The sequence below is a fragment of the Akkermansia sp. JRP_AM1 genome, assembly GCF_049262625.1.
In the GTDB taxonomy this organism is placed as follows: Bacteria; Verrucomicrobiota; Verrucomicrobiia; order Verrucomicrobiales; family Akkermansiaceae; genus Akkermansia; species Akkermansia massiliensis.
In genome coordinates this window covers 747,489-860,739 of record NZ_CP118234.1, presented here as the reverse complement: position 1 = coordinate 860,739, position 113,251 = coordinate 747,489, and the positions used below count along the sequence as shown (strand labels likewise).

General features: G+C 57.7%; 105 protein-coding genes, 1 tRNA gene and 7 pseudogenes (2 of these 113 only partly in view). 58 read left to right on the top strand and 55 right to left on the bottom strand.

The features are described from left to right. Window positions 1–84 carry the 5' portion of an ArsR/SmtB family transcription factor gene (locus PVA48_RS04020; RefSeq protein WP_423232268.1) on the bottom strand. The gene continues 834 nt to the left of window position 1, outside the view, so 84 of the gene's 918 nt are visible here — the first part of the coding sequence; the start codon lies at window positions 82–84; its stop codon lies beyond the left edge, outside the window. A 37-nt stretch (window positions 85–121) separates the two neighbouring features. Between PVA48_RS04020 and metK the strand changes: the two genes are divergently transcribed. The 5 genes from metK to PVA48_RS03995 all read left to right on the top strand — a co-directional run bounded on the left by metK (window position 122) and on the right by PVA48_RS03995 (window position 7,255). Then, a complete protein-coding gene (metK, locus tag PVA48_RS04015; RefSeq protein WP_102728643.1) occupies window positions 122–1,306 on the top strand; it encodes a methionine adenosyltransferase in 1,185 nt (394 codons plus the stop codon). A 22-nt stretch (window positions 1,307–1,328) separates the two neighbouring features. Further along, complete coding sequence (gene ahcY / locus PVA48_RS04010) at window positions 1,329–2,744, top strand: adenosylhomocysteinase (protein ID WP_102728644.1); 1,416 nt, start codon at window positions 1,329–1,331, stop codon at window positions 2,742–2,744. Between the two features lie 1,030 nt (window positions 2,745–3,774). Beyond that, window positions 3,775–4,770 (top strand): hypothetical protein, encoded by a 996-nt coding sequence (locus tag PVA48_RS04005; RefSeq protein WP_146020113.1) that lies wholly within the window; start codon window positions 3,775–3,777, stop codon window positions 4,768–4,770. Between the two features lie 21 nt (window positions 4,771–4,791). Beyond that, window positions 4,792–6,051 carry a protoporphyrinogen/coproporphyrinogen oxidase gene (locus tag PVA48_RS04000; RefSeq protein WP_423232267.1) on the top strand — a complete coding sequence of 420 codons (1,260 nt, stop codon included), beginning with the start codon at window positions 4,792–4,794 and terminating at the stop codon, window positions 6,049–6,051. A 313-nt stretch (window positions 6,052–6,364) separates the two neighbouring features. Then, entirely contained in the window at window positions 6,365–7,255 is an 891-nt protein-coding gene (locus tag PVA48_RS03995) for a hypothetical protein (RefSeq protein WP_146021148.1), read from the top strand. Window positions 7,256–7,343: 88 nt separating this feature from the next. Here PVA48_RS03995 and PVA48_RS03990 read toward each other — a convergent pair whose 3' ends face one another. Next, window positions 7,344–9,002 carry a sulfatase family protein gene (locus PVA48_RS03990; protein WP_102728648.1) on the bottom strand — a complete coding sequence of 553 codons (1,659 nt, stop codon included), beginning with the start codon at window positions 9,000–9,002 and terminating at the stop codon, window positions 7,344–7,346. An 87-nt stretch (window positions 9,003–9,089) separates the two neighbouring features. Here PVA48_RS03990 and PVA48_RS03985 point away from each other — a divergent pair, with 87 nt between their 5' ends. Next, the gene (locus PVA48_RS03985) at window positions 9,090–10,988 is read left to right on the top strand and encodes a RecQ family ATP-dependent DNA helicase (protein WP_102728649.1); all 1,899 of its coding nucleotides are present in this window, start codon (window positions 9,090–9,092) and stop codon (window positions 10,986–10,988) included. 3 nt (window positions 10,989–10,991) lie between these two features. On the opposite strand, the gene PVA48_RS03980 is transcribed toward PVA48_RS03985, so the two are convergent. The 4 genes and pseudogenes from PVA48_RS03980 to nadB all read right to left on the bottom strand — a co-directional run bounded on the left by PVA48_RS03980 (window position 10,992) and on the right by nadB (window position 16,081). Continuing rightward, window positions 10,992–12,179 (bottom strand): glycosyltransferase, encoded by a 1,188-nt coding sequence (locus PVA48_RS03980; RefSeq protein WP_022395897.1) that lies wholly within the window; start codon window positions 12,177–12,179, stop codon window positions 10,992–10,994. Then, on the bottom strand, window positions 12,176–13,435 hold the full coding sequence (locus PVA48_RS03975) for a glycosyltransferase family 4 protein (RefSeq protein WP_423232266.1): 1,260 nt from the start codon (window positions 13,433–13,435) through the stop codon (window positions 12,176–12,178). Before PVA48_RS03975 ends, PVA48_RS03980 begins: the two co-directional genes overlap by 4 nt. Before the next feature lie 17 nt (window positions 13,436–13,452). After that, window positions 13,453–14,484 (bottom strand): hypothetical protein, encoded by a 1,032-nt coding sequence (locus PVA48_RS03970; RefSeq protein ID WP_102728651.1) that lies wholly within the window; start codon window positions 14,482–14,484, stop codon window positions 13,453–13,455. Beyond that, window positions 14,478–16,081 (bottom strand): annotated as a pseudogene (nadB, locus tag PVA48_RS03965) (L-aspartate oxidase). The gene PVA48_RS03970 and the pseudogene nadB overlap by 7 nt, the downstream one beginning before the upstream one ends. Before the next feature lie 106 nt (window positions 16,082–16,187). Here nadB and rlmB point away from each other — a divergent pair. From rlmB to PVA48_RS03940, 5 genes are all read left to right on the top strand, one after another. Beyond that, window positions 16,188–16,775 (top strand): 23S rRNA (guanosine(2251)-2'-O)-methyltransferase RlmB, encoded by a 588-nt coding sequence (gene rlmB / locus PVA48_RS03960; RefSeq protein ID WP_022398214.1) that lies wholly within the window; start codon window positions 16,188–16,190, stop codon window positions 16,773–16,775. A gap of 33 nt (window positions 16,776–16,808) precedes the next feature. Continuing rightward, on the top strand, window positions 16,809–17,387 hold the full coding sequence (locus tag PVA48_RS03955; protein ID WP_423232265.1) for a hypothetical protein: 579 nt from the start codon (window positions 16,809–16,811) through the stop codon (window positions 17,385–17,387). A gap of 14 nt (window positions 17,388–17,401) precedes the next feature. Further along, on the top strand, window positions 17,402–17,629 hold the full coding sequence (locus tag PVA48_RS03950; RefSeq protein ID WP_423232264.1) for a hypothetical protein: 228 nt from the start codon (window positions 17,402–17,404) through the stop codon (window positions 17,627–17,629). Window positions 17,630–17,724: 95 nt separating this feature from the next. Further along, complete coding sequence (locus PVA48_RS03945) at window positions 17,725–17,943, top strand: hypothetical protein (protein ID WP_102728652.1); 219 nt, start codon at window positions 17,725–17,727, stop codon at window positions 17,941–17,943. Between the two features lie 120 nt (window positions 17,944–18,063). Continuing rightward, a complete protein-coding gene (locus PVA48_RS03940; protein WP_022398212.1) occupies window positions 18,064–18,471 on the top strand; it encodes a metal-dependent transcriptional regulator in 408 nt (135 codons plus the stop codon). A 60-nt stretch (window positions 18,472–18,531) separates the two neighbouring features. Here the strand turns inward: PVA48_RS03940 and PVA48_RS03935 are convergent, their stop codons facing one another. The 3 genes from PVA48_RS03935 to PVA48_RS03925 form a co-directional block, all read right to left on the bottom strand. Continuing rightward, window positions 18,532–19,347 carry an HAD-IC family P-type ATPase gene (locus PVA48_RS03935; RefSeq protein WP_423232263.1) on the bottom strand — a complete coding sequence of 272 codons (816 nt, stop codon included), beginning with the start codon at window positions 19,345–19,347 and terminating at the stop codon, window positions 18,532–18,534. 38 nt (window positions 19,348–19,385) lie between these two features. Continuing rightward, window positions 19,386–20,627 carry an HAD-IC family P-type ATPase gene (locus tag PVA48_RS03930; protein WP_423232262.1) on the bottom strand — a complete coding sequence of 414 codons (1,242 nt, stop codon included), beginning with the start codon at window positions 20,625–20,627 and terminating at the stop codon, window positions 19,386–19,388. A 122-nt stretch (window positions 20,628–20,749) separates the two neighbouring features. Continuing rightward, window positions 20,750–20,980 (bottom strand): hypothetical protein, encoded by a 231-nt coding sequence (locus tag PVA48_RS03925; RefSeq protein WP_022398210.1) that lies wholly within the window; start codon window positions 20,978–20,980, stop codon window positions 20,750–20,752. Window positions 20,981–21,280: 300 nt separating this feature from the next. Between PVA48_RS03925 and PVA48_RS03920 the strand changes: the two genes are divergently transcribed. Next, complete coding sequence (locus PVA48_RS03920; protein ID WP_102728654.1) at window positions 21,281–21,484, top strand: hypothetical protein; 204 nt, start codon at window positions 21,281–21,283, stop codon at window positions 21,482–21,484. A gap of 42 nt (window positions 21,485–21,526) precedes the next feature. Continuing rightward, window positions 21,527–22,846: a carbohydrate porin gene (locus PVA48_RS03915; protein WP_102728655.1), complete on the top strand. Its 1,320-nt coding sequence runs from the start codon at window positions 21,527–21,529 to the stop codon at window positions 22,844–22,846. A 166-nt stretch (window positions 22,847–23,012) separates the two neighbouring features. Here PVA48_RS03915 and PVA48_RS03910 read toward each other — a convergent pair whose 3' ends face one another. Beyond that, window positions 23,013–23,198: a hypothetical protein gene (locus PVA48_RS03910; protein WP_102721212.1), complete on the bottom strand. Its 186-nt coding sequence runs from the start codon at window positions 23,196–23,198 to the stop codon at window positions 23,013–23,015. Between the two features lie 255 nt (window positions 23,199–23,453). Here PVA48_RS03910 and PVA48_RS03905 point away from each other — a divergent pair, with 255 nt between their 5' ends. Beyond that, a complete protein-coding gene (locus PVA48_RS03905) occupies window positions 23,454–23,861 on the top strand; it encodes a hypothetical protein (protein ID WP_022398206.1) in 408 nt (135 codons plus the stop codon). Here PVA48_RS03905 and PVA48_RS03900 read toward each other — a convergent pair. The 7 genes from PVA48_RS03900 to tadA form a co-directional block, all read right to left on the bottom strand. Further along, the gene (locus tag PVA48_RS03900; RefSeq protein WP_423232261.1) at window positions 23,806–24,117 is read right to left on the bottom strand and encodes a FeoB-associated Cys-rich membrane protein; all 312 of its coding nucleotides are present in this window, start codon (window positions 24,115–24,117) and stop codon (window positions 23,806–23,808) included. The genes PVA48_RS03905 and PVA48_RS03900 overlap by 56 nt on opposite strands. A gap of 32 nt (window positions 24,118–24,149) precedes the next feature. After that, a complete protein-coding gene (gene feoB / locus PVA48_RS03895) occupies window positions 24,150–26,411 on the bottom strand; it encodes a ferrous iron transport protein B (protein ID WP_102728657.1) in 2,262 nt (753 codons plus the stop codon). A gap of 76 nt (window positions 26,412–26,487) precedes the next feature. Next, window positions 26,488–26,718 (bottom strand): FeoA family protein, encoded by a 231-nt coding sequence (locus tag PVA48_RS03890; RefSeq protein ID WP_012420130.1) that lies wholly within the window; start codon window positions 26,716–26,718, stop codon window positions 26,488–26,490. A 31-nt stretch (window positions 26,719–26,749) separates the two neighbouring features. Next, complete coding sequence (locus PVA48_RS03885) at window positions 26,750–26,962, bottom strand: FeoA family protein (RefSeq protein WP_022398203.1); 213 nt, start codon at window positions 26,960–26,962, stop codon at window positions 26,750–26,752. 253 nt (window positions 26,963–27,215) lie between these two features. After that, window positions 27,216–28,595 (bottom strand): cytochrome c peroxidase, encoded by a 1,380-nt coding sequence (locus tag PVA48_RS03880; RefSeq protein WP_102728658.1) that lies wholly within the window; start codon window positions 28,593–28,595, stop codon window positions 27,216–27,218. A gap of 66 nt (window positions 28,596–28,661) precedes the next feature. Next, window positions 28,662–29,654, bottom strand: coding sequence for a lipoyl synthase (lipA, locus tag PVA48_RS03875; RefSeq protein WP_257228125.1), 993 nt, complete (start codon window positions 29,652–29,654; stop codon window positions 28,662–28,664). Beyond that, entirely contained in the window at window positions 29,651–30,208 is a 558-nt protein-coding gene (gene tadA / locus PVA48_RS03870) for a tRNA adenosine(34) deaminase TadA (protein ID WP_022398200.1), read from the bottom strand. The genes lipA and tadA overlap by 4 nt, the downstream gene beginning before the upstream one ends. A gap of 144 nt (window positions 30,209–30,352) precedes the next feature. Here tadA and PVA48_RS03865 point away from each other — a divergent pair, with 144 nt between their 5' ends. Next, window positions 30,353–31,351, top strand: coding sequence for an ROK family protein (locus PVA48_RS03865; RefSeq protein ID WP_102728659.1), 999 nt, complete (start codon window positions 30,353–30,355; stop codon window positions 31,349–31,351). A gap of 58 nt (window positions 31,352–31,409) precedes the next feature. Next, entirely contained in the window at window positions 31,410–33,335 is a 1,926-nt protein-coding gene (locus PVA48_RS03860) for a heavy metal translocating P-type ATPase (RefSeq protein WP_102728660.1), read from the top strand. 15 nt (window positions 33,336–33,350) lie between these two features. Here the strand turns inward: PVA48_RS03860 and PVA48_RS03855 are convergent, their stop codons facing one another. The 9 genes and pseudogenes from PVA48_RS03855 to PVA48_RS03815 all read right to left on the bottom strand — a co-directional run bounded on the left by PVA48_RS03855 (window position 33,351) and on the right by PVA48_RS03815 (window position 43,160). Then, window positions 33,351–33,527: a hypothetical protein gene (locus tag PVA48_RS03855; protein WP_423232260.1), complete on the bottom strand. Its 177-nt coding sequence runs from the start codon at window positions 33,525–33,527 to the stop codon at window positions 33,351–33,353. A 61-nt stretch (window positions 33,528–33,588) separates the two neighbouring features. Next, on the bottom strand, window positions 33,589–33,993 hold the full coding sequence (locus tag PVA48_RS03850; protein WP_423232259.1) for a hypothetical protein: 405 nt from the start codon (window positions 33,991–33,993) through the stop codon (window positions 33,589–33,591). Beyond that, window positions 33,906–34,787 carry a hypothetical protein gene (locus tag PVA48_RS03845; RefSeq protein WP_423232258.1) on the bottom strand — a complete coding sequence of 294 codons (882 nt, stop codon included), beginning with the start codon at window positions 34,785–34,787 and terminating at the stop codon, window positions 33,906–33,908. The genes PVA48_RS03850 and PVA48_RS03845 overlap by 88 nt, the downstream gene beginning before the upstream one ends. Before the next feature lie 237 nt (window positions 34,788–35,024). Next, window positions 35,025–35,629: pseudogene (coaE, locus tag PVA48_RS03840) on the bottom strand (dephospho-CoA kinase). A gap of 94 nt (window positions 35,630–35,723) precedes the next feature. Beyond that, window positions 35,724–38,453, bottom strand: a complete 2,730-nt coding sequence (locus PVA48_RS03835) for an Amuc_1098 family type IV pilus outer membrane protein (RefSeq protein WP_102721220.1) — start codon at window positions 38,451–38,453, stop codon at window positions 35,724–35,726. A gap of 70 nt (window positions 38,454–38,523) precedes the next feature. Next, window positions 38,524–39,537 (bottom strand): Amuc_1099 family pilus-like system protein, encoded by a 1,014-nt coding sequence (locus tag PVA48_RS03830; RefSeq protein ID WP_022398193.1) that lies wholly within the window; start codon window positions 39,535–39,537, stop codon window positions 38,524–38,526. A gap of 33 nt (window positions 39,538–39,570) precedes the next feature. Next, window positions 39,571–40,527: an Amuc_1100 family pilus-like protein gene (locus tag PVA48_RS03825; RefSeq protein ID WP_022398192.1), complete on the bottom strand. Its 957-nt coding sequence runs from the start codon at window positions 40,525–40,527 to the stop codon at window positions 39,571–39,573. A 29-nt stretch (window positions 40,528–40,556) separates the two neighbouring features. Continuing rightward, a complete protein-coding gene (locus PVA48_RS03820) occupies window positions 40,557–42,395 on the bottom strand; it encodes an Amuc_1101 family PilM-like pilus complex protein (RefSeq protein ID WP_022398191.1) in 1,839 nt (612 codons plus the stop codon). A gap of 51 nt (window positions 42,396–42,446) precedes the next feature. Beyond that, on the bottom strand, window positions 42,447–43,160 hold the full coding sequence (locus PVA48_RS03815) for an Amuc_1102 family pilus-like protein (protein WP_022398190.1): 714 nt from the start codon (window positions 43,158–43,160) through the stop codon (window positions 42,447–42,449). A gap of 94 nt (window positions 43,161–43,254) precedes the next feature. On the opposite strand from PVA48_RS03815, the pseudogene PVA48_RS03810 reads away from it, so the two are divergent. Together PVA48_RS03810 and lgt are read left to right on the top strand one after the other, a co-directional pair. Next, window positions 43,255–44,432: pseudogene (locus PVA48_RS03810) on the top strand (M42 family metallopeptidase). An 11-nt stretch (window positions 44,433–44,443) separates the two neighbouring features. Further along, complete coding sequence (gene lgt, locus PVA48_RS03805; RefSeq protein ID WP_022398188.1) at window positions 44,444–45,502, top strand: prolipoprotein diacylglyceryl transferase; 1,059 nt, start codon at window positions 44,444–44,446, stop codon at window positions 45,500–45,502. Here the strand turns inward: lgt and PVA48_RS03800 are convergent. Both PVA48_RS03800 and PVA48_RS03795 read right to left on the bottom strand, forming a co-directional pair. After that, window positions 45,499–46,233, bottom strand: coding sequence for a DUF3313 family protein (locus PVA48_RS03800; protein ID WP_102726533.1), 735 nt, complete (start codon window positions 46,231–46,233; stop codon window positions 45,499–45,501). The genes lgt and PVA48_RS03800 overlap by 4 nt on opposite strands. An 81-nt stretch (window positions 46,234–46,314) precedes the next feature. Then, entirely contained in the window at window positions 46,315–47,016 is a 702-nt protein-coding gene (locus tag PVA48_RS03795) for a DUF3313 domain-containing protein (RefSeq protein ID WP_146017925.1), read from the bottom strand. A 118-nt stretch (window positions 47,017–47,134) separates the two neighbouring features. On the opposite strand from PVA48_RS03795, the gene PVA48_RS03790 reads away from it, so the two are divergent. The 3 genes from PVA48_RS03790 to PVA48_RS03780 all read left to right on the top strand — a co-directional run bounded on the left by PVA48_RS03790 (window position 47,135) and on the right by PVA48_RS03780 (window position 49,505). Next, the gene (locus PVA48_RS03790; protein WP_102728666.1) at window positions 47,135–48,418 is read left to right on the top strand and encodes an aminopeptidase P N-terminal domain-containing protein; all 1,284 of its coding nucleotides are present in this window, start codon (window positions 47,135–47,137) and stop codon (window positions 48,416–48,418) included. Window positions 48,419–48,483: 65 nt separating this feature from the next. Then, window positions 48,484–49,359, top strand: a complete 876-nt coding sequence (gene hisG, locus PVA48_RS03785; protein ID WP_022398184.1) for an ATP phosphoribosyltransferase — start codon at window positions 48,484–48,486, stop codon at window positions 49,357–49,359. A 41-nt stretch (window positions 49,360–49,400) separates the two neighbouring features. After that, complete coding sequence (locus tag PVA48_RS03780; protein WP_012420149.1) at window positions 49,401–49,505, top strand: hypothetical protein; 105 nt, start codon at window positions 49,401–49,403, stop codon at window positions 49,503–49,505. A 32-nt stretch (window positions 49,506–49,537) separates the two neighbouring features. Here the strand turns inward: PVA48_RS03780 and PVA48_RS03775 are convergent, their stop codons facing one another. Next, on the bottom strand, window positions 49,538–49,747 hold the full coding sequence (locus PVA48_RS03775; protein WP_146021149.1) for a hypothetical protein: 210 nt from the start codon (window positions 49,745–49,747) through the stop codon (window positions 49,538–49,540). A gap of 660 nt (window positions 49,748–50,407) precedes the next feature. Between PVA48_RS03775 and PVA48_RS03770 the strand changes: the two genes are divergently transcribed. Next, window positions 50,408–51,355 carry a hypothetical protein gene (locus PVA48_RS03770; RefSeq protein ID WP_146021150.1) on the top strand — a complete coding sequence of 316 codons (948 nt, stop codon included), beginning with the start codon at window positions 50,408–50,410 and terminating at the stop codon, window positions 51,353–51,355. A gap of 39 nt (window positions 51,356–51,394) precedes the next feature. Then, window positions 51,395–52,201: a hypothetical protein gene (locus PVA48_RS03765; RefSeq protein WP_423232257.1), complete on the top strand. Its 807-nt coding sequence runs from the start codon at window positions 51,395–51,397 to the stop codon at window positions 52,199–52,201. A 58-nt stretch (window positions 52,202–52,259) separates the two neighbouring features. Here PVA48_RS03765 and PVA48_RS03760 read toward each other — a convergent pair whose 3' ends face one another. Continuing rightward, a complete protein-coding gene (locus tag PVA48_RS03760; RefSeq protein ID WP_419066403.1) occupies window positions 52,260–52,982 on the bottom strand; it encodes a hypothetical protein in 723 nt (240 codons plus the stop codon). Between the two features lie 215 nt (window positions 52,983–53,197). Between PVA48_RS03760 and PVA48_RS03755 the strand changes: the two genes are divergently transcribed. The 3 genes from PVA48_RS03755 (at window position 53,198) to PVA48_RS03745 (ending at window position 55,411) form a co-directional block, all read left to right on the top strand. Then, window positions 53,198–53,995: a hypothetical protein gene (locus tag PVA48_RS03755; RefSeq protein WP_423232256.1), complete on the top strand. Its 798-nt coding sequence runs from the start codon at window positions 53,198–53,200 to the stop codon at window positions 53,993–53,995. 219 nt (window positions 53,996–54,214) lie between these two features. Continuing rightward, window positions 54,215–54,709, top strand: coding sequence for a hypothetical protein (locus PVA48_RS03750; protein WP_423232255.1), 495 nt, complete (start codon window positions 54,215–54,217; stop codon window positions 54,707–54,709). Window positions 54,710–54,715: 6 nt separating this feature from the next. Further along, the gene (locus tag PVA48_RS03745) at window positions 54,716–55,411 is read left to right on the top strand and encodes a hypothetical protein (RefSeq protein ID WP_102728670.1); all 696 of its coding nucleotides are present in this window, start codon (window positions 54,716–54,718) and stop codon (window positions 55,409–55,411) included. 87 nt (window positions 55,412–55,498) lie between these two features. Here PVA48_RS03745 and PVA48_RS03740 read toward each other — a convergent pair whose 3' ends face one another. Next, window positions 55,499–56,728 carry a sensor histidine kinase gene (locus PVA48_RS03740; RefSeq protein ID WP_102721231.1) on the bottom strand — a complete coding sequence of 410 codons (1,230 nt, stop codon included), beginning with the start codon at window positions 56,726–56,728 and terminating at the stop codon, window positions 55,499–55,501. Window positions 56,729–56,740: 12 nt separating this feature from the next. Continuing rightward, on the bottom strand, window positions 56,741–57,445 hold the full coding sequence (locus PVA48_RS03735; RefSeq protein ID WP_022398179.1) for a response regulator transcription factor: 705 nt from the start codon (window positions 57,443–57,445) through the stop codon (window positions 56,741–56,743). A 216-nt stretch (window positions 57,446–57,661) separates the two neighbouring features. Between PVA48_RS03735 and ilvD the strand changes: the two genes are divergently transcribed. Further along, on the top strand, window positions 57,662–59,338 hold the full coding sequence (gene ilvD / locus PVA48_RS03730; RefSeq protein WP_022398178.1) for a dihydroxy-acid dehydratase: 1,677 nt from the start codon (window positions 57,662–57,664) through the stop codon (window positions 59,336–59,338). A gap of 245 nt (window positions 59,339–59,583) precedes the next feature. Here ilvD and PVA48_RS03725 read toward each other — a convergent pair whose 3' ends face one another. Both PVA48_RS03725 and PVA48_RS03720 read right to left on the bottom strand, forming a co-directional pair. Further along, entirely contained in the window at window positions 59,584–60,003 is a 420-nt protein-coding gene (locus PVA48_RS03725) for a hypothetical protein (RefSeq protein WP_423232254.1), read from the bottom strand. A gap of 69 nt (window positions 60,004–60,072) precedes the next feature. Next, window positions 60,073–64,140, bottom strand: a complete 4,068-nt coding sequence (locus PVA48_RS03720) for an autotransporter outer membrane beta-barrel domain-containing protein (protein ID WP_102728671.1) — start codon at window positions 64,138–64,140, stop codon at window positions 60,073–60,075. Window positions 64,141–64,529: 389 nt separating this feature from the next. Here PVA48_RS03720 and PVA48_RS03715 point away from each other — a divergent pair, with 389 nt between their 5' ends. Both PVA48_RS03715 and PVA48_RS03710 read left to right on the top strand, forming a co-directional pair. Further along, window positions 64,530–65,336, top strand: a complete 807-nt coding sequence (locus PVA48_RS03715; RefSeq protein WP_423232253.1) for a tyrosine-type recombinase/integrase — start codon at window positions 64,530–64,532, stop codon at window positions 65,334–65,336. Beyond that, window positions 65,297–65,527 (top strand): hypothetical protein, encoded by a 231-nt coding sequence (locus PVA48_RS03710; protein WP_423232252.1) that lies wholly within the window; start codon window positions 65,297–65,299, stop codon window positions 65,525–65,527. Before PVA48_RS03715 ends, PVA48_RS03710 begins: the two co-directional genes overlap by 40 nt. A 92-nt stretch (window positions 65,528–65,619) precedes the next feature. On the opposite strand, the gene PVA48_RS03705 is transcribed toward PVA48_RS03710, so the two are convergent. Together PVA48_RS03705 and PVA48_RS03700 are read right to left on the bottom strand one after the other, a co-directional pair. Next, window positions 65,620–66,240, bottom strand: coding sequence for a uracil-DNA glycosylase (locus PVA48_RS03705; protein WP_423232251.1), 621 nt, complete (start codon window positions 66,238–66,240; stop codon window positions 65,620–65,622). Window positions 66,241–66,358: 118 nt separating this feature from the next. Further along, complete coding sequence (locus tag PVA48_RS03700; protein ID WP_423232250.1) at window positions 66,359–66,544, bottom strand: hypothetical protein; 186 nt, start codon at window positions 66,542–66,544, stop codon at window positions 66,359–66,361. Window positions 66,545–66,753: 209 nt separating this feature from the next. Here PVA48_RS03700 and PVA48_RS03695 point away from each other — a divergent pair, with 209 nt between their 5' ends. The 4 genes from PVA48_RS03695 to PVA48_RS03680 all read left to right on the top strand — a co-directional run bounded on the left by PVA48_RS03695 (window position 66,754) and on the right by PVA48_RS03680 (window position 69,881). Further along, complete coding sequence (locus tag PVA48_RS03695) at window positions 66,754–67,716, top strand: radical SAM protein (protein ID WP_423232249.1); 963 nt, start codon at window positions 66,754–66,756, stop codon at window positions 67,714–67,716. Further along, complete coding sequence (locus PVA48_RS03690) at window positions 67,692–67,889, top strand: hypothetical protein (protein ID WP_423232248.1); 198 nt, start codon at window positions 67,692–67,694, stop codon at window positions 67,887–67,889. Before PVA48_RS03695 ends, PVA48_RS03690 begins: the two co-directional genes overlap by 25 nt. 382 nt (window positions 67,890–68,271) lie before the next feature. Then, window positions 68,272–68,547, top strand: coding sequence for a hypothetical protein (locus tag PVA48_RS03685; RefSeq protein WP_423232247.1), 276 nt, complete (start codon window positions 68,272–68,274; stop codon window positions 68,545–68,547). Then, window positions 68,520–69,881, top strand: a complete 1,362-nt coding sequence (locus tag PVA48_RS03680) for an LTA synthase family protein (protein ID WP_423232246.1) — start codon at window positions 68,520–68,522, stop codon at window positions 69,879–69,881. Before PVA48_RS03685 ends, PVA48_RS03680 begins: the two co-directional genes overlap by 28 nt. 63 nt (window positions 69,882–69,944) lie before the next feature. Here the strand turns inward: PVA48_RS03680 and PVA48_RS03675 are convergent, their stop codons facing one another. Then, on the bottom strand, window positions 69,945–70,661 hold the full coding sequence (locus PVA48_RS03675; RefSeq protein WP_423232245.1) for a hypothetical protein: 717 nt from the start codon (window positions 70,659–70,661) through the stop codon (window positions 69,945–69,947). Between the two features lie 665 nt (window positions 70,662–71,326). On the opposite strand from PVA48_RS03675, the gene PVA48_RS03670 reads away from it, so the two are divergent. After that, complete coding sequence (locus PVA48_RS03670) at window positions 71,327–73,681, top strand: glycoside hydrolase family 95 protein (protein ID WP_180971658.1); 2,355 nt, start codon at window positions 71,327–71,329, stop codon at window positions 73,679–73,681. Between the two features lie 268 nt (window positions 73,682–73,949). On the opposite strand, the gene PVA48_RS03665 is transcribed toward PVA48_RS03670, so the two are convergent. From PVA48_RS03665 to galE, 9 genes and pseudogenes are all read right to left on the bottom strand, one after another. After that, window positions 73,950–74,543, bottom strand: coding sequence for a DUF2851 family protein (locus PVA48_RS03665; protein WP_423232491.1), 594 nt, complete (start codon window positions 74,541–74,543; stop codon window positions 73,950–73,952). Window positions 74,544–74,617: 74 nt separating this feature from the next. Beyond that, window positions 74,618–75,271, bottom strand: a pseudogene (locus PVA48_RS03660) (DUF2851 family protein); the annotation flags it as partial. Window positions 75,272–75,338: 67 nt separating this feature from the next. Continuing rightward, on the bottom strand, window positions 75,339–75,866 hold the full coding sequence (locus PVA48_RS03655) for an STAS domain-containing protein (RefSeq protein ID WP_022398168.1): 528 nt from the start codon (window positions 75,864–75,866) through the stop codon (window positions 75,339–75,341). Window positions 75,867–76,022: 156 nt separating this feature from the next. Next, window positions 76,023–77,018: a hypothetical protein gene (locus PVA48_RS03650; protein WP_423232244.1), complete on the bottom strand. Its 996-nt coding sequence runs from the start codon at window positions 77,016–77,018 to the stop codon at window positions 76,023–76,025. Next, on the bottom strand, window positions 76,949–77,545 hold the full coding sequence (locus tag PVA48_RS03645; RefSeq protein ID WP_423232243.1) for a hypothetical protein: 597 nt from the start codon (window positions 77,543–77,545) through the stop codon (window positions 76,949–76,951). The genes PVA48_RS03650 and PVA48_RS03645 overlap by 70 nt, the downstream gene beginning before the upstream one ends. A gap of 229 nt (window positions 77,546–77,774) precedes the next feature. Further along, complete coding sequence (locus PVA48_RS03640) at window positions 77,775–78,587, bottom strand: prenyltransferase/squalene oxidase repeat-containing protein (protein WP_257229026.1); 813 nt, start codon at window positions 78,585–78,587, stop codon at window positions 77,775–77,777. A 29-nt stretch (window positions 78,588–78,616) separates the two neighbouring features. Next, a complete protein-coding gene (locus PVA48_RS03635) occupies window positions 78,617–79,276 on the bottom strand; it encodes a hypothetical protein (RefSeq protein WP_423232242.1) in 660 nt (219 codons plus the stop codon). A gap of 150 nt (window positions 79,277–79,426) precedes the next feature. Then, a complete protein-coding gene (locus PVA48_RS03630) occupies window positions 79,427–80,950 on the bottom strand; it encodes a prenyltransferase/squalene oxidase repeat-containing protein (RefSeq protein WP_215451168.1) in 1,524 nt (507 codons plus the stop codon). A 387-nt stretch (window positions 80,951–81,337) separates the two neighbouring features. Next, a complete protein-coding gene (gene galE, locus PVA48_RS03625; protein ID WP_102721324.1) occupies window positions 81,338–82,327 on the bottom strand; it encodes a UDP-glucose 4-epimerase GalE in 990 nt (329 codons plus the stop codon). A 359-nt stretch (window positions 82,328–82,686) separates the two neighbouring features. On the opposite strand from galE, the gene rsmA reads away from it, so the two are divergent. From rsmA to PVA48_RS03595, 6 genes are all read left to right on the top strand, one after another. Beyond that, entirely contained in the window at window positions 82,687–84,060 is a 1,374-nt protein-coding gene (gene rsmA / locus PVA48_RS03620; protein ID WP_423232241.1) for a 16S rRNA (adenine(1518)-N(6)/adenine(1519)-N(6))-dimethyltransferase RsmA, read from the top strand. After that, window positions 84,053–84,313, top strand: a complete 261-nt coding sequence (locus tag PVA48_RS03615) for a hypothetical protein (RefSeq protein ID WP_423232240.1) — start codon at window positions 84,053–84,055, stop codon at window positions 84,311–84,313. The genes rsmA and PVA48_RS03615 overlap by 8 nt, the downstream gene beginning before the upstream one ends. A gap of 2 nt (window positions 84,314–84,315) precedes the next feature. Further along, window positions 84,316–84,513, top strand: a complete 198-nt coding sequence (locus PVA48_RS03610; protein ID WP_309556964.1) for a hypothetical protein — start codon at window positions 84,316–84,318, stop codon at window positions 84,511–84,513. Between the two features lie 117 nt (window positions 84,514–84,630). Further along, window positions 84,631–84,909: a TfoX/Sxy family protein gene (locus PVA48_RS03605; protein ID WP_215458508.1), complete on the top strand. Its 279-nt coding sequence runs from the start codon at window positions 84,631–84,633 to the stop codon at window positions 84,907–84,909. A gap of 134 nt (window positions 84,910–85,043) precedes the next feature. Further along, on the top strand, window positions 85,044–85,307 hold the full coding sequence (locus tag PVA48_RS03600) for a hypothetical protein (RefSeq protein WP_022398161.1): 264 nt from the start codon (window positions 85,044–85,046) through the stop codon (window positions 85,305–85,307). A gap of 56 nt (window positions 85,308–85,363) precedes the next feature. After that, a complete protein-coding gene (locus PVA48_RS03595; protein ID WP_146019179.1) occupies window positions 85,364–86,176 on the top strand; it encodes a hypothetical protein in 813 nt (270 codons plus the stop codon). 406 nt (window positions 86,177–86,582) lie between these two features. Here the strand turns inward: PVA48_RS03595 and PVA48_RS03590 are convergent, their stop codons facing one another. From PVA48_RS03590 to PVA48_RS03580, 3 genes are all read right to left on the bottom strand, one after another. Then, a complete protein-coding gene (locus tag PVA48_RS03590; protein ID WP_022398159.1) occupies window positions 86,583–87,920 on the bottom strand; it encodes an MATE family efflux transporter in 1,338 nt (445 codons plus the stop codon). Between the two features lie 137 nt (window positions 87,921–88,057). After that, a complete protein-coding gene (locus tag PVA48_RS03585; protein WP_251827872.1) occupies window positions 88,058–89,347 on the bottom strand; it encodes a potassium transporter TrkG in 1,290 nt (429 codons plus the stop codon). Continuing rightward, window positions 89,248–89,856, bottom strand: a complete 609-nt coding sequence (locus PVA48_RS03580; RefSeq protein WP_423232239.1) for a hypothetical protein — start codon at window positions 89,854–89,856, stop codon at window positions 89,248–89,250. Before PVA48_RS03580 ends, PVA48_RS03585 begins: the two co-directional genes overlap by 100 nt. Window positions 89,857–90,056: 200 nt before the next feature. Between PVA48_RS03580 and PVA48_RS03575 the strand changes: the two genes are divergently transcribed. The 4 genes from PVA48_RS03575 to PVA48_RS03560 all read left to right on the top strand — a co-directional run bounded on the left by PVA48_RS03575 (window position 90,057) and on the right by PVA48_RS03560 (window position 94,115). Then, a tRNA-Leu gene (locus PVA48_RS03575) sits at window positions 90,057–90,143 on the top strand. Window positions 90,144–90,401: 258 nt separating this feature from the next. Next, window positions 90,402–91,397: an L-dopachrome tautomerase-related protein gene (locus PVA48_RS03570; RefSeq protein ID WP_180972870.1), complete on the top strand. Its 996-nt coding sequence runs from the start codon at window positions 90,402–90,404 to the stop codon at window positions 91,395–91,397. Window positions 91,398–91,576: 179 nt separating this feature from the next. After that, the gene (locus PVA48_RS03565) at window positions 91,577–92,614 is read left to right on the top strand and encodes a threonine aldolase family protein (protein ID WP_102728676.1); all 1,038 of its coding nucleotides are present in this window, start codon (window positions 91,577–91,579) and stop codon (window positions 92,612–92,614) included. A gap of 316 nt (window positions 92,615–92,930) precedes the next feature. Beyond that, a complete protein-coding gene (locus PVA48_RS03560; protein WP_102728677.1) occupies window positions 92,931–94,115 on the top strand; it encodes a DUF418 domain-containing protein in 1,185 nt (394 codons plus the stop codon). A 25-nt stretch (window positions 94,116–94,140) separates the two neighbouring features. On the opposite strand, the gene PVA48_RS03555 is transcribed toward PVA48_RS03560, so the two are convergent. Next, window positions 94,141–94,635, bottom strand: a complete 495-nt coding sequence (locus PVA48_RS03555; RefSeq protein WP_102726516.1) for a YbhB/YbcL family Raf kinase inhibitor-like protein — start codon at window positions 94,633–94,635, stop codon at window positions 94,141–94,143. Between the two features lie 232 nt (window positions 94,636–94,867). On the opposite strand from PVA48_RS03555, the gene PVA48_RS03550 reads away from it, so the two are divergent. Together PVA48_RS03550 and PVA48_RS03545 are read left to right on the top strand one after the other, a co-directional pair. Then, window positions 94,868–95,854, top strand: a complete 987-nt coding sequence (locus PVA48_RS03550) for a hypothetical protein (protein WP_102721255.1) — start codon at window positions 94,868–94,870, stop codon at window positions 95,852–95,854. Window positions 95,855–95,928: 74 nt separating this feature from the next. Next, window positions 95,929–96,612 carry a hypothetical protein gene (locus PVA48_RS03545; RefSeq protein ID WP_423232238.1) on the top strand — a complete coding sequence of 228 codons (684 nt, stop codon included), beginning with the start codon at window positions 95,929–95,931 and terminating at the stop codon, window positions 96,610–96,612. Window positions 96,613–96,648: 36 nt separating this feature from the next. Here the strand turns inward: PVA48_RS03545 and PVA48_RS03540 are convergent, their stop codons facing one another. After that, on the bottom strand, window positions 96,649–97,701 hold the full coding sequence (locus tag PVA48_RS03540) for an SPFH domain-containing protein (protein ID WP_022398151.1): 1,053 nt from the start codon (window positions 97,699–97,701) through the stop codon (window positions 96,649–96,651). A 262-nt stretch (window positions 97,702–97,963) separates the two neighbouring features. On the opposite strand from PVA48_RS03540, the gene PVA48_RS03535 reads away from it, so the two are divergent. The 10 genes and pseudogenes from PVA48_RS03535 (at window position 97,964) to PVA48_RS03490 (ending at window position 107,097) form a co-directional block, all read left to right on the top strand. Further along, entirely contained in the window at window positions 97,964–98,494 is a 531-nt protein-coding gene (locus tag PVA48_RS03535) for an NAD-dependent epimerase/dehydratase family protein (RefSeq protein WP_423232237.1), read from the top strand. Next, complete coding sequence (locus PVA48_RS03530; protein ID WP_423232236.1) at window positions 98,455–98,832, top strand: DUF1731 domain-containing protein; 378 nt, start codon at window positions 98,455–98,457, stop codon at window positions 98,830–98,832. The genes PVA48_RS03535 and PVA48_RS03530 overlap by 40 nt, the downstream gene beginning before the upstream one ends. Next, on the top strand, window positions 98,829–99,356 hold the full coding sequence (locus PVA48_RS03525; RefSeq protein WP_022398149.1) for a lipocalin family protein: 528 nt from the start codon (window positions 98,829–98,831) through the stop codon (window positions 99,354–99,356). The genes PVA48_RS03530 and PVA48_RS03525 overlap by 4 nt, the downstream gene beginning before the upstream one ends. A gap of 504 nt (window positions 99,357–99,860) precedes the next feature. Continuing rightward, window positions 99,861–100,840 (top strand): annotated as a pseudogene (ilvC, locus tag PVA48_RS03520) (ketol-acid reductoisomerase). Window positions 100,841–100,939: 99 nt separating this feature from the next. Continuing rightward, window positions 100,940–101,737: an ABC transporter ATP-binding protein gene (locus PVA48_RS03515; RefSeq protein ID WP_022398147.1), complete on the top strand. Its 798-nt coding sequence runs from the start codon at window positions 100,940–100,942 to the stop codon at window positions 101,735–101,737. Window positions 101,738–101,743: 6 nt separating this feature from the next. Continuing rightward, window positions 101,744–102,439: a FadR/GntR family transcriptional regulator gene (locus PVA48_RS03510; protein ID WP_022398146.1), complete on the top strand. Its 696-nt coding sequence runs from the start codon at window positions 101,744–101,746 to the stop codon at window positions 102,437–102,439. 238 nt (window positions 102,440–102,677) lie between these two features. Next, entirely contained in the window at window positions 102,678–103,685 is a 1,008-nt protein-coding gene (locus tag PVA48_RS03505) for a hypothetical protein (RefSeq protein WP_102728678.1), read from the top strand. A 4-nt stretch (window positions 103,686–103,689) separates the two neighbouring features. After that, complete coding sequence (locus PVA48_RS03500; RefSeq protein WP_146019518.1) at window positions 103,690–104,553, top strand: hypothetical protein; 864 nt, start codon at window positions 103,690–103,692, stop codon at window positions 104,551–104,553. 180 nt (window positions 104,554–104,733) lie between these two features. Beyond that, entirely contained in the window at window positions 104,734–105,396 is a 663-nt protein-coding gene (locus PVA48_RS03495) for a hypothetical protein (protein ID WP_022398143.1), read from the top strand. Between the two features lie 303 nt (window positions 105,397–105,699). Beyond that, window positions 105,700–107,097, top strand: a complete 1,398-nt coding sequence (locus tag PVA48_RS03490; protein WP_102728680.1) for a sulfatase-like hydrolase/transferase — start codon at window positions 105,700–105,702, stop codon at window positions 107,095–107,097. 260 nt (window positions 107,098–107,357) lie between these two features. Here PVA48_RS03490 and PVA48_RS03485 read toward each other — a convergent pair whose 3' ends face one another. The 3 genes from PVA48_RS03485 to PVA48_RS03475 all read right to left on the bottom strand — a co-directional run bounded on the left by PVA48_RS03485 (window position 107,358) and on the right by PVA48_RS03475 (window position 109,895). Further along, window positions 107,358–107,726: an FtsB family cell division protein gene (locus PVA48_RS03485; RefSeq protein ID WP_022197005.1), complete on the bottom strand. Its 369-nt coding sequence runs from the start codon at window positions 107,724–107,726 to the stop codon at window positions 107,358–107,360. 28 nt (window positions 107,727–107,754) lie between these two features. Next, window positions 107,755–109,044 carry a phosphopyruvate hydratase gene (gene eno / locus PVA48_RS03480; RefSeq protein WP_102721326.1) on the bottom strand — a complete coding sequence of 430 codons (1,290 nt, stop codon included), beginning with the start codon at window positions 109,042–109,044 and terminating at the stop codon, window positions 107,755–107,757. Window positions 109,045–109,133: 89 nt separating this feature from the next. Continuing rightward, a complete protein-coding gene (locus PVA48_RS03475) occupies window positions 109,134–109,895 on the bottom strand; it encodes a hypothetical protein (RefSeq protein WP_146024275.1) in 762 nt (253 codons plus the stop codon). 69 nt (window positions 109,896–109,964) lie between these two features. Here PVA48_RS03475 and PVA48_RS03470 point away from each other — a divergent pair. Both PVA48_RS03470 and PVA48_RS03465 read left to right on the top strand, forming a co-directional pair. Continuing rightward, window positions 109,965–110,659, top strand: a pseudogene (locus PVA48_RS03470) (DNA alkylation repair protein). A gap of 142 nt (window positions 110,660–110,801) precedes the next feature. Next, window positions 110,802–112,041: pseudogene (locus tag PVA48_RS03465) on the top strand (LL-diaminopimelate aminotransferase). Window positions 112,042–112,332: 291 nt separating this feature from the next. Here PVA48_RS03465 and PVA48_RS03460 read toward each other — a convergent pair. After that, window positions 112,333–113,251, bottom strand: the final stretch of a protein-coding gene (locus PVA48_RS03460; protein ID WP_180975220.1) for a DUF3472 domain-containing protein. Its footprint extends 2,456 nt past the window's final position; 919 of the gene's 3,375 nt are visible here — the last part of the coding sequence; its start codon lies off the right edge, out of view; the stop codon is at window positions 112,333–112,335.

Genomic DNA, 113,251 nt, shown 5'->3' with positions numbered 1-113,251 from the left:
CAGGGATTCTTCATTCAGAACGTTGATGATGCGCAGGCGGGTGGGGTCCGTCAGGAGTTTGAGCGTTTTTAGGATTGACTTCATGGTAGAATAATATATCAACGCATCGAGATTTATCGATATGAGTAAAAACAACCCTCACATCTTCACGTCGGAATCCGTTGGAGAAGGCCATCCGGACAAGGTGGCCGACTACATTTCCGACTCTATTTTAGACGCCTGCCTGGCTCAAGACAAAACTAGCCGCGTCGCGTGCGAAACTTTGGTGAAGAGCAACATGGTCATCATCGCCGGAGAGCTGACGACCAAGGCGGTAATCAATCCGGAAAAGATCGCCCGCCAGGCCATCCGGGAGATCGGGTACTGCAACCGGCAGGACGACGACGTGTTCCATGCGGATACCGTCTTTTTCACGAACCTGCTCACGGAACAGTCTCCGGACATCGCCCAGGGCGTGGACGCGCGGGAAGCGGAGGGCAAGGGCCACGCGGAGCAGGGCGCCGGGGACCAGGGCATCATGTTCGGCTTCGCGACGAACGAGACGCCGGAGCTGCTGCCGGCCCCCATCGTGTTCGCCCACAAGCTGCTCATGGAACTGGCCAAGCGCCGCAAGCGCGGGCATGTGGACTGGCTGCGACCGGATTGCAAGTCCCAGGTGGCCGTGGCCTATGATGAGGCCGGACGCCCCGTGCATATTGAGAACGTGGTTATCTCCACCCAGCACACGGAGGAAGTGGACCATGATACGATTTACAATTACTGCGTCAGACTCATTAAGACCGTGCTTCCTGCGGAACTGCTGGATGACAGGACGGAGTACTTCATCAATCCCACGGGGAAATTCGTGGTGGGCGGCCCCCACGGGGATTCCGGCCTGACGGGCCGCAAGATCATTGTGGATACGTACGGCGGCATGGGCCGCCACGGCGGCGGCGCCTTCTCCGGGAAGGACCCGTCCAAGGTGGACCGTTCCGCGGCGTACATGTGCCGCTGGGTCGCCAAACACATCGTAGCCGCCGGGCTGGCGGACAAGTGTGAATTGCAGGTGGCCTACGCCATCGGCTACCCCACCCCCGTTTCCATCCGGGTGGATACCTTCGGCACCGGAAAGGTGGAGGAAAAAGCCATTGAAAGCGCGCTGGAAGGCATTTTCTCCTTCAAGCCTGCGGACATGGTGGACCAGCTCGACCTGCTGCGACCCATTTACCGGAAGACGACGCACTACGGGCATTTCACCAATCCGGAGCTTCCCTGGGAACAACTGGACGAAACGCGCCTGGCCTCCCTGAAACAACTTCTTCATTAATCCAACGACAACGTTTACAGACATGTTTTCAGAAACGGAACAATACAAGGTGCGCGATATCAGCCTGGCGGATTTCGGACGCAAGGAACTGGACATTGCGGAACATGAAATGCCCGGCCTGATGGCCGTGCGTGAAAAGTACGCGGACGCCAGGCCCCTGGAGGGCGTGCGCATCATGGGCTCCCTGCATATGACGGTGCAGACGGCCGTGCTGATTGAAACGCTGACGGCCCTGGGCGCCTCCGTGCGCTGGGCCAGCTGCAATATTTTCTCCACCCAGGACCACGCCGCCGCCGCGATTGCCAAATCCGGCACGCCCGTGTTCGCCTGGAAGGGGGAAACGCTCCGGGAATACTGGGACTGCACCTGGAAGGCCATGAACTTTCCGGACGGTCTGGGGCCGCAATTGATTGTGGACGACGGCGGAGACGCCACCCTGCTCATCCACCGCGGGTATGAGATGGAGGAAGGTTCCGGCTGGGTGAACACCCCGTCGGAGTCGGAAGAAGAGGAAGTCATCAAGGACCTCCTGAAAAAGATCGCCGCGGAAACGCCCGGCATTTTCCACCGCTGGCTGCCTGAGCTGAAGGGCGTTTCCGAGGAAACGACCACGGGCGTGCACCGCCTGTACCAGATGCAGGCCGCGGGCCGCCTGCTGATTCCGGCCATCAACGTGAACGATTCCGTGACCAAGTCCAAGTTTGACAACCTGTACGGCTGCCGCGAGTCCCTGGTGGACGGCATCAAGCGCGCCACGGACGTCATGATCGCCGGCAAGGTGGCCGTGGTCTGCGGCTACGGGGACGTGGGCAAGGGCTGCGCCCAGTCCCTGCGCGGCATGGGCGCCCAGGTGGTCGTGACGGAAATAGACCCCATCTGCGCGCTCCAGGCCGCCATGGAAGGCTACCGCGTGCTGACGGTGGAGGACACGCTGGGCTGGGCGGACATTTACGTAACCACCACGGGGAACTGCGGCATCATCCGCATTGAGCACATGGAAAAGATGAAGGACCAGGCCATTGTGTGCAACATCGGCCACTTCGACAATGAAATCCAGGTGCACAAGCTCCAGACCTATCCCGGCATTAAACACCTGAACATCAAGCCGCAAGTGGACCGTTACACGTTCCCGTCCGGCAACAGCCTGTACCTGCTGGCGGAAGGCCGCCTGGTCAACCTGGGCTGCGCCACGGGGCACCCCAGCTTCGTGATGTCCAACAGCTTCGCCAACCAGGTTCTGGCGCAGCTGGAACTGTGGAATACCCGTGAAAACCGCCCCGTGGGCGTGGAAGTGCTTCCCAAGGTGCTGGATGAAGAGGTGGCGCGCCTGCACCTCGGCAAGATCGGCTGCAAGCTTACCGTCCTGCGTCCGGAACAGGCGGACTACATCGGCGTTCCGGTGGAAGGCCCGTACAAGCCGGACTTTTACAGGTATTGATCCGGCGGGGGGCTCCGTTTTCCGGCTGTTTCATCGGGAAGCTTTCCCGGTGGAACGGCTTTTTTCATTTTCGCGGCGGAGCAGGGGAGGGAATTCAGGTGTGCCCACTGTTTTTTCCGTGAAAAGATAAGAGGGGAGAAAATGCTTTCCGGCATTGGCCATTGTTGAAGGAGCGGGAAAATGAAGTCCGTTTCCGGCGCAGAATGGGGTTTTGGCTCCGCGCCCTGGATGGAGGGAATGAAAGAAATATTCTTCCGGAGTGAGCTTCATGTTTTGCTTTCCTGTTATATCAGCCAGTATTCCAACTCAACGTTTCCCCTTGAACACACCACTGCCGGAGAAAAGAAGAAGCCGGTTCCGGAACGCAGGGAGGAATTCGGGAAAATTAAAGTAGCACCGGCTTGTTTCCTGCTGGTATCATGCGGCTTGCTTGCAGGCTTAAAACAGCCCTGTTTCACGGGCGGGTTTGAAATCCGGTGAGACTCTGCAGTCCGGAACAGTTATGCTCCGGGATGGTGGGCGCAAATCCTGAATCAACGCTCCATCAGTTCTTTTTCACGGGTGCGTGTCGCCTGGGAGCCAGGGCCTCCCGGGCCTGATGGATATTCCCTCCGGAGCGCAGAGACGGTTATGCAAGCAAGAGCTTACGCCATGCTCCAGAAGGGGTTTCAGCCACGAGAGGCCGGAATCTTCCGTTCCCGGGAGCCGGAGCCGCAGCTTCGCCGTTCATCACCGTCGCGCCGTTCCCGTTCCTGCCTGCTCCATTTTTTTGTGTTATACCCTCCCGGCTTTTTTGAAATGAAAAGAAAGCTTATTTACGTCAAGAACGGCCTCTGTCGATGCCGGAGTATTGGCAAACGGAATTTTCCGAAAATGTTTTTCTTTCAAATGTGCAGGCTTGACCCCGGATTTCAAATCCGTAATGTATTCATGAAACCGTTTTAATGGCGCATGCTCCCAGGGTGCAATCCATGTTTTTCCAATGCCTTCCGTTGAAGGGCGCGGGTTGCTCCCCTACATCAAACGTACCATGGATACTTCTTCCCGGAAAACGGCTCTCGTTGTGTTGTTCAACCACCAGTATGACCGCAACATTCCGGTAATCAGGGAGATTTATTCAAGGCGTTTTTCCGGGCTGCTTCAATTAATGCCCTATTACAGGGGGGACGCTCCGGACGTATGTTCTGTATTCGGCAATTCATTCCAGTTTTATAATTATATTTTACAGGCCCGGGAAAGAATCAGGAATCTGGATGGCGATTATATTCTCATCATCGGAGACGACCTGCTCCTGAATCCCCGGTTTGACGAGTTTTCCACGCCGTCTCTGCTGGGAATCCATGGGGAGGATACGTGCTACCTGGACGGTTTTGTGGATGTCTCCCTGCCGGTGTGCTACCGTGGAACGGTGGAGGCCCACCGTTTTTCCACGGCTCCCGCCGGCATTGATGCGGACAGCGTCAACAAGAATGTTCCGCCGTACGGGGAAGCCCGTCAGATTTTGAAATCCAGGAACCTCATGCAGCATGACGAGCTGTCCCGCGTGCGCATGTTCCTGCCCAAGTGGAGTCCCGGCGGCGGCATTCATGCCAACTGGAAGGTGCTGAAGGGCAGAATCTGGCATCTGCTGAACCACTGGAAGCACCGGATCAAAAAGTACCGGTATTCCTATCCCGTCGTCTTCGGTTATTCGGACATCGTGTGCATTCCGAAAGGGAAGTTTGACGATTTTTGCCGCATCCTTGAGGTATTTTCCGCATGGAACATGTTTGTGGAGCTTGCTATTCCCACAGCCTTGCAGCTCCTTCCCGGAACGCGGCTGGCTACGCTGGAAGACACGCAGTACAAGTCCGGAAACGTCTGGTTCCCGCAGGATCCGGAACATTTTGAGGCCATGAACGCCGTCATTGACGGGCTGGTGTCCTCTTCCGGCGGAGACCTGGGCAAATTGCTTGCCTCCTTTCCGCAGGAATACCTGTACCTCCATCCCGTGAAATTGTCCAAATTCGGTGCGCGTGGTCTTTAATCCATTGATTTTCTTTATTCCATGATGAAATATGCTGTGATCGGAGCCGGAGTTTCCGGATTGTCCATGGCCGGAATGCTCTTGAAAAAGGGGCATGAGGTAGTGGTTTACGAGAAGGACAGCCGCCCCGGCGGCCTAGTCAAGTGCGCGGAGGTGCAGGGCAATTTGTACCACCTGGTAGGCGGTCATGTGTTCAATTCCCGGCGGCAGGAGGTATTGGACTGGTTCTGGTCCCGGTTTGACAGGGAGCGTGATTTTGTTTCCGCCCGCCGCCGTGCCGTCATTTCCCTGGAGGGCGGGGCTGTGGTGGATTATCCCATTGAGAACCATCTCGACCAGTTTCCGGAGGCCGTCCGTTCCTCCATCGTCCATGAACTGCTGGAGCTTTACAGGAATCCCCCTGCGGAACCCAGTTCCCTGGGAGAATTTTTCCGGAACCGTTTCGGGAAGACCCTGAACGACCTTTATTTCACGCCCTACAACAACAAGGTGTGGCGGCAGGACATCAACGGAATCGCCATGGACTGGCTGGAAGACAAGCTGCCCATGCCGACCGTGGCGGAAATCCTGTTGAATAACATTGGTCGCGTCAACGAAAGCGCCATGGTGCACAGCTCCTTCTTTTATGCAAAGCGCGGCGGCTCCCAGTTCCTGGCGGATACGCTGGCGCGCGGCCTGAAGGTCAGGTACCGGGCGGAGGCTGCGGACATCCGTGCGCAGGATGGAAAATGGCTCGTGCAGGGAGAATTGTTTGACCGGGTTGTTTTTACAGGGAATGCCAGGCAGCTTGCGGACTGCTTTCCCGGCGTGGATGAACTCCGTCCGTTCCTTCCCCGGATTTCGGCATTGCGCTCCCACGGCACCACCTCCGTGCTGTGCCGGATTGACCCCAACGGCTATAGCTGGATTTACATGCCCTCCCCGGACCACCGTTCCCACCGCATCATCTGCACGGGGAATTTTTCCAGGAACAACAATAACGGAGACATTACCACCGCCACCATTGAGTTTTCCGAGCAAATGACGGAAGAGGAAATCAGGCGGCAGTTGAAGCTTATTCCCTTTTCCCCCTCCTACCTGGCCCATCACTGGGAGGAATATACCTATCCCGTGCAGGATGCGTCCAGCCGGGCCCTGATCCGGGAGCTGAAGGAGTGCCTGGAACCCAGGGGCATTTACCTGCTGGGGCGTTTTGCGGAGTGGGAGTATTATAACATGGATGCGGCTATCGGCGCCGCCATGGACCTGGATAAGCGGCTGGACGCGGAGCTTCAACCATAAGGGCGCCCCCCGCGGACGCGGGAATATAAAAAAGGCGTTTATCGGCAAGTATCCGGCCAACGCTGTGGATTGGTAATCCGCTGTCAATGGAAAATTTTAACGGAGAACGAATTCCAGATATTTGACGTGTAATAAAAAAGATTTTCCATCATCCCCGTAGGATGGCCTGAACAGACAACTTTTTCAGGGTTATATTTTTACAGGTTCTCTTTTATTTTCTCCAAACAAGCGGATTACCAACTCGCTAGAAAGGGCGTGCAGAAAGCATGGCCCATGTTCTACCCGGCCATGCGTTTACCCGGAATCAACGCGCATGGCTATTCGTTATTGTTCTTTCGCGACACGCGGCTACCGCTGGCGGCAGTGGATGCGGATGACAAGTTTAAAGCTGGCGGAGCCTTCCGTGGAATTGTCTTTCTGGAATCTTGGCCGCCTTCTGTCCGCAGGCATCAGGCGCGAAGTGCCCTGGTTTGACCCTCATTTGCATGGGGCCGGTTACTGGTGCTGGAAACCCTTCATCATGCTCAGGGAACTGGAAAGCCTGCAGGAAGGGGACTATTTGCTTTACACGGATGCGGGGCGTCCGCCGGGAACGCTTTTCCGCCATTCAGTACAGCCTCTTGTCCAATGGCTGGAGGAGAAGGGGCAGGATATCCTGCCGGGAGTGAATATCTCCTATTACACGGGAGATTTGTCAAGATGGTGCAAGCAGAGCGTTTTTGACGCATTGAATCTGGATATCAGGGATTTCGAGCATAGCCCCCTGATTCAGCCGACTCCGTGTTTCCTGAAAAAATCGGAAGAAAGCGTCCGGATTCTTCGTGAATGGATGGAACTATGCCGGCAGTTCAGCCTGGTGTCTTCCCCGACTCCGGAGGAAAAAAGCCGCTGCCGTGACAATTTTGCGGACCATACGCATGACCAGACGCTGTGGTCGCTTGTTGCGGCCATGAACCATCTGGATTGCCTTTATTCCGGGAAGGGAGTCATCCATCTTGACGGGAGGCATCCCTTTTTACGGCACCCCGGATTTGATGACAAGGATCCGGACTTCTTTTTGGGAGAGCTTGGAGCGGAGAGGGTGGAAAGGCCTTTGCTTACCTTTCTCTCCGGCGTTCACCATGCAATTGCTTTTTGCGAGAAGGCCGTGAATAAATTGTCCAAGATCGCCGGATTGGGCCCCCGCAAAGGTTTTTACGGGTAAAGACGGGGTGGAATAGCCGGGATACCCAGGGAATAAAAAGGCGCCGGAATCTTCCGGCGCCTGGGAAAAGTTCCGCTGGAACGGCTTCCTACCAGGAAGCGTCAAATTTGGGAATGGGCGTTCCCTTTCCTCCGGGGCAGTTTTCCGGGACCTTGTACGCCTTGCGGAGTTCGTTGTAGCGCTTCTTGAGCTGTTCCACGGTGGACTTGTAGGCGGGATCGTCAATGACGTTCTTCATCTGCATGGGATCCTTCTTCATGTCAAAGAGCATCCATTCGTCACTGGTCCAGATGTAGGAGAGCGTGTAGCGGTCCGTCCGGATGCCGTCGTGGCGCGGGGCGTTGTGTTCGCCAGGATTCTCGTAGAAGCAGTAGTAGATGGCGTCCCTCCAGTTGTCCGGCTTCTTGCCCGTGAAGGCCGTGGGAAGCAGGGAAACGCCCTGGAAGGTATCCATGTTTTCCGGGGTGTCCGCTCCTGCTGCGGAAACGATGGTGGGAGCGTAGTCGATGTTCTGCACCATGGTGGTATTGCGGATGCCCGCGGGGATTTTTCCGGGCCATCTCATGATGAGGGGCATGCGGAGGGATTCCTCAAAAATCCAGCGCTTGTCGTACATGCCGTGTTCGCCCATGTAGAAGCCCTGGTCGCCGCAGTAGATGACCAGCGTGTCTTTGGAAAGGCCTTCCTTGTCCAGGTATTTCATGAGGCGTCCGATGCTGTCGTCCACGGAAAGCAGGCAGCCCAGGTAGTCTTCCATGTAGGCGTGCCATTTCCATTCCGCGAAGGCTTTCGGGTCTTTCAGCTTCCCGGATTTCATGCCGTCCACCAGGGACTTGGTGCGCTTGGCGTAGTAGTTCGTCCAGGTTTTCTTTTCTTCCGGGGTCATGCGGTTCAGTTCGCCCAGGTCCCAGCCGTAGCCGGGGGAGACGATGCTCTTGCGCATGTCTTCCGGCACCTGGTCCTTGAGCACCTTGAGGTCAGAATAAATCGCCATGTGCCTGGCTACGGTCTGCTGGTTTTTCTTCAGGAATTCCGGGCGGTTGGCGTAGTCGTCATGGAAGTTGGCGGGCGGCGTCAGCTTGGACGTGTTTACCTTGCCCAGATGGCGCAGGGCGGGGCACCAGGCGCGGTGAGGAGCCTTGTGGCCTACGACGAGAAGGAAAGGCTTGTCCTTGTCCCGGTTTTCCAGCCATTGGATGGATTTGTCCGTGACCACGTCCGTGGCGTAGCCGGGGAAGCGCTTCGTCTGGCGCTTCCCGTTCGGCTTGAGGCTGATGAAATCCGGATTGTAGTAACTGCCCTGGCCGGGGAAGATTTCCCACGTGTCAAAGCCGGTGGGGTCTGATTCCAGATGCCATTTGCCGAACAGGCCCGTCTGGTAGCCGGCTTTTTGCAGCATCTTCGGGTAGGTGGGCTGGGAGCCGTCCAGCGGCCTCTGGCCGTTGAAGACGAAGCCGTTCATGTGGGAGTGTCTTCCGGTCAGGATGCAGGCGCGGGAGGGTCCGCACAGGGAGTTGGCGCAGTAGCTGCGGTCAAAGACCATGCCTTGTCTGCCCAGCTTGTTGAAGTTGGGCAGCGAGACGGGGGAATCGTTCTTGGAGGTGCCCAGCGTCTGGTAGGCGTGGTCGTCCGTGATGATGAAAAGGATGTTCGGCTTTTTATTCCCCGCAGCCTTGGTCTGGGCTGTGAGGGGAGCTGCCGCCAGCAGGACCAGAGTTCCGGCAATGATGGTTTTCAAAGGTCTCATATTGCATGGAGGATATAGGATGAAGCCACCGTGTCAATGTCATAGGATTCCTTTTGCCGGGATTTTCCGTTATGATATCATTTTCCCATGCATTCCTCCCCGTTGGAAGACACGCTGCGTTTGTTCGGCAAGGAGCGGTTCCGCCCCATGCAGCGGGAGCTGATGGAGTGCGCGCTGGCGGGCCGGTCCTGCATCGGCATTTTGCCTACGGGTTCCGGCAAGAGCCTTTGTTACCAGATTCCGGCAGTGCTGGGAGACGGGGTGACGGTGGTGGTTTCCCCGCTGATCGCCCTGATGCGAGACCAGGTGGCCGGGCTGGAAAAGCTGGGCGTGGCCGCGGCCAGGTATGATTCCTCCCTGGCGGAGGAAGAGAAGGGCGCCCTGCTGGACAGCCTGAAGTCCGGGGCCGTCCGCCTGCTGTTCGCCGCGCCGGAGTCTCTGGAATCCCCGTGGATGCGGCAGGCCATGGAGTTTGTTTCTCCCGGCTTGTTCGTGGTGGATGAGGCGCACTGCCTCTCGGAGTGGGGGCACAGTTTCCGCCCGGATTACCTGGGGCTTCCCGTTTTTTTTAAAAAGCATGGGTTCCGGAGCGTTATGGCCCTGACGGCCACGGCTACGGAACGGGTGTGCCGCGACCTGGCCGCCCTGTTTGACGTGCAGGAGGACTGCATCTTCCGCGCCGCGCCTTACCGGGCGAATATTTTCCGCCAGGCGGAAGTGCTGAAGGAGCAGGATAAAACCGCGCGGCTGGTGCAGTTTTTGAAAGAGGACGGCCACCGTCCCGCCGTGGTGTACATCCGCACCCGGAAGGATGCGGAGAATCTTTCCTATGAACTGGGGAAGGCCGGTTTTTCCGTCAAGTCCTACCATGCGGGCATGCCGCCGGAAACGCGGGGGCTGGTTCAGGATGAGTTCCTGGCGGGGGCGGCGGACGTGCTGGTGGCGACGATCGCCTTCGGCATGGGAATTGACAAGCCGGACGTGCGCTCCGTGGTGCATTACCATCCCCCCGCCAGCCTGGAAGCGTATGTGCAGGAATCCGGCCGTGCCGGGCGCGACGGGCTGCCTTCCTTCAGTCTGGTGATGCTGTCCGGGCGCGACGGCGTGGCCGTGGTCAACCGCCTGCATGCGGCGGAGCCGGAACGCCATGGCGTAAAAGGGCTGGCGTCCCTGCTGTCCCGGAGGGGAGAGCATATTGTGTCCCTGTATGAGGCCTCCGCGGTCCATGACTTGCCGGATGTGGCGGTGGACCGGATGCTCTTTGACCTGAAGCGTTCCGGTTCCGTCCGGGAACAGGGCATGGGGTACAAGTATTACAAGGTGCGCCCCCTGTTCCGGATGGAGGAAATCCTGTGCGGCCGCGATGGGGAGGAACGTTCCCGGCTGCAATGGATGGACGGCCACCGGGAGGGGGAAGTGGAGGCTCTGGCCGCGGAATGGGGGATTTCCTGGGAAGAAGCCGGCGCATGGCTTGACGAGCTGGTCCTTTCCGGGGAATGGAAGGTGGACCTGCGCCAGACAGCCCTTCACCTGCATTCGGAAGGGTTTGATGCGGAAGAAGCCGCGGAGGAATTCGCGCAGTATTTTTCCCGGTCCCGGCTGAACGGGCTGGAACGCTGGAAAACGTGCGTTTCCACGCTGACGTCTTCCGCCTGCCTCAACAGGAGCCTGGACGCCTACTTCGGCTTCCGGGAGCCGTCCGGACCCTGCGGGCATTGTCCGGGGTGCTGCGGCGCAGTACCTGCGGAGATGGAATTGGAGGAACCCGGACCGCTTCCGGAAGAACTGCGTTCCGCCGTCATGGAGCTGGCGGCGCAGAGGAAGCCCGCGCTGGCCCGCCCTTCCCAGTTGACGCGTTTTCTGCTGGGGCTGGCTTCTCCGGCGGCCATGCGCGCGCGGCTGTGGGGGCACCCCCTTTACGGGACGCTGGCGGACAGAAGCTGGGAGGACGTGTGGATAGAGGCCCGCGCCCTGTTGGGGAATTAGCGGTCAGCTGCCGCCTTTGGCGGCCTCATAAGCGGCAATGATGCGCTTGCAGGAGTTTTCCGCATGCAGCAGGGAGCACCAGTAGCGGGAAATTTCCTCCGGGCTGCGTTTTCCTTCATCCCAGGCGCGGATTTCCTCCAGCAGCGCCCCGGAGACGCTTTCCGGGGTGTCTTTTGGGCTGAGCGTGCCGGAATCATGGGAAACGTACCATTGCAGGCAGTTCAGCAGGGGCGTAAGGCGCGGACCAACGACGGAAGCCCCGGCGCAGAGCGCTTCCGCGGAGGCGACGTGCGTTCCCTCGGACCGGGAGGTGCAGAGGCTGATTCTGGCTTGGGAGTATTTCTTTTGCAGCTCCGCGTTGGGCAGGTAGCCGGCCAGGCGGATGCGGGCGCGGAGGTCTTCCGGAAGATTGCCGTGCCATTCCCGGAGGAGGGGAGGGATGTTCCCGTAGATTTCCGCTTCCCAGTGCGGTGCGCGGGGCAGGGCCTGTTCCAGCGTGGCCATCAGCAGGAAGGGGCGTTTGTAGAGAAGGTCGTCCCAGCGGCCCACGGCCATGATGATGTTGCGTTTCTCCCCGGCATAGCGGCAGGTGGAGGAAATGGGGTTGGGAATGAGGGCCAGTTTCCGGACGATGGATTTTCCGTAGAGCCATTCCCGGTCCTGAATGGATTTGACGGCTGCCGGCATGGGGAAGGCTACCATGTCCCCCTGGTCCAGGTGTTTTCTTCTTCCCCGGCTGGCCAGGTTCCAGGTGTGCTGTTTCAGCAGGCGCAGCAGGAAAAAGGCGGTGCCCCTGATTTTTCCGCGGGCGAAGACGTCCCTGGTCCACATGTTTTCCGCGATGGGGAGCCAGTATTGCCACGGAAAAAACAGTCCGGAGGAATCCATGTACACCACCAGGAAGATGCCCGCGTCATGGATGGCCCTGGCGATGGGAAGATATTTGCCCGTGCCCCAGGCGTACAGGACCAGTCCGTCAATGCCCAGGGATTTCCACCAGGCGGCGTCTTCCAGGTTGGCGTACTCCGTGCGGATGAGGTCGGGGTCGTCCCCCTCCTGGACGGGCGTGGGCATGATGGCCCTGCTTTCCAAGCCGATCCGCTGGAAGGCTTTGCAGAAAGCCCCGGAATCACGGGAAAAGAAGGTGTGGTCCCCTTTGAAGGGAACGGGAGTGCAGGTGTACCATTTCATGATGCCGTGATGTTGGGGGATTGACGGAAGAGGCGGAGTTCCTCAAGAAGGCTGCCCATGGACTGAAGCCATGCGGCGGGAGAATACGTGGAGGACAGGAGCTGCTGCCCGTGCGCGCCCATGGACGGCCAGCGTTCCTCTTCCTCCAGGGCGGTGCGCAGCGTTTCCGCCAGCGCGTCCGCGGAAGGTTCCCGGGCAATCCAGCCGTTCCGGCCGTGGCTGATGAGCTCCGGCAGGCCGCCGCGGGGGGTGACGATGACGGGCGTGCCGTGGAGCCATGATTCCAGGACGACCATGCCAAAGGTTTCCTCCCACAGGGAGGGCGCCACGGCCAGTCCGCAGGCGGCGCGCACGGCGCCCTGTTCCTCATGGGGAATGAACCCGGTCAGGCGGATGGATTCAAGGCGGCGGAAAGCGACGTAGCGCTCCAGTTCCCCGCGCAGGGGGCCGTCCCCCATCAGGTAGAGGGTGCGGCCGGGAGGGGCAAGGCGTTCCCACGCCTGAACCAGTGGGAGGACGCCTTTTTCCTGCGTAAGGCGTCCGGCGTAAAGAACGTCCCGGCGGGGGTGGTCCGGCGGGGGTGGTCCGGCGGGGGTGGTCCGGCGGGGGTGGTCCGGCGGGGGTGGTCCGGCGGGGGTGGTTTTTTGCCGGATGAAGTGGGGAATGACCCTGATTTTGTCCTCCGGTATTCCGGTTTGGATGAGGAGCTCCCGCTGGCGGCGGCTGACGGCGATGTAGGAGGAAAGGCGGTTCCAGGTGCCCATGCGGCGCGTTTTATACAGCGTAGCGGCCGCCAGGGCGGAATAGGCCGCGCTGCCGCGCCAGCAGGCGTGCAGGACGCCGGGAAGGTAGTTGCCGTTTTTACAGGAGAAGCAGGGGGAGCCGTCCCGGTAGAATACCCCGTTGAGGCATCCGGCGCGGTAGTTGTGCAGGTAGTGGATGACGGGAACGGATTGCTTCAGGGCCAGCCCGTAGACGCAGGGGGACATGGCCGGGAACGTGTTGTGGATGATCCACGCGTCATAGCGGTCTCTGCGCAGGCATTCGCGCAGCTTTTCCTCCACGTCCCTGTTGCGGAGCATGTAGCGCATTTTCGTCAGCGCGCCGTGGGGGCTCTGGAACAGCTCCGCGGTGGAATAGACAAAGGGGGTGACGTCCGCCACGGCACGCAGCTCTTCCGTGATGGCGCGGAAGCAGACTTCCTCCCCCACGTCGCCGTAGCGGCTGAAAATATGTAGAATGCGTGGACGTTGCATGGCCGCGGCGGAACGGACTATCCCTGGAGTTCCCTCCTGAGCTTCTGGGGATCCTTCAACAGCTCCCTCTGGATGGCTTCCTGCTGCTGGCGCAGGCGGTCTTCCCGGGATTGGAGGGCTTTTCTCCCGGGGCCTACTTCGGAATTGACGAAGGGGTTGTTATCCCCCCATTTGGACCAGGGGCCGCGGGGGATGCGGTAGAATTCCACAAAGCGCCAGTGGACGACGGCCGTTCCGCCGGTGATGCCCAGGTAGTCGCGCACGGCGGGGGAGATGTCGATGCCCGCTCCCTTGTTTTGGGTGTTGACGGGGGGCTTGTCGCCGAAGACATAGGGCCAGTCTTCCGTGGTGAAGGGGCCGCAGTCCTCCCACTGGGCAAAGCAGGAGCGCTTGTTGTAGACGATCTGCACCCACCTGCCTTTGCAGACGGATTGCCCTTTCCCCGTGTATTCCCGGCGGAACCACGGGATGACGCGTGACGCCTCCGTCTTGTGCTCTCCCTTGCAAACGTCATTGTAGGGCAGCGCCACGTAAAAGGGATTTTGCCGGGGGACGAACGTTTTCGGGCGGAAGTCCACGGTGCGGCACACGGGGTCCGGATTGTCGAAACCGCCGAAGTTTTCCCGCCAGGCGGAGTCCCACGAGCTCTTGTGGTTGGCTACCGGGTTGCGCTCCGTGGAATCCTCCCCCACCCAGAAGACCGTGGCGGTGATATTGAGCCGCCAGGGATAGGTGCCGGGGCTCTGCCTGGCCGTCCTGGGAAGGATGCGGGGCTGGGGCGTCGGGCGTTTGCCGCCCGCGGCCGCGGCGGGTGATTTGACGATGACCCTGGGCAGCGGGTCCCGCTGCGTGGGGGTGATGATGACGGGGCCTTTGGGCCGTCCGGAGCTGTCCGCCAGGGCGCGGGTTGCGCTCCGGCCCGTCTGGATGTCCGCCCTGGCGGCCCCTGCCGGAGCCAGGGCCAGCAACGCAAGCAGGCATGCGGAAAGGAAGGAGTTCCCAGCGGAACCCTTCCGGAATGCCTGTTGACGTTGCCAGTGTTTTACCATCGGTGCAGTTGAGTGACGAAGCGGTGATCCAGCTTGCCGGGATAATCCGTGTTGAAGTGGAGCCCGCGGCTTTCATTGCGCCGCATGGCGCAGTCCACGATCAGGGAGGCCACCGCCACCAGGTTGCGCAGTTCCAGGATGTCCGGCGTGATGCGGTACCCCCAGTAGAAGTCCTTCACCTCCCGGTGAAGCATCCGGAGGCGCGTGGCCGCGCGGTCCAGCCTTTTGTTGGTCCGCACGATGGAGACATAATCCCACATCAGGCGGCGGATTTCATCCCAATTGTGATAGATGACGGAAAGTTCGTCCGGCAGGGCGGTATCCCCGTGGTGCCACGCGGGGATGTCGTAAGAAGTGGGGGCATCCTTTCTCAGCGGCTGGAGGGAGAGCATGGAGTCCAGCGCGCGCTTGGCGACCACCACGCATTCCAGCAGGGAGTTGGAGGCCAGGCGGTTGGCGCCGTGGAGGCCCGTGCACCCGGTTTCCCCGGCGGCGTAAAGGCCGTCCAGGCTGGTCTGGCCGTTGACGTCCGTCAGGACGCCGCCGCACTGGAAGTGCGCTGCGGGAACGACCGGAATGGGCTCCCTGGCGGGGTTGATGCCGTAGCGGCTGCAGGTCTCGTAAATCAGGGGAAGCGCTCCTGGACGAAGCCCTCCGGCTTATGGGAGATATCCAGATAGACGCACATGCTGCCCGTCCTCTTCATTTCCGAGTCCACGGCGCGGGCGGTAATGTCGCGCGGGGCCAGGGATTTGCGGGGATCGTACTTGTGCATGAATTCCTTCCCGTCCGCTCCAATCAGTACGCCGCCTTCGCCCCGCACGGCCTCGGAGATGAGGAAGGAGCGCGCTTCCGCTCCTTCCGCGCGGGTGTTGAAGAAGCAGGTGGGGTGGAACTGCACGAATTCCATGTTGGCGATGGTGGCTCCCGCGCGCCAGGCCATGGCTACGCCGTCCCCCGTGGCGGAATCATTGTTGGTGGTGTACAGGTACACGCGTCCGCAGCCGCCGGTGGCGAGCAGCACGCGGTCTGACCGGAAAATTTCCACTTCCCCGGAGGCGCGGTCCAGCACGTAGGCCCCAAGCACGCGGTCTTCCGTGACCAGACCTAGTTTGGTCGTCGTAATCAGGTCGATGGCGAAGTGGTCTTCCAGCAGTTGGATGTTGGGGTGGAGCTTGGCCGCCTCCAGCAGCTTGGAGGTGATTTCCAGGCCGGTGGCGTCCTTGGCGTGGAGGATGCGCCGCTTGGTATGGCCTCCCTCCCGGGCCAGTTCGTAATCCTCCCCCTGGTTGCCGGGGTCAAAATTGACGCCCCATTCCAGCAGTTCCCGGATGGCGCCGGGGCCTTCCTCCACAATGGTGCGTACGGCCTGTTCGTTGCAGAGGCCCGCGCCGGCGTCCAGCGTGTCCGCAATGTGGTCTTCAAAGGAGTCGTTGCGGTCCCAAACGGCGGCTATGCCGCCCTGCGCCTTGGCGGAACTGCAATCCAGAAATTTGCCTTTTGTAATGACGGCAACCTTGCCGTGTTCCGCCGCTCTCAAGGCGAAACTCAATCCGGCAACACCTGCCCCAATGACTAAAAAGTCGCTCGTCTTCATCTTGAATGGTACGGAACTGTAGCATAACGGAGACCCTCAAGTCACGCCCAATGATGGGGCGGCGGGGCATATTTGTCTGGAAAAGAAGCGTGAAACACGCTAATTCATGGGCATGAGACCCCAAGGGAACGAACAGGAGGCGCGCCGGAACAAGCATGTGCGCAGCGCTCCGGCCAAAATTGCCGTGAAGGCGCTGGGAGAGGATGTGCTGGACGGGATTCTGGACAAGTCCCCCAACCCCCTGCTGCTGATTCTGGACTGCGTGCAGGACCCCCACAACCTGGGAGCCATTCTGCGGACGGCGGACGGCGCGGGCGTGGATGCCGTAATCGCTCCGCGTGACAAGTCCGTGGGCATTACGGAGACCGTGCTGCGCGTCTCCGTGGGGGCGGCGGAAAAGGTGCCTTTCATCCAGGTGACCAACCTGGCGCGCACCATGAAGCAGCTCCAGGGCCGCGGCATCTGGATATTCGGCACCTCGGACAAGGGGGACCGCGACCTGTATGAAACGGATTTCACGGGGCCGGCCGCGCTGGTGATGGGCGCGGAAGGGGAAGGAATGAGGCGGCTGACGGAAGAGAATTGCGACTTCCTGATCAGGATTCCCATGAAGGGGAGCGTTCCGTGCCTGAACGTGTCCGTAGCTACGGGCGTGTGCCTGTATGAGATGGTGCGGCAGCGGCTGCGCTCCTGATTCCATGGTTGTTTTCCTCCTCCCTCCGTCCTTATGATTCAGGAACTTGACCTTGCTCCGGGAGAACGTGCCCGGTTCATTTCAGACGTCCACTTCGGCCATGCCAAGGCGCTGGCCCGGGAGCCGGAGGAGCTGGCTTTCCTGCTGGAGGGGTGCACTCATCTGGTGGTGTGCGGGGACCTCAGTGAAACCCGTGAAAGCCCCTGCCAGGCGGAAGGGCTGGAAAAACGCGCCCGTTTCCTGCAAATGTGCCGGGATGCCGGAGTGCAGCCCGTGCTGCTGGCCGGCAACCATGACCCGGATGAGAAGGCCGGACTGCTGAAATTGCAGGGGGGACGCGTCTGCGCCCTGCACGGTCATGCCCTGTTCAAGGAGGTGGCCCCGTGGGGATGGGAATATTTGAAAAACAAGCAGGCCTCCCGTGAGCTGATTGCCGCGTTCCCGGAGGCGGATACGGATTTGCGGCGGCGGCTGGAACTGGCGCGCGCCATGAGCGTGCTGGTTCCCCCATTTACACGCGTTCCGGGGCGTGCCGGAACAAGCTGGTGCGTTTTCTGGCGCATTCCGCCTGGCCGCCGGAGCGGCCCGCGCAGATTCTTCTGGCATGGCTGACGATGATGCGGCGCATGCGGAAATTCACGGAACGCTTTTTCCCGGAAGCGGAAGTCGTCATCTTCGGCCATCTGCACCGCCGTGCGGTGACCGGGAAAAGGGGAGGGCGGCTGTACGTCAATCTGGGCGCCTGCTTCCACCATGCCGAGTGCTGGGCGGCGGACGTGACGGCGGAGGGGGGCGTCTCCATCCGCAGCTATACGCCTGAAGGGTATGACGGTCCGGCGGTGGTTCTCCGCTGACCGCGTCCCGCAGAGGAAGGAAAAAAGGGAAGGGGAACGCGCCCGTGTTTAGGCGATAATGTGTTAGAGCACCGGATGACTAGTCCATACAGTTTGTGGACGCGTTCCCCAAGGAGTTTGGCCGCGCCTGTTTTCCCTTGTTGTCGGAGGGACAATTTTTCCCGGAGCATTTCAGGGCGCAGCCCCGGCAGCAGCAGGGGCGCGAGGCGGAAAAGAACCTGGAGAAGAAGGACTCCGTTCTGGCGGGAACGCCGCCGGAGCATTTTCTTCCGTTGTTTCTTTCCGGGTTTGGGCTGACCATGAATGAAAGTTAGTGAGATCTAACTTGCCTTGCAAGAAAAAAGTTTGTCTCACCTAATATTTTTCAAGAAGAGGTTGACTTGACCGGAGCTTGGGTTATTGTTTTTGTTAGTTAAACCTAATAAGCATCAGTCATGATACGCAAAAACTTTCCCTCCCTGGAGCTGAGCAACAGCCTGGAGGATTACATTGAGGCCGTCCGCAACATCGAGCTGGAAAAAGGGTGCGCCGCCGTAGGAGAGATTGCGGAGGCGCTGAACGTGAAAAAGCCTTCCGTCTCCCTGGCCATGAAGCAGTTGAAGGAACGCGGCCTGGTTGAATATACGCAGTATTCCCCCATTGTGCTGACCCGGGAGGGCCGTTATTACGCGGACCGGGTTATTTCCTGCCATACCATGGTGAAAGAATTCCTGATCACGGTGCTGAAGATGGAGGAGAAGCGCGCGGACGAAGTGGCCTGCGGCATTGAACACATCATGACGCTGGAGGAAATTTCCCGGTTCCAGCTCCTGACGGAGCATTGCCGGAAGAGCGGAGAATAGGAAGGCCCAGGACGTTTTTCAAAGGGATGGTTCATTTCCACATGAACCATCCCTTTCCTTTTACTGCGGAGTGCCGACCGGGGGCAGGCAGCGGCGCGTGCTGCGCGCGCTGACGTACACCGTGGAGGCATTGTGGAGGAATGCGGAAAGGGCCGGGGTAATCAGCCCGAACATGCCCAGCAGAATCAGGGAGGTGTTGAACCCGACGATGAAGCGGTAGTTGCGCTCTATTTTTTCAAGGACGGCGCAGCTTAGTTCCCTTAAAACCGCCAGTTCACTCAGGGAGCTGGACAGCAGGGAAATGTCCGCTACTTCACGGGCGATGTCGGAGGAATCCTTCATGGAGACGGAGACGTCCGCGCAGGAAAGGGCGGGGGAATCGTTGATGCCGTCACCCACCATGCACACCGTTCTTCCGGACTGCTTCAACTGCTGGATGAAGCGCGCCTTGTCCTCCGGCAGAACCTGGGAGCGGTATTCCGTGATGCCCAGCTGGCGGCTGATGGCGCGGGCGGCGGACTCGCTGTCTCCGGTGAGCATGATGATGGAGGAAATGCCCTGCCGCTTCAGCCGGGCGATCGTTTCCCTGGCTTCCGGCCTGGGAGGATCGCTGACGCCGATCATGCCGATCGCCCTGCGGCCTATGGCCAGGAAGATGTTGGATTTGCCCCTGGCGTGGCTGCGGATAGTCTGCCGCTGTTCTTCCGTGAGGGGGATGCCTTCATCTTCAAAAAGGAAGTGGTAGCTGCCCACGAGGACCTTCTTCCCATGCAGGCGGGAGGAGATGCCGTGGGCCACGATGTATTCCACCTCCGCGTGCTCTTCCTCATGGTGCAGGCCTTCCTCCAGCGCCTTGCGCACGACGGCCCGCGCCACGCTGTGGGGGAAGTGCTCTTCCAGGCAGGCGGCCGTTTTCAGGATGTATTCCCGGCTGCAGTCGCTCGGGGGACAATCTGCGTCACCTGGGGGCAGGCGGAGGTCAGCGTGCCCGTCTTGTCAAAAACGATGGTGTCCGCCCTGGCGAACAGCTCCATGAATTTTCCGCCCTTGATCATGATCTTGCGCGCGGAAGCTTCCTTCATGGCGGAGATGACGGAAATGGGCGTGGCGAGCTTGATGGCGCAGGAATAATCCACCATCAGCACGGAGAGCGCCTTGGAGATGTTCCGGGTGAACAGGAACAGCGCACCCGCCGTGAGCAGGGTGAGGGGAACGATGGAATCCGCGAGTTTTTCCGCCCGGCTCTGGATGCGGGCCTTCAATTCCTCCGAATGGTCAATCAGGGCGATGATGTTGTTGATGCGGGACTGGTCGCCCATGGCGTCCACCCGGATGACGAGGGAGCCTGTTTCCAGCGTGGTCCCGGCGAAGACGACGGAGCCTTCCTGCTTGGCTGCCGCTTCCGATTCTCCCGTCATGGCGGCCTGGTTCACTTCCGCCTCCCCGGACAGGACGGCGCCGTCCACGGGGATGACGTTGCCGGCGTCCACTCGGATCTTGTCCCCGGGCCGGATTTGTTCCATGGGAACCTGGCGCATGCCGTCCTTTTCCACCCTCCAGACCTGGTCCACGTTGATGCTCAGGCTGGCCGCAAGCGCCGCCCGGGTCTTCTTCCGCGTGTAATTTTCCAGCAGGTCTGAAATGGAAAGAAGGAACATGATGGAATTGGCCGTTCCGTAGGCCCTGGTGCCGATGGAGACACCGATGGATACGGCGTCCAGAACCGCCACATTGAGCCTGCCGCTGCCCAGGCCTGCCATTCCGCGCCGGAAATAGGAGCCGTAGTTCCAGAAAGCCTTGGCCATTCTGAGAGGGGGCGGCAGGAATAATTTGCAGAGCAGGAAGGAAGAAACTTTCCCGGCTATCTTAAGGGAAAAGGATTGGCCCAGTTTCCTGGCTTCCGCTCGTTCTTCCGGTTCATGGCTGCGGAGCGTTTCCGGCCTGAGCCTGTCCAGCACGCGGAAAATGGTCTGGGGATTCGCCCCTTCGTACAGGATGAACACCCCCCCGTTGCAGGGAGTGGCCTTGACGGAGCTGACCCCTTTCAGCTTCAGGAGCCTGCATTCAATGCCGCAGGCCTGGTCATGGTTGAACATGCCGCGGCCGCAGCGCACCCGGAGCCTGCCGGGCGTATGGTGGATAACCTGATAGTGCATCGGTTTGGAAAAATGAAAAAGGGGAAACGCCCTTCTCCGTGCGTTTCCCCGTTGGAGGCTGCCCGTTCCGCCGGCGGAGAAGGAAACGGACTGCCCCAGTATGATGATGAACAATGAGATTGTTACTGTTCCGGCTTGCGGTTTTCAGCGGCGGCCTCGTGGCACAAGTCCTGCGCTTCTTCACGGATATTGGCCAGTTGCTCCATGGCCTTCTGCTGGATGAGCATGGCTTTGGAAAGCCCCTGGACGGCCAATTTCCTGGTAGCGGGGCTTTTAACCACTTTCGTGCCGATGGCGGCGGCGATGACTCCGCCGACGAAGCCCCAGAGGCCCTTGTTGTTGATGTAACTCATGGTAATGTTTTTTGTTGGGTTCAGCCGGCCTTGGCGGCATGCAGCCGTTTCTTTCCCGGAAGGGTTGGATGATCTCCAATAGGCCTGCTTTTTTGTAACGTTCCGCAGGTTTCAGGTCAAGTTGAATTAGTTCCAACTAATTTTTTTACGGTACGTAAAATTATTTTAAAGATTTTTCAATACATTGATCATAAAAGAGGTATGAAACGTGCTTCATGGAAGGAGTTCCAAATTGGAAAAGGGCTAAGGGAGAAAAAGTGTTGACTCAATAGTTAGTTCTATCTAACTTTGCCGCGTTGCATGAACTTGACCCATACAGGACTTCACCGTTTCTTCCGCCGGATTTGCCGGTACCGGAAACTGGCCGGGCTTCTCGTCCGGCGTCCCAGATACCGCCTGCTCTGCGGGGACTGTGAGTTCTGTATGGGCGCATGCGGCAAAGCCGTGGATGCGCAGTCCGCCGCAGGCCGGGAGCAGGAATGCTCCTTCGCCATGGAAGGCTGAACATCCGCGATTGACGAGGAAGACTCAAGATACAGCATTACTATGAAGAAACGCTACATGATACCCGCCCTGCTGGCCTGCTCCGGCTTCTGCATGGCCGGTACGGCATCCGTAGCCACTACCGTCGCCGCTCTGGCTGCGGAAGAGGCTGAAGGCAAAGGTTCCATTCTGGACGACATCGACCTGTTCGGGGACGAATACGGCGATGAAAGCACGCCCATTCCGAACGATCTTCTGACCAGGGCCCTGACGGATCTGCATAAAGGCGCTTACGAGAAAGCCGGCTTCCAGTTCCTGGTGGAGCAGGCGTTCCTCTATACCAAGGGCCACCATGCGGCCGCGAACGAAGAGACTGCCGGTTCCAGCCAGAGCTGGTACAAATTCCACGCCCAGGCCGGGCTGCAGCTGTTCAAATCCAGCCGCAACCAGGGAACCTGGATCAAGAGCGAGCTCTCCGGCTCCGTGGCCCTGAACAAGCATACGCACCGCACCACGCTGGACGACTCCTGGGGCGCGAGCGGCCCCGCCAACTGCGACGTTTTTGAAGACGGCTACTTCTACCTGCCGGAACTCCTCCTTTCCCAGGGTTTCATGGACGGCCAGCTCGTCATCATGGGCGGCATGATCAACCAGACGAACTATTTTGACGCCAATACGTATGCCAACACCACCTTCGGACAGTTCGGCGGCGCTCCCTTCGTCAACAACCAGGTGCTTCCGCTGGGGGACTCCAACTTCGGGGTCGTGGGGCAGTACCAGTTCAATGAAAACTGGTTCATCCAGGTGGGCGGCAACATGATGGACAATGAACCCCGCCGCAACCCGTTCCACCACACGACCGGAAAATCCTTCAACCTGCTTGGTGAAATCGGCTGGACGCATGAAAAGGCCTTCGGCATCGGCACGGGCACGTACCGCCTGCAGCCGTTCATGTTCCATGCGGACGGCAAGAACCATGGAGGCGTGGCGTTCAACCTGGAACAGGACCTGGGCAGCAGCCCGTTCGCCCTGTTCGCCCGCGCCGGCTGGAGCAGCGCCGAATCAGGCAACATCTGCGGAGCGGAAGCCCAGGCGTCCGCCGGGGTCATTTTCAAGAAACCTCTGGAAGTCATGACCGGCTTGAAAGAAGCGGACGGCAACTTCTTTGGCGTAGGCTTCTCCGTGAGCAAGCCGGATGCCGACACGCTGGCGGAAACGCGGCCCGGGCATGACCGGGAAATGATTCTGGAATGCACGTACAGCTTCTCCATTACGCCGTACTGCCTCATCCAGCCTTCCTACCAGTATGTGAAGAATCCTTCCGGGCGGGATGACGTCAACTCCGCCAATATCTTCTCCGTACAATGCGTCGTCACGTTCTAGGCGGGAAATGTCCCGAATCTGTGGAAGCGCAATAATAATCAAGTCTTCCTTGTCCGTCTGCATGCAGAGAGCGGAATCCTGCGTGCAAGGGCATTGAAGGGGTCTGCATGACCTGGCGGCAACGTCGCATTCTCGATCAGGTAGGGGGTGCGGCGTTGCTTATTCTTTATCTCAAAGGAAGCGAGAGGCGCTTGAAACGCCTGTGTTCCTGAACCCCGTCATTCCGTTGTCCGGACTGGGGCGCTGCGGAAGAGGCCTGTACGGAGGAGGCCGGCGCCGTATTCCGCACCGGTTCCCTGCGGGCCGTATCCGCCTGACAGGAGGCTGCCAGCAGGCAGGCGGCTCCTATCATGATACATGTGTACTTGTTCATCATCTTATGTTGTGCGGCTGGTTGTAGCCGCTGATGGTTAGATTAGCACTTCTTCCCATCTGTTGAAAGTTCTTTGGTTTGACTAACAACAAGTTAGGTGAATTAAACACGAAGAAGAACGTTAAGGTCAGCGCCTTGCACGCTGCCGGATTTATGACAATTGATGACATTTCCGGCGTCAGGAAACATTTAAAACCATGTTGACTTGGATGGGAACTGTCTTAAACTGACAGAATGAGTAAGGTTCAATGGGAAATTTCAAATGATGAAGTGACCGACCGTGATACTGCTCTGCGCCGCTTGCAGGAGGGAACGACTGGCCATGTGGTATGCGCCCGTGACGGCGCGTGCCTCCAGTCCTACAAGGAAGCGGACGGCATCTACCACTGTGAAATCGTGTTCAAGACGGGCTCATGCTGCCCGCCGGTATTCGCCGCTCCGGAAGGGGTGACGGGGCAGGAGCTGGAAACGCTGTACGACCGTTTTGCCAGCGGTGACGACTTCTCCTTTGTGGAAAAGGAATGGGAGCCCCTGATGGCCGTGGAGTACCGCCACCGCCACAATGTGATGTGGTTCATCTTCCTGTTTATCGCGCTGGTGATTGCGGCCATGGCGGCGTACCAGCACGGCTGGATTGGTTAAGGAGGGAGCGCATGCGGCATGCGCAGAAGGAAAGAACCTGCAAACCGCGGGCGGTCTGCAGGTTCTGAAAGAAAGGGCTGAGACTGGGCTCAGTCCTGTTTTCTTGATCGTCGTCGTGATGGTGGCCTCCGCAGCAACCGCCGCCGCTGCCGCACCCGTCACAGTTGCCGCAGCACTTGCCGCGCTTGCTGAACGTTTTATACAGCGCGTAGGCCAGGGCCAGGAAAAGGAGGGTGGCAATGATATATGTTCCCATGTTGGTGAGGGGGTTAGGAGTGGGTATGAGGGTTATTTGGAGGATGCGGAGGGTTTCTTCACCACCAGGTAAATGAGGCCCAGCAGGAGCAATACGGCGAGCCCCTGCCCGATGCCGAAGGAAGCTTCCGCATAAAGCCATGCTCCCATCTGGTAAATCAGGAAGGCCAGGCAGTACGCCAGGGCGCACATGTAGCCGATGGCGAAGAAAGTCCATTTGGCGCTGTTCATTTCCCTTCTGATGGCTCCCATGGCGGCAAAGCAGGGGGCGCAGAGAAGGTTGAAAATCATGAAGGAGAAGGCGCTCAGGAACGTGAAGGCTCCCGCCTGGACCAGGCGGTCCCCGGTTTCCCTGATTTCAGCGTCTTCATCTTCCTCCTCTTCAGCGGCGGCTTCCTCGGCGGCAGCTTCTTCAGAGGCGCCCTCCAGGGATGCCTGGAGCTCCTGGCCGGCGGGGGACATTTCCTGCGTTTCGGCGGGTTCTTCCTCCGCCTCTTCCCCGGAACTGCCGTCCGCATACAGGACGCCGAAGGTGCCGACCACGTTTTCCTTGGCAATCAGTCCGGTGATGGTGGCCATGGTAGGTTTCCATTCGCCCCAGCCCAGCGGCTGGAAGACGGGTGCGGCCACGTTGCCGATGGAAGCCAGCATGCTGTCATTCTGCTCCACGGAATCAACCTTCCAGTTGTAGCTGGAAAGGAACCAGATCAGGGCGCTGGAAACGAAGATAACCGTCCCGGCTTTTTGCACGAAGGCCTTGCAGCGTTCCCACGCGTGGATGATGACGTTCTTCCAGGCGGGAACGTGGTAAATGGGAAGTTCCATGACGAAGGGGGTGGGATCCCCGGAGAACATGGCGGTCTTTTTCAGAATGAGGCCGGAAAGGATGATGGCGCCCACCCCGATGAAGTAGGCTCCCGGGGCCACCCAGGAATTTTCCGGGAAGAAGGCGCCTGCAATCAGGGCGATGATGGGCGTTTTAGCTCCGCATGGAATGAACGTGGTGGTCATGATGGTCATGCGCCTGTCCTTTTCATTCTCAATGGTGCGGGTGGCCATGATGCCCGGAACGCCGCAGCCCATGGAAACGAGCATGGGGATGAAGGACTTCCCGGAAAGGCCGAATTTGCGGAAAATGCGGTCCATGATGAAGGCCACGCGGGCCATGTAGCCGCAATCTTCCAGAATACCCAGGCACAGGAACAGCACCGCCATCTGCGGCAGGAAGCCTAGGACGGCCCCCACGCCGGCAATCACGCCGTCCTGAATCAGGCTTTCCAGCCACGGGGCGCAGTTGGCGCTTTCCAGCAGGCCGCCCACCCATTCCGGAACCCATTCCCCGAAGAAGGTGTCATTGGCCCAGTCCGTTCCCCATGCGCCCACCGTCTGGATGGAAATGTAATACACCGCCCACATGACGACGGCAAAGATGGGGAGGCCCAGCCAGCGGTTGGTGATGATGCGGTCGATCCTGTCGCTGCCCGTCAGGCTGCCGATGCCGGCCTTGACGACGGAATCCGCGGTAATGCGTGAAATGGAATTGTAGCGCTCGTTGGTGATGATGGATTCGCTGTCGTCATCCATCTCCTGTTCCATGGCTTCAATGATCCCGTTGATGCGGGACTGCTCCTCAGAGGTGAGCGCGAGCTGGTCCGCGACTTTCTGGTCCCTTTCAAAAACCTTGACGGCAAACCATTTTTTCTGCTGGTCCAGGCATTTGCCGGTGATTATTTCCCCTATTTCCCCGATGGCTTTTTCCAGACGGTCCGGGAAGTGCACGGCGCGCGGGGCCCGGGCATCCTCCGAGGTGGCCGTTTTTACGACGGCGTCCACCAGTTCACGGATTCCGGTCCCTTTCAGGGCGCTGATTTCCAGCACCTGGCAGCCGAGATCCCGGGAAAGCTTTTCCGTGTCAATGCGGTCGCCGCGCTTCCGGACAATGTCCATCATGTTCAGGGCGATGATGACGGGAACGCCCAGCTCGCAAAGCTGGGTGGTGAGGTAAAGATTGCGTTCCAGGTTGCTGCCGTCAACCAGGTTCAGGATGAGGGAGGGATGGTCCGTGACCAGGTAATTCCGGCTGACGACTTCCTCCAGGGTGTAGGGGGAAAGAGAATAAATGCCCGGAAGGTCTTCAATGATGATGTTCTTGTGGCCTTTCAGGCGGCCTTCCTTTTTTTCCACAGTAACGCCGGGCCAGTTCCCGACGTACTGGCTGGCGCCTGTCAGGGCGTTGAAGAGAGTGGTTTTTCCGCAGTTGGGATTGCCCGCCAGGGCGATGGTAATGTTGCTCATGGATGTTTCCTTGTCTTGATGTATGGGTGCGCCGTCTTGCTGTCAGGTCAGGAAACGTGCGGTAATAAGGGCGGAATCAATGGATATGGATGTTCTCGGCTTCCGATTTGCGGATGGAGAGTTCGTAGCCGCGGACAGTAACTTCAATGGGATCTCCCAAGGGGGCGACTTTGCGGATGAAAATCTGCGTTCCCTTGGTGACTCCCATGTCCATGATGCGCCTTCTGACCGGGCCTTCCCCCGCCAGTTTCCCGACGGTCACGGTTTCCCCGATCAGGGCGTCTCTTAATGTACGGTGTTTGGTCATAGAATGATGGCTGATTGTTGGATGAGAAGGTTCAGGCCACGAATATCTTGCACGCAAGAGCCTTGCTGAGAGCTATCCGGGACCCCTTGACATTGACGATGAAGTTTCCGCCGTTTTCAGAAACGATGGAAACCGTGCTGCCGGCAACGAAGCCCAGGCTTTCCAGAAAACGCCGGGTTTCATCCCTGCCATGAATTTTGTTAACCTGGCGAATATCGCCGATGTTGAGCATGGAGAGTGGCATGGTGTGTGTATGAATCAAATCCGGGAGAAAGTTAGTTTCATCAAACTAGTAAGTCAATGATATTATGCGCCTGTGTTTTCAATTTGGATAAAAATTATTCATCATGAATCATTTACCCATTAGTCTAATCTAAGTATGACGCGGAGGAAAAGCCGGAAACGGGGGTTTTCCGGAAATAAGCCGGAAGGGGGAATACAAAAAAGCCGCGCCATGAAGGTTCATGGCGCGGCTGGAAAAAATGCTTTCCTCTGGCTCAGGAGGCGGGGCAGACTTCGCCCTGGACGGGCTTGCCGTTGTATTCCCCGGTCAGGGTTTTCAGGAAGGCCACCAGCAGGCTCACCTCCTTCTTGTCCAATTTGTCGTAGCCGAGCTGGTAGTGGTACATCTTGGTGATGGCTTCCTCCAGCGTCTGGGCGGAGGCGTCATGCATGTACGGCCAGGTAAGCTCCACGTTGCGGAGGGTGGGAACGCGGAACCTGTGCCTGTCTGATTCCTTCTTGGAAAAGTTCATCAGGCCGTTGTCGTCATTGGTCTTGGCGCGTCCGGCAAAGAAGTCTCCCTTGAGGTCGGCGTATTCAAAGGACTGGCCGCCCATGGCGGGGCCGGTGTGGCAGGTCTGGCAACCGAGCTTGAGGAAGAGCCTGTAGCCCTTCTTGGCATTCTCGCTGATGGCGTTTTCATCACCCTTCAAATAACGGTCGAACGGGCTGTTCGGCGTGATGAGGGTCTTTTCATATTCCGCGATGGCGTTTGTGATGGTTTCTCCGTTGAAGCCCTGGGGATAAACCTTCCTGAATTCCGCGGCAAACACGGTGTCCTGGTTCAGCTTGGCGGCGATCTGGTTCCAGTCGTCCGGATGTTCGTAACCCATTTCCACCGGGTTCAGGGGAGGTCCGCCCGCCTGTTCCTGGAGGTTGGCGGCGCGTCCGTCCCAGAACTGCTTGGTGTGGAAGGCGGCGTTGAAGACGGTGGGGGCGTTGATGCCGCCCTTCTGGCCGCGGACTCCGGTGGAGGTGGCCAGGTTGTCCGTGCCGGCCTTCTCCAGGGAGTGGCAGGAAGCGCAGGAAACGGTATTGTCTGTGGAGAGGCGCACGTCATGGAACAGCTTGTAGCCCAGGGCCACCTTGGCCGGATCCGTGGGAAGGGCGTCTGGAATGGGGGAGATGGCGGTGATGGCGTACTCCTTGCCCACCATGTCGCCGAAGATTTTCAGGCGTTCATCCTTGACCCACTGGAGCATGGCTGCTTTTTCCGGAAGGGTGAGCGTGCTGCCCCAGTGCACCATGGTGTAGGAGGTGGGTGGCATGGAATTGATCTGGAGCACGTGTTCCAGTTTGGAAAGGGTCACGGCAGTGGGCGGTTCATCCATGTTGTAGCTACGCTGTCCGTCCCGGATGTGGCGCGCCAGCAGGCCGCCGGAAAGGGTGTTCACCAATTCGGAAATGTGGGTGCCGGGCTTATGGCAGTCCGCACACTTGGAGTTCATGGTATGTGCGGTGATTTCCGCCGCCTGGGCGGATGTCAGGGGCTTGATATTCTGGTTCGGCAGGAACAGGGGCGCGACTGCCGCCGTCACGATGACCGTGCCGCCCAGAATGGCCCCGGCCGTGATGAAGGAACGTGTTTTGCTCATGAGATTCTCAATGACGTGGAATTGCCTGTATGGTAAAAGGGAAGGGTTAATATATCAAGATTTATTCTAAAGTTCGCCGGCCTTTCTCAAATCTTCGTTAATGGCCTCCAGCACGTCCGCTTCCGGGGTGAAATTGGCGGCATGGTAGGAGCTGCGGACCAGCGGCCCGGACGCCACGTGCCTGAAGCCCTTGGCTCGCGCGACCTCCTCATAACGGACGAAGTCGTCCGGATGGATGTATTTGACCACCGGCAGGTGGTTGCGGGAGGGGCGCAGGTACTGCCCCAGCGTCAGCACCGTGACGCCGTGCTCCAGCAGGTCGTCCATGGACCGGAAAAGCTCGTCTTCCGTCTCTCCCAGGCCCAGCATGATGCCGCTTTTGGTGGAAACCTTGCCGTCTACGCAGTCCAGCGCCATCCGGAGGACGCGCAGGGAGCGCTGGTACTGGGCGCGGAAGCGCACGATGGGCGTCAGGCGTTCCACCGTTTCCAGATTGTGGCCGAAGATGTGGGGGCGTGCCGCCATCAGCGTCCGGATGGAGGAGGGCTTCTCATTCAGGTCCGAGGCCAGCACCTCAATGATGGTGGAGGGACTGGCTTTTCTGACGGCCCGGATTACTTGGGCGAAGTGGGCGGCGGCTCCGTCCGGAAGGTCGTCCCGGGTGACCATGGTAATGACGGCGTGGCGCAGCTTCATGTGCACGACGGCGTCCGCCACGTGCTGCGGCTCCTCCGGGTCCAGCGGAAAGGGCTTGGCGGTTTTTACGGCGCAATAGGCGCAGGCGCGCGTGCACCGCTCCCCGGCGATCATGAAAGTGGCCGTGCCCTGGTTCCAGCATTCGTAGCGGTTGGGGCAGTGGGCTTCTTCACAGACGGTGAACAGGTGCTTGCCTTCCACAAGCTGCTTGACGTCCCAGAATTCCCGGCCGTTGGGCAGGCGCACCTTGATCCAGGACGGCTTGCGTTCCGTCCCTTCCGCAGTCTCGTTGTCGTTCCGGTGTTCCATAGCCCCGCTAGCTTGCCGTGAGTCCGCTGCTTTGGCAAATGCAAAGTGCTTTATTCGGGGCCGTCTTCCCCGTTTTCATCCGGGATTGCGGGGGAGTCCGCAGCCAGCTTCTTCCGTTCTTTGGCCGCCAGCCGCGCCGCACGGAAAAATTCCTGGAGGTGGTGCAGGCATTCGTCCCCCAGAACGCCGGGACGCACCTCGCACTTGTGGTTGAGGGGAGGGTTGGAATCCAGCAGGTTGATCCAGCCTCCCGCGGCTCCGGTCCTGGCGTCCGGACAGCCGAAGACCACCCGGTCCGGGCGGCAGTGGACGATGGCCCCCGCGCACATGGGGCACGGTTCCTTGGTGACGTACAGGGTGCAGCCTTCCAGCCGCCAGTCGCCCAGCGCCTCCTGGGCTGCCGTCAGGGCGATCATCTCCGCATGGGCCGTGGCGTCCTTGAGGGCCTCCACCTGGTTCCAGCCCCGGCCAATCACGCGGCCGTCTTTCACCACGATGGCCCCGATGGGCACCTCCCCCTTCACCAGGGCTTTTCTGGATTCTTTCATGGCTTGGCGCATGAACCATTCGTCCGAACCGGGCATTTCCATCATCACGGCGCCTATCATGGACTGGACGGCGCATCCCTGGCAAGCCCTTTCTGGAGGATATTTATTGTATTTTATACAAGAAGTTCGGCATGCCGCGGAAAGGGATGGGTGTGAATGCGTTTTTGCGTTGATTCCAGGGGGTGCGTGGCATAAGTATGAACCATGAGCTTTTCAGAACCCTGCACATTGGCCGTGGACTTCGGCGGTACGAGCATCAAAATGGGCGTGACGGCGGGGGACCGTATTCTGGCGACAGCGGACCGCATTCCCACCGCCATGTTTGAAAGTCCCCAGGCGATTATTGAGGCCATGATTGCGGCGGCCCTGAACCTGCGCGGGCAATTCCCGTCCGCCTGCGTGATGGGCATGGGGATGCCGGGATGGTGCGATTACTACAGGGGGACTCTTTACCAGCTTACCAATGTCCGGGTATGGGACCATGAAGTTCCGGTGAAGGAGCTGATGGAGCAGGCGCTGGGCCTCCCCGTCGTGCTGGACAATGACGCCAACTGCATGGCGTATGCGGAATGGAAGCTGGGCGCCGGGCGCGGCATGTCCAGCCTGGTGTGCCTGACCATGGGGACGGGCATTGGCGGCGGCATTGTGGTGAATGACCGCATCCTCCGGGGGAAACGGCTTTCCACCGGGGAGCTGGGCCAGACGAGCATCCATTACCAGGGCAAGCCCGGCCCGTTCGGCAACCGGGGAGCCATTGAAGAATACATCGGCAACAACGAACTGGCGGCGGAGGCGGTCAAACGGTATGCCGGGGCGGGAATCGTCAAAACCGTGAACGAATGCACGCCCAGGGACCTGGACGAAGCCGCCCGCGCGGGCTGTCCCATCGCCCTCCAGCTATGGGAGGACACGGCGGAAATGCTGGCCTGTCTCATCATGAACCTGATGTACACGCTGGTGCCGGACGCCTTCATCATTGGCGGGGGGGTAGCCAAGGCCGGAGACCTGCTCATGAAGCCCCTGCTGAAGAACCTCAGGGAGCAATTGTTCCCCATGCACATGGAGGAGCTGAAAATCCTGCCCGCCAGATTTGGCGCGGAAGCGGGGCTGCTGGGCGCCGGCGCCATGGCGATGGACGAATTCCTGGGGCAGGGAGTTCTGGAACGTTTTAAGAAAGAAGAAGTAGCAAAAGCTCTTTGTTAGATTGAACTAACATAGGGCTTGCCATAGCGTAGACGCAGGCGTACAAGCGGAACAGGTCATGAGTACGGAACATCCCCACGAACATTTTTCACAAGGAGCTTCCTGCTGCGCCGGAGGGTGCTGTTCAGGAAGCTGCTGCGGCTCCGGAGACGCCATCAGGCCCGTTCCCGCCGTGCTGGGCATCGCTCTGTTTGTCGCCGCCCTGGTGATGGGAAGCGATTCCTGGAGCGGCATGGCTGCATATGCGGCGGCCTACCTGCTGATAGGCTGGGATGTATTGAAGGCGGCTTTTCTGGGGTTGAGGCACGGGCGTGCCATGGATGAAAATTTCCTGATGAGCATTGCCTCCCTGGGAGCGATGTTCCTGGGGGATTATTCCGAAGCCGTCGGGGTGATGCTTTTCTACCGCGTGGGAGAATATCTCCAGGAGCGCGCGGTGGGCAGTTCCCGCCGGTCCGTGAGCGAACTGATGAACCTGAGGCCTGAATCCGTCCATGTGAGAGAGGGCGGCACTGTCCGTGACGTTCCTCCCGCGGAGGTCCGGCCCGGTTCCGTGATTGAAGTGCGCCCCGGAGAGCGTGTCCCGCTGGACGGCACGGTGACGGAAGGGAATTCCGTCCTGGATACCTCCGCCATGACCGGTGAATCCCTTCCGGTGGAGGCCGGGGCCGGAAGCACCGTGCTGGCCGGGTACATCAACGGACAGGGCGTGCTGGAGGTGCGCACGGACCGGGACTGGCGGCATTCCGCCCTGGCGAGGGTCCAGGAACTGGTGGAAGCCGCTTCCGGCCATAAATCCCCCCTGGAAGGAAGGCTGTCCACGTTTTCACGCATCTATACGCCGCTGGTGATCTCCATTGCCGTTCTGGTGTTCCTGCTTTATCCCTTCGTCACGGGCGGAAGCTGGACGGACGGCCTGTTCCGCGCGCTGGTGCTGCTGGTGATCTCCTGCCCCTGTGCGCTGGTGCTGTCCATCCCGCTGGGCTTCTTTGCCGGGATAGGGCGGGCGGCGCGGCAGGGAATTCTGCTGAAAGGGAGCAACTACCTGGATGCCCTGCGGAAAGTGAAGACGGTGGTGTTTGACAAGACCGGAACCTTGACGGAGGGCGTCTTTTCCGTGGATGAAGTGCTTCCACGTGACGGAGTAACGCCGGAGGAATTGCTGTACTGGGCGGCGCACGCGGAAAGCTCCGCCTCCCACCCGCTGGGGCGTTCCATCGTAAAGGCGTATGAAGGCAGCCTGTTCCCGGACCGTGTGGCGGAGCTGGTGGAAGTAACGGGGGGCGGCGTTTCCGCCCGTGTGGAAGGGAAGGCTGTGCTGGTGGGGAAAAAGGCTTTTCTCCAGGAGGCGGGAGTAGAGGCAGGGGAGGAAGAGGATCGCGGCGTAACCATTTACGTGGCTCTGGACGGCGTTCCGCTGGGACGTTTGCGTCTGTCTGACCGGATCAAGCCGGGGGCGGAACAGGCGGTGCGGGAATTGAGGGGGCTGGGCGTTTCCAACCTGGTGATGCTGACGGGGGATTCCTCCTCCGCCGGTGCGGAGGTGGGGCGCAAGCTGGGGCTGGACGAGGTGTTCAGCGGGCTGATGCCGGCCGGCAAGCTGGAGCACGTGCGCCGGCTGAAGCCGGAAGAAGGCCTGCTCGCCTTTGTGGGGGACGGCATGAATGACGCTCCTTCCCTGGCTGCCGCGGACATCGGCATAGCCATGGGCGGCGTAGGGTCTGATACGGCTCTCCAGGCTGCGGACGTGGTGGTGATGAAAGGAGACCCCGTTGCCGTTCCGCAGGGAATGGTTCTGTCACGGGCGACGGAGCGCATTATCGTGCAGAACATTGTTCTCATCCTGGGCGTCAAACTGCTGGTGATGGTGCTGGGTATTCTGGGGCTGGCCGGTATGTGGGCCGCCGTCATGGCGGATGTAGGCGTCTGCCTGCTTGCGGTGGGCAACTCCATGCGTATTTTCCGGGTACAACTGGACGCGTGACGGAGGAGAATCCGTTCACTCCACCCCCTTGTTCCGGGCGGAGCGGCTCCCGGCAAACATGCTATCCATGCTATCCATGATGTCCATGATGTCCATGATGTCCATGATGTCCATGATGTCCATGATGTCCATGATGTCCATGATGTCCATGATATTGCCGCGGAATCCGGAAATGACGGGGAACATCTCCATAAAAAACCTCCGTCCCGGCGAGGGAACGGAGGCGGTAAAGACGGAAAAAGGGAGGTGAACCTTAACGCAGCCCTGTCAGCAGGAGTTCCGCATTGTTCTGTGTCTTGGAGATATTTTGCAGGAGGGCCTGGAGGCCTTCCCAGCCCGGCTTCATGGCGAGCTGGCGGCGAAGCTGCATGATCTTGACGAACTCCTGTTCGTTGTACAGCCTGTCGTCATTGCGGGTGCCGCTCTGGGAAAGGGAGATGGCCGGATAAATGCGCCGTTCGGAAAGCTCCCGGTCCAGCCGGATTTCCAAATTGCCCGTTCCCTTGAATTCTTCAAAAATCACTTCATCCATTCTGGACTCCGTATCCACCAAGCACGTGGCGATGATGGTCAGGCTGCCGCCTTCCTCCACGTTGCGCGCGGCGGAAAAGAACTTGCGCGGTTTTTCCAGCGCATTGGAACCCAGGCCGCCGGACATGATGCGTCCCCCGTCTGGTTGGCGTTGTAGCCGCGGGCCAGCCGGGTAAGGGAGTCCAGCAGGATGACGACGTCCTTGCCCATTTCCACCAGCCGCTTGGCTCTCTCAATGACCAGGTCGGAAACCTGGGCGTGGCGGCGGGAAGGCTCGTCAAAGGTGGAGGCGTACACCGGAGCATCCACGGTTTCTTCAAAATCCGTTACTTCCTCCGGGCGTTCGTCCAGCAGCAGCACGATCAATTCCACTTCCGGATAATTGGCCCTGATGGAACGGGCGATTGTTTTCAGAAGAACGGTTTTGCCGCCGCGCGGGGGCGCCACGATCAGGCCGCGCTGGCCTTTGCCGAAGGGGGTCATGAGGTCCAGCACGCGCATGGCGGCGGAATTGACCTCCTTGTTTTCCAGAAGGAGGCGTTCCTTCGGGAAGAGGGGGGTGAGGCGTTCAAAGTCACTGCGCGCCCGGTACTCTTCTGCGGGGATGCCTTCCACGCTGATGACGGAAGAGGCGGAAAGGTACTTGTCATGGGGACGCAGCTTGCGCAGCCTGACCTTGATCTGCTGGCCTACGCGGAGGTGCAGGGGCTTAATGAGGTTGCCGCCCAGGTAAATATCATCCGGAGAGGTGCGGAAGCTTTTGACCGGATCCCTCAGCATGGCGTAATTGTCCTTGGCCTGTTCCATGACTCCGGAGACGACTACTTCATGGCCCTTTGCCAGAAGCTGCTTTCCCAGCTCAAAAATCAGTTGGGACTTGGTGAGGGAGGCCGCGTTCCGGATAGGGAGGCTTTCCGCCATCTCCTGAAGATCGTTCAGGGGGCGTTCCCGCAGTTCATTGATGTCAATCTGTTCCGGAACGGGAGCGGAGGCTTCCTCCGACCGGGCCGGGACTGCCGGAGCGCAGGCCGTATCCCCTGCGTTTTCCTCCGGAGCGGCAGCCGGATGTTCCTCAGAAATCCCTTCCGGTGCGGGAAGGGGCTTGGGGGAGCCGCCTGCGGATCCTCTCCGGAGGGGAGGGGCTTGTTGTCGAGTTCTTCAGTCATGAAAAAAATGTTGGTAGAGTCTTTGGATTTGCTGGCGGAGCAGGTCCGGCGGTCCTTCGTTCCAGAGGACGAAATCGGCCGCGGCCACTTTTTCCATGATAGGACGCTGGGCCGCCAGAATGGCTTCAATCATGTCCTCACGGAATCCGTTCCTGAGAGCCAGGCGGGTCTTCTGCGTTTCCCGGGAAACGGCCACCACGCACACGGCATCCTGGTGGTAGCGCGCCGATGTTTCAAAAACAGGGGCACGTCAATGACAAACCCGGCTACCGCCGCATTCTGACGTGCCGCCCGCATTTGCGCAAGACATTCTTGGTGCAGCAGGGGGTGAATGATTCCTTCCAGCGTCCTGCGGCTTTCCGGATTCCGGAAGACAAGCTCCCGCAGGAAGTTCCTGTCCGCGCGGCCGTCTTCATCCACGCTGGCGGGTCCGAAGGCGCTGGAGAGCCTCTCCCTAAGCCTGCCGCCGTCCAGCAGCCTGCCTGCCTCCGCATCACAGTCAAAAAGGCGCAGGCGCGGCCCCCCCTTCTCCATCAGCAGGCGGATGGCGGTGGACTTTCCGGTGGCGATTCCGCCGGTCACGATCAGCGTCTTCATGAGGGAAGGGAAAAACCGGGTATGTATGGGACATAAAGAGCGGGTGAAAGGTTCACCCTTTCACCCGCTCCAATATGGACGTTATGCACGCCGCCTACATGGGAGGCAGCAGGCCTTCGGAAGCAGGCAGTGCGCTTTCCGGAGCGGCCGCGGTGGGAAGGGCGTTGCCGCGTACGGGCTGGCCCGTGGCGTCAATGATCTGTCCCGTCACGAAGATCATCAGATTCTTCTTGATGTGGTTGTCGGAGTTGCTGCGGAAGAAGCGTCCGATGAGAGGCAGGTCACCGAAGATCGGCACCTTGTCTTCCACCGTCTGCACGTTTTCCGTGATCAAACCACCGATTGCCACGGTGTGGCCGTCGTAGATGAACAGGGACGTTTCAACGGAACGCTTGGAGAAGATGGGCTGCTCAATGCGGTTTTCCGTCAGAGTCAGGGACATCGGCTTGCCGTCGGAACCAACGCCGGTGGACTGGATCGGGCTGCCGTAGTTCACGAAGCCTTCAAATTCCACGATGCTGGGCTTGAAGTTGAGGTCAATGATGTACTTGTTGTCACCAATGGTGGGCACAACTTCCAGGGTCACGCCGACGGGCTTCATTTCAAACACGCCGGGAGTGGCGGGAGTGACGGGGAAGCTGGTGACCTGGGCCTGGTTTTCGGTGCCTACAAGGTCATCCAGAACGTTGTTCCGGTTATTGTAGTTGCCGCCGCCCCAGCTGCTCACGTTGTTGGGAAGTTCCGGGGGTTCGTATTCGGTGGGGTACCAGAATTCGCGGATGATTTCAATCTTGGCGGTTTCACCGGACTTGGCGGTCACGCTGGGAGCGGTGAGAACGTCGGAACCCTTCTTCTGGGACAGGCCGCGCATCAGCATCTGGAAGGCGCCTTCGTCATAGATGCCCGTCAGGGACATGATGCCGGGAGCCGGATTCTTCTTGGTGGCTTCAGTGCGGTTGGTGCTGTTCAGCAGGTTGTCCACGGAGTTCTTGGCAATGGCGTAGTCGCCCGTGCGGTTGCCGCCGGTGGCGAGGCCGTTGATCAGGCCGTTGCCGTCCGTATTGGTGCTGTTGTTGTTCACGGGCCAGCCGCTTACGCCGCCAGGGGACTGGGTGAAGTCATCAGGAACGAGGCCGGTGCCGTAGTTCGTGCCGCCGCCCAGGAAGGTGCTGCGGTCGTTGCTGACGGAGAACGGCGTAACGATCCAGTCAAAGCCGAGTTCTTCCGTGTTTTCCTGGGTCACTTCCACGAACTTGGTCATGATGCGCACCTGCTGGGATTCGCCGCGGGTGTTTTCAATGAGCTGTTCGATCAGGTCCAGGTTGCCGGAGGTATTGCGGACGACCAGGGAGGAGTTGCCGTTGACAAGGAATGCCGTGGCGCCTTCCGGGAAGCTGATGCCGCTCTTTTGCAGCAGGCTGCGGATGGAGGGCATGGGCTTGAGGCCGGAGGAGCTTTCACCGCCGCCGCCGAAGGGGTCTTCGCTGACGTCGCCGCCGCCGTCGCCGACGGTGGTGCGGAGAGCGGACTGGAAGCCCGGAGGCACGGAGAAGGTGCGCTGGTAGAGATCCACGTCATTGCCGCCGGCAGGAAGGATGGTGACGGCATAGTCTTCCACCTTCTGGCGCAGGCCGGCGTTGCTGCAGATGAAGCGGAGCACTTCCAGCATGGGAACGTTGGTCAGCTTGAGCTGGCCGATCTTGCGGGTGCGGATGCTTTCCTGCGGAGCGGCAACCGGAGCGACTTCCGTGACGTCCGTTGATTCCTCGCCGAAGCCGCCGTCGTCAGCTGCGGGAGCTGTCGGAGTAACGGCTGCGGGCTGGGAGTCGTTGATAACAAAGTTGATGCCGCGTTCGCCGTTCGGGCCTACCGTACGGTCCAGTTCGATGGACTTCTTGCGCAGGTAGTCGATGGCGTCTTCCACGGTGGTGTCTTCAAAGGAGACGGAGGGGATGATGATGCTCTTGAGCTTCATCAGGTTGGCCGTGGCGCCGTTGACATCCGTAATCGGGGCGTTGTCCGCTCCGTCGGCTCCCGTCGGGACTTCCATCGGAATGGGGCGTTCCCACATTTTGTCTACTTCCGCAAGCATGGTGCTGCGGGTCTCGTCGTAGGCGGCCGCATAATAGGCCATTCTGCGGCGGTTGACCGTTTCCTGTCCGCGGCGGGCTGCCACGTTGTACGGGTCAATGGAAAGAACCTTGTTGAATTCGGCGATGGCTTTGTCGTAGTCGCCGAGGTCATAGTAACCATAGGCCATGTGAAGGAGGGTGTTCACCTTTTCCACGTTCTTGACGTGTTCGGGTGTAAGCGCCGGATTCGTGCGAATCGGGTCCTTCATGTATTCGAGCGTCTGCTTGGCAAGCTTGGCGCTCCGGGGATTGAGCTTGATGGCGTCCTGGAGAAGCTTGTCGGCTTCGTCATAGCGGCCCACTTTGATGTATTCCTGAGCAACGGCGATGCTGGCGTCGCCAATGTGGTTGGCGATGGCTTCCTTGCGCTGGTCGTTGATCGGCGCGGAGGGCAGCATGTTGTAAGCGGCATTGTATTTGTCCAGGGCTTCCTTGTACTTGCCTTCGCGGTACAGGTTGCGGCCTTCTGCAAGGAGCTGCATGGCTTCCTGGGTCTGCGCTTCGCGGCGGGCCATGGCTATGCGCGCTGCATCGGACTGGTAGTAACTGCCCGGTCCGGCGTAGGACGATCCCAAGGCACTGGAGGTTCCGACGGCGCCGCCATCACCAGCCTGCGCAAACGGGCAGGAGGCAGCAATGGCCATCAGCGCGATCAGGGAACGCTTCGGTTGATAAAGTGGTGCGTGGTCCATAGTTAGGTTCTTCTTTTTACATGTTTTTCGGATTTGTGAAGCTTTTTTTCAGAAAAGTTTAAATCCGGGTCTATTTTTTCTTGCTCAGTGTTGTTTGTTCTCCAGTGGTTTTGTTGGCAATGGTTACGGTCTGCGTAGCATTATCAACGGTTTTCAGCGTATAGGTCTGTTTGGTGTCTCCCGGGATCTGGAAGTCGGCGCCTTCCTCCACTTCAAAGCTGGTATCCCGTTCGGGGCCGGCGGCGATAGTAAGGTTTACTTTCTTATCAATGATTGGAATGACGTATTTTGTGCCGCGCCTGATGGTGTAGGTTTGGCCGTTTTTGGTCGGCTTTAAATCCTTGACGACGGCTTCCTCGTCCGTTTCCACCATGTCCAGGCTGGGGTTCTTGAATTCCTTGCTGGCGACGCTGACAAGCTCGAACCTGGGTTCGTCTTTCGTGTTCTTGCGGGTGCCGAACTTGCCGTTGGGCTGGACAATGTTTCTCCAAAGCTCCTGCCTGGCGCGGTTCATGCCCTTGAAGGTGAAGTCATTGCCGTCCGACTGCGTGAAGGCCAGGTAAAAGCCGAACTGCTTGATTTCGTCCACAAAGAGCTTGTTGACGAGGGGTGGGTGGCTGTTCGGATCATTGGGATGCGTTTTAGCCTCATATTCCTCCTGTACGGTGAATCCGTCGTTGTCAGGGTCCCGGGTGAGGACGTCCGAGTAAACGAACTCATTTTCCAGACCGTTGTCCAGGAACCATTTGTTCGGGATGTTGCCGTGGATGGGAGGTCCTGAAATAATGTCAAAGGGTTCCATTCCCCCTTCCTTGATCCAGAGATTGGGAGCTACGAAGCCCACGTACTGCTGCGTTTCCTGCGCAATGGGCTTGAGCTCATGGGAGGCGGAAAGCTCCTGATTGACTTCCGCGGCTTTCTTGATGCCGGGAGGAGGTTCAATCGCCTTTTCCGAAACCTGCGTGGTGAACTTGTACTTGTCATTCAGTCCCAGAAGGGTCACCGTACCATAGACGGCTACCCCCAGGCCCAGGACGATGCCGGAGGCCAGCAGGATTTTGTCGTAGTTTTGTTTTTCAGACATGTTGAAAGTATTTGCTGCGGTTGGTTGCCGTAATTAATCTTCAGACGGTTCCTGTGCCTTGGGCTGGTTGAAGTGGACCAGGTTGAGGGAGACCTGGACAAAGATTTGCTCCTTGCCCATGTAAGGTTTGATGAGTTGCTGGATGGCCGGTGCTGCGGGCGCAGCCGCTTCATCAGCCGGCGTCAGGGATGCCGCTCCCGCAGCGGGCTGGGCGGCGGCAGGTTTGGCCGCTGCCGGATTGGCGATGGGGGGAGGCATCATACGCTCGTTGCGGATCCGGATGGAATTAACCGTGAACAGGTAATCCTGGGAGTCCGTAATAGCGTTCATGGCTTTCAGCACGCTTTCCCGGTTGCCCTGGAAGGCGATTTCCAGGGGCATGGGAGTCCAGGGTGCCTGGTTGGGCTCGTCAGCGTCCTCTTCCGGATTGTTCGCCGGATTTTCAATGGGGAGCTGGGGACGGTACACCTTGATGAATTTGGACAGTCCGCAGTCCGTCAGCTTGTTGACGAGGCTGTTGACGGCTTTCAATTCAAAGCCCAGCGTGGAGGCCGCCTGCACGGACGGAGCCTGGGTGCTGTAAACCTGGAAGCCAAGCCAGGAGGAAGTGTCCGTGATCAGGATGTTCTTTTTCTTGCAGGAGGCGATCAGGGCGTCCCTGAACGTTTTCAGTTCATTCTGGAATGCCGTGGGCGTGGTGGGAACCAGCGCGGAGGAAGCAAGGAAGGGCTTGTATGCCGTTTCCAGGCTGGTGACCGCCTTAGCATAGCGGTTCAGTTCCTTTTCCAGCTCCTCATTGGATGCGCGGCTCGGCGTGATTTCAGCGGCGTTGGCGGATTTGATCTCCTTGGAGGCGACGCTGATTTTCTTGTCCAGCTCGCTGCGTTTGGAATTGACGATGTACCCAGTTACGGATAACCCCAGGAATAAGAGAAGCCCCACGCCCGCCACCATGGCGGCGGGCTTGTTGTCTGTAATCCAATTGCTCATAAAATATGTCTTGTTCGGGTTGGGTAATCTTATTTGTTAAAGTTCACGGGAATGGGAGTTTTTAACGGAAGCACCAGCTTGAAGGGGACAAAGGCCCCTGCCGCTGCGTCTACCTTGGCGTCCTTGGCTCCCAGCTCCATGATTTGGCGGGCTTCCAGCTTTACGTCTCCGGGCTTGAAGGTGAACAGGGATTCCTTGTTCCCGTCTATTTTTGCCTGAAGGTCCTGGATGATTCTCTGGCCGCCCAGACTGCGCCGGACAAACCCGGTCAGGCGCACGGCGTTAACGCTGTAAACGGACGGTTCATCTTCACTGGAGGTGTTCGCGGAGGATTCCATCCTGATGTCGTCCACCAGGGACGTGTTTTTATCCGACGTGAAGGAATCCTTGATAACGGAGTAGCCTGTGATCTGGGTGGTATCCTCCGGATTGAAGTGGGCCAGCGGTTCGAAGTCCGTGAACCAGTAGGGATAATCCTTGTGTTCCGACTGTTCCAGCAGGTGCTTGATGATGTCCGCATATCCGTAGCGCTGTAGTGTGAGCTGTTGGTAGGAGGCCAGGGTGGCGTCCAGTTTTTTCAGCTCCTGTTCCTTCTGGCGCAGGGCGGATTGCTCCGACTTGATGGAGGTGACGGTGGGGTGCACGCCGGCGAGGGTTTCCTCCGCCTTCTGCACGCCCATATATCCGGTGACGGCATAGGCTGCGGCGCCGAGAACGGCGATGGCGGCTCCGGCGATGATGGCGGGCATCTTCTTCTGGTTGGCGCGCTTTTTGGCAATTGCCGTGGGTTCCAGGTCAATGTTGAGGGAAGCCCTGCCGATGGCGTTGACGGCGGTGCCGATCAGGCCGCCCAGGATAAAGGCTTCACGGGAGATGGTGTTCACGTCCACGCCGGAACCCACGCCCACGTTGTGCATGGGGTTGAAGAAGGAAATCGGAATGCCCAGCTTGTCTTCCAGGAATTCCTTGGTGTAGGGCAGGGACGCGCCGCCGCCGCACAGGTAGGCCTTCACGGGAGCGCTTCCGTTCATCTGGGCGCGGTAATGGTTGGTGGTGCGCTGGATTTCGGAAGCCAGCCTGGTCATGGCCGTGCGGATGACGGTAGCCAGGTTGGCCGTGGCGGGATCCAGCCCCTCCGTCTGTCCGTTGCTCATGGAAACGAGGCCGCTGGTGGTCTTCAGGCGTTCCGCCTCCATGAAGGGAACGTTGAATTCCCGGGCGATGGCGGAAGTGACGAAGATGCCGCCCGCGGAAATGCTGCGGGTGAAGAAGCGGCCCTGTTCGCTGTAAATCAGGTCCGTGGACTTGGCGCCGATGTCGATGAGCATCACCGGCTCTTTTTCATCCGGGTAGCTGTCCACATACGCGTTGTACAGGGAGGTCAGCGCGCAGTCCACCTTGCCGGTGGAAAGGTTGTGGGAGACGATTTCGTCATTAAGGGAATCCAGATCTTCCGCCTTGATGGCTACAAGGACGGCTTCCCGTTCCAGGCCCTTGGCGGGGAGGAGGTGGTAGTCCCACACCACTTCATCCAGCGGGAAGGGGACGTGCTGCTGGGCTTCAAAGCGGATGAGCTGTTCCACATCGGTATCGTCCAGGGCCGGAAGCTTGACGAAGCGGATGAAAACGGATTGCCCGGAAACGGAATAGTTGGCAACGCTGCCTTTGACATTGAGTTCCTGGACGAGGTCGGCGATTGCCTCCCCTATTTTCGTCAGGCGCAAGCCTTCCGCCGACGGGTCCAGCACTACGAGGCGCGTAGCATAGCGGTCCAGGATAAGGGCGTCTTTGGAGGTCTTGGAAAAGACGCCCATTGAAACTCTCTGGGAACCTACGTTTAATGCGACGATTTGTCGTGAATTAGCCATGGGTGATTTCTGTTAAATAAAAAATGAGATGAGAAAAATGTTGATGGGGCTTTATTCGCCGTCCGCAGCCGGAGCTTCCGTGGGCGTGCCGAACGGGGCCGGGCTGGGAGCCGCCTGCTGGCTGTTGGGCCTCATGATTTCCGGATAACGGTCATACCAGTACACGGAGAAGGGCGTTTCATCCTTGTTCAGGAGGGGATAATAGGAGGTTTCCACGATGCTGGGGGACTGGATGGTCCACCATTTTTCCATCTTGCCGCGTTCGGAGGAATAAGTGGCGACGATTTTGCCATTGTATTCCACCACCACGCCCTGGTACTTCACCCACTTGCCCCTGCCGCCTTCCGAACCGGTGATGCGCTTGACGGAAGAAGGGGAGAGATAGACGGAGGCATACGTGGCTTCCCCTACCGGAACATTGACGTATTTTACTTCCTTGTACAGTTTCAGGTACTGGCGGGCACGGTCCGGGTTGACTACGGCAATATAGAATTTGAACGTCAGGGAATCAATGTAGCCGGACTTGGGCACGGGAGCGGCTTCCACCTTGAAGGGCATTTCAAAATCCGCCCATCTCTTCGGCTTCGGGAGCGGCCGGGGGTCGTCCTGGGTCATGACATTGGGGGACTGGCGCATGTACAGGGACAGCTTTTCCAACGTGACCTTCACCTGCATTCTGGGATTGCTGGTGGTTTGCGCCGATGCCGCAGGAATGAAAAGCACCGCAGCCAGCATGGCCGTGATAGTGTTAAGGATGGATTTCATAGCACAATTCGATTCCCTGATTAGTTACACCAAAAACCGAACTGTGGCTAGCAAAAATCTCTTGTTTCTTTCCATGTAACGGGTGTTGCGCAGGATGAGGCTCAATCCGGAGGTTCCCCCGTGCGGTCAAGAAAAAATCATGCGGCATGGCTGCGGGCTTGACCTGGAAGGGGTGTTTTCACATGCTCGGCCCATGGCGATTGATTCGGATCTGCTGAAAAAGTTTTCAGAAGCCCACGGTATTTCAGGGCATGAGGATGAAGTACGGAACCTTGTGGCGCAGGAACTTGAAGGATGCGGGGAATTTTCCTCCGACGGTTCGGGAAGCCTGTTCTGCACCAATGGCGATTCAGGCCCCCGCGTGATGCTGGCCGCCCACATGGATGAAATCGGGTTCCTGGTACAGAACATCACGGCAAACGGCTTTCTTCAACTGGTGGGGATAGGCGGCTGGTGGCCGCATACCCTGTTGAGCCAGCGTGTTCTGGTGAAAACGCGTTCAGGCCGCAGCGTTCAGGGGTGATCGGTTCCAAGCCTCCCCATTTTCTGCCGGAAGGCCAGCGCAACAGCGTCATGAGCATGGAAGCCCTGTTTGTGGACGTGGGCGCTGAAAGCGCGGAACAGGTGAAAAATGAATTCGGCATTCATCTGGGTGATCCCGTGGTGCCGGACGCGGCATTCTCGCCTCTGGAAAATCCGTTCCGGGTCATGGGCAAGGCCTTTGACAACCGTGCCGGCCTTTCCGTGATGATAGAGGCCTTCAAGACATTGTGCCGGGAAGGACACCCCAATACACTGATTGCCGCCGCCACGGTGCAGGAGGAAGTGGGGACGCGTGGCGCGAAGACGGCCGGAGTCGCCATGCGCCCGGATTGCGTGATCGTGCTGGAAGGCCCCCCCGCGGACGATACCCCCGGTTTTACCGTGGCGGATTCCCAGGGTGCCCTGGGCGGCGGCGTGCAGATCAGGTTGTTTGACCCTACGGCCATCACCAATCCCCGTCTGGCCGCCCTGGCCGAGAAAACGGCGGCGGATGCAGGCATCCCCTTCCAGCTGACGGTGCGCCGTTCCGGTGGAACGGATGCGGCGGCCCTTCATCTCTCCGGCAGGGGAGTTCCCACGATCGTGCTGGGAATACCCACCCGGTACATTCATGCCCATAACGGCGTGCTGGACCTGCGGGACTACCGCGCGGCGGTGGAACTGACGGTGGCGCTGGTGCGCGCCCTGGACCGTGAAGCCGTGGAAGCCCTTACCCATTATCTGCCCTGAAAGGAACGCCCATGAATTTGACCGCTTACGTACACGACCTGGACCCCGTCATCTGGCAGGTGACGGACTCCATTGCCCTGCGCTGGTATGGCGTGGCCTACCTGATGGGTTTCATCGGCGGATACTTTCTGCTCTCCTGGCTGTCCCGCCGGAAGCTGTATCCCATTCCGCAGGACAGGCTGGCGGACTTTGTCACCTATGTGGCGATCTTCGGCGTCCTGATCGGCGGACGGCTGGGATACGTGCTCTTTTACCAGATACCCAACCACGGCTGGTCCCAGTTCCTGGCGGACCCGCTCATGGCCCTGCGGGTATGGGAAGGGGGCATGGCCAGCCACGGAGGAATGATCGGCGTGGGGCTGTACACGTTCTACTACGCGTGGAAGCACCGCGTCAAGTGGGTGGCCCTGCTGGACGGGCTGGCCATTGTGGCCCCCGTAGGGCTCTTCTTCGGGCGCATGGCCAACTTCATCAATGGGGAACTGTACGGGCGCATTGTATCGCCCGGATCCGCCCAGGGAATGATCTTTCCGGCGGAACTGTCCCAGGACCCGGACTTGTTCGTCCGCGTGGCCTCCCGCATCTATGAAACGCCCGGATTGCTGGACAAGCTTTCCCTCTCCGGAATAACCGTGCCGGACCGCATGACTGCCGCCTGGGTGACCGACCGGGTGAGGGATACGCCCGCCATCAAGGAAATCGTGGGGCAGATGATGCAGGACCATGCGCGCTATCCTTCCCAGTTGTATGAAGCATTTGCGGAAGGAGTGCTTCTCTTTGCCGTTCTGTGGTTCATCCGGGTGAAATTCCCGCGTGCCTGGAATGGCGTGTTCTGCGGCATCTTTGCCATTCTCTATGCTGTCGGGAGAATCGTTTGCGAGGAATACCGGGAACCGGACTCCCCCTTCTCCATGGGATTGACCCGCGGGCAGTTCCTCTCCGTCTTCCTCGTGCTGGTGGGCGTCGCCTTCTTCGTCTATGCCTTTAAAACCAGGCAGACGGTGCAGGAATGCACCTTCTATGATCCTGAAAAAAAGAACAAGGAGGAATCAGCCGGAAAAGCCGCTTAAAACGGGTCCAGGTCAACTTCCCCCGTCTTGGGAATATAACTGGAAGGTCCGCCCTTGAAAATGGCGGAAATTCCGCTGGCGAAAAGCTGCAAATTCTGCTGGTCAAAGGCGAAGCGCTCGAACTCCTTCACGGAAAACAGCGTGATGGGGTCCGTATTGTAGGCCTTGAACTCCATGATGCTGGTGCCCGTGCGCATGTCTGACAGGCGCCCTTCAATGCCTACGTCCCCGCTCATGAAATTGCCGAGGATCAGGGAAGTGCCCGGAAGGGGGGACGCCAGGGAAACCAGGTCGGACATGATATTGCCGCCTACGTCCGTAGGCTTCAGCTTGACCATGGCGATGTAAAGAGTCACGCCGCCCGGTGCGGGGCGGTCAACCAGCTGCCACTTGATCCTTCCTCCGGTCTGTTTGGATTTATTCTCCAGCACCCTGCGGATATCTTTCTGAAGCTCCGTCCTGAACTGTTCCGCCAGGGCCGGGGCCTCCTTCGGGAATCTGGCCTTGATATAATCAATATTGATGGGGGCCACATACACCTTCAGGCGCGGGGAATTCCAGATGGCCTGCTCTGTGGGGTTGTACCAGACGCCCTGGAAGCAGCTCTGTTTGGAATCCGCATGAAGAGGATGGGTAATCAAGGGGGAAACGGGCATGTGCTGGGAACTGGAACAGGAAAAAACCAATCCCGTTCCCAGCGCCAGCAGGAGCCGTGAAATAGCACCGTACATGCAGGATAAGACGGCGCCCGCATGTCCGGTGTTCGAGTCATGACCCGATTGTCATCAAGAGTTTTCCCCGCCGGGGGGAAATCAGGAATGGGAAGGGTCCTCCTCCAGAATTTCCGCAATCTGCCGGGCAAAACGGTCCAGGTTGTACTTGTCGCAGGCGAACTCCTCAAAACTGTTGCAGGAAAAAATATTGATGGGATCCCTGTTGCGCCCGTAAAATTCCTTCAAGATCGTCCCGTTGTCCAGGGAAACGATGTTGCCTTCAATCCCTACCGCTCCAGAGGCGAAATGATTGATAATGAAGGAAACGCCCGGAATCGGCGAGACGATTCCCACGCCCAGGGCCACGACTTTTCCCCCAACGTCCGTGGGCTTTAATTGGACGATCGCCAGGGAAACCTTCACGCCGGGCGTGCGCGGGCGGTCGCTCAGCACCCAGCGGACATGATTGCCGGGCTTCTCATTATTGCGGTCAATCAAGAGGCGAACCTCCTTTTGCAGGGAATCCCGGAATTCGCGCGCCAGGTAGGGGGAAGCCTCCGGGAACTGCTGCCGGATGGAGCTGATTTCCACGGGGGCGATGTAAACGTACTGCCGCCTTTGCTGTTTCCAGAGGAATTGCCCGGCGGAGGGATGGCACCAGACGCCGCCGAGGCTGCCGCGCGCCTCCTTCAGCTCCGCAGCATGAGTAATGAGCGGGGAAACGGGCCGGTAAGGACCGGCGGAGCAGGAAACGCCCGTGAAAAGAATAGCTGCGGCGGAAAAAACAGCACGGAAAAGCATAAAGCCCAGAATGAACAAAAGAATGCCGGGCCGCAAGAACTTAATATGAACCGCAGGAAGGCCGTTTTGTGTCCGGATGCATGATTGACAAGCTGGAAAAGCGGGGCATGCTGTCGGTATGAGATACGAGCCGCTACCTTCCTCCTTTTTTGCCGGCAATCGTGCGGAACTGGCTTCCCGCCTGCCCGCCGGCAGTATGCTGATCCTGCATGCCAACGACGTGTTCCCCACGAATGCGGACGGCACCTTCGCCCTGCACCAGAATGCCAACCTCTTTTACCTCACCGGGATTGACCAGGAGGAAACCGTCCTCATCATGACCATCCGGGAGGACGGCTGGGATGAAATCCTGCTGTTGCGTGAAACGAATGAACAGATCGCCATCTGGGAAGGAGCCCGTCTCACGCAGGATCAGGCGAGGGAATTGAGCGGCATCCGGGACGTGCGTTGGACCAATGAATATGATACGCTGCTGGATACCCTGGTTCCGGTCGCCACCATGGTCTTTGTGGAAGCCAACCAGCATCCGCGCTGCACCTGCCCGGTGGAAACGCGCAATGCCCGCATGACCAAGGAACTGAAGGAAAAATTCCCGGATGCGGTTCTGAAAAACGTTTATGAAATCATGGCGGAGATGCGCCAGATCAAAAAGCCGGAGGAAATCAAGGCGCTCAGGAAGGCTTGTGACATTACCAATGAAGGCTTCCGGGCGCTGCTCCGGTTCATCAGGCCGGGGGTGGGGGAATGGCAGATCGAGGGCTTTCTGGCTAACGAATTCATCAGCCGGGGGCCGCGCAAATTCTCCTTCCTTCCTATCATTGCCTCCGGAAAGGACACCTGCGTGCTGCACTACATCCAGAACGACAAGAGGTGCGAGGACGGCGGCCTGGTGCTCATGGACATAGGCACGGAATACGGAAACTACAACTCCGACATGACCCGCACCGTTCCCGTGAACGGAAAATTCACCCCACGCCAGCGCGCCGTGTATGAAAGCGTGCTGAACATGATGACCTATGCCAAAAGCATCCTGAGGCCCGGCATCTTGAAATCGGAATATGAGCGCCTGGTGCGCGTCTTCGCTGCCGGAGAACTCGTCAAGCTGGGGCTTGTCACGCCCGCGCAGGTGGCGGAAAAACCGTCCGATCCTCCCATCGTGCGGAAATACTACATGCACGGCTGCTCCCACTTCCTGGGGCTGGACGTGCACGACGTGGGGGAAACCAACCCCGTCGTGCTGCCGGGCATGGTCTTCACCATTGAGCCGGGCATCTACATAGCGGAGGAAGGCATCGGCATCCGCCTGGAAAACGACATCCTGATCGGGGAAAAGGAAAACATTGACCTGTTGGGGGACGTGCCGCTGCTGCCTGATGACATTGAACGGCTCATGGCCCGGTAAAATGGGCCGGATTCGGTTCTAAACTTGACAATGAGGCCCGCGTGGGTTTTCATTCCCGTCCCATCATGTCGAAGAAACTCAAAATAGCACTTCCCAAAGGCAGTTTGCAGGACTCCACCGTGGAATTGTTCCGCAAGGCCGGCTACAATGTATACGTGTCCAGCCGCGGGTACCGCCCGACCTGTGACGACGACGATCTGGAACTCTTCCTGATCCGCGCCCAGGAAATCGGCCGTTACGTCAATGACGGTTTCATCGACTGCGGCATCACCGGACGCGACTGGATTTATGAAAACCGCGCGGACGTGGAAGTGCTGACGGACCTTCAATACTCCAAGGCCACTTCCAAGCCCACCCGCTGGGTGCTGGTGGTTCCGGAAAACTCCCCTATCACCTGTGCGGAAGACCTGCAGGGCAAGCGCATCGCCACGGAAGGCGTGGGCATCACGGAACGCTGGCTTCAGGAAAAGGGCATCAAGGCCCATGTGGAATTCTCCTGGGGCGCTACGGAAGTGAAAGTGCCGGAGCTGGTGGACGCCATTGTGGACATCACGGAAACGGGCAGCTCCATCAAGGCCAACAAGCTCCGCATCGTGGACACCTTGATGACCTCCTATCCCCAGTTCATCGCGAACCGGGAAACGATGCAGGACGAATGGAAAAAGCAGAAGCTGGAAAGCCTGGTCATGATGCTCAGGGGCGCTCTGGAAGCCCGCCGGAAAGTGGGTCTGAAAATGAACCTCCCCGCCGCTTCCCTCAATGGTCTCGTGGAAGCCCTGCCGTCCCTGCGCCGCCCCACCATCTCCCACCTGGCGGAAGAAGGCTGGCTGGCCGTGGAAACGGTCATTGACGAATCCGTCGTCCGGGATATCATTCCGCAGCTCAAGGCCCTCGGCGCGGAAGGCATCATTGAATACCCGCTCAACAAGCTGGTCTATTAACTTTTTTCTCACCACAGTAAAACAACAAACGAACCACAATCATGGGATCGCTCAAAAAACGCCGTAAAGCAAAAATCAACAAGCATAAGCGCAGCAAGCGCATGCGTCAGAACCGTCACAAGAAGCGTTTGCGTTACAAGTCCTAAGGTTTGTGCGCTTCGCTGCTCAAACTGGCAGTCTATCCGATTTCCGGAAAATCCCGGCGTCCTCCGTCCAGCGGAAGGACGCCGTTTTTCTTTTCAATGGAATCAGCGTTGGCTAAAAGGAAACTTTCCAACACAAAAACAATATCTTTAGTGAAGAGAAAAAGACAGCATGTGTCTTTATTCCATTGTTTTGTGATGCGGGTTGATGGTGCTCTGCATAAGGGAATAAAAGGACAGGTCAAGATGATGAAGCGATGCTGGTGTCGTCTCCCTCCCAATCCGTAAAAGAAGGTTTTCCGCTCATCCCCCGCACTCCATTCCCCTTCGCACGATTGCTGTCAGATTATATCGTTCCGAAGTGAAAGATTAGATGTGGAACTGAGCATGGGAAATTCGGAGAAAGTCTAGTTCACTTTGAGCAACTCCTAACATAAACGCAAACATCTAAAGAAAGTAATAGAGTTCAGTAAAGAACAAATCTTTTCTTTTTCTTTAAACAAATGAAAATAGAGTTATCTGGTCTAATTTAGGAGTTTAAACGTAGCAAATCATTTTAGGAAAAGAAATTGTAATGCTTTGTTGGAGAAATATAGGAGAGATTCAATGAACTGCCAAACGCTCTCTGTCATGCTGTCAATTTATTTAGAATTGAGCTTATCAATATCGTAATCAAGCGGATTGAGATGGGGTTTTGCGGATTGCTTAATGTGGGCATCATATTCTTCAGCCTAAGGTAATCTCCTTTTTCTCGTCCCCATATTCCTGGCGAATCCAATATTGTCTCAATTTTATTCTAAAATCATTGACTTTTTGCCTGAATTCTGATTTTTTTGTATACGTATTACAACCTATACTTCTATGAAACGGTCAGGACAGTTATTCATGTGGGGAAATTTTTCTTCATGGCAATTGGAGCATTTTCTTTAGGGTTTGCAGAAGATGGAGATTTAGAGGACGAAGGGAGGGATTTATATATCAGTTCGAAGACACGCAAGTATTCTGCTGAATGTATGATTTTTGATCTGGATAGAGAGGAAGATCAAAAACGAGAAGATATTGGAATTGGAGAAGAAGCGGATTTAGAGTTGGAGGGAAAATTACTTTCTCTTGTTAATAAGGATGAGATAGAATGGAAACTTTCCGAACAAAGTGAAAAATGGGCAATACTAACAATTAATGAAAAGGATAAATTTAAAGCTGTTTTAACGGCTAAAAAGGATCCTGTTATCAAAGGAGAGGTAAGTGTGGAAGTTAAAACTAATTTGGACGATAAGCCCAAGCCAAAAAAATTTAATGTTCTGGTACCAAACAAAATAGAAGGGATAAATCTTTCTGAACGGAGTCCTGATGGTCCCCGTGATGGGAAAGTGAATGAAGTTGGGGCTTCCACTCATTTAGCTTTAGTCTTTCAGCCGCGGACGGTGAGCTTTTCAAATATAAACTTTATAGAAAGATCATTGGATAAACCTGAGGATCTTCCTGAAGGATTGGCTCCTCATATGCCTAATCCAAATCCACAACGAATTGATGAGTATAATGGACATATGAGTGATTTAATTGGAGTATATCCACCGAAGGAACATCGGGAAAATTCAATATTATTATTCCAAAATCTTCCATTGCCATTATTTTATTTTTGGCGTTGCGGGTTTTACACTGTTGTCAATGGGAAAGATTGTTGTTTAATCGATGATGTAGTGTATATTCAAACATTTGATGAAAGTTATGATGGGAATCGTATAGATGGGTTGAAAAATTTCAAAGTTAAAATTTGTAAATTTGGATGTTCTGTTGAAAGAAGTACAGGAGGGGACGCCATTCATATAGATACAGGAACGAGAGATGATTGATCTGTAAGTATAATAATTCAGTTAGTCAAACAATCTGTTATGAAAGTAATATATATATTATCATGTTTTATTTTAGTTTTTTCGACTGTAAGCGAGGCCAAAATATTTGATAGTTCTTTAAAAAAACCTCTCCTTCATGAAACTAATGAAAAATTATATCTCCTACTATCAAACGCTGAAAAATCAGCCCTGCAGGGGGATATTTTTAAATTTTATGAACAAGCTAATAAAATACTGCCTGATATAAAAAATGATTTGCAAAAAGGGATGTGGCTTTTTTATTTGGTTGCCGCAGTTCCCTTTATTGATGACACTGTAGAAGGTAACGGAGAATGGCTATGCGAAAATTCTGATCTTGATTATGAAGTGAAGGAAAAAATGATTTTATCATTTTTTCCGAAAGAAATTAGAAAATCTAACGGAACAAAACTTCATGACGAGGCACTTGTGATGAGAGAATTGTTTCTGTTATATTCATCCATAATATTGAATCAATTTCGACAAGAATTGAATCCTCTTTTTCTTTATACATATAAATATAATAGATTTTTATATTTATATAACATGGATTTTAGGCAGGATAGAGATAGATTTACAAAATATTGTAATTACATGAATGTTAGAATTGGGAGACAAAGAAAATTGAATTCAATCATCAATAATATGGAAGAGGATTTTGTAGGAATGTTAGTCCAATTTTATCCGACTAAAGCTGTACAGGTGAAAAGATATCTTAAATTGGCGGGATATGGTGATGATGAAATTCCTGATTTATTGGATAGGACAATTGGACGAGTTCCTCAAGCTTCCTACTTGTACAAGGGTTTTCCCAAGCGCAGAAAATAATTGGTAAAAAATATCCTCATAGATAGTTTTCTTATTTAGCCTATTTATGTTTAAACTCTTATTCCTCTATTTGTTCTTCTTGCCAGCGGTTGTTGCTGGAGATTTGTCCCATCAGCGCCTGGCATGGCAGGTGGAAGGAGGGGATGTGCGGAATATTGCCGGGCTGTGCCGGCAATATGTTCAAAAGAAATTGGAGGCGGAAAAAACGTTTTCCGTGGAATCTCTGTTGAAGGACCGGGAGGTGGCGCAGGCTTGCTACATGGCCCATTTTTTTGCGTTGGTGGGGAAGGAAAGGACTTACATCCTTCATGAATTGAAGGACAAGGAATTTGTGCAATGGTTGCTGAATCACCCGGAGGTGTTTGAAAAACTGGCGTTTGCCAAGGCCTCGGGAAAGAATACGCTGGCTGTATTGCGGAATATCTGGGTGAAGGAAGGGAAAGAGCTTTCCGGAGTTGGCCTCAACATGGCATTGGGTGCGGCGTTGATTTCTACGTCCCGGGAGCCGGAGGCATGCGAAGCCCGGTATGATTTTTACAAAAAGTCTTTTGCGGAGAAAAAACTTTTTCCGCAGTTCATTACGCTGGAACCGTGGGAATTCGGCATTCTTTTCCGGGGCAGGGAAAGTATTGAGGAGCTTGCCTGGGCACAGGATTACCTGGCTGGCAAAAAGAAGATCAAGGCGGGGAACGCAGGGTATGCCTGTTGCGGTCTGATCCCCTACCGGATGAAGAATAAGCAGGGAATCAGCGTGCATGCCGGTGGAGCGTTCTACGATCATAAACCTATTTCTTTGCAAATTTACGTGGAGTATGGGGGTGTGTGCGGCGCCGTTTCCAAAGGGGCGGCCGGGTTTGTGAAGGCGAAGGGGATTCCTTCCTACACAATCGGCCAGCCAGGGCATTGCGCCTTTGTGTGGAAGGGGGCAGACGGAGAATGGAAGATAGGAAATAACATTTATGGCTGGATATGGTCGGAAGGCGGGTCCGGAGGACCGTGGAAAGGTTCCGTTTCCACGATTACAGAGCTCCCCGTTTTTGGAAGGGGAAGGATGCCGCTGCATCCAATCTCTGTTATTATTTATCCCTGCTGGCTGCCGATCCACAGAAGGCGGAAGCACTGCTGAAAGAGGCATTAAGACGGAATGCCTCCAATTATCCCGCATGGCAGGCCTTGATGAGAAGGAATGTCCGCCTGGCGGAGAAAGATAAATTGGCTTTGCTGGAACAATTCAAGGAGGCTTTTCCCGGAAATCCCACTCTGTGGGAGTATTTCATGAAGAATGAACTGGGGCTTGATTGGAAAAAGGCGAATGGCTATGCCGTTTATCCAAGATTGCTGGCGCAAAATGAATCATGGGATTCTGTAGACGCGTATATGCGCAATTTCTGTGCTTTAGCCCGGAAAGATATTCCGGATATGGCTGGAAAGTTGCCTTATGGGGTGAAAACCAAGAGAATCTTTTTCAAAAACTGGCTGAAATTTTACCAAGAGAACAAAATCGACCGGAAGGTGAGGGTACAAACCTGCGCTGTGCTGGAAAAGGCGCTTCCTTCGCTCTTGAGTCATGAAAAAACGGCATTGCAGTTTCTAGGGTTTTATGGGCAGGTGCTTGATTTATGGAAAGACAAGCAATTGTCGGCCCGGGCCGATACCTTCCTGACGGTATGGTTGAAGGAAGTAGACAAAGCTTCCGTACGGAAGAAGATGGCGGAAATAGGTCTGAAAGTAGCCGAGCATCTGGGAGACAAAAAAGCGCTGGTTCGTTATGCGGAGACTCAGGCTGGATATTGAATAGCGTGATTCTTTCTATCTACATAGAATAATCGTCTTTTCTGGACTGGTTGGTGATCAACATGGTTTGAGATTATTCAAACTTATACGGTCAATAGTCTGGTAGATGAAGAGAAGTATCTATGTAATTATTGTTAATTTTATGTTGCCAGGTATAGTGGTTTTTTCTTGGATTATCTATTTTTTGCTCTATCATATGCTTTGATGAAATGACACCTGGTGGCAAGTTTACTCGTATTGAGTATGTTATCTGTAGGTCCTGCCAAGAATGCAACCAACCCTTGTAGAGTGGAATTAGTAGGTATCATGTTTTTTACCACTCCTATTGGTTCGGAGGTTCCCAACATAGCAGGTTCCCAGGATGAATTGGAGATTGATTGGGAGAGTGCTGCAAAAGATTTACTGGAAGAAAAATTAGGATTTGTCGTTTCGGTGAGAGTGGATACAATTTCATTGTTGGCATTTATTAATTCAAATGGGAAATTTTTTGCAAATGTCCATTTAGTGTACGCTTACAGATTTCTTCACCATCATAAACCTGTTACTGCATGGAAATTGAAACAACAGAATAACTTGATGGATAACGGTATAGACTATTATCAAGTTGGGACGGCTGGAGTAAGAAGTGCTAAAGCGGCCGTTTTAAATGCTAAAAGAAAAATTCTTAGTGGCTTGGAAAAAGAATTGAAGGAACAATGTAAAGAACATCAGTAAATAATTATGAAATATTTAATGCTATTTAATGCTTGGATTTTTTGTTTTGCAGGCATTGCAGATTCAAATGCCGTCGAAAGCAATATTTCTGTACTGGAGGGAATTGGTTATGAAATGACCAATCCCATTTCTGTAAAAGGAGTTAAATCAAGAAAAGAACTTGATGAATATTGCCGGAATTATGTATCACAACATCTTCCTTCTTATGAGATAGGAGATACGATGATTTATATTTTAGGACAAGATACTGTACTTGAATTGGAATGCCGGGAGAAGGAAGGAAGCGCAAAAGTTTCATTGTATTTTAACATCTCGGAGTATATGGATAAAGTTAAGAAACAAAATAAGAAGTCTAACTCTAAATTCTTAAAATCCGTGAAACCGATGGATTTCCCGGAAGGGATTTCCTTACGCAAGCCTATTGTATTAAAAAAGGCTGTCACCCGTGAAGAAGTACAGAAACAGCAAGAGCAATATTTGGAAAAAAAGTATCCGGGTTATAAAATCACCCGAAAGGAAACCTGGATTTTCCATAAGAAGTTTTTGGAGAGGGTGAGTTTGAAAAAAGATGACGAGGAATTAATCGTCAATTTTGATGTTTCCGATTATATGAAAGAGTATGAAAAGAAGCATCAGTTAAAGAAAATTCAATTGTCTCCTGGTGTAGAAAGAGTGGAACTGCAACACGCGCCCATTCCGTGAACCGTGAAGCAATTCCGCCGGGTTGGAGAGTCTGTTTTTTCTCCCGGATTCAACAGCAATCATATCAGGCTGTGCCGCATCGGAATCTTATGCCTCCTTTTCTTCCCGGAACCGTTTCAGAGGAATGGTGATGGTGAAGACGGTTTCCCGGTGGGGAGTGCTGGAGACGGTGATGGCGCCGTCGTGAGCCTCCACGGCGCGTTTGACGATGGAAAGGCCCAGGCCCGTTCCCTTGATTTCCGAGGAGTGGTGGGTTTCCACCCGGTAGAAGCGGTTAAAGAGGAAGGGAAGGCTTTCCGCGGGGATGCCTACGCCCGTGTCCGTGACGGTGATCACGCAGGCTTCCGGTGTTCTGGCCGCGGCCACAGTGACGGAAAGGCCCGGTTCCGTGTTTTGCTTGAGAGCGTTTTCCACCAGGTTGAACAGAACCTGCGTCCAGTAGAAGGGGTCCCCGTAGAGTTCCCAGTCCGGCGGAATGTTCATGTGCAGGGCGGCCTGTTTTTTCTCCCGGATGGAGTCCAGGCGGGAGAAGACATCATCTACGCAGGAGGTGAGGTGGAACCATTGTTCCTTCAGGATGGCCTTGTGGCCTGATTCCAGCTTGGAGATCATGAGCATGTCTTCAATGATGTTCATGAGCCGCTGGCTGTTCTGGTGCATGACGCCGATGAATTTGCGCGCCAGTCCGGGGCTTTCCTCCATCAGATTGTCTTCCATCAGGTTTTCCAGATATCCCACGATGATGGTGAGCGGGGTGCGCAGCTCGTGGGAGGCGTTCGCCACGAAGTCCCGGCGCATCTGGTTGGTGAGGTAGTTTTGCGTGACGTTGCGCAGCAGGATGCGTTTTTCCTTGATCGGGGTGTCCGTGATGGCGCTGTCCAGGTGCCACGCCGTGATGCCGTTTTGCACTCCGCCGGGGGAGTTGGCGGCGCTCAGCGTAAATTCCTTGGTGACGGGGCCATCCGTGTCAAAGGCTTCCTGAACATGCCCCAGCAGTTCCTGGTTGCACACCAGGGCTCCCACTTTGCGTCCTTCCAGCCTTTCTTCCTGAAAGAGTTCTTTGGCCAGCGTATTGGCCAGCACGATGTGCCCGGCGGGACCGATGAGCAGGAAGGCCTCACCCAGAGCTTCCAGAAAGCGCCGTTTGTCCACGATGGCCTGTTCCTGGGCTTCCTCTCCGCGTTTCAGCAGGCGTTGGGCGTCCCGCAAGGCCTTTTTCCGGGCTTTCATGGCGGACCGGCATACCTGGACCAGGTGCCAGTTCAGGTACAGGGAGGCCAGAACAAGGATGATGAGGATGTAGTCGATGGCCGACATGGAACCGGAGCGTTAGACCTCTTCCTCCGGGGGACGCCGCCCCGGCAGGGTAAAGCGGTAGCCGATGCTGCGGACGGTTTCAATGCAGTCCGCATAGGGTGCCAGTTTCTGGCGCAGCCGTTTCATGTGCGTGTCCAGCGTGCGGCTCTGGGCCTGGTGGCTGTATCCCCACACGCAGCTGAGCAGGTCGTTGCGGTTCAGGGTCTGGCCTTCCCGTTCAATCATGTAGATCATGAGCTTGAATTCCGTGGCCGTCAGGTCCACTTCCTCCTTGTCGATGTAGAATTTGAGGGCGTTTTTGTCAAACGTGAAGGGCCCGTATTCCGCGATGACGCTGCCCGGCGTGTGTTCGCACCGTTTCAGCACGCTGCCTACGCGCAGCACGAGTTCCTTGGGGCTGAATGGCTTGGTCACATAGTCGTCCGCTCCCAGCTCCAGTCCCTGGATGCGGTCTTCCGCCTGGGCCTTGGCGGTCAGGAAGATGACGGGAATGTTCTGCGTGCGGCTGTCCCGGCGCAGCTCTCTCAGTACGCCGTGGCCGTCCATGCCCGGCATCATCTGGTCCAGCAGAATCAGTTCCGGCCTGTCCCTGCGCGCCACTTCCAGCGCGGTCAGGCCGTCATAGGCCGCCAGGGGCGTGTGGCCTGCGCGTTCCAGGTTGTAGGCCACGAGGTCTGAGATGGCGTGATCGTCTTCAGCGATAAGAATGGTTGCCATGGCTGTTTTTTACGATGAAGGAAGGGGCGGTGTCCCGATATTAGATGTGACGATTCGTTCACATTTCCCCGTCCGGAAGGGTGTTCCGGACAGCTAAAGTCTTTCCTTATGCAAACAGACTGTAACGGAGGCGTTTCCGTTTTGCAAGACTGGCCTAGATTCAACTTCTCTTCCCTGCGTCATGTGATACACTTGTGCCGCAACAGTTATATTGTTATGCGAAGCGATAGAGTTAAAGCAGGGTTCGAGCGTGCGCCGCACCGCAGTCTGATGCGTGCCACGGGGATGACGGATGAGGATTTAAGCCGTCCTTTCATTGCCATTTGCAATTCCTTTAATGAGGTGATTCCGGGCCATGTCCACCTGAACAAGGTAGCCGCCCTCATCAAGGAGGAAGTGCGCAAGGCCGGAGGAACTCCCGTGGAGTTCAACCTGCCCGGCGTTTGTGACGGCATTGCCATGGGCCACGGCGGCATGAAGTTTTCCCTGGCCAGCCGTGAGTTGATCGCGGACAGCGTGGAGACGATGCTGAGCGCCCACGCGTTTGACGCCATGATCTGCATTCCGAATTGCGACAAGATTGTTCCCGGCATGATCATGGGCGCCCTGCGCTGCAATATTCCCACTATTTTCTGCAGCGGCGGCCCGATGGCCGCCGGCATGGCGGAGGACGGCACCGTACTGGACCTGAACAGCGTGTTTGAGGCCGTCGCCCGCTTCAAGGCAGGCAAAATCAATGCGGAGGAACTCCATTCCCTGGAATGCCGCGCCTGCCCCGGCGCCGGTTCCTGTTCCGGCATGTTTACGGCCAATTCCATGAATTGCCTGAGCGAGGTAATCGGCCTGGCCCTTCCCGGCAACGGTTCCCTGCTGGCTACTTCCGAGGAACGCAAGGAGTTCTGGAAGCAGACCGCGCGCCGCGCCGTGGAGATGGCGAAGGCGGACGGTCCCCTGCCGCGCGACATCGTGAACCGTGACGCCATCGACAATGCCTTTGCGATCGATATGGCGATGGGCGGCAGCTCCAATACCGTGCTTCATACGCTGGCTATCGCCCGGGAAGCCGGCGTGGAGTATGACCTCCAGCGCATCAATGACATTTCCAAACGCACCCCGAATATCTGCAAGGTGGCCCCCTCTTCCCGCTTCCACATGCAGGATGTCCTGCGCGCCGGCGGCGTGAGCGCCATCATTCATGAGATCGCCAGGATTCCCGGGGCTCTCCACCTGGATTCCATGACCGTGAGCGGAAAGACGCTGGGTGAAACGGTTGAAGGATGCGGCATTACGGATGAAACGGTAATCCATCCGCTGGAAAAGGCTTATTCCCGTGACGGCGGCCTGGCGATCCTGTTCGGCAACCTGGCCCAGGAAGGCGCCGTAGTGAAGAAGGCCGGCGTGCATCCGGACATGATGAGCTTCCGCGGACCCGCCGTGATTTTCGAGTCCCAGGAGGAAGCCTGCGAAGGCATCCTTGCCGGGAAGGTGAAGTCCGGCGATGTGGTCGTCATCCGCAATGAGGGACCCAAGGGCGGCCCCGGCATGCAGGAGATGCTGGCCCCCACGTCCTATATCATGGGGCAGGGCCTTGGCGCGGAAGTGGCGCTTATCACGGACGGCCGTTTTTCCGGAGCCACCCACGGAGCCTGCATCGGCCATATTTCCCCGGAAGCGGCGGAAGGCGGCCTGATCGGCCTGTTGCGGAACGGGGATATTATTGAGTATTCCATTCCGGACCGTACGCTGAACGCCCATTTGAGCGAGGATGAGATTGCACGCCGCCGTGCGGAGTGGCAGCCCACGTACAACAAGGTTTCCTCCTCCTGGCTGAGCCGTTACCGCCACCTCGCCACGAATGCCAGCAATGGCGCCGTTCTCCGGCGCGGGGAATAATGGCTCCCTTTTAAATGGCAGCCGCTTTCCCTGGTGGGAAAGCGGTTTTTTTATGCCTGCCTCCGGTTCACAGGCGGCTGGCAAGCGGTATGGCCGGATTAGCCTGCCCGGCAGGAATGAGCGGACGCCGGTACATTCATGCCGGAGGCGACCGCCATAAAAGGTCTGTCCGGTTAAAGCGGAACCGCTTCCCTCAACAGGAAGCGGTTCCTAATCAACAATTCATACTTTCCCGGGAAATTTTTCTATTTGGAGATTTTGAAGGGGCCGCCCATTCCTTCCGGGGAGAGAACGGTGGATTCATATTTGGTTGCCGAGTAGTAGCCCTCCGTTGCGGAAGTAAAGGTCATTTCTCCGGAGCTGGTGATGGTGGAGGGATGTTCCCCTCCGTCAGTCAGCGTCATGGAGAACCGGGCGGAAGCCGGACCCGGCGCATAGGAGTACGTTCCGGAAAAGCGGCCGTTCCCCGTTTCCAGCGTAGTGGGGGAGATGATTTTGTAGGAGACTTCATGGCCGTCCGTCATGCTGATGACGGAGCCTGTTTCCAGTGTTTGCGGGGGCTGGACTCCGGAGGAGTCCGATTTGCCGGAGCTGCCGCCGCAGGAGGCCAGCAGGACCGCACAGCCCAGCGTCAGGATGGGGCGGATTATTGTTGAAGAAGGCATGAAGAGAAGGGTTGAGGATTGCCTCCCCGGTCCCGTGGGGAACCGGGGAGACTGGAATAGGAACGCCCGTTAGAATGAGTAACTGACGGAGCCGTTGATTCCCTGGGCCGTCAGCCCGGCCCTGCTTTCCAGGGAGTACCCGATGCGGGCTCCCCATCTGCTGCCGAAGGCGGCGCTTACCCCTGCGTTGACGCGCAGGGCGGTGCGGCCTACGTTAACGCCGCGCGCCGTCCAGGTTCCCAGCTCACTGCTGACGGTTCCCTTGGGGTTGAGGCGGCTGAGGTCCTGCGCCACGGCAACCGTCACGCTGGGCGTCAGCGTGGTTTTGGCGCCTGCCGCATAGGTGCGGGAGAGAGTGACGCCTACGGGCAGCGTCCAGTTCTGGGCGCGTGCTCCGCTGAAGGTCCGGGCCAGGTCTCCGTGTTCGGAGAAGCTGTCCGTCTTCCCGGTCATGAATTCCAGCCCGGCAAACGGCGCGATGACCAGTTTGCTGCGGAGCTGTTCCGTCCAAGTGGCATAGACGGCGGCTCCGAAGGAGTCGGAATCAAATTTCCCGCTGGCGGAGGTGTCCGCCATGCGGGCCTTTCCGTCAAAGGACGTGGTGCCGAAGGCGGCATAACCGTCCAGGGCCAGCTTGGAAGCCCCTGCGGGCGTGTAGCGGCCGTAAAGCATGGCCATGAAGGAGTCCGCGTCATAGCTGGACAACCCTCCCTTGTCCTGGAAGGTTCCGTAGGACTGGCCGATGGCTACCCCAGCCAGGGCGGAGGAGGAGAGCTTGCAGTCCGCGCCCACGGCATAGCCGCCTGCGTCGTATTTGTAGCCGTCGATGCCGCTCCGTGCGCTCTGGTTCGTCCAGGAACCCAGTCCGCCCACCCATACGGAGCCGCGGCCTGAGGCCACCGGCGCCATGGCGATGGGGGAGCCCTTCGCGTCTGCGGACTGGATCGGCTTCGCCGCCGGAGCGTTCAGCCCCTGTGCGGCGGAAATGGCTCCCTGCGTCCTGCCCAGGGCGGCAAAGCCCTTGAGGGCGTCATTGGAGGCCCACGCCGCGTTGACCACGGTTTCACCGCTGACGGATTGAATCATGGCTGCCGCCGCGTCCGCGCTGGAGGTTCCCAGGAGGGTTTCAAAGAACCTGTGTGCGGCTGAACCGTCCCGGACTCCCGTCCGGGCCTGTTCCATGCCGGCTGCCGCGCCGGAGACGTTTCCGGAATATCCCTGCATGGGGGCGGCTACTCCGTGCATGTTCTGCGTCAACCGGATGGTTCCGTCTTCATGAAGTGCGGCGTTAGTGGAGACAAAGGCGGAGTTGAACAGGGGCAGTTCGCTGACATCGGCTCCGGTGATGGTGATGTTGCCCACGGAAGAAGTTCCGGCTGCGGTGTGGGTGAGGTCCCTTCCGTCGCCCGTTTCACCGGCATTCCAGAGCTTGATGGAGGAATGGCCGTTGAACGTGATGCCATTGAGGAGGAGGGAAGAGCCCTCGCCCATTTCAATCACGGCGTTTCCGTTGAGTTCCAGCGTGTCGCCGGCCAGGGTGGAATCCTCCGTCAGAATAACTCCTCCTCCGTTGATTTCATAGTCCGTCAGGTCTTTAACGCCCAGTTGCGCGCTTTCCAAGACCATGGTGTCATCCAGATGGCCCACGATCAGGGAACCGGCTCCGGAATCCTGGATGAATGTTCCTCCGAATCCGTTGTCTTCCGTGTCCCGGCCGCCGTAGAGCAGGTCGCCGCTGCCCGTCTGCACCAGCGTGGCGGAACCGCGCGTCCACGGACCGCCGTCAAGGGAGTAGTAGTCCGCGTCGGAAATCCCGCTGTTGATGATGGTGACATCGTCCGCGGCGGAGTCCACCAGGATGACGGAGCCGTCTTCGGCGAAAATGTCGTTGGCTTCTTCCCCGGCCATATTGCCGTCAAAGAAGGCTCCGGAGCCAATCAGAAGAAGACGGTCTTCCATCAGATGGATGGCCCCTCCCAGTCCGGCGGCGGTGTTGTCCGTGAAGGTGACATTTTTGCCTATCCAGATATTGGCGCCTTCATTTTCAAATAAGTCGTCCACATTATCGCCCTCCTGCATTGCAAGATTGGTCGTCAGCTCGGAGGCGATGGCTCCGCCGTTGGCCCCGGCCGTGTTGCCGGAGAAGACGGAACCGTTCCCTACCGTGATATCCAGCACTTCCGTGGTCAGTTTGGAGGTGCGTTCCCCGTTTTCATAGGTGATGGCCTCGGCAATGTTGTTCTGGGCGAAGACGGCTCCGCCGGACCCGGCGGCCGTATTGCCGATGAAGCGGTTGTTTTCTCCAATGAGAATGTCTCCGTGCGCGTAGAGGGCGCCCCCTCTGGAAATATCCATGGCGGCGGACCTGCCCGGGGCCTTGCTGTTCATGAACGTGTTGCTGCGGCCCGTGGTGATTTTGTTTTCACGTTCCGTAACGGTAACGGTTCCGTTGAGGATGTCTCCGTTTTCATCCGTGTCAATGATGCTGGCGTGGACGAGGCTGTTATCCGCATCGCTGAAGGCGCTCATGTGGTAGACGGACGCTTCTTCCGTTCCCTGATAGGTCACGTTGTCCCCTAGTATGATGGTGTTTTCCGCGGCTACGGTGGTCATGGTCAGCGTAGCGTTGTCGCCAATGACTACGTTCCCGCCATAAGTTCCTTCCGTGTATTCGCCGGAGGCCAGCACATAGTCGCCGTCCGCGTTCTGCTTGAGCGTTCCTTCAAAGGAGATGGTTCCGCGGGAGGAGGCGCCTTCGTCGTCAATGGCTCCCACCGTATCCCCGGCCCAGATATCGGCCATCTGGCTGCCGGAAAGGTCGTTGTCCCCGGTGATTTCAGTATTGCTGCCGATGTAGATGTCTCCGCCTTCCGCATAGATATCCACGTCGTCCAGCGTGGAATTGGCCCCGATGGAAACGGTGGCCTGGTCTCCTACTGCGGTGGTTATGCGGACGGTACGGGTTCCGTCTTCCCCTTCAGCCATGGAGAAGGAATTCAGTTCCACGGATACGGCATCCAGCGTGACGGATGCCAGCTTTGCCCCTTCTCCGATGAAGATGGAGCCTTTCGCGTCCATGTCATAATTTTCAATGGAGCTGCCGCTGCCGATGGCGATGTCGCCATACAGCCCCATGGATTCTTCCGTGCTGGTTCCCGGCAGGTAGGCCCCGTCTTCATCTTTTCTGGTAATGCCATGGGAAAGGACGAGGGCTCCCGTCGTAATTTCCGCCCGGTCCGTGGCTTTCAGGATGCTGTTGTTTCCCAGCAGTATTTCGCCGCCCGTGAACCGGTCTCCATCGCCTGCGGTGCTCAGATCGGTATCCGTCATCGTCACGGCTCCCGCGCTGAAGTCAATTCCTCCGCGGGCGCCCACGGATTCCGACTGGCCGATCAGAGTGCCGGACTCTTCGTTTTCGTAAACGGACGTGGTGTTGACGGCGCCTGTGGAGACGAGGGTGGAATCAGCCAGGGCAATATCTCCATGGGAGACAATTTGGCCGCGGACTCCGTCATTCATGGATAAATCCATTTCATTGATTTGGACGTCTTTTCCCAGCTCCATGGCAATTTCTCCCGGTGTGATAGTGACCACCGTGGAGATAAAGGCCCCTGTTTCTGGGTCCAGTCTGGTTTCTATGGAGGTGGCGTGGCTGGTGACGACGTCGTTCCGGTTGAGAATGGCTCCGTCTCCCGCCACCAGCTTGTTGTTTTCCAGGACAAGCCATGTGCCGTCCAGGGTGGAGCCGTCTTCTATGGAAAGGGTGTTTCCGGCGTCGCTCCGCCCGCTGAGCATTCCTTCCGTCATGCTGCCCACGCGGACGGTTCCTTCACCGTCCACATTTAGATCCTGCATCTCCACGGCGGACATGTCCTTGTAGTTGAAGTTGGAGATTTTTCCATGCCCGTCTGATTTGAGGACGATGGCAGCGTCTGCGGGCAATGCGCTCAATTCTATTCCTTCAAAATCGATGGAGCCGGTAATGTTCAGCGTGTCTCCATTGGCCATCTGGTTCCAGGCGGCCTGGAATTCTTCCAGGGTGGAAGCTGTATATTCGGCGGCGAAGGCCTGGCTTCCAAGGACGCACATGGCTGCCAGCAGAGCCCGGCGCAGCGGGAGGGGTAAACGAAGATTCATGATTTGTTATATTCAGATTAATTTAAAGAAAAGTGGAAATGGGTGCCTTTTCCCTGCTGAATTTCTATGTACAGGATTGTTAATCCTGTGCGTCTGAATATATTCCGTCCGTTTTCCCGCCTCCGGCGCATGAACGGCGCGTTGTGCGGCGGAAGATTGAATCCACGGCTTATCTAACAAATAGATTTTTATTTGTACATAAGAAATTGGCCGTTAAAAGGGATTAATAGATGAAAATATTGTAATTTTTTTCTTGCTAACAGGATTAACAATCCTGTGATGTATCATGCATTAATATCAAAAACATGGTGTTCGGAATGGCGAAACATGGAGAAAACCGGAATAAATATTTGGCGGCGGAAATGTTGTTGAAAGGAAGCGGTTTGAATATGCTGGATGCAGCCAGTCTGGCCGTGGAATTGCTGAGCCTGTGCGGGGGGCGCCGCAGCATGCGCCGGGCCAGAAAGGCAATTTTCCTGGGAGCGGAGGAATTGAGGAAAGGGGAAAAGACGGTTTCCTTTTCCGCCGCCGTGGAGGAGACGCTGAGGGCGAAGCGCGGGCTTCGTCCCACAACGCTGCGTGATATCAGGTATTTCACCGGAGCCTTGATGCGGAGGTGTCCGGAATTGAAGGATTTTCCGGTCCGGAAACTGACGCCGGAGCATTGCGCGCGTTTTTTGGAAACTGCGTTTTCCTCCCGCAGACAGCGTTACAAGGGCCGTGCAGTGATGAGCGGCGTGCTGTCCCTTTCCCTGCGGCGCGGCTGGTGCGGGGAAAATCCCATTGTCCGGGTGGAACCTCCTGCGTTCCGTGAACGGACCATCGCCGTTCTGGTCCCGGAAGAAATAAAAAGCCTCCGGGATGTGGTGGAAATTCCTGAATTCCGTGACTGCGCTCCGGCGGTCTGGGTCATGCTGTATGCCGGCATCAGGCCGGGGGAAGTGATGCGTCTCCGCTGGAATGACGTGGATATGGAAGAACGGGTCATTTCCGTAAGGTCCGTAGCCAGTAAGACGGGGGAGCCCGGCACGTCACCATTCATGCCGTGCTCCGGCGGCTTCTGGCGGAATACGGGGCAGGGGAGCGGGATGGCTTGCTATGCCCTCCCAACTGGCCGGTGCGCTGGAGGCTGCTCCGGAAAAAGGCCGGGTGGGGCGTGCATCACCGCTTCGGGGAATGGAGCGCGGATGCTCTGAGGCATACCTATGCTTCCTATCATGCCAAGTGGTTCCGGGATTTTCCCCTGCTTCAGATGGAGATGGGGCACCGCTCCTCCTCCCTGCTGCGGGCGCGGTACCTGAACATGGAGGGAGTGAGCCGCGACAGGGCACGCCTGTTCTGGGAAGTGCCGGAACACGGAAGGAAAAAGCGGATCGTGCATTGCTGAAAAGGGAACGGACCGTTCCGCAGGTTTTCCATGAAAAAACAGCCGTTCAGCTACCGTGGCGGGAGAAGGGCGGCATGCAGGAATTCCCGGTTTTATTCCCTGGGCAGGAAGTAGCCGCGCTGTTTTTCCGAGATGGGCATGCCTAGGCGTTCCATGACGGCCAGCATGTCTTCCCAGACCTTGCGTTTTTCCCGCGGGCTGTCTGATCTCAACAGGTAGCTGGGATGGTAGGTAACGCGCACGGGAATGCCATTGAGGTCGTGGAACCTGCCGCGCATGGAGCTGACGGAACCCTGTATCCCCAGCAGCCCCACGGCGGCTGTCCCGCCCAGGGCTACGATCATCTTCGGCTGGATGACCTGGATTTCATTCATGATGATGGGCAGGCAGGCTTCAATTTCTTCCGGCGTGGGGGCGCGGTTGTTGGTCCGCTGGTTAGGCAGCGCAGGACGGAATTTGACGATGTTGGAGATGTAGACCATGTCTCGGGAGAGTCCCATGGCCTTCAATATCTGGTTGAGTTTTTCCCCGGCGCGGCCCACAAAGGGCTCCTGCTGCACTTCTTCATAATAGCCCGGCGCTTCCCCGATGAGCATGAGCTCCGTATGGGGATTGCCCGTGGCAAAGACCATGGTGTCCCGCAGGGAATTGAGCTCCCGCGCCGGCTGCCAGTTCTGCGCCAGATCCCGCAGGTATTGCAGCTTGTCTTCCATCGTCCCTTCCGGGAGAGCGACGGTGGAGGCCGGTTCCCGGCTCTCCGGAAAGAGCTCCGGCGGTTCCGGTGCCCCGGAAGATACGGAGGCCGGGGCAGGTTCCGCCTGGGGCGGCGGTTCAGGAGAAACGGGGAGAGGGTGGAGCTGCGGGAACGGCAGCGGCGGGGCGGCTTCCCTGTTTGGCGGTCACGTACCACGTCCTGAGAACGTTTCTGGCTTCATCCGTCAGGCTCGTGCGCGTTGTTCCCTGCTGGATCAGGGAATCGAGATAATGGCGGAAAAGGCTGTTCGGCGTGGCGGTCATGGGAGGATAAGGCCAGATTAGTCCATGAGAGGCCGTCTGTCACGACGATTTGCAGGGGCCCTTCTTTCCTCATGGAGCGCTCCGCTCCGGGAAATGACACGGTAAAAGATGGAATCCTTTGTGAGGGAAGAGGCAAATTGGGCTTCTCCGGTTCAGGCGTGGAAATGGCCTTGGGCAGCCGGCTCTCTCAAATTTTATTTAATCTTCCTATGTCCTTTTCTGAAGAATTAAACGGTCTGATGGACCATCCCTCTTCCCTGGTGCGCCGCTTCATGGCATTGCTGGAACCGGTGGACGACGCCCGCCTGGAGGCGATGGCGCAGGAGAGCCGCCGCCTGACGCGCCTGCATTTCGGCCGGACCATCCGTCTCTTTGCCCCCATTTACCTGTCCAACGAATGCATCAATAATTGCAAGTACTGCGGTTTTTCCCGGGACAACCCCATCATCCGCACCACCCTTACGGTGGATGAAGTGGTGCAGGAGGCCCGCTACCTGCACGGGCTGGGCCTGCGCAGCATCCTGCTGGTGGCCGGGGAGCATCCCAAGTTCGTTTCAGACGGGTACATGCAGGAATGCCTGGACGCGCTGCATTCCTTTATCCCCTCGCTGGGGCTGGAAATAGGACCGCTTCCGGACGACCGCTATGCGGAAATCGTCCACCATGGGGCGGAACAACTGGCCGTGTACCAGGAGACCTACAACCGGGAGGTGTATGAAACCCTGCATACGGCGGGCATGAAGAAGAATTTCAACTGGCGGCTGGATTGCCCGGAACGCGCCTACCAGGGCGGCTTCCGCCGCATTCAGATAGGCGCCCTGTTCGGCCTGTCCCCCTGGCGGCGGGAGGCCATGGCGCTCGCCGCCCATCTGGACTATTTGCAGAAGCATTGCTGGAAGTCCGCGCTTTCCGTGGCGTTCCCGCGCATGCGTCCCTACGCCGGGAATTACGAGTATGAACCCGATCCGGAACTGATGCTGGACGACCGCCATTTTGTCCAGCTTATGGCCGCCCTGCGCATCTGCTTCCCCAGGATAGGCATGTCCGTCAGCACCCGTGAACCCGCGCCGATGAGGGATGCCCTGATGCATCTGGGCATGACCCACATGTCCGCCATTGCCCGTACGGAACCGGGGGGCTACACGGGGTGGGAACGGCCACCGCCCATTTGACGGTGCGGGGAAACCAGGTGGACCTTCCCGAGGACCGGAAAGGGCGCTGCAAGGCAACGGAGCAGTTTGAGATTTCCGACCAGCGCACTCCGGAACAGGTGGTCGGCGCCATCCGGAATGCGGGCCTGGAGCCTGTCTGGAAGGACTGGGACGCCGCGCTGGATGTGGTGTAAAGGGAGTCCGGATGCCCGGCGGCCGCTCTGCGGAATGACAGCCATACTTGCGTGATGCTGTGATGGAGCATTGACGGCATGCCCCGTCTGTCATATTTCCGGGGACGATGATTCGTTATTATTGGGGGAGGTTTTGGCCGTTCCTCCTGCTCGCGTTCGGTATTGAGGCGGTGGAAAACCTGTTTACGGTGTTTTTTGAATACCGCAACATGGATTTCGGGGTCATTCCCCTTCTGAAGACGGCATACATTTTCGTGACGGAGTTTTCCATCACCATGTGCTACTGGCTCATCCCTTATGCCGTTTATTTGTGGATTCTGCCGCGCGGTAGGGCGGGGGAAAGGCGGACCGGTGGATCACCTGCGCATGGTTTTTCCTGTTTGTGCTCGCCAACCTGTTTGAGGACGTGGCGGAAGCCTTCTTCTGGAATGAGTTTGAAGCCAGCTTCAATTTCATTGCGGTGGATTACCTGATTTATACCAAGGAGGTGATCGGGAATATTTATGAATCCTACCCCATCATCCCGATTCTTATCGCCATTCTGGCTGTATCCGTCCTGGCCGTCTGGGGGATGAAGCGTTTTCTGGTTCCCCGCCATGGGGAGCTCCCGCGGGGTGGAAGCGGGGCTGCGTGGTGCTGTTCCTGCTGGCGTGCATAACGGGAGGGTATTGGCTGGTGGACATCAAGGATGCGGATGCCGTGAACAACCGCTATAACTCGGAAATGGCCAAGGACGGCCTTTACAGCCTGTTCAGCGCCTTTCTCAAGAATGAACTGGACTACCGCGATTATTACAAGACGCTGCCGGACGCGGATGCGGCGGCGTTTCTGGCCCGGGAATTCACGGCGGATGACACGTCCGTGCCTGACGCCGCATCAGGCAGCGTGAAGAGGCGGGTGCGCCCCTCCGGGGAAGCCATCCGGCCCAACGTCGTGGTTGTGGTCATGGAGAGCATGGGGGCGGAGTTTTTAAACGAGTGCCGGGAGGACGGCGCGAATGTCACGCCGTGCCTGAGCCGTCTGGGCAAAGAGGGCATTTTCTTCCCGAATACCTATGCCACGGGCACCCGCTCCGTGCGCGGGCTGGAGGCGGTCAGCACGTCCATACCGCCGCTGCCCGGCATGTCCATCCTCCGCCAGGAGGGGAATGAGCATTTGCAGACCATCGGGTCCATATTCAGGGACAAGGGGTATGACCTCAAGTGGATCTACGGCGGCTACGGGTATTTTGACAACATGAATTACTTCTTCGGGAACAACGGCTTCCAGGTTCTGGACCGCAATTCCATGGATGATTCAGAGGTGACCCATTCCACCATCTGGGGCGTCTGTGATGAAGACCTGTTCCGCCGCGCCGTGCGTGAGGCGGATGAGTCCTTCAAAAGCGGCTCTCCTTTTTTACAGGTGGTGTTCACCACGTCCAACCACCGCCCCTATACCTATCCGGAAGGGCGCATAGACATTCCTTCCCATACCGGGCGCATGGGCGCCGTCAAGTACGCGGATTATGCCGTGGGGGCCTTTGTGGAGGAGGCCAGGAGCAAACCGTGGTTTGAGAATACGCTGTTCGTGTTTGTGGCGGACCATGGCGCGGGCAGCGCCGGGAAACAGACGCTTAATCCGGAAACGCACCGCATTTTCTCCATTTTCTACGCTCCGGCCCTGCTGAAGCCGGAACGGATTGAGACGCCTGTCAGCCAGATTGACGTGCTGCCCACCCTGCTCGGCCTGCTGAAATGGCCGTATGATGCGGCGTTTTATGGAAAGGACGCCTTGAAACCCTCCTACCAGTCCCGGTATTTCGTGAGCAATTACCAGTACATCGGCTACTTGAAGGGAAGGGACATGGTGGTGCTTAAACCCCAGCGCGGCGCGGAGTTTTTCCGTGACGGGGAGCCTGTGAAGCCGGATGCCCGGATGAAGGAGCTGGAAAAGGAGGCGGTTTATTATTATCAGCACGCTTCCGGCTGGCGCACCAGTTTGAAGGAATAAGCCCTTTCCCGTGATGCGGATGCCGCCGTCTCCGCGGCAATCCGCCAAGGGAGGGGAACCGGTTCAGGATTTGGGTTCGTCCCTGTAATCCTGGAGGGCGTCCCAGTGGAACGTGAAATGCTTCTGCATGTGCAGCCCGTTGGCGAGGATGAACATGAGGGAAATGCGGAATTCGTTGTTGGTCAGCCCGTCCAGTTCCTTCTTGTCAATCTTCATGGAAAACTTGCCGCTCTTTTTCCCCAGGCGCTGGGAGAAGGAAACGGCGTCATAGTCCTGGTTGACCGCATAGGGCGGGTCCTGGACGTAGACGTTCAGCGCCTTGACGGTCTGGGGGCTCTTGTAGCTTCCGGAGATGAGAATCTGGTCTCCCTTGAAGGAAATGGCCGTGTCCTTGATTTCCACCTCCGGCCTGCCTTCATAGAATTTCTGTGCCGGAGTGACGGAGAACACTTCACAGGCGTCCAGCAGGGCGCAGCTGGCGGGGGTCAGGAAGGTGGGACTGGTGCCGAACGTGTAGTTTCCCGCGCCCATCAGGGCCGTGCCGTACTTTTTGCCGTCCGAGGCGGTCTGGTGGTTATGGGGCAGGTTGAGGCCGTGGCCCAGCTCATGGGCCAGGCCGCCGTACCATTTGGTCAGCAGCTGCCCTTCCCTGGTTTTCTGGCCCAGGTGCTTGATGTCAAAGGCCGGATAATCCAGGGCAAAGCAATTGCGGCCCATGCCGTAGAAGGGAACGCCGCCGGGATTGTCGGGGCCGTTCTTTTCATCGTTCCAGGTAGGCATGATGACCAGGGTGTGCTGGCTTTTTTTCCTGTCCGGATTGGCCTTGAAAATTCTTCAAGCTCCTGCGCGGCCTTCCAGCCGCCGCCGTTTTCATACGGATAGTGCGCCGCCGGGTTCTTGGCCTTGTATTCAATGATGTTCACGCGGCCGGGGGATTTGATGTCCAGGCCGAAGGAGCGCGCGCCGTAGCCGTGCCGCTGCATTTCCCTGCCGTAAAACTGCTGGAGGTAAAGCAGCAGTTCGCTGAGGCGCCGTTCGTAATCCGGAACGGGTTCCGTGTCACTGCCCAGAAAGTAAACGACGTTGAGCTGCTGGGCCGTTTTTTTCAGGGCAATCCGGTCTTTCAGAACGTCCGGAACGGTGACCCCGGCAGAAGATATTCCGGAAGCCGTCCCGAGAAGGGCGAAGGAAAAAAATGCGGAGAGAAGTCGTTTAAACATGCTTGCCTACGGTAGGCGCGCGCCCCTCAAAGACAAGGAAATTTACTGTCCGCGCTACCATTTGCGGAACAGGCGCCGGGTCAGGAGGAAGAACGGCGGAAAGGGGTGCGTCATGCCGTGAGGGTAAGTTGAAAAGGCTGAAAGATAGAGATTGCGGCGGCAGTAAATATATGACATCCTCATTAAAGCATGCATCTCCAATCTCTATTTCTATCTGCCGTTGCGGTGAGCTCCGTTTCTCTGGGTTGGGGGGCCCTGGACAAGCCTTCCGCCTCCAACCTGATCTGGTCTGATGAACCGGCCGTAGTTGTTTATCCGCAGGAGGACAAGAACCCCGACGGTAATTTCGGCAAATACAAGAAGCCTTCCGCCGTTTGGGAAGCGGAAGGGTATCCCATCGGCAACGGCCGCGTGGGGGCCATGATTTTCAGCGCGCCCAACCGCGAGCGGTTTGCCCTGAATGAAATCAGCCTGTGGTCCGGCGGCCCCAATCCCGGCGGTGGGTATGGTTACGGGCTCAATGCCGGGACGAACCAGTTCGGCAACTACCTGCCTTTCGGCGATTTGTTCGTAGACTTTAAAAAGGGGGACCAGCCAGCCTCCGTTTCCGTGGAGGATTTTACGCGCGCCCTGGATTTGCGGGACGGCATCCACAAGGTGAATTACAAGGCGGATGGCGTGACGTATGACCGCGAAGCGTTCGCCAGCACGCCCGCCAATGTGCTGGTGCTGGAGTACAAGGCCAGCAAGCCCGGCCAGTTCAGCGCGGATTTTTCCATCAACAGCCAGCTTGAATCGGCTATTTCCGCCAAGGGCCCCGTCATCACCTGGAAGGGAACCCTGAAAAACGGCATGAATTATGAAGGCCGTGTCCTGATCCGTCCCAAAGGCGGTACGCTTTCCACTGCGGACGATAAGATTTCCGTGAAGAACGCGGATTCCTGCATGGTCGTCATCGCCATGGAGACGGATTACCTGATGGACTATAAGAAGGACTGGAAGGGAGAGGCCCCCGCCAAAAAGCTGGACCGTTATGCGGCCAAGGCGGCCTCTGCGGATTATGCCGCCCTGAAACAGGCGCACATCGCCCAGTACAAGTCCATGTTTGACCGGGTAAAGGTCAACTTCGGCAAGACGGAGGCGGATGTAGCCAAACTGCCCATTCCAAAGCGGCTGGAAGCCTATAAGAAGAATCCGGTTGATCCCGATCTGGAAGAAACCATGTTCCAGTATGGCCGTTACCTGCTCCTGTCCAGCTCCCGGCCCGGCACGCTTCCGGCCAACCTCCAGGGGCTCTGGAATGTTTATCTCAATCCGCCCTGGGCCTGTGACTACCATAACAACATCAACGTGCAGATGGCGTACTGGGGTGCGGAACCCGCCAATCTTTCCGAATGCCATGAGGCGCTGATCAATTACGTGGAAGCGATGGCGCCCGGCTGCCGGGACGTCTCCCAAGCCAACAAGGGTTTCAATACCAAGGACGGCAAGCCCGTGCGCGGCTGGACGGTGCGTACCTCCCAGAACATCTTCGGCGGCAACGGCTGGCAGTGGAACATTCCCGGCGCGGCGTGGTATGCGCTGCATGTCTGGGAACATTACGCGTTCACCGGTGACAGGAAATATCTGGAAAAGCAGGCCTATCCCCTGATGAAGGAAATCTGCCATTTCTGGGAAGACCATTTGAAGGAGCTGGGCGCCAGGGGCGAAGGCTTCAAGACGAACGGCAAGGATCCGAACGAAGAGGAGAAGAAGGACCTGGCTGACGTAAAGGCCGGCACCCTGGTGGCCCCCAACGGCTGGTCTCCCGAGCACGGCCCGCGTGAAGACGGCGTGATGCACGACCAGCAGCTCATCGCGGAACTCTTCACCAACACCATCAAGGCCGCCCGCATCCTGGGCAAGGACGCCTCCTGGGCCAAGAGCCTGGAAGGCAAGCTGAAGAGGCTGGCCGGCAACAAGATAGGCAAGGAAGGGAACCTTCAGGAATGGATGATTGACCGCATCCCCAAGACGGACCACCGCCACACGTCCCACCTCTTTGCCGTTTTCCCCGGCAACCAAATCAGCAAGCTCAAGACGCCCAAGCTGGCGGAAGCCGCCCGCCTCTCCCTGGAATGGCGCGGCACGACCGGAGACAGCCGCCGTTCCTGGACGTGGCCGTGGCGCACCGCCCTGTGGGCCCGCCTGGGCGACGGGAACAAGGCTCATGAAATGGTGCAGGGACTTCTGAAATTCAACACCCTGCCGAACATGCTGACCACACACCCGCCCATGCAGATGGACGGCAACTTCGGGATTGTGGGCGGCATTTGTGAAATGCTGGTGCAATCCCATGCCGGCGGCCTGGACATCATGCCCTCCCCTGTGGAGGCGTGGCCTGAAGGCTCCGTGAAGGGACTAAAAGCCCGCGGCAACGTCACGGTGGACTTCTCCTGGAAGAACGGCAAGGTGAGCAACGTGAAGCTGTATTCCGACCAGCCCAAGGTGCTGCCCGTGCGCGTCAACGGAAAGATGACCCGCATGAAAACCCTGCCGCTGAAACCCGGTGCGGAAGCTCCGCAGGCTGCTGCCAGGTAAAAGGAGGCGATTCCGTACCCGGTTTCAACTCCGGCAGGAAAATGACCATGGCTTCCAGCTCCCTCTTTATGGGGGCTGGAAGTTTTTTATTTTTCCGGCTTCACTGCGGGAAGAAACCGGCGTTTGGTTCAAAAAAGAGCGGAAAGGCACGGAAATGAGTACTGCCCGGAGAAAGGATTTTTTCTCTTAACGGAAAGACGGCGGGAGACATTCCGGGGAATATCCGGAGGAATTGGCGTGCCTGCTTATGGAAAGAGGCGCAAGACGCTCATTTCTTTCCCATGCGCCCGATCAGCGAGCAGACGGTGCAGGAATGGAGGGAGCACAGGTCCTCGTGAATTTGAAGCAGGGCCTGGTGGTGCCACGCCTTCGCAAGAAAGGCTTTCGCGTCCGGCCTGCCGCCCAGCAGGGATTGGTGGACGGAGAGCACTTTTGTTCCCGCCTGTCCGGCCCGGAGGGAGAGGTAATGCAGCCACGCATGTTCGTCTCCTTTCGCCGGGAAAAGGTGGTTGACGGTAAAGTCCAGAATTCTGTCCCGGCCCATCAGGGCCATGGGGCGGGGGGACGGTGCGGAAGGCAGCGTCACATGGGTGCTCCAGTAGGGGTGCCTGAGGGAGGAAAGATAGTCCGCCAGTTCTTCCGCAGGGCCGGAATGGCAAAGACGCTTGAACGTGGCAAAATCCGCTGCGATGACGGCCAGCGCCCCCGCGCGCCTCTGCGGATGGTTGGCCGGCCTGCTGCCGGAGAACGTCCAGGGGAAGGAGCGCTCCGGCGCCAGTTCAAACTGTTCCCGCAGGGGCCACCATTGGGTCCAGAGTTTTTTATGATGAGCCACGGCTTCCGCCGTGCAGGAATCCGGCAGGACGGGGAGCAGGAATCCCGCCGTGCCGAAGAGGAGGGCCTCCGGGCATTCCCGGATGGCGCGCAGGGGGCGCGCAAAGCCAGGTGCAGCATGGCGTCCTTGTTGGCATGGTAGCCCAGCGTTTCCGCCAGGCTTTCAAAAAGGGTTTGCTCTTCTCCTGCGTATTTGGCGCGTTCCGCATGGCGGCGGTGCTTGTTCCGGAACCGGTAGGCCGCTGCCGACTCAAGGAGGGTTTCCAGAAGCTCCGGAGGCATGGAGGTTAACAGGTCGGCGTGGCGGCAGTGGCGCACCGGGGCATTGCCGGAAGGGGCCGTTTTTGCCCGCGCCAGCGCAGCGGGAGGAATGACGGCCAGGGGGATGCGCTTGTGCCTGGCGTTGCGGGTGAACCATTCCCTGCGGCTGGGCGCGCAGGCGAGATGCAGGATGACGCCGCTGAATGCCGGGTTGGAGCCGTGCCCGTGGCGTTCCCAGTCTTCCGGAGCGGGGTCCAGTTCAATGTCTCCCGCCTGCGGAACGCCGTTGATGCGGATCCTGGCGTTTAGAAAATCCGGTCCGGCGGATTTGTTCCAGTCACCGAAGTCCAGAATGCGGACCTCCCTGCCCAGGTCATCCGTAAAGGAGGTTCCAAATGCGCCTTCCAGCAGGAGAAGCTGGAGCGTTCTCTCGTCCGGAAGCCCGGCAGGGAGGGAAAAGTCGGGTTCCCTGACGGCGCCTTCCCCTTCCTCCATTGCTGCGGAACGGGCGTCTCCGTACAGGGAGGCCATGGAGCGCATGTCCATGTTGGATGGGGGAAGGTTATTTATCCTTCTGCCGTTCCAGTTCTTCCTTCAGGCAGTCGGTCACGTTGCGGAATTTTTCTTCGTTCTCTTCGCTCAATTCGCTCAGGGTCAGATGGGAGTTGAGAACGTGCAGAGTCTGGTCCTTGGCATCCAGATGAACGGTGGGAGCGTTCTCCGAGCCCAGGCTGGCGCGTATCTGGTCCACTTTCCCCCTCCAGGGGGCTGTAGGCGGTTCAATGCTGAGCAGGGCGTCCAGTCCCAGGCTTTCCAGCGCGCTCAGGCAGCGTTCGCTGGGGGAGGCGATCTGGACGGAGCCGCCGATGGGCAGCAGCCGGCGCGACAGTCCCGCAAGAGTGCCCATGAAGGTGGAGTCAATGCCGGAGCAGGTTTCCAGGTCAATGACAATCAGGCGTCCTCCGGAAGCGATGTAATCATCCCCCAGGGATTTGACGGTCGGGCTGTTGGCGAAACTTCCGCGTCCGGAGCACCGGATCCAAAGAAATTCGTCAAAAAGGCCGAAAAGGATGGAAGAATTGTTATTCACGTCGTTGGAAAATGGAAACCGTATGAATAACAAGAGAAGACGCCGCGGTCAAGTCAGGATTTAACATGCGCGCCGCCGGAAGAAGGCGTATCCCCCGTGTGCGGGGCCTGCCTCCGGCGGCTCTCTTCCCGTTGTGTGGAGGGAGCGCCGTGCGGTTCAGAAATTCCTGGCGCCTTCCCCCGTGCCGGGGAGGAAGCGGTAATACACCTCCAGCATCAGCGTAGCCAGGCACTGGCGGTAAATTCTATCGTTGGCATGCCGGTTCTGGCTGGTCTGCACCACTCCGCCGGGACCTCCGAAGCCGTTGGGCATAAAGCTCCCGTCGGAGGCCTGGGCGCCGAGGGTGGAATCACGGAAGGCCCTGTTGTAAGCCTTCCAGACGTCACCGCCGCGGTTCATGGCCGCCTGCACCCCGTAGTAATGCTGGTAGAGATTGGAGGAAGTGTTGTTGGCCTTCCAGTTGAACGGCTGGTTGGTATTCTTGAGCATCCAGTCCAGCCCCCTGCGCGCCGTGCTGTCCGAGCCGCTGCCGCACATTTGCAGGGAAAGCACGCCCACGCCCACCAGGGAGGCCCGTGGTTCCCGGCCGTTTTCCTGGTAGGAAAAGAGGCCGTCCGGAAGGGCGGTTTTGCGGCAGTACATGGCCGCCTTCCGCAGGGCCGCGCGTATCTCTCCCCTGGAAGGTTTGATGCCGCCGTGTTCGGCTGCCTTCAGGGCCTGCACGTTCCAGCCGGTGACGGAAAGGTCCGTGTGGGCTCCGGGCTGGGTGTTGTAATTGTAGGCCCAGCCGCCGTTGGCATTCTGCCCCTTCATAATCTGGTCCACGGCCTTGGTGACGACTTGCTCCAGGTTGGCGATGGAGGGAATGTCCATTTGCTTGCAGAAGGTGTAGGCCTCGCACAGGGCATAGGTGGCGATGGCGTGGTCATAGCTGACCTCGTTCATTTGCGGCACCAGGGAGATGACGGGGGATTTCATTCCCTGGTCCACCAGGAAGGAGATGCCCTTCAGGACAGTATCGCCGAAGTCCTCGGAAAGAGGTGTTTCGCAGTGGGCCAGATAGGAGAGCAGGGAGAGCCCGGTCATGGCGCACTTGTAATTCTGGGGGCCGTCCCCCAGGAGCCGTCCCTGTTCTGCTGCTTCTGGAGCCACTTGAGGGATTTGACCACGGCTTCCTCGCACTGCGGGGTGCCTCCGTTTTCCGTGATGCGCTTCATGCGGTCGTTCAGGTCGCAGCGCTTGGAAAGGACGTCTGTATCCGGTTTGTCCCATCCCGGGCCTTCTCCGTCGTCGAACGCGATTCCGTCTCCGATTTCAATACCCGTGAAAAACTCTTCCGTGGGAGCATCCTGTTCCAAATCCGGAATGGGCACGGCAATATGCAGGGGGGTGCTGGAGGCAATGACTTTCACCTGCTGGCCGGCAGGTGAATTGGAAGGGCGTGTGGCTTTCCTGACGAGTTCGGGTGTGTCGGGTTCCTCCGGTCCCTGGTTTTCCGACGGATAGGTAATGATGGAAGGCGGTTCCGGAAGGAACGTGATGATATTTGCCAGGTAGAGCAGGAGGCCCGTCATGGCGACGCCAAGGGCGGAGACGGAGACCGCCGCGGCCAGGTTTTTAACGCGCTGTTGTTTCAGTGCCGCAAGGGCTTCTTCTGTACTTTCAATATGCAGGCTCATGGAAGGAATGGGGTTTGATTAGGATTCCACCATCTCCCCAAGAGTGCGCAGGTACAAGTTAAAAATTTATAATATACTTATATTTAGCATGTTGTTATTAAAATGTTACTTAAGAAGGCTTGGAAATACCCCTGGCGGAAGAAAAGCGGCCTCCCGTTCCGCGCGAGGGATATGAAAAGCCCCCTTTCCCGGGAAGGAAAGAGGGCTGCGAAAAAGCCGGTGAATTTCGTCAGGAATTCTTGGTGCCTTCACCCGTACCGGGCAGGAAGCGGTAATAGGTTTCCAGCATCAGCGTAGCCAGGCACTGGCGGTAGATGTTTTCAGACTTGCCGGTCATGCCGGAAACGTAACCCACATCGTTCTTCCGGAAGCTGCCGTCCGCATTCTGGCCGCTGAGCACGGCGTCCCGGAACGCTTTGTTGTAGGAGGTCCAGACGTCTCCGCCGCGGTTCATGGCCGCCTGCACGCAGTAGTAGTGCATGTAAAGGTTGCTCTTGACGTTTTCCGTGCCGCTGCCCTGGCCCCACTGGAGGGTCTTGACGTTGTTCTTGATCCAGTCCAGCCCCTTGCGGGCGGCGCTGTCAGAACCGTTGCCCGTCATTTGCAGGGAAAGCACGCCCACGCCTACCAGGGAGGAGCGGGGCATGTTGCCGTTTTCCTTGTAGGCGAACTTGCCGTCCGGCATCACATTCTTGCGCACGTAGCTTGAGGCCTTGCGCAGCGTGGAGCGGATATCCCCCTTGGTGGGCTTGATGCCGCCGTGCTCCGCGGCCTTCAGGGCCTGCACGTTCCAGCCGGTGACGGAAAGGTCGATGTCCGGATTGATCTTGTTGTTGTAGCTGTAGGCCCAGCCTCCGTTGGGGCACTGGGCGTCAATGATCCTGTCCACGGCCTTGATGACGACTTTTTCCAGATTGGCGATGGAGGGAATGTCCATCTGCTTGCAGAAGGTGTAGGCCTCGCACAGGGCGTAGGTGGCTACGGCGTGGTCATAGCAGATTTCCTTCAAGGCGGGCTGTTCCGAGATGACGGGATTTTTCATTCCCAGGTCTACCAGGAAGGAGATGCCCTTCAGGACGTTTTCCCGAATTCCTCGGAAAGGGGGGTCTCGCAGTGGGCCAGGTAGGCCAGCAGGGAGATGCCGGTCATGGAGGCGCGGAACTGGCCTTCACCCCAGGAGCCGTTGCCGTTCTGCTGTTTTTTAAGCCAGCGGAGGGACTTGACCACGGCTTCCTCGCACTGCGGGGTGCCGCCGTTTTCCGCGATGCGCTTCATGCGGTCGTTCAGGTCGCAGCGCTTGGAAAGAATGCCGGGAATGCCGCCTCCGTCCCCGTCGCCCGTGCCGGTCCCGAAGCCGTCGCCGATGTCGATGCCCATGGAAAGCTCTTCCGAGGGGACGTCCACTTCAATGTCCGGATTGACCACCGCGACGTCCGCCGTGGCTACGGCGGCAATCACTTTCACCTGCGCGGCAGTGGAAGAACTGCTGGGGCGCTGGGTGGTCTGGGTGACTTCCGGGGTGTCGATATCCGGATTGTCGCCTTCTTGGGTGGCGTAGGCCACCATGGGGGGATCTTCCGGAATGGCGACGATGATATGCACCAAATAAAGGAGAAGGCCCATGAGGGCGACGCCGAGGAAGGAGACGGAAATGGCGGCGGTCAGCGTCTTGACGCGCTGTTTCTTCAATTCCGCAAGGGCGTCTTCGGTACTTTCAATGTGGAGACTCATAGAGGGACGTGTCTGGTTGGTGCAACGGCAAAAGCTCCCGCATCCTTGAAAAATGGGGAGAATTGCCCGGTTGCAGGTAGATGCTGCTGGCCTGCCTGTTTACGAGGCTGGCAGCATACTAAAACCAGACGCGCCGGTCTGTCAATCAGATTAGGAATTCTTGGTGCCTTCTCCCGTCCCGGGGAGAAAGCGGTAATACACCTCCAGCATCAGCGTGGCGAGGCACTGGCGGTAAATCTTGTCGTTGATGCTGCCCCCGTTGGTGTTCACGAGGCCCCCCGGCCCGGGGAAGCCGTTCGGGGCAAAGCTCCCGTCGGAGGCCTGGGCGCCGAGGGTGGAGTCACGGAAGGCCCTGTTGTAAGCCTTCCAGACATCGCCGCCGCGGTTCATGGCCGCCTGCACCCCGTAGTAATGCTGGTAGAGGTTGGAGGAAGTGTTGTTGGCCTTCCAGTTGAACGGCTGGTTGGTATTCTTGAGCATCCAGTCCAGCCCCTTGCGCGCCGTGCTGTCCGAGCCGCTGCCGCACATTTGCAGGGAAAGCACGCCCACGCCCACCAGGGAGGGGCGGGCCGTAGCGTCTTCCCGGCCTTCCTGCATATAGGTGAAGAGGCCGTCAGGCTTGCCGCACTTGCGGCAATAGGAGGCCGCCTTGCGCAGGGCCGTGCGTATTTCCCCCTTGGTGGGGCGGATGCCGCCGTGCTCCGCGGCCTTCAGGGCCTGCACGTTCCAGCCGGTGACGGAAAGGTCCGTGTGGGCGCCTGCCTTCGTGTTGTAATTGTAGGCCCAGCCGCCATCGACGTTCTGGTTGTCCAGAATCTTGTCCACGGCCTTGATGACGACTTTTTCCAGGTTGGCGATGGAGGGAATGTCCATCTGCTTGCAGAAGGTGTAGGCCTCGCACAGGGCGTAGGTGGCTACGGCGTGGTCATAGCTGACCTCGTTTCTCTGGGGCACCAGGGAAATGACGGGATTCTTCACGCCCTGGTCCACGAGGAAGGAGATGCCCTTCAGGACGGTCTCCCCGAAGTCTTCCGAAAGAGGGGTCTCGCAGTGGGCCAGGTAGGAGAGCAGGGCCAGGCCCGTCATGGCGCACTTGTAATTCTGGGGAGTCCCGCCCCAGGAGCCGTCCTTGTTCTGCTGCTTCTGGAGCCACTTGAGGGATTTGACCACGGCTTCCTCGCACTGGGGAGTGCCCCCGTTTTCCGTGATGCGCTTCATGCGGTCGTTCAGGTCGCAGCGCTTGGAGATGATGCCGGGAATGCCGCCTCCGTCCCCGTCGCCCGTGCCGGTCCCGAAGCCGTCGCCGATGTCGATGCCCATGGAAAGCTCTTCCGAGGGGACGTCCACTTCAATGTCCGGATTGACCACCGCGACGTCCGCCGTGGCTACGGCGGCAATCACTTTCACCTGCGCGGCAGTGGAAGAACTGCTGGGGCGCTGGGTGGTCTGGGTGACTTCCGGGGTGTCGATATCCGGATTGTCGCCTTCTTGGGTGGCGTAGGCCACCATGGGGGGATCTTCCGGAATGGCGACGATGATATGCACCAAATAAAGGAGAAGGCCCATGAGGGCGACGCCGAGGAAGGAGACGGAAATGGCGGCGGTCAGCGTCTTGACGCGCTGTTTCTTCAATTCCGCAAGGGCGTCTTCGGTACTTTCAATGTGCAGGCTCATGCAGTAAGGGAGGTTCCTGAGAATAATATAACGTTTTTTCCGGTTGGGGCGAGTGCAAAGATGTTAATATTCCTCTGGTCTGCATGATGACCAGATATGAATAAAACGGTGTTTTATGGTGAGCGGTTTACGAGTTTTATGGCAGTCGTCCGGGCTGGGGAGGAGCGTTTCCTGGTTTTGTTTGCGGGCCGGAGCATGGGCTGTCCCGGGTGCGGATGAAGAAGGCTGGGGAATACGGAAGGAATGTCCCGCATGTTCAGGCGCGTGTTTTCCCTGCACAGGCTGACCATGGAAAAAGCCGGATGCCGTTCGTTTTGCGAAAAAAGCCCTGCCATGGGCTGCATGGCAGGGCGGAAAGGGAATGATCCTTTAAGGCAGGAAAGGGAATCAATAGTGGCCGTGGCGCGGACCGGTCATCCACTTCCAGGCTGTTTCCACGATGGCTCCGGCGTCCTTGCAGCGGGCTTCCCAGCCGAGGATTTCCCTGGCCTTCTTGGGATTGGCAATCAGGCGGGGCGGGTCGCCTTCGCGGCGCGGACCGTAGCGGACGGGGATTTTCCTGCCGGTGACTTTTTCAGCCGTTTCCAGGATTTCCCGGACGGAAAGCCCCAGGCCGGTTCCCAGATTGAAGCATTCCGTGGAGCCGCCCTTCATCAGGTAGTCCACCGCTCTCAGGTGGGCGTCCGCCAGGTCGTTGACGTGGATGTAGTCGCGGATGCAGGTGCCGTCCGGCGTATCGTAATCCGTGCCGAAGACTTCGATGTATTCCTTTTCCCCGGTCAGCGTGAGCAGGATGTTGGGGATGAGGTGGGTTTCCGGGTCGTGGTCTTCACCAATCAGGCCGTCCTCGCTGCAGCCGGAGGCATTGAAATAGCGCAGGAAAACGCTCTTGAGGCCCCAGGCGCGGTCGCAATCCTTGCAGACCTTTTCCAGCATGTACTTGGAGCTGCCGTAAGGATTGATTGGATCCTGCTTTTCCGTTTCCGGGATCGGAATCTGGGTGGGGACGCCGTACGTGGCGCAGGTGGAGGAGAAGACGAAGCGCTTGACGCCGGCGGCCTGCATGGCTCCCAGGAGGACGAGGGGACGGGCGATGTTGTTCATGTAGTACTTGAGGGGGTCCTGGACGGACTCTCCCACGTTGATGAAGGCGGCAAAGTGAATCACGGCGTCAAAGCCGCCCTTCATCAGGAGGGGATACACGACGGAGGCGTCTCCCAGGTCGCCCTTGACCAGTTTCACCTCCGGGTCCACGAGGGCTCCGATGTGGCCGTACACCATGTTGTCCAGCACAGTCACGTCAGCGCCGATTTTGACGAGCTGGCGCACCGTGTGGGAACCAATATATCCGGCGCCGCCGGTTACAAGTACTTTCATGATCTTATCAAATTGCTGTTGGGCCGGTTCAACCTTTTCTCCGGCAAGGGTGTCCGTACGCGCCGGAACCTGCGGAAACTTCCGGTTTGCGGCAGGCTGCGTCACTGTTCTGGACACCTGTAAAAGTGACATGTTTTCCCCTTTTTGTCAATTTGTGATACGTCTGCCGCCGCTCATGCGCAGGATGCCGGACGCATGGGGCGGCAACGCTCCCGTTCCGGTGCGCAAGGGGCAAGGCTCCTTTGCATGGTCCGGGCGCTTTCCTCTGGCGGCGTGCGGGCCGCCCTCCGTTTTCATGCCGGAAACTGCCCCGCTTTTTACTGGCTCCTGATGTGCATTTTTGAGAACATCCCCTTATTATGAAACCGTCCGAGATCAGGAATGTTCTGGAAGATCACGAAGTGCGCCCCAGCAAATCCCTGGGACAGAACTTCCTGACGGATGAAAATGTGGCGCGCTGGATTGTGGGCCAGCTTGAAATTCAGCCACAGGACTGCGTGGTGGAAGTAGGGCCCGGAACCGGAGCCCTGACGGAGCACGCCGCCCCTCTTTGCCGCAAATTGATTCTGGTGGAATTCGACTCCCGCCTGGCGGAATACCAGAAAGAGCGCTGGGCCGGAGACCCCCATGTGGAGGTTCACCATGCGGACGGCGCGTCCTGGGACCCGCGGGGATTGTTTGCGGAAGCTCCCGTCAAGTTCCTGGGCAACCTTCCCTATTCCGCGGGAGGCGCCATTCTCCAGAACTTCCTGTCCAGGCCCAGCGCCGTGGAACGGGCCGTGGTGATGCTCCAGAAGGAATTCATCGACCGCATTCTGGCGACTCCGGATGACGACGCCTTCGGGCTGTTGTCCCTGCGCATCCAGAAAAACTGGATTCCCCGCGCCCTGAAAACTATTCCCCCGGAAGCGTTCCATCCCCGGCCCCGGATTGATTCCACCGTGATGCTGCTCACGCCGCGCCCCGTCCGCGACCTGCCCCCGTATGACGACCGGCTGATGGACGAGCTGATGCGCAAGGCTTTCTCCCAGAGGCGCAAGCAGTTGAAAAAACAGCTTCCGGCGTCCCCTCCGTGGGAGGAAGTAGCCGCCTCCCTGGGACTTTCCCCTTCCGCCAGGGCCGAGGAACTGAATTTGGCCCAGTGGGTGGAGCTGGCGCGGGCTTACGACGCCAACCCCCTCAAGGACGTGGCGCAGAGCGGGGACGAATTGTTTGACGTGGTGGACGAACTCAACCAGATGACGGGGCAGGGCACGCGCCGGGAAATCCATGAAGGGAACCTTCTCCACCGCGCCGTGCACATGTTCCTGGTCAACAAGCATGGGGCTGTGCTCCTCCAGAAAAGATCGCTGTGGAAGGACAGGCAGCCGGGCAAGTGGGATTCCTCCGCTGCCGGGCATCTGGATGCCGGGGAAAGCTATGGGGAGGCCGCGGCGCGGGAGCTGAAGGAGGAACTGGGCATCTCCGGCTGCGAGCTGCGGAAAATTGCGGACTTTGACGCAGGTGAAAACAACGGCTGGGAATTCATCGCGCTCTATGAAGGGCGGTACTCCGGGAAAGTTCGTTTTCCCGCGGCGGAAGTGGATAGCGTGCAGTGGTTTACGCCGGAACAAATCCAGGCATGGGTGGAGCGTCGCCCGCAGGACTTCTCCCCGCGTTCATTCCGTGCTGGAATGCATGGCTGGCCGCGAACAAAAAGGCATCATTCTAACTCAAATACATATCATGATTAACCCTGATCAATTATCTCCGGAGCAGGTCCGGTCCATCCGGGACTGGGCGGAAGAAGGGCTGGATTTAAACGCCATCCAGAAGAGGCTGCATGAAGACCTGGGCATCAAGCTGACATTCATGGATACCAGGTTCCTGCTTCAGGACCTGGATATTCAAATCAGGCAGCCGGAACCGGAACCCCAGGCCGAGCAGCCGGCGGAGCTTTCCGGAGCGGCGGCTCCCCCGCCTCTCTGCTGGGTAAAACCCAGGTAACCGTGGATGAGATAACGCCTCCCCATGCCCTGATGGCCGGCAAGATTCTGTTCAGGAGCGGAGCCCAGGGCGTGTGGGACATCGACCGCACGGGCCGCATCAACTGGGACGCCACGCTCGGGGAACCCACGGCGGATGACCTGAGGGAATTTGAAACGGAGCTGCAATCCGTCATCCGCAGCCGCATGGGCGCCATGTAGGGAAAACAGCAGGCATCCCTGTGGAAATGGAACGGAGCAGCAACCCGGAACATCAGCCATGTTGCGATAAAAAAACCGGGAGGGAATCGAAAGTGAGATGACGGTAAATAAGCCGCAATGAAAATGAAATTCAAGATAACAAGCGATTTAAGGCAGGCAAAAAACATCGGGGCGGCTATAAAAAAATGCCTTAATGAAATCGGTGTGTTCACCTTGGCTGATCTTGAGAAAATGACTTCCGTTGAGGCATTTAAAAAAATATGCGGTAACTATCCTGACAAGACGGTGCCTGTATGTTATTACCTGTATTCTCTGGAAGGGGCGTTGCTGAACTTGCACTGGAATGACACTCCCTCTGAATTGAAAGAAGAATTAAAGGCAAAAATCGAGGATTGATCATTGGAATCAAATTATTGAAAAATTAATATTACCTTTACGGAGCCGGCATCCTGGCAGCGCAATTCAGGGGCGGACGGGGAAAATTCTCCTGAACTTCGTTAGGGTAATCCAAACAGCAGAAGGAAAATCTTATGGAAATACCGGATGAAATGATTGAAACGCTGGTGCCTGCCGTGCGGGAGCAGCTGGAAGCGCCGGACACTGCCTATGTCAAGGCCTGCCTGGAGCGCCTGACGGGCCGGGAAAAACTGGAAGAGCAGGAAGCCCTGGAACTGATGGCGCAGGCCCTTGCCATCACCATTAATGAGATGGTGGTGGGCGGCCGCCCCTTTGATTCGGGAAAGTACAAGGCGCTTTTGAAAGATTTGCCGGCCCTTCCGGATGAGGCTCCGTGATAAATCTCGACAATCTCCGGAATTGATTCATAATCCTTTCTTTCACTTGAAATTTTATGGCAAAAAAACCATTAGAAACAGGTGCTCCGGAAGCGTCCGCAGCCAAAAAAACGGCTGCCCGCAAAACGGCTGCCAAAAAGACGGCCTCTACGACCAAGAAGGCCGCCGCGGCTGAAAAGAAGCCCGCTGCTGACGCCGCTTCCGTAGAAGCGCCCAAAATCAAAACGGTCAAGTCCGCCCCGAAAACCGCGGCCAAGGCAAAAACCGTGAAACCCGCCAAAAAGGCGGCTGACAAGAAGGCCCCCGCCGCTGAAGCGCCGGCTCCTTCCGTGACTCCGGCTCCCGCCGCTCCCGTTGAAAAAAATACCGCTCCCGAGGCTTCCCAAAGGCCCCAGGCTGCCGCTCCGGTCAAGGTCAAGCGCGAATCCTTCCGCCCCAACCGCAACCCGGAACAGCAGGAACGCCATGAACAGCATGGCGGAGACTCCTTTGCCCAGCCGGAAACCGTGGGCGGAGCTTCTGAAGGTTCCTTCAACAAGCGCAAGCGCCGCCGCCGCAATAAAAAGGGCAACGGCTCAGAAGACCGCCAGCCCATGCAGGACTCCGCTTCCTTCAAGCAGCTGGATGGCAAGAAAGTGGCCTCCCGCGCCTGGAAAATGTTCCTGGCGGAAGTGTCTGAAGAAGGGCTTGCCCTGATGGACGACCAGACGGCGCGTGAAGCCGCGCGCCGCGCCTTCCGCTGCGCGGAATTCTTCATGATGGAAGAATCCCGCCGCAAGCACGCCCAGAAGGCCGCCCCCCAGCAGCAGGAAAAAGCTTCCTCTCCGGAGGAAGACCGTGATTCCGAAGAGGATTCCGGCGAAGAATAATCCCGGCCTGTTCCGTTTTTGCCCTGCGGCTTGTGCCGCGGGGCTTTTTTATGCCCTTGGGAAAGACCTCTGAAAGGTGGCGGTGCTCTCCTAGGAAAGGCCGTTCCGGAAATGCGCTGGCGTCGTTTTCCCCTGATTTGAAGAATGGAAAACCCCTGTTTCACGCTTAAAGGTTCTTCCTGAATGGGAGCGAATCGGTCTATTCTTCCGGCGTCTGTGAATGGCTGGACTTTTTTATCCGGGACATGGATGAGGGAAACGGGTTGAACCCGGTTTGCTTGACTGGGGCGGGATGGACACTCCTCCATCCATGCCGCTCTCATCAAGGAACGTCATGGGCATGGATGCCGCCGCCTTTTACGGTGGAAAAAAGCAGGGAAGGGTTGCGTTTTTGCCGTATTCCTGTTTATACCTTCTTGCCGCGCCATTTTCCGCTCTTCAGGTACCACCACGCCAGTGCTATCAGGGCAATGCCGTAAACGTGTTCGGAGAACCAGCAGAGAGCCACGTCAGGCTTGAGCCTGATGACGATGTAATAAACGGCGGCGGTGTAAACAGTCAGGGAAATCATCTCCATGATGAAGCCCGCCTTCGTGTTGCCCGTGCCGGATACGGCATTAAACAGGATGAATGCCGGAGCCATGATCAGGGTGGAGGTGGACATCACATAAACGGAATTAATGCTGGCGGCAATCAGGGACGGATTATCCGTGAAAACTCTGAGAACGGGTTCCGGGAACAGGCACAGGATAACAAGCAGCGGAACCAGGATGGCATACGTCAGGTTAAGCGTCATCCCGCAGGTTCTGAACAGATAGCGCTGTTCCCCCGCGCCGATCTGGTTGCTGATGAGGGCCCCCGCCGTGGTGGCGAAGGCGCTGATCACCATGATGAGCAGCGCGGAAATATTGCGCACGATGTTGGTCACGGCCAGGGGGCGTTCCCCCAGGTGTTCAATCGCCAGGAAAAAGATGAACCAGATGGAGACGGAAATGAAGGACTGCACCATGGTCCAGCCGGAAATGGACAGCATGCCTTTCAGCAGATGGGGACGGAACGTGAACGCCCGGCGGAAGCCGTACTTCCGCTTGTCTGCCGTCGTGCCCGTGTAAATGATGAAAAAGAGGAGGGAAACGGCCTCCGACACGCTGGAGGCAATGGCCGCCCCGGCGATGCCCATGACGGGAAAGCCGCCTTTCCCGAAAATGAGGCAGTAATTCAGCACCACGTTGCTCAGGAGCATCACGACGGAATTGATCGTCAGAATCTTCGTTTGGGTAATCCCCACGTAATAAGCGCGGAACATCACGCAGAGGAAGGAGAAAAAGATGCCGTAGGTGCGCCAGTGCAGGTAATCCGCCGTGGCGTCGTAAACCTGCGGGGACTCGATGATATCCCGCAGGATGATGGGCGAAAAATATTGGGAGGCGGTGAACAGAACCACCGCCAGGGCCAGCATGAAATAACAACCCTGGATCATGGTGGGTCCAATGCGGTTGTAACGGCGTTCCCCGTTGCGGCGCGCAATGATGATTTGCGCCCCGAATCCGAAGCCGAAAGCCAGCATGAACATGGCCATGTAATACACGCCGCCCAGGGCGCACGCTCCCAGCGCCACATCCCCCACGCGGCCCAGGAAAATGGCGTCCGTCAGGCCGATCATGTGCTCAATGATCAGGCTGATCATGAGGGGATACGACATGAGCCATATCTTTTGATAGGAAATAAAGGAGGGATTATTCATAACAAGGGCGTCCCGCGGGCATGATCTGCCGGGAGCAGGCGCTAAAGGTCCGGCATTCTTGACTCAAACCGTTTTCATGCAAGAAAGAAATGCGTTTGTCTCCGTGCATGTCATGAAAAACGGAGAAAAACCGCGGGTCAGCTGAGGGGAAGCCTGGTCTCCGGATACCGCAGCGGAGACTTGCTGGGCTGTTTCATGAACGCCAGCACGAATGCCACCATGCCCACGCGGCCCACGATCATGTTAAACACGATAATCCATTTGCCCGCATCGCTGAGTTCCGGCGTGACGTTCCAGGAAAAACCTACCGTGGCGAAGGAGCTGACCACCTCGAAAAACAGGCGTTCCAGGCTCAGTCCCGGTTCCGCAAAACACATGACCGTGGTCATCATGCCTACCCAGGCCCCGGCCAGGATAACGGTGATGACGGCGCGCTCCACCACGCTGCGGGCAATCCGGCGCTTGTGCATCACCACGTCCTGCTTGCCCTGCAAGATGCGCGCCACCTCCCCGCAGGAAACGGCGAACGCGGTGGTATGGACGCCCCCCGTCGTGGAACCGGGATTGCCGCCGATGAACATGAGCGCCCCCAGGAACAGGGCGTACGGGACGCTGTTGAGCGCCATGTCTGAAATATTGAACCCGGCGGTGCGCGCCGTGGCGTTGAACAGGCTTTCCCACAGAATCCAGTACCAAGGATCGGCAGAAGTGAACAGGCTGCCGTCAATCGCCTTGATCAGGAACAGGATCAATCCGCCGCCCAGCACCAGCGCGGCGGTCATGCGCACGACCAGCCAGCTGTACGTGGACCAGTGGCGGCTGATAGTGTTCCGGCTGTCCCAGCCCAGGGCCACCCTGGCGCGGCGGACGATCTCCAGGTACATCGCAAACCCCAGGCTGCCGCAGAGCACCATCACCATGATGGTAATCTGGCCGCCCATATTGTAGGCCACATCCGGCGTAGCCAGGTTGTCCGCAAACAGGCTGAACCCTGCGTTGCAGAAGCCGGAAACGGAATGGAACACGGCGTACCACCAGAGCGTGTCCCCCTCCAGCCCCGGTACGTTCCTCCAGGAAAAATAAAGGGCTATGGCTCCCAGTGCCTCCACCCCGAACGTGACGGCAATGATGTTCTTGATGAACCGGTCCACCTGGGCGATGCCCTCTTCATCCAGCAGGTTGCTGATGGTCACCTTGGAACGCAGGCTCAGGCCCTGGCCCACCATCAGGGAGACGAAATAAGTGAACGTCATGATGCCGAAAGCGCCTACCTGGAAAAGCACCAGCAAAATGGTCTGCCCGTAATTGGTGAAATGCTCATGGACGTTCAGGGGCACGAGCCCCGTGACGCAGACGGCGCTGGTGCTGATGAAATAGGCGTCCGTAGGGGAAAGAATGATGCCGTCCTTGGTAGCGCCGGGCGACATGAGGAGGGTTCCCCCAGCGTAATGAAGGCAATCAGCGTGAGCAGGAAAAGCAGGGCCGGGCGGATGCGCGGCAGGTGGAACCCCCGGTTCCGGCGGGCCAGGCGGAAAAAATACTCCTTCAGGTTCAGCAGGGGAGCCGCTCCGTAGCAGAGGCAGAGGGCGCGGAAAATATTCTGAAGCTCTATTCTGGAAATAAAGGTGGAATTGAAAAAATTCCCGGCCAGCATGACCAGGATAAGGAGGCCCAGCCCCAGTTCCATCCACCGCGGGTTCCGGATGGACTTGGCAAGCCACTTTTCCCGCAGGATGCCGAGAACTCCGGTAAGCTGGCCGAGCACCAGCAGGGACAGGATTTCCCGGAAATAACGCAGGGAAAGCTGGTCCTCATGAATTTCTCCGAAACCGTTCCACCACAGCAGCCACATCAGGGCGGCCAGCGTACACAGGCCGAACCCCATTTCCATGACCTCAAAACGGTTCAATAGCGGTTTTTCCCTCGTCTCATTCACAAGCCTGAAATGGTGGTGCCTCTGATGCTGAGGGGAGACTACTGCATACGGAAGGATTTGAGAAGCCCTTATATCGTTTCCATGCCGTCCCGGTTGCCGGGGGAAAGAGGCCCTGGAAAATATTTTCTTTCATGTGCAGGAAAATAGTTGCCAATCCGCCGCCGCTGTGCATAATAACCCCCGTTCTTACCAAACCATGTGCGCTCGTGGCGGAATTGGTAGACGCGCTAGATTCAGGTTCTAGTGGGGGTTCCCCCGTGAAGGTTCGAGTCCTTTCGGGCGCACCAAACAAGGCCGTGCAAGTTAACTGCTTGCACGGCCTTACTGGTTTCTTGAGGATAGCGGTTTCCATTCAAAATGGCATCAGGTGCGGGAAAACGGGGCATTTTTTTTGCAAATGACGGGAGTGGTGCTGCGAGGAAAGCTGCGCCCGCGGGGAATGAACGCGGAGCGCCTCAGTATTGTCTTGCAGTCAATAGAGAAATTAAAATCCCATGTTCCCCGTTAAATGTTTTTTCTTTTCCGCTTCCGTTGTTTTATTCCTCATGTGCGCGTTTGCTCCGGCCGGGCGTGCGGAGGCGAAGATTGAGGACGTCGCCTCGTTCAAGGGGGCGCAGGTGACCGGAGTAACGGTGTCGGACAAGGGCAGGATTTTTGTCAATTTTCCCCGCTGGCGGGAGCAGATTCCGTGCTCCGTGGCGGAGGTCCGCAAGGACGGCAGCTATACCCCTTATCCGGATGAGAAAACCAACCGGTGGGAGAAGGGAATGCCCGGAGACGGAGATGCGTTTGTGTGCGTGCAGTCCGTGGTTGCGGACGGAGACAGGCTTTATGTGATTGATACGAAGAATCCCATGATCGGCAAGACTGTCGCCGTTCCTGCATTGTACGTGTATGACCTCAATACGGACAAGCTTGTCAGGAAGTATCCCCTGGCGGAATCCACCAGCCCGGATTCCTATGTTAATGACCTGCGCGTGGACCGTGAGCATGGCAAAATTTATTTTACGGATTCCAACGATCCGGGGTTGATCGTCCTGGACATGAAGAGCGGAGAGAATTATCGAATGCTGGACCATCACCCCTATACGACGGCGGAACAGGACCATGTCACCGTTGAGGGGAAGAGGCATGACGGAAAAGTCCATGCCGACGGGATTGCCCTGGACCGGAAGAACGGCATCCTGTATTTCCACGCCCTGACGGGTAAAACCCTGTATGGAATACCCACCCGCCAACTGATTGACCGGAAGGTGGATGAAAGCAGGATTTTTTCCATGAAAACGCCTTCCCCGGACGGCATGATCATGGACGACCGGGGCAACCTTTACATGGGGGACCTGGAAGAGAACCGCATTGTCTATCTCACTCCGGACCGCAAGGAGATCAAGGTTCTGGCTTCCGGGGACGGAATCAGCTGGCCGGACACGTTCAGCATTCATGACGGGTACCTGTATTTCACCAATTCCCGCATTCAGGAAGCCAGCGGGGATATTTCCAAGATGGAGTTTACGCTGAAAAGGGTGAAGCTGCCGGAATAAGCGGCCTGGGCGGAGCGGAGGATGGCTGAGCCTCCGGCATCTGTGCCGTGAAACCGCTTGCGCCCTGCCGCCCTCCGCCGGAACCGCGACGTGGCTTGCCCCTGTTCCGGAGGTATTCTTCATCTTCCTTTACATGACAGGCGCCCCGGGCTACAGTCCCCGCGTTTTTCAGGAAGGCAATGATTCTTTTCAACTGTGACTACAGTGAAGGCGCCCATGCGGATATTCTCCGCAGGCTGGCGGAAACGAATATGGAACAGACAGCCGGGTATGGGGAGGACCCCTATTGCGACCGGGCCCGGGAGCTGATCGCTAATTTGTGCGGCAGAACGGACCTGGACATTCATTTCCTCATTGGAGGAACCCAGACCAATTTCACGGTGATTGCGGCGGCCTTGCGCCCCCATCAATGCGTGCTGTGCGCGGATGCGGGCCATATCAACGTCCATGAGTCGGGAGCGGTGGAGGCGTGCGGCCACAAGGTTTCCGCCATTCCATCCCTGGACGGGAAGCTGACGGCCCGGCAGATTGAGGATGCGTGGCACGCCCATTGGGACGACGAAACCCATGAACACATGCCTCAGCCCCGGATGGTTTATATTTCCCAGCCGACGGAGCTGGGGACCATTTATTCCCGGAGGGAACTTCAGGAGATTTCCGAAGTCTGCCGCCGCCGGGGGCTGTACCTGTATATGGACGGCGCGCGCCTCGGCTACGGCTTGTGCGATGAAGGCAATGATTTGGATCTGCCGGCAATTGCCTCCCTCTGCGACGCCTTTTACATCGGCGGCACGAAGGTCGGCGCCCTGTTCGGGGAAGCCCTGGTGCTGCGCCATGATGCCCTGAAGGAGGATTTCCGCTACATTGCCAAGCAGAAGGGCGGCCGGCTCGCGAAAGGGAGGCTTCTGGGCATCCAGTTTCTGGAGCTGTTCCGTGACGGCCTTTATTTCCGCCTGGGGGCCCACGCGGACCGTCTGGCCGTGATGCTCCGGGATTTCTGCCGCGCCAGGGGACTGGCGCTCCCCGTTGCCAGCGGGACGAACCAGCAGTTCGTCACGATGCCCGATTACGTCCTGGATGAGTTGGGGAAGAAGTACGGCTTTGCCTACCTGCGCCGGGAGGACCCCTCCCACAGTACCGTGCGTTTCTGCACGAGCTGGGCCACGCGGGAGGAAGACGTGCGGGAGTTGATGGCAGATATCGGCCGTTTGTGCTGAGGTGTTCCCGTTTCCGGGGAGCGCCGGGGTACCTGCACCGGGTTTCATTGTCTGCGGGGGCAGGGGGAAGATTGTTCTCCGGCTCATCCCTGGGAAGCGGTATTGAGCTTTCCGGAATGCGGAAGGGCGGGGATGGCACGGATATGTCCTTGACCGTGCAGCAACCATGGCCGGGGGGACGCGTCCTCCGCCCGGCATGGAATAAATTTTCCGGAAGGATGCTCCGGCTGCGATTTTGGCTGTAAAAGGCTTTTTCATGGTGTATAGGTGGCTTCTGTTGAAACAGAGGCGTTCCGTACGCCGTACTATCATAGCCATGGAACCCTTACTCTCTCCCGACAGCAAACGCATTTATGTGGTGGACGCCCTGCGCGGTTTTGCCGTGATGGCAATCATGCTGCTGCATTTTCTGGAACATTTCATCTACAATTCCTATCCCGTGGCTTCCTCCCCGGTGATGGAGGCGGCCAACCAGCAGTTCAAGGACGCTTTTTTCTTCCTGTTTGCCGGAAAGTCCTACACCATTTTCGCCCTGTTGTTCGGGTTCACCTTTGCCATCCAGTACCGCAACCAGGCCCGGAAGGGCCGTGACTTTGCGGGCAGGTTTGTCTGGCGCATGTGCCTGCTGGCGGTGTTCGCCTGCATGAATGCGGTGTTTTTTCCGGGCGGAGACGTGCTGCTGACCTTCGCCATCGCAGGGCTGCTCCTGGTGCCGTGCCGCCGGCTGAAGACTTCCACTCTGGTGGTATTATCCCTGTTCTTCCTGGCCCAGCCCCTGGAATGGGCGTATGCGGCAGCGCAGTGGGTGAGTCCGGCCTGGGCGCCTCCCTCCCTGGCTGTTGCGGAATCGTACGCTGCCCTGAAAACGGCTGTGGATACGGGCAATTTCTGGCTGATGGCGTGGGAGAACCTGACGGTGGGGCAGTGGGCAAGCCTGGCCTGGGGCATTGAGGCGGGGCGCCTGATGCAGGCTCCGGGACTGTTTCTGCTGGGGTTCGTGCTGGGGCGGCAGGATTTCTTTTTGCAGAATGACCGGAATGCCATGTTCTGGACCCGGGGGATGCTTCTTTCCCTGGCCGGAGCCGTGGCGTTTTATGTGGTGATGTCCCTGCCGGATTTGCCTGCCCCGGTGCACACCGTGTTCACCATGTGGCACAATGTCTGCTTTACCGGCGTGTGGGTAGCCGGGTTCGTCCTGCTGTACCGGCTGGAATATTTCAGGAAAGTGACGGTTCCTCTGCTGACTTATGGACGCATGAGCCTGACCAACTATGTCTCCCAGTCTCTGATAGGCTCCCTGATTTTCTTCCCGTACGCGCTGGGGCTGGCTCCTTATTGCGGGTATCTGGCCAGCTTTACAATCGGCTGCGCCGCCATGGCCGGGCAGATATGGTTCTGCCGCTGGTGGCTGGAGCGGCACCGTTACGGGGTGCTGGAAGGGCTGTGGCACCGGGCAACCTGGCTGGGCGCCGGAAAGGCGGCCAAGCCGGAAGCCCGGTAGAAACGGTGATTTTCTCCGGTACAGGTTATTTTGCCGGTACCTGGTCGTAAAAGACGAGGGACGCTTTTTCCAGCGTGTGCTGCCAGAGCTGGAAGCCTACCTGGGCGGCCGGGGTATCCGGAGCCACGGGCAGCGATGCCGTATCCAGCGCATAAACGGTGACCAGGTACAGGTGCCACCCGTGGCCCGGGGGAGGGAAGCTGCCGCTGTAGCCCGCGAATCCGGCGTCATTGCGAATTTGGACCGCCTGCTCCGGCATCAGGCGGGTGGCCGGATTTCCGGCATCCGCGTGCAGTTCCCTGACGGAGGCGGGAATGTTGACGGCCAGCCAGTGCCAGAATCCGCTTCCGGTAGGCGCGTCCCGGTCATGGATGGTAACGGCAAAGCTTTTTGTTCCTTCCGGCGGATTGGTCCAGAAGAGCTCGGGGGACTGATTGCCGCCGCCTATGCTGGTGTGCCGGTGGACAGGCGTGGCAACGCCGCCCAGGTCCTTGCTGTGGAGTGTAAATGATGAAGGCATAAGGTCAGGATTTTATTTCAGTGTTGTTCGTTCAAAATGAGGGGAAGGGTTCAGGAGATTGTGTGGAGGGGCTTGCTGCCGGGCTGTCCGGCGGCTTTCTCCCGGATGCTCCAGATTCATTCCTTGTTGATTTTTTCCTTCCAGTCGTGTTCGGTTGGTTCCCTGGTACGGGAAAGGGTGCCGTTCCAGATGGCGCTTTCCTTTGAAAGGGAGATGTAGTATTGCGTGGCGTATGGAAGGGCGGACGGACATCGGCGGCTTTTTCGGCCTGGAATTGCCGGAATACGGCAATTTCCCTCAGTGGCATCCCGGCCGGAGCGTGGCCGTGAATTCCGGCAGGCGCGCTTTGGAGTATATCCTGCGCCGCCTGGGGGGCGTGCGCCGTGTCCACGTGCCCCTTTATACGTGCGGAACGGTGCTGGAACCGATGGAACGGCTTCACATTCCCGTTATTCCTTACCGCATTGACGGGCATCTGGAGCCGGAAGAATTGCCGGAGCTGGAGGAAGGAGAATTCCTGCTGTATACAAACTACTTCGGCATCAAGGAGAAGTACGTGGACCGGCTGGCCTCCCGGTATGGCGGCAGGCTGGTTGTGGACAATGCGCTGGCCTTGTATTCTCCCGCCCGTCCCGGCGTGGCGTCCCTGTACAGTCCGCGCAAGTTTTCCGGCCTTCCGGACGGGGGAATCGCCGTCATGGACGCAGACCAGCCGCTGCCGGAACCGGAGGAACGGGATGAGTCTCTGCCGGATGCCGCCTTTCTGCTGGGATGCCTGGAACGTGGGCCGGAAAGGGCTTCCGCCGCCTGCGGACGGAACGAACGGAGGCTGGAAAACGCCCCCCTGCGGAAAATGTCCCGTCTGACGGAGCGGTTAATGCGCGGAATTGATTACGAGCAGGCGCGATTGCGCCGCATGGACAATTTCCTGTTTCTGCACGAAAGGCTGGGACATCTGAACCGCCTTTCCGTGGAGCCGGATTCCTTGTCCGCTCCATTTTGCTATCCGTTTTGGACGGCTTTTCCCGAGCTGAGGAATGTGCTGATTGATGAACGCATCCTGGTTCCCCTGCTGTGGCCGGAGGTGCTGGAACAGGCCCCGGAGGGCAGCCTGGAACGGAAGCTGGCGCTGCATCTTCTGCCGCTTCCCGTGGACCAGCGCTGCGGGCCGCAGGACATGGAGCGCGTCGTCCGGACCGTGGAGAATTTTTATTCCTGAAACAAGGAGGAACTATTTTGTTAGAGCGGCAATAAGACGTTGACGGTGTGAATGGAATGCTCTAACATTTTTGAATGTCCGACTATCTCTCTTCTCTGGGCTATCCTTTCCGTGGAAGGCCCATGGTTTTTGCCTTTGCCGTCCTCATTGTATGGGCCATGTTCCTGGCGGCCTGGGCGCCCCTCATCGGCTGGATTGCCATTTTTTGTTTCCTGCAACCGTTCATGTGCGCCTTTTTCATGAAGATGGTGCAGCGGTCCGCCATGGGGGAGGAGGAAATCTGCCTCTTTCCGGAGTTGGAGGAATGGCTGGACAATCTGATGATGCCTTACATCCGGCTGGTGATGTGCATGGCAGTCTCCTTCCTGCCTCTGGTCATTTATCTGGGAGTGATGGACTGGGACATGGACAGCCCCCTTATCTGGCTGTTCATTGCGGCGGGTGCAGCTTATTTCCCGGGCGTTTTCATGAGGACTTCCGTGCTGGAAAGTTTTTCCGGGCTTTCTCCCGCGGGCTGGTGGGGGCTTGTCAGAAAGGCGCCTCTTCCCTATGCCGGGCTGCTCGGCGCCATCTGCGCGGGGGGATGGGTGATTCTGAGCCTTCCTTCCGGGTTTCTGATGGATTTTGCCATGGCGCCCGTGAAGCTGTATGTCGCCTGCGTGCTGATGAACATGTGCGGCTTGTTCATGCTCAAGCATGAATTTGCCGGGGAAGAGGAGGAGGGCGGTTTTTCCATCTCCGGTCCCGCCGCTTCATGACTGCCGCCGTTCCGGCAGCGCCGGGGAAAGTGAGGCTTATTTGGCAGACTCCCTGTCCAGATTGAGGATGCCCAGCACGGACATGTTCCCTTCCGCATCCTTGCCGGAGGGAAGGTAGACCTTGGCATTGTTCAGCATGTTTTCAAAGGCCTTGGCGCGGAGCACGTTCGGCCCCATGGCCTTTTCCTTCAGCGCCAGACCCGCCGCTTCCGCCCTGGCGGCTTCCAGGGAAGCTTCCGCGCGCGCTTTCCCCTGCATGACGATGACTTTGGCTTCCGCCTCGCCGCGTGCCAGATTAGCGTTCGCTTCCTGGCGCGCTATTTCCATTTTCATGGCTCCTTCCGCCTCCCCGCGTGCGCGCTGGATGGCGATGTCCTTCCGGGCGATTTGCAGCTCCGTCTCCTTCCGTTCATTTTCCTGGGTGGTCTGCACTTTCTTCACGACGGATTCAATGATGGCCTGCGGAGGATTGGTTTCTCCCACGGCTACGGAATCCACGATGAAGGGGGTGCCGTCCAGTCGCTTGCTCAACTGCGTGTAAACGTTGTCGGAAATCTTTTGCAGGCTGCCGGAGGCGTCCAGGGCGTTGTACTGGCTCAATTCCGCCCGTACGGCGGTGCGGAAGGGCTGCTGGATGAAATTCTTGTAGGCAAACAGCATGATCTCGTCCGCCACTTCGTCGTCATTGCGGCCGGAGCTCTGCGCGATGCCGCCGTAATCCTCCATGAATTCCTTCACTCGGGACGGGTCCAGGCGGTAAACCAGGGAGGCCTTGCAGGAGATGGGCAGTTTGTCCTTGCCCAGGATGGCGCCGCCGTTGCGGGCATCGAATTCCTCCACCGTGGTATCCGGCGTGATGGAAACCTTGCTGACTTCCCTCCGCCATACCCATCCCGTGGAGGATGGCCCGATCAGGATGCCCTCAAACTTGTTCTGGCCGAAAATGGGCTTGGAATAGACGTAGCCGGCAAAACCGGACAGCACGCGCTTGTTGCTGAAATTGTAAAAGGAGAAGGCCGCCGCACCCGCAGCAATGATGACAATGGCGGGAATGAGCAGGGAAAGGAAAGTTCTGGGAGTTTTATTCATGAGAGAGTAGTGGTTGTGACGGTTTCCAACATAAAAGGCACCCGGTGAAAATCAAGTTCTCTTTTTCCGTCCGGCCGCAGGGGAAATTCCGGTGAAGAGCGCGTTTCAGGAAAAGGAAGGCGGCAAAGTATGTCCTCCGCTGAACGGAGGAGAGAGGTGGAAATGTCTTATCCGGTAAAGGTTGTCCGTTCCCGTGCGGGATATTTCCAGCAGTGTTCCGGAGCGCCCTCCGCGGAGACGGGCCGCCATCTGATTTACAGTCATGAATGTAGCCATTACGGGTTCCAGCGGATTTATAGGCAGCCACTTGTCCAGCCGTCTTGCGGTGTTCGGGCATCAGGTGACGCCTTTGTGGCGCTATCTGTTCACGCAGGACAGCGTGGATTGCCTGGCGGAGGCTCTGGCGGGATGCCGCGCTGTCATCAATCTGGCCGGGGCGCCCATCGACCGGCGGTGGACGGACGCTTACAAGCAGGAACTGGTGGAGAGCCGCATTATGACCACCCGCAAGCTGGTGGAAGCGGTCAATCGCCTGCACGAACCTCCGGAAGTGATGATTTCCACTTCCGCCGTCGGGTATTACAGCCCGGCCGGCGGCTGCCATGGCGAACAGGACGATCCGGCGGCGGATTCCTTTCTGGCGGAATTGTGCGTGGCCTGGGAAAAGGAGGCGGAACTGGTGAACGACTCCGTGCGGCTGGTCCGCACCCGGTTTGGCGTAGTCCTTTCCCCGGATGGGGAGCGCTCCCCAGAATGGTGCGCCCGGCCCGGTTCGGCATCACGGCGGCGGTAGGGAACCCGGACCATCCCTTTTCCTGGGTGGCGCTGGAGGACCTGGTGGATGCCCTGATTTTCATCATGGGGAAGGAGGACATTTCCGGCCCGGTCAATGTAACGGCTCCGGAACGCACCACCAACCGGGAATTTTACAAGGCTGCCGCAGAACATTTCCACACCCGCCTGTCCATCCATGTTCCGGACGCCGTCCTGCGCCTGCTGATGGGGGAAGCCTCCCAGGTGATTACCAACGGGCAGTGCGCCATTCCGGAGACGCTGATGCGGGAGGGATTTGAGTTTCAATATCCGGATATCCGCACCTTTTTTAACAAAGCATTCCCTGTCAAATCATGAGTATCATACAGACCATCGTTACTTCCCTGTTTCACGGCCATTCCGTCAAAACCGACCCCATGCCGGATTTCAATCTGGAACGTTATCTGGGGGAATGGCACGAAATCGCGCGCCTGGAAAATTGGTTTGAGCGCGGGCTTCGCAAGGTGCTTGCCCGGTATGACCATGGAGAGAACGGTACCATTTCCGTTACCAACAGCGGTTATGACGTCCGTACCGGGGAACGGAAGGAGGCTCATGCGAAGGCTGTGGTGGGAGACGCCCCCAATCATTTGAAAGTGTACTTCGTGCCGCTGGTGTACGGCCGGTATGAAGTGGCCTTTCTGGATGAGGATTACAGCCGCGCCGTGGTTTCCGGCGGTTCCCTGAATTACCTGTGGCTGCTGGCCCGGACGCCGCAGTTGAGGGATGAAGAGCTTCAGCCGATGCTCCATTGCGCGGAGGAACTGGGGTATGATACCTCCCAGCTGATTTACTCCAATTCCCTGGCTTCCACGGATAATGGCATTGGGCGGGATCTGTGAGGGATACCGTTCTTGAAATGGGAGTGCGGGGTAGGGATAACGGCTTTATGGAAGAGCCAAGCTCCTTTGTGGAAAAACGCCTCCGCTTCGCTTGGCAGTGAAGGCCGGGAGGCCTTCATTCCCAGGGATGTTTTTACCCAGTCCGGGGGAAGGCGTATTTTCTCCGTGTTTCCCGCTGGGCATCCGCCGGGAACAAGGGCCTTCCGGCCCTTGTAAAAAATGCCTCCGCTGTATTCCGGAACAGGTTCATCCATGAAGGCTGCCCGGCCGTAAAGCGGTTTCATGGCCCTTGTCAGGAATTTCCCGTAAGCGCCCCCATGGGCTCCTTCCTTTCTTCATTCTCCTGCTTTCAAGCTCTTCCCTCCAGCGGGCCCGTCTCCATGCACATAATTTAAAAAACGCAGCCATTCGTTGAAAAGCGCTTGCAATCGGGCGGCGGATGGCTATGTTCTCATTCATCCAAACATTGGATGTTTGGATGAATTACTTAAAGAAGGAGTAACAATGGATATTATTCATGACAACGCCGCTGATCTCAGCGCATTGAACGGCAAGACCGTTGCCGTGATTGGATATGGCGCCCAGGGCCGCGCCCAGGCACTTTGCATGCGTGACTCCGGTGTGAACGTGATTATCGGCGTTCGCCCCGGCAAGTCTTTTGACGCCGCCACCCAGGACGGGTTCCAGGTGATGACCGTAGCGGAAGCCGCGGACAAGGCGGACATCATCCACATTCTGCTGCCGGATGAAAGCCACGGCTCCGTGTATGAAGCTGAAATCAAGCCCCACCTGAAGGCCGGCAAGACGCTTTGCTGCTCCCACGGCTTTGCCTACGTGTTCAACACCATCGTCCCCCCGCGGACGTGGACGTGATCATGGTGGCTCCCAAGGGACCGGGCACGGAAGTGCGCCGCGTGTTTGAAGAAGGCTTCGGCTGCCCCGGCCTCATCGCCGTGCACCAGAATCCCTCCGGCAAGGCCCGCGACGTGGCTCTCGCCATGGCCAAGGCTGAGGGCCTGACCCGCGGCGGCGTGCTGGAATGCACCATGGCCCAGGAAACGTACGAAGACCTGTTCGGCGAACAGAACGTGCTGTGCGGCGGCCTGGTGGACCTGATGAAATACGGCTTTGAAACCCTGACGGAAGCCGGTTATCCGCCGGAAATGGCCTACTTTGAATGCGTGCATGAAGCCAAGCTCATCGTGGACCTGATTTACAACGGCGGCATCCAGAAAATGAACTCCGTGATTTCCAACACCGCTGAATTCGGCGAGTACTACAACGGCCCTCAGATTCTGCCCGCCGACGTGAAGGAACGCATGAAGGAATCTCTCAAGCGCATTGAATCCGGCAAGTTCGCCAAGGACTGGCTGGAAGAAGCCGCCAAGGGTGCTCCCAACCTCAAGGCCAAGCGCGAAGCCCTGGGCCAGCACCCGGTGGAAATCGTGGGCGCCAAGATTCGCAGCCTGTTTGAAAGAAACTAAGGTTTCTTTTACGTTGATTACGGGCCGTTCCGCCGTATCCCGGAGGAACGGCCCGGACACTCCCGGGCTTTCCGCGGAAGCCCGCTATTTTTTCAGTTTATGGACAATTCCTTGCCGGCCGTCAATGTGGAGAATGCCAGGGTATACCTGGGCGGCCACGAAATCCTGCACAATATTTCCTGGCAGGTGCAGCGCGGAGAACGCTGCTTCATCCTGGGCGCGAACGGCGCCGGAAAGACGACGCTGGTCAAGGTGCTGATGGGGTTTGCATGGCCTCTCTTCGGCGCCAGAGTACAGGTGCTGGGCAAGACCTTCGGGCACGTGAATCTGCTGGAACTGCGCAAGTCCATCGCGTGGGTGAGCCCGTTCATGCACAAATGGCTGGAGGACGGCGCCTGGAACGGGCGCGACATGGTGCTTTCCGGCCCTGACGGCACTATTGGCCTTCTGCGGGAGCCGACGCCGGAAGAGGAAGAGAAAGCCGCCGGGATCATGAAATCCCTGAAGGCGCAGCATTTGATGGACAGGCCCGTGGTGGCCATGTCTTCCGGAGAACAGGTCAAGGTGCTCATTGCACGGGCGCTGATGACGAACCCGGAGCTGATGATCCTGGACGAACCCAGCGTTTACCTGGACCTGGCGGGACGCGAATTTTTACTGAAAACCATTGAGGAACTGGCGGAGACGCGGCCTGACCTGACCATCGTGTTCATTACCCAGCGTATTGAAGACATCCTCCCCGTATTCAACCGCGGCATGATTTTAAAGTCCGGTGAGATCGTGGCCCACGGAAGCCGGGACGAGGTGTTGACGGAGGAAAATCTAAAGGACGCCTTTGAACTGGATATCCAGTTGATCAAGACGGAGAAGGGACGCCTCTGGACTGTTATTCGCTAACTTTTCATGAAGAAATCCAAGACAATGGAGTTGAAGAAGCCTGTAAGAGTGTCCCTGTCCCGCCAGGTGCTCACCGCCATGGAATCCATGATACGGTCCGGCAAGTGGAAGGTGGGGGACCGCATTCCCGCGGAGGCGGAACTGGCCCGGGCTTTTTCCGTCAGCCACAACACCATCCGCGAGGCCCTTCAATCCCTGATTCACATGGGGATGCTGGAGGCCCGGCCCGGCGACGGCACGTATGTGATGGCATCAGACCGCTTTGCCGTTGCGGTGAGTAACCGCCTCAAGGAATCCGAACTGCCCCAGATTCTGGAAGCGCGGCTGGCTTTGGAAAAGGAGATTGCGCGGCTGGCCGCCGTTAAAAGGACGGAGGAGGATTTGAAGGAGCTGGAAAGCGCCCTGAAGGACTGCCATGCCAGGGTAAGGCCGGGCATTGAGGACGACATGCTGTTTCACGCCGCCGTGGCCCGCGCCACGCATAACCCGGTGCTTGCGGAATTGTACAACGTGGTGATCCGCCATGTGCAGGAGAATCTGGAAGGCCTGCTGCAGGAGAAGCAGTATGACGCCGGGGCCATGAAGCTGCATGACGACCTGCTGGATGCCATCCGGCAGCGGGAGGCGGACACGGCGGAAAACATTATTGTGAAGATCGTGGAGTTTGATACGGTCAGCATAGGCGGCCAATTCAGCGCCTGATATTCGGGTGTTGGGATGCTTGAACCGGCAGTTTGTCCGGTAACCGGAACGTTCCGGCGTCCTCCGCATGGCGGAAGCCGCCGTTTTTTGCGGAAAAGAGAATGGCGTTCCGGGAAAAAGAGGGGAAATAGCTTGGTAATTCATGGAGTACGATTAGTATTTTCAACTTTTTCTTTACATCTTCAAATAAATAAATTACCCGGATAAGGCAACGATATGCCAACTTCCCCTCCTTACCATGTTGTCTCTATTTCAAATATGTTCTATCGGCCTGATATTGATGGGCCACTGGTTTGGCGCTTTTGCCCAGGCCGGAGAAGATGTTCCTGATGAAGTACAGGCGCTGGAAATAAAATCGGAAACGACGTTGTGTTCTGCCGATTTCTATATTGCCAAAGAGCAGGGAAAGGATGTGGATGAGAAGACGGACAAGGAGCGCAAAAAACTCGGCATGGGGGAAGATGTTTTGTTGACTTTGACCGGAAAGCCCAAGGGGGATGTTTCTCAGTTGCAGTGGAAGATTACCAAAGGAGAAGCTCTTGCCTCTCTTCCCGAAAAAACCGAGGGGCTCGAAGAGGTTACATTGACGGTGAATAAGAGAATACAAAAGAAGGGAGAGGTGGAAGTCACCGTCACCACGAGTGAAGGCCTGGAAAAAACCATTGCCTTTGAGATTCTTGTACCGACAAAGCTGACGGCAGTTGTTCCCGTCAAGGCCGATCTTCCCAGTGATCACGATATCATTATTGTGGCTGCTGATGTTAAATTGACGGTGGAACCTACGGAGGTGAATTTTGGAAATATCCAACTGATTGAACGCGATGGAGGATTGACCTATGTCATGCCGACCCCTCCTCCCGATCCGCAAAAACATGAAATAAAATTGGGCGTCCCGCATACGGAGCATGGATGCGATGACCCCAGGAGCATTGAACAAAATAATTCATTCATTGACCGGGTGATATATATGGCAAATTATAACGCCATACATGGAGCTAAGTTGCCGCAGGAATGGTTTTGGACTTGCGATTGGAAAGTCCATGATGGGAAAGGCGGCAAAGAGTCGACCAGTGACGATATCCTCAAAGTGGAAACCGTGGAGCAGAGGTTCAAGGTTGAGTATGTGAAATTCGAAGGAATGGATGGAGAATTTGAAGAAATCCAAATTGCCATCAGGAAATTCGGTCGCGCCATATCCTATGATTTATGCTATCATCTAATGAATTATGAATATGTTTGGAAATAATCCAATGAAAGTGTTTACCTTTCTTGCCATGCTATGCTGTATGGTAGGGCTGGGACATGCCCTGCCTTCCCCGGTGTGCCTGGACCCGTTTAAATCTCCCCCTGCGGAGCTGTCCGGCTTGCGGGAGAAGCTGGCGCAAGGGCGGCTGGGGGAGTTTTATACAGAGGCACGCTCCGTGCTGGGCCAATGCGCTTCTGTTAGCAATAAGCAGATCACGCGGGAGGAGCTGGCGTTGCAGCTCTGGCTGTTCTATTATATCGCGGAAACTCCCCTTTATCCCGCCGACTACGACAAGGCGACGCCGGAGAGCATTTTTGACAATAATGATCATGCCGTCAAACATGACATGTTTTCCTTCCTCTACGTGATGAGCCGTGACGCCTCTCCGATGGCGCGCCGCCTCCATCTCCGGGGCAAGACGCTGTCCGACTTGCTGGCCACTTATGCGGCTTCCATCTATGCGCAGTTCCGGAACCGTTACGATCCGGATTTGGAGGAGAAGCACGAGGCTCTGAAAAAATCGTTCGTTCCGTTAAACCGGAAGTATTTGGAAGAAGAACTCAAGAAACGTGATATCGTTTGCAATGTCAATCCCCAGTATTACGTCTTTCTCAACAAGCTGGCAGTAAACAATATCAGGAATAAAAGGTTAAAAAATTATATTTCCGTTCCCAGAATGAAGTATTTTGTGGAAATGCTGGTGAACCTGTTTCCGGGTCAAAGCGGGGCGGTAAAGAACTACCTCCGGATGGCGGGCTATGCGGACAAGGAAATCCCGGACTTGATCAACCGGACGGTGGGGCGTACTCCGGCCACGGAATTTTTGTACAAGGGAATGCCTAGGGATGCGCAGAAGGTAAAGCCGTGAAGCAGGACAAACGCTTAAGGACAGCAGTTTCCCAAGGCAGACGGAATTTCCTTTCCGGACAACTTAAAGCCGTCTATCCCTTATTCCCGGAAAAACGGTATTTTTGTGGAGGATGGAGAGACCGGTAACGCTGTGATTTTTATGCTTTTCTGAACATAAAAGTTTGTTAGAATTCCGGGCATGACTACCCCTGTTGAATTGAAGTGTCCGATGTGCGGCGCGTTGCTGGCGATGGAAGATGTGAATATGGCCACGGATATGGCTTTATGCCGCGCCTGCAACAAGATAAGCAGGTTTTCAGAGCTTGTTCAGGAGGAAAGGGATGAGGAAATCCTTGATTCCATTCCCCGGCGCATGAGCGTGACAAAAACGGCACGGGGATTGGAAGTAACGTACAGGAAGCCCAAGGGAGCCGGATTTTTCCTGTTGCTGTTTGCACTGATTTGGAATGCTATTACATACGCCGCCATATTTGTGATGATGGGGAAAATGGCCCATGAGAGTTTATTCGGGCAATTGTTCCTGATTCCTTTCGTTCTGGTCGGGTTCGGTACGTTTTTGGGCGCCGTTTATGTGTTGTTCGGCCGTATGACGCTGACCCTGTCGCCCGGAACGGGAGAGCTGTTCCGCGGGGTTGGGAGCCTGGGCCGCCGCCAGCAGTTTCTTCTGGCGAAGGATTCCCGCATTTCCATTGAGGCGAGTAATATACAGCAGAATAATAAGGTGCTGAACAAGATTGTAGTGGAACAACCGGACGGCAAGCCGTTCGAGTTCGGTACAGGTATTGCGGAGAAGGAAGCCCAGCAGTATGTGGCGGCCCTTCTGCGGCAGATGAGAGGGTAGGGCTGCTGTTCCGGAATTCCAGGAAAGGTGAAGGAATGACAGGGGGAGCCGGCCTTTATTGCCGCCGGATTGGAAACGCCTTGATGGAGCTGTTTCTCCGGCAGCAGGGGGGCGTCTGTCCGTGGGAGCGGCGCGGAAGGAAAGGCTTCGTATCCATTTCCGGGAAATAATTGGATGGGCAAATCGTCCTGTTTTTAGCAAATTCGTTGCTAAAGAGTCATGGATGCCGCTTGCAGGATTGCCCCGGAAATTTCAGAATTAATATTTTGATTGATATGGAAGGCAAGCCGCGTAAATTAAACTATGATGAAGAAAGCGCATCTATTGTTGATTCTGTGCAGTTTGCTTTGCGGGGCGGCGGGGGCGCAGAGCCGCCCGGCCACTCCGCCGAACATGGTGGTCATTCTGGCGGACGACCTGGGGTACGGGGATTTGGGCTGCACGGGGTCCAGGCAGATTAAAACGCCTTCCCTTGACCGGCTGGCGAAGGAGGGCGTGTTCTGCTCCCGGGCGTATGTAACGGCGCCGATGTGCTCCCCCTCCCGCATGGGGCTGCTGACGGGCCGTTTTCCGAAGCGCTACGGCATTACTACGAATCCCAATATCCAGGTGGATTACCTTCCGGAGTCCCATTACGGGCTGCCCCAGACGGAGAAGCTGATTCCGGAGTATTTGAAGCCTTGCGGGTACCGGAGCGCGGTGTTCGGCAAGTGGCATCTGGGCCACACGCAGGGGTATACGCCGCCGGAACGCGGCTTCACGCGCTGGTGGGGGTTCCTGGGAGGTTCCCGGTCTTATTTTCCCGTGAAGAAGGAGGCTGAAGGCCTGAATCCCTCCATGATTGTGTCCAATTTTACGGATAAGACGGATATTACCTACCTGACGGACGATATTACGGACAGGGCGGTTGAGTTCCTCCAGGAGTCCAACAAGGATAAAAAGCCGTTTTTCATGTTCGTTTCCTACAATGCTCCCCATTGGCCCAACGAAGCCAAACCGGAGGACATCGCCAAATTCAAGAACGTGCAGGACAGGGAGCGCCGGATTTATTGCGCCATGGTGTATGCGATGGACAAGGGAATAGGCCGCATTCTGGATGCCTTGAAGAAGAACGGTCTGGAAAAGGACACGATTGTCGTGTTCCTGTCGGACAACGGCGGCGCTCCGGAAGCGTCTTCCTGCAACGCTCCTTTCCGGGGTGCCAAGAGGCAGCATTTTGAGGGGGGCGTACGCGTGCCTTTCATCATCAGGTATCCGGCGGACAAGCGGCTGATTCCCGGAAGCGTCTGCAAGCAGCCCGTTTCCACCGTGGACCTGCTTCCGGCCCTGCTGAAGGCAAACGGACGTCAAATCCCCAAGAAACTGGACGGCATGGATATTCTGGAGCTGGTGGCGAACAGGGGAACGCCTGTTCCGCGCACGTTGTTCTGGTGCACGGATTATACGTCCGCCGTGCTGGACGGGGATATGAAGTACCTGCTGGTGCCGGACCGCGCTCCGCAGTTTTACAGCGTTACGGATGACCCCCAGGAGCAGAAGGATTTATATTTTTCCAGGCACCAGGATGCGGATTCCCTGGCCAGGAAGCTGGGAACGTACCTGACCACGACGCCCGCGTGCCGTTTCCCGGACAGCATCAGCTGGTCCGCCAAGCTGATGAGGGAGTACGACAAGGCCACCCCGGACAAACAGCCTGAATGAGGCCGCATTGGGTCTCGCCGGGGGCCCTGCGCTGCGGTCAATACGCAGCGGCGCCTGCCGGCAGGGTAGCGGGGATGCGGAACCGTCCCTTTCCGCCGCGCGGCATGGTTGCCATTCCCGTGGCTGCCCCTATCCCGCTGCGGATAACCGGGCTGGATGGAGGCCGGGTGGGATCAAACGCCCTGGTTTGGACTGGAACGTTCCGTTGACCGGTACGGGACATGGTTTTCATGGTCCCGTTTTTTCGTTAAAAAAGCGCCTTATTTCAGGCGCTTGGGTTCCGCGATGCGGAGGATATGTTCACCGGGAAGGGCCAGATTGCCCTTGTCCCGAGCAATCATTTCAAAATAATGGGGGTCCTGGGAAATCCAGATGAATTCGTTTTTAGCCTGTTCCATCTGCTCCCTGGATTTTTCCAGATGCGCCTGGAGGAAGGAACGTTCATGCTCCAGAGAGCGCAGGTCCTTCCATGGCTTGAAACACACCAGGGAAAGCAGCATGGTCAGGCACAAGGCCAGGACGATGGCAAAGAGGCGGAGAGCCCTCTGGACAATCAGGGCACGTTTCTCCCGGCGGATTTCAAGCTCCGCCAAGGTAAAACGATGGTAATAGCGGCGTCTCCAGAGCATTCTTTGCAGTTAAACAAAACATTTTTGATCATAAAATGTGGATTTTGCCACCATAAACTGCGTCATCTCCCAGCTCTTCTTCAATTCTAAGGAGCTGGTTGTATTTGGCCATGCGGTCGGAACGGCTCAGGGAGCCGGTTTTGATTTGCCCGGCATTGGTCGCTACGGCAATGTCCGCAATGGTGGCGTCTTCCGTTTCCCCGGAGCGGTGGGAGATGATGGCGGAGTATTTGTTGTCCTTGGCCAGTTCCACCGTGTCCAGCGTCTCCGTCAGGGAGCCGATCTGGTTGACCTTCACCAGCACGGCGTTCGCCACATGGCGGGAAATGCCCTGGTTCAGGAATTCCACGTTCGTTACGAAGAGGTCGTCCCCCACCAATTGGGTATTGTGGCCCATGGCTTTGGTGAGCTGTTCCCAGCCCAGCCAGTCGTTTTCCGCGCAGCCGTCCTCAATGGAGATGATGGGGTATTTTTTCTGGAGCTCCTGGTAGTAGGCCGTCAGTTCCTCCGCCGTTCTGCCGCGGCCGTCCGATTTCTTGAAGACGTACAGGTTCTGAGAAGGGTCGTAGAATTCGGAGGAAGCCACGTCCAGGGCAATGAAGATGTCCGTGCCCAGCGTGTAGCCGGCGCGTTTCACGGCCTGGGCGATGCATTCCAGGGCGTCATCAGCGGATTTCAGGGAAGGGGCAAAGCCGCCTTCATCCCCCACGGCGGTGGACAGGCCGCGGTCGTGCAGCACGTCCTTGAGCGCATGGAAGACTTCCGCGCCGTAGCGCAGGGCTTCCCGGAAGGTGGGCGCGCCCTTGGGCATGATCATGAATTCCTGGAAGTCAATGGGGGAGTCCGAATGAGCGCCTCCATTGATGATGTTCATCATCGGGACGGGAAGCACCTTGGCGTTCGGGCCGCCCAGGTATTTGAAGAGGGGAAGATTGAGCTGGATGGCGGCGGCCTTCGCCACGGCCAGGGAAACACCCAGGATGGCGTTGGCCCCCAGGCGGGACTTGTTGGGCGTGCCGTCCAGGTCGATCATGATTTTGTCAATGGCCGGCTGGAGGGTGGCATCGTGCCCGGAGACTTCCGGCGCGATGATCTTGTTGATGTTTTCCACGGCCTTGAGAACGCCCTTGCCGCCGTAGCGCTTGGCGTCCCCGTCCCTGAGCTCCCAGGCTTCATGCTCCCCGGTGGAGGCTCCGCTGGGGACGGATGCGCGTCCGATGGCTCCTCCGGCCAGGGCCACGTCCACTTCCACGGTGGGATTGCCCCGCGAATCGATAATTTCACGGCCGCGGACGTCGATGATTTCCAGTTCGTTCATGATCATAAGATTTTTTATTGTCTTTTTTGGACCATGGAACGGCTTTTTTCGTTCCAGGGAACCACGTCATGACCGTGAAAATTCCGGGTTCAAGCGCGAAACTGACGCAGAACGGCGGCGATGTATTCAAGAGTCTCCGGGTCTGAAATGCCGCCGGAAAAGTAAAACGGCCTTCCGGAAGGCTGGGGCACGGAGATGCGGCAATAGTCCGTCTTTTCCCCTCCCTTGCGCTCCATCATGATCGGGGCCTGCGCGGGAAGGAGAAAATCCCATGTGCTCCCCACCGGACCAATGCCCCGGAAAAGAGACGCTTTACCCGGTTCCACCCGGAGAACGGCTTTTCCCAGCATCATGTCAACGCAGAGGAAGATGATGAAGGCTTCCGTGACGGCAAAGAAGGTGGTGAAGACGGGCAGCGCGAAGTCCGTTTTCCCCGGCCCGAAGGACAGGAGGACGAGCACCAGGGTGATGATGCCCCAAACCACGGCCAGTCCCGTGTAAAGAAGTATTTTGGTAAAGGAATGCCTGTAGGTGAGCGTGACTTTTCCATGGGCGGATGTTACCGTCAGATGCCTGGAAGGGGCCGCAGGCACATCATGGAATTCATGTTCCCGGACCAGGGACGTCCAGGGGGTGGAAAGTCCGCAGCTGCTGCAGGTGACCGTGTCCCGGCGGTTGTCCACATCCGCCGCGGAAAAGGGAGTGCCGCATCCGGGACATTTGAATTGTTGAAGGCTGGAGGGCATAGGGGACGGCTTGCTGCCTGTCCGCAGGCTACCACAGAAGACGGGAAGCCGCCAATTCCTTTTTAGGCGCGTCTCCGGAAGGGCCTTCCAAGGGGGATTCCGCATGGGTTCCGCAGCCTCTCATACGGGAATTCCCCCTTGTGCGGCGCATAGCCTCCATGTAGGATGGCGCCCATGATTGAGAGCAGGCGGCAGTTGAGGGAAAGGATTGAGGCGTTGGCGGAACCGGAGTTTCAGAAGTTCTCCGCTTCCCTGATTCCCGGCGTCAACCGTCTGCTGGGCGTTCGCCTCCCCGTTCTCCGGAACCTTGCCCGCGAGGTGGCGGGGGGAATTGGCGGGAGCTGCTGGAAAATCCAGCCGTTGACCCGTATGCGGAGGAAGTGATGCTGGACGGCATGCTGATAGCGCTGGCGCGCATGGAGCCGGAAGAGCGCCTGGAACAGGTCGCGCGCTTCGTGCCCCGCATGGATAACTGGGCTGTCTGCGATACTTTCTGCACCAGCCTGAAGTTTTGTAAAAAGCATCCTGCCCTGGTCTGGGAGTTCATCCAGCCGTATTTAACGTCCGCACGGGTCTATGATGTCCGCTTTGCCGTGGTGATGATGCTGGCCCATTTCATTACGGAGGATTACGTGGAGCAGGTGCTGGCCCTGCTGGATGGCGTGCGGCATGAGGATTATTACGTGGGCATGGCGGTGGCCTGGGCGGTTTCCGTCTGTTACGTGAAGTTCCCGGCATTGACGCTGGAGTATTTGAGGAATTCGTCCCTGTCCGATTTCACTTACAACAGGGCCTTGCAAAAAATTATTGAATCCCTGCGTGTTAGCCGGGAAGACAAGAGTTTGATGCGGAGCATGAAACGCAAATAGGCAGCGGCTCCCTGTCCGCGCGGAGGGAACCGCAGGAAAAGGGGTGTGCGGAGATAGTGACGCACGGAGGGGAGCCATGCCGGAACGGGGCCTTGATTCCTTCCCGTGGAGGGTATGGAATGAGACACTTACTATTAAAACCATGCCTAATATTAACGATAACTTCCTCAAGCTGCAGGCGGGATATTTGTTCCCGGAAATAGGGCGCCGCGTGAATGCGTTTGCTGAGTCCCATCCGGAGGCGGCCAAAAGGCTGATCCGCTGCGGCATCGGAGACGTGACGGAACCGCTGCCCATGGCGGCCATTGAAGCCATGCACGAGGCGGTGGACGATTTGTCCACCCATGAGCGCTTTCACGGCTACGGTCCGGAGCAGGGCTATTTCTGGCTGAGGGAGGCTATCGCCAAAAAGGCCTACCAGGTCCACGGCGTGCATGTGGAAGTGGATGAGATTTACGTGTCTGACGGCGCCAAGTGCGATACGGGCAATATTCTGGACATTTTCGGGCCGGGCAACAGGATCGCCGTGCCGGACCCGGTTTATCCCGTGTATGTGGATACCAATGTGATGGCCGGGAATACCGGGGATTCCAGCGCGGACGGTTCGTATGAGGGACTGGTGTACCTCCCCTGCACGCCGGAGAACAATTTTGTGCCGCAATTGCCGGATGAGCATGTGGATTTGATTTACCTGTGCTTCCCGAACAACCCTACCGGGGCCGTGGCTTCCCGGAATGAATTGCTGAAATGGGTGGAGTATGCCCGGGCGAACCACGCCATTATTTTGTACGATTCCGCGTATGAGGCATTTATACAGGATTCCGCCGTTCCCAAGTCCATTTTTGAAATTCCCGGCGCGCGGGATTGCGCCATTGAGTTCCGCTCCTTTTCCAAGCAGGGGGGCTTCACGGGGGTGCGCTGCGGCTACGTGGTGATTCCCAAGGAGCTGCACGGCCATGATTCCGGGGGAACAAGGTTCTCATCAGCCAGCTGTGGAGCCGCCGCACCAGCACGAAGTTCAACGGAGCTTCCTACATCGTCCAGCGGGGAGCCGCGGCCCTGTTTACGCTGGAAGGCATGGCGCAGACCGCCGTGCTGATCAGCCATTACCTGGGGAATGCCGCGCTGCTGCTGAATGCCTGCCGCCAGGCGGGCATGCGCGTGTGGGGAGGGGAAAACGCCCCGTATGTCTGGGTGCAGTGTCCGGACGGCCTGGATAGCTGGCAGATGTTTGACAAGATGCTGTATGAGGCGAATGTGGTCATTACGCCCGGTTCCGGCTTTGGTTCCAGGGGGAAGGGTTCTTCCGCATTTCCGCATTCAATTCACGGGAGAACGTGGATGAGGTCTGCCGCCGCATCCATGCCCTGTTTGCCAGATAAGGAGGCGTTCCCAGGCAGATTTTGTCAGGCCGCAGTGCGGGAAGCACTGCGGCTGCGCGCATGATTGTGATGGGGAAAGCCGCATGGAGGCTGTTCCTGCCTAGGATGGCGTAATCCGTCCGGTTTCAGAGGAAAGCCGTCCGGCGCCCGGAAGCGGAGCTTGTTAAGGTCGGCGGAAACGCTCGCCAGGGCGGAGAAAATGAGAGAACTGCATGAGCTCCTCTGGCGTTGCAGGGAACGGCCTTTGCCGGAGTGCCTTTGTTCATGGGAGAAGAAGGAGAGCATTCTGGCTCAATGGCCCGGATAGACCTGTTTCCAGGTTTTGCCTTCGTCCGTGCTTTCATAGATGCCTTTTTCCGCGTACAGGGTAATGTGCCTGTTGTTCGCGGTGTCAATCAGCAGGTTGAAGGCGGCTCCCCAGTCTTCCTTGTCGGAACGCTTCTGCCAGTTTCTGGCGTTGCGTTCGCTGGAGTACACGCCCTTGCCGTCCAGCGGGACGGCGAGCATGAAGGTATCGTCCAGGCGGCGCCTGTCGATCGCCAGCGTGGGCTGCGTGACGGGCAGCCCCTGGAGCACGCGGTTCATGGTGCGGCAGTCATTGAAGGAGGTGTAAACGCCCTGGGTGGAGAAGACGTAGAGCTGGTCTGCGGCGCGGGTGTCGTACACCAGTCTCAGGAAGCCCGCTCCCTGCACTTCGTTTTTCTGGTTCCATTTCTTCCCGTTGTTGGTGGAGATGAAGATTTTGCTGGTGTTGGCCTTGCGGTCCGCCGTCACGGCTCCAATCCTGCCCTGGGCGGTCGTATGGAAGCCGACGTTGGTGACGGGTTCCCCCACCAGGCCCACGTTGTTCCAGGTGTCTCCGCCGTCCGTGCTCATGAAGAGTCCGGCGCGGTCCGAACCGGCGATGATTTCCCGCGGATTCCGGGGATTGACGGAGATGAGCTCCCCGGCAATGAAGGAGATGGGGGACGGGTCCACTTTTACATCCGGGTTGGCGACGGTCCACGTTTTACCCATATCCTTGCTGCTGAACAGGGCTCCTCCCTGGGAGGTCGGGGCCAGCAGGAACATTTTGTCCCCGGCAAGCGCCATGGAACGGACGGTTTTGACGCCCCTGGGCAGTGTGAGGGGCTTGCGGGCGTAGGTTCCGTTTTTGCGTTCCAGCAGGTCCGCCCCGGAACGGTAGCGCGCCACCGCCAGATCCGGGGAG

Bases quoted from the DNA above. Each gene is read 5' to 3' on its own strand.
- PVA48_RS03795 (WP_146017925.1), bottom strand. From the start codon at position 47,016: ATGCTTTTCCGTGCTGTTTTTTCCGCCGCAGCTATTCTTTTCACGGGC.
- PVA48_RS03740 (WP_102721231.1), bottom strand. From the start codon at position 56,728: ATGTCGGCCATCGACTACATCCTCATCATCCTTGTTCTGGCCTCCCTG.
- PVA48_RS03855 (WP_423232260.1), bottom strand. From the start codon at position 33,527: ATGGAGATGTTCCCCGTCATTTCCGGATTCCGCGGCAATATCATGGAC.
- PVA48_RS03835 (WP_102721220.1), bottom strand. From the start codon at position 38,453: ATGGACCACGCACCACTTTATCAACCGAAGCGTTCCCTGATCGCGCTG.
- ilvD (WP_022398178.1), top strand. From the start codon at position 57,662: ATGCGAAGCGATAGAGTTAAAGCAGGGTTCGAGCGTGCGCCGCACCGC.
- PVA48_RS03705 (WP_423232251.1), bottom strand. From the start codon at position 66,240: ATGGAAGACAAGCTGCAATACCTGCGGGATCTGGCGCAGAACTGGCAG.
- PVA48_RS03490 (WP_102728680.1), top strand. From the start codon at position 105,700: ATGATGAAGAAAGCGCATCTATTGTTGATTCTGTGCAGTTTGCTTTGC.
- PVA48_RS03990 (WP_102728648.1), bottom strand. From the start codon at position 9,002: ATGAGACCTTTGAAAACCATCATTGCCGGAACTCTGGTCCTGCTGGCG.
- PVA48_RS03550 (WP_102721255.1), top strand. From the start codon at position 94,868: ATGGAAGGGCGGACGGACATCGGCGGCTTTTTCGGCCTGGAATTGCCG.
- metK (WP_102728643.1), top strand. From the start codon at position 122: ATGAGTAAAAACAACCCTCACATCTTCACGTCGGAATCCGTTGGAGAA.
- PVA48_RS03695 (WP_423232249.1), top strand. From the start codon at position 66,754: ATGTCCTTTTCTGAAGAATTAAACGGTCTGATGGACCATCCCTCTTCC.
- PVA48_RS03815 (WP_022398190.1), bottom strand. From the start codon at position 43,160: ATGAAATCCATCCTTAACACTATCACGGCCATGCTGGCTGCGGTGCTT.
- PVA48_RS03515 (WP_022398147.1), top strand. From the start codon at position 100,940: ATGGACAATTCCTTGCCGGCCGTCAATGTGGAGAATGCCAGGGTATAC.
- PVA48_RS03845 (WP_423232258.1), bottom strand. From the start codon at position 34,787: ATGGCGGAAAGCCTCCCTATCCGGAACGCGGCCTCCCTCACCAAGTCC.
- PVA48_RS03505 (WP_102728678.1), top strand. From the start codon at position 102,678: ATGTTGTCTCTATTTCAAATATGTTCTATCGGCCTGATATTGATGGGC.
- PVA48_RS03635 (WP_423232242.1), bottom strand. From the start codon at position 79,276: ATGAGTCTCCACATTGAAAGTACCGAAGACGCCCTTGCGGAATTGAAG.
- PVA48_RS03645 (WP_423232243.1), bottom strand. From the start codon at position 77,545: ATGAGCCTGCATATTGAAAGTACAGAAGAAGCCCTTGCGGCACTGAAA.
- PVA48_RS03790 (WP_102728666.1), top strand. From the start codon at position 47,135: ATGAGATACGAGCCGCTACCTTCCTCCTTTTTTGCCGGCAATCGTGCG.
- PVA48_RS03545 (WP_423232238.1), top strand. From the start codon at position 95,929: ATGTCCGACTATCTCTCTTCTCTGGGCTATCCTTTCCGTGGAAGGCCC.
- PVA48_RS03780 (WP_012420149.1), top strand. From the start codon at position 49,401: ATGGGATCGCTCAAAAAACGCCGTAAAGCAAAAATCAACAAGCATAAG.
- PVA48_RS03865 (WP_102728659.1), top strand. From the start codon at position 30,353: ATGAGCTTTTCAGAACCCTGCACATTGGCCGTGGACTTCGGCGGTACG.
- PVA48_RS03885 (WP_022398203.1), bottom strand. From the start codon at position 26,962: ATGCCACTCTCCATGCTCAACATCGGCGATATTCGCCAGGTTAACAAA.
- PVA48_RS03850 (WP_423232259.1), bottom strand. From the start codon at position 33,993: ATGTCCGGCGGCCTGGGTTCCAATGCGCTGGAAAAACCGCGCAAGTTC.
- PVA48_RS03765 (WP_423232257.1), top strand. From the start codon at position 51,395: ATGAAAGTAATATATATATTATCATGTTTTATTTTAGTTTTTTCGACT.
- PVA48_RS03820 (WP_022398191.1), bottom strand. From the start codon at position 42,395: ATGGCTAATTCACGACAAATCGTCGCATTAAACGTAGGTTCCCAGAGA.
- PVA48_RS03930 (WP_423232262.1), bottom strand. From the start codon at position 20,627: ATGCACTATCAGGTTATCCACCATACGCCCGGCAGGCTCCGGGTGCGC.
- PVA48_RS03595 (WP_146019179.1), top strand. From the start codon at position 85,364: ATGGCAAAAAAACCATTAGAAACAGGTGCTCCGGAAGCGTCCGCAGCC.
- PVA48_RS03910 (WP_102721212.1), bottom strand. From the start codon at position 23,198: ATGATAGGAGCCGCCTGCCTGCTGGCAGCCTCCTGTCAGGCGGATACG.
- hisG (WP_022398184.1), top strand. From the start codon at position 48,484: ATGTCGAAGAAACTCAAAATAGCACTTCCCAAAGGCAGTTTGCAGGAC.
- PVA48_RS03715 (WP_423232253.1), top strand. From the start codon at position 64,530: ATGCTGGATGCAGCCAGTCTGGCCGTGGAATTGCTGAGCCTGTGCGGG.
- galE (WP_102721324.1), bottom strand. From the start codon at position 82,327: ATGAAAGTACTTGTAACCGGCGGCGCCGGATATATTGGTTCCCACACG.
- PVA48_RS03675 (WP_423232245.1), bottom strand. From the start codon at position 70,661: ATGCCTACCTGGAACGATGAAAAGAACGGCCCCGACAATCCCGGCGGC.
- PVA48_RS03995 (WP_146021148.1), top strand. From the start codon at position 6,365: ATGGCTATTCGTTATTGTTCTTTCGCGACACGCGGCTACCGCTGGCGG.
- PVA48_RS03955 (WP_423232265.1), top strand. From the start codon at position 16,809: ATGATTCAGGAACTTGACCTTGCTCCGGGAGAACGTGCCCGGTTCATT.
- PVA48_RS03510 (WP_022398146.1), top strand. From the start codon at position 101,744: ATGAAGAAATCCAAGACAATGGAGTTGAAGAAGCCTGTAAGAGTGTCC.
- PVA48_RS03800 (WP_102726533.1), bottom strand. From the start codon at position 46,233: ATGTACGGTGCTATTTCACGGCTCCTGCTGGCGCTGGGAACGGGATTG.
- PVA48_RS03500 (WP_146019518.1), top strand. From the start codon at position 103,690: ATGAAAGTGTTTACCTTTCTTGCCATGCTATGCTGTATGGTAGGGCTG.
- PVA48_RS03980 (WP_022395897.1), bottom strand. From the start codon at position 12,179: ATGAAATGGTACACCTGCACTCCCGTTCCCTTCAAAGGGGACCACACC.
- PVA48_RS04000 (WP_423232267.1), top strand. From the start codon at position 4,792: ATGATGAAATATGCTGTGATCGGAGCCGGAGTTTCCGGATTGTCCATG.
- PVA48_RS03640 (WP_257229026.1), bottom strand. From the start codon at position 78,587: ATGAAAAATCCCGTCATCTCGGAACAGCCCGCCTTGAAGGAAATCTGC.
- lgt (WP_022398188.1), top strand. From the start codon at position 44,444: ATGAATTTGACCGCTTACGTACACGACCTGGACCCCGTCATCTGGCAG.
- PVA48_RS03525 (WP_022398149.1), top strand. From the start codon at position 98,829: ATGAGTATCATACAGACCATCGTTACTTCCCTGTTTCACGGCCATTCC.
- PVA48_RS03985 (WP_102728649.1), top strand. From the start codon at position 9,090: ATGCATTCCTCCCCGTTGGAAGACACGCTGCGTTTGTTCGGCAAGGAG.
- PVA48_RS03700 (WP_423232250.1), bottom strand. From the start codon at position 66,544: ATGACCGCCACGCCGAACAGCCTTTTCCGCCATTATCTCGATTCCCTG.
- PVA48_RS03600 (WP_022398161.1), top strand. From the start codon at position 85,044: ATGGAAATACCGGATGAAATGATTGAAACGCTGGTGCCTGCCGTGCGG.
- PVA48_RS03570 (WP_180972870.1), top strand. From the start codon at position 90,402: ATGTGCGCGTTTGCTCCGGCCGGGCGTGCGGAGGCGAAGATTGAGGAC.
- PVA48_RS03745 (WP_102728670.1), top strand. From the start codon at position 54,716: ATGAAATATTTAATGCTATTTAATGCTTGGATTTTTTGTTTTGCAGGC.
- PVA48_RS03975 (WP_423232266.1), bottom strand. From the start codon at position 13,435: ATGCAACGTCCACGCATTCTACATATTTTCAGCCGCTACGGCGACGTG.
- PVA48_RS03485 (WP_022197005.1), bottom strand. From the start codon at position 107,726: ATGCTCTGGAGACGCCGCTATTACCATCGTTTTACCTTGGCGGAGCTT.
- PVA48_RS03925 (WP_022398210.1), bottom strand. From the start codon at position 20,980: ATGAGTTACATCAACAACAAGGGCCTCTGGGGCTTCGTCGGCGGAGTC.
- rsmA (WP_423232241.1), top strand. From the start codon at position 82,687: ATGAAACCGTCCGAGATCAGGAATGTTCTGGAAGATCACGAAGTGCGC.
- PVA48_RS03920 (WP_102728654.1), top strand. From the start codon at position 21,281: ATGAACTTGACCCATACAGGACTTCACCGTTTCTTCCGCCGGATTTGC.
- rlmB (WP_022398214.1), top strand. From the start codon at position 16,188: ATGGGCATGAGACCCCAAGGGAACGAACAGGAGGCGCGCCGGAACAAG.
- PVA48_RS03760 (WP_419066403.1), bottom strand. From the start codon at position 52,982: ATGATCGTAGAACGCTCCACCGGCATGCACGCTGATTCCCTGCTTATT.
- PVA48_RS03830 (WP_022398193.1), bottom strand. From the start codon at position 39,537: ATGTCTGAAAAACAAAACTACGACAAAATCCTGCTGGCCTCCGGCATC.
- PVA48_RS03940 (WP_022398212.1), top strand. From the start codon at position 18,064: ATGATACGCAAAAACTTTCCCTCCCTGGAGCTGAGCAACAGCCTGGAG.
- PVA48_RS03565 (WP_102728676.1), top strand. From the start codon at position 91,577: ATGATTCTTTTCAACTGTGACTACAGTGAAGGCGCCCATGCGGATATT.
- PVA48_RS03860 (WP_102728660.1), top strand. From the start codon at position 31,410: ATGAGTACGGAACATCCCCACGAACATTTTTCACAAGGAGCTTCCTGC.
- PVA48_RS03535 (WP_423232237.1), top strand. From the start codon at position 97,964: ATGAATGTAGCCATTACGGGTTCCAGCGGATTTATAGGCAGCCACTTG.
- PVA48_RS03890 (WP_012420130.1), bottom strand. From the start codon at position 26,718: ATGACCAAACACCGTACATTAAGAGACGCCCTGATCGGGGAAACCGTG.
- PVA48_RS03735 (WP_022398179.1), bottom strand. From the start codon at position 57,445: ATGGCAACCATTCTTATCGCTGAAGACGATCACGCCATCTCAGACCTC.
- PVA48_RS03880 (WP_102728658.1), bottom strand. From the start codon at position 28,595: ATGAGCAAAACACGTTCCTTCATCACGGCCGGGGCCATTCTGGGCGGC.
- PVA48_RS03555 (WP_102726516.1), bottom strand. From the start codon at position 94,635: ATGCCTTCATCATTTACACTCCACAGCAAGGACCTGGGCGGCGTTGCC.
- PVA48_RS03970 (WP_102728651.1), bottom strand. From the start codon at position 14,484: ATGGTAAAACACTGGCAACGTCAACAGGCATTCCGGAAGGGTTCCGCT.
- PVA48_RS03530 (WP_423232236.1), top strand. From the start codon at position 98,455: ATGGTGCGCCCGGCCCGGTTCGGCATCACGGCGGCGGTAGGGAACCCG.
- feoB (WP_102728657.1), bottom strand. From the start codon at position 26,411: ATGAGCAACATTACCATCGCCCTGGCGGGCAATCCCAACTGCGGAAAA.
- PVA48_RS03630 (WP_215451168.1), bottom strand. From the start codon at position 80,950: ATGAGCCTGCACATTGAAAGTACCGAAGACGCCCTTGCGGAATTGAAG.
- PVA48_RS03950 (WP_423232264.1), top strand. From the start codon at position 17,402: ATGCGGAAATTCACGGAACGCTTTTTCCCGGAAGCGGAAGTCGTCATC.
- tadA (WP_022398200.1), bottom strand. From the start codon at position 30,208: ATGATAGGCGCCGTGATGATGGAAATGCCCGGTTCGGACGAATGGTTC.
- PVA48_RS03615 (WP_423232240.1), top strand. From the start codon at position 84,053: ATGATTAACCCTGATCAATTATCTCCGGAGCAGGTCCGGTCCATCCGG.
- PVA48_RS03915 (WP_102728655.1), top strand. From the start codon at position 21,527: ATGAAGAAACGCTACATGATACCCGCCCTGCTGGCCTGCTCCGGCTTC.
- PVA48_RS03770 (WP_146021150.1), top strand. From the start codon at position 50,408: ATGGCAATTGGAGCATTTTCTTTAGGGTTTGCAGAAGATGGAGATTTA.
- PVA48_RS03590 (WP_022398159.1), bottom strand. From the start codon at position 87,920: ATGAATAATCCCTCCTTTATTTCCTATCAAAAGATATGGCTCATGTCG.
- ahcY (WP_102728644.1), top strand. From the start codon at position 1,329: ATGTTTTCAGAAACGGAACAATACAAGGTGCGCGATATCAGCCTGGCG.
- PVA48_RS03825 (WP_022398192.1), bottom strand. From the start codon at position 40,527: ATGAGCAATTGGATTACAGACAACAAGCCCGCCGCCATGGTGGCGGGC.
- PVA48_RS03605 (WP_215458508.1), top strand. From the start codon at position 84,631: ATGAAAATGAAATTCAAGATAACAAGCGATTTAAGGCAGGCAAAAAAC.
- PVA48_RS03900 (WP_423232261.1), bottom strand. From the start codon at position 24,117: ATGGGAACATATATCATTGCCACCCTCCTTTTCCTGGCCCTGGCCTAC.
- PVA48_RS04005 (WP_146020113.1), top strand. From the start codon at position 3,775: ATGGATACTTCTTCCCGGAAAACGGCTCTCGTTGTGTTGTTCAACCAC.
- PVA48_RS03560 (WP_102728677.1), top strand. From the start codon at position 92,931: ATGGAACCCTTACTCTCTCCCGACAGCAAACGCATTTATGTGGTGGAC.
- eno (WP_102721326.1), bottom strand. From the start codon at position 109,044: ATGAACGAACTGGAAATCATCGACGTCCGCGGCCGTGAAATTATCGAT.
- PVA48_RS03475 (WP_146024275.1), bottom strand. From the start codon at position 109,895: ATGCGGAATCCCCCTTGGAAGGCCCTTCCGGAGACGCGCCTAAAAAGG.
- PVA48_RS03905 (WP_022398206.1), top strand. From the start codon at position 23,454: ATGAGTAAGGTTCAATGGGAAATTTCAAATGATGAAGTGACCGACCGT.
- PVA48_RS03720 (WP_102728671.1), bottom strand. From the start codon at position 64,140: ATGAATCTTCGTTTACCCCTCCCGCTGCGCCGGGCTCTGCTGGCAGCC.
- PVA48_RS03540 (WP_022398151.1), bottom strand. From the start codon at position 97,701: ATGAATAAAACTCCCAGAACTTTCCTTTCCCTGCTCATTCCCGCCATT.
- PVA48_RS03725 (WP_423232254.1), bottom strand. From the start codon at position 60,003: ATGCCTTCTTCAACAATAATCCGCCCCATCCTGACGCTGGGCTGTGCG.
- PVA48_RS03495 (WP_022398143.1), top strand. From the start codon at position 104,734: ATGACTACCCCTGTTGAATTGAAGTGTCCGATGTGCGGCGCGTTGCTG.
- PVA48_RS03585 (WP_251827872.1), bottom strand. From the start codon at position 89,347: ATGTCGCCCGGCGCTACCAAGGACGGCATCATTCTTTCCCCTACGGAC.